Source organism: Streptomyces sp. NPDC030838 (genome assembly GCF_055572035.1).
Window position 1 is genome coordinate 1 of record NZ_JBVIED010000006.1, and the last position, 115,343, is coordinate 115,343.

Below are 115,343 nucleotides of genomic sequence, written 5' to 3' on the forward strand. Positions count from 1 at the left end.
TCCCCCCACCCGCCACCTTCCATGTCTCCACCCCCCACCCCGCTCCCCCCCCCCCCCTCCCACCCCCCCCCCCCCCTCCCCTCTCCCCCCCCCCCCCCCCCCCCCCCGGTGCCGGTGGAGAACACCCGGACCGCAGGAGGCGGAACAACACCCGGATCCTCTACGGCCTCGACAAGAGTCCGTACGTGAAACCGCTGGTGACCCGCCCCTGACCACCTAGATCGGCACCTGCCCCCCTACACTTGGCCGCGTGGACAGGGGGGACAGCGGAAGAAGCGGTGCCGGCACGTCGTTCGGCCGTCTGTTGCGGGAGTTGCGGCAGAGCCGCCGCTGGACGATCGAGGAGCTGGCCGAGGCATCCGGCGTGTCCGGGCGTGCCATCGGCGACATGGAGCGGGGCCGCAGCCTGCGTCCGCACCGAGGGACGGTCACCGCGCTCGCCCAGGGCCTGGAGCTGGACGAGGCGGCGCACGCCGAGCTGATGGCCGCCGCCCGGGCCGGCCGTCCCGCCGCGCAGCCGTCCGCCTTCGCGGCGGTGTCGCCGTACACCCTGCCCAGAGGTGTCCTGGACTTCGTGGGCCGGCACGCGGAGCTGACCACGCTCCGCGCCCTGGTGCGGCAGGCCACCGAGGACCCCCCGACGGGGCATCAGGGAACGCGTTCCCCGGTGCCCCCGGCGGTGCTGTTCGGCCCGCCCGGCAGCGGCAAGTCCACGCTGGCGGTCCGGCTCGCCGAGGAGTCCGCGCGGTCCTTCCCGGACGGAACGTTCCTGCTGGACATGCGGGGCCTGGACGCGCAGCCGCTGTCGGCGGAGCAGGCCGTGCTGCGCCTGCTGAGTGGGTGGGGCGTCGGCGACGCCGAACTGGCCCGGCAGAGTGCCGAGGAGCGGCTCGCGCGGTACCGCGCGCTGACCGCCACGCTCCGCGCGGTCGTCGTACTCGACAACGTCGGTAGCGAAGCCCAGGTCAGGCCGCTGCTGCCGCACGAGGGACGGCTGCTCATGCTGGTGACCAGCCGTCACACCCTGGCGGGCCTGGAAGGCGTCCGGCGGGTGGAACTCGGCGCGCTGACTCCACAGGAGTCCGTCGCCCTGCTGCGGGCCGTGGTCGGCGCCGCCCGCGTGGACGCGGAACCGGAAGCCGCGCGCTCGGTGACCGAGCTGTGCGGGCACCTCCCGCTGGCCCTGCGGGTCGCCGCCAACTGGGCCGCCACCCGCACCAACTGGAGCCTGCGACGGCTCGCCGACCGGCTCGCCGACGAGGAGCGCAGGCTCGACGCGCTCAGCGCCGGTGACCTGCGCGTCAACTCCGCCTTCGCGCTGTCCTACTCGCGTCTCGCCCCGGGAGCGGCCCGGATGTTCCGGCTGCTGTCGCTGGTGCCCGGCGGGGACTTCGGCGTGCCGCCGGCGGCCGTCCTCGCGGACACCTCCCTGCCCGCCGCCGAGGACCTGCTGGAGGAACTGCTGGAGGCGGGACTCCTGATGGCCGCCCGCGGCGACCGCTACCGCTTCCACGACCTGCTCCGGCTGTACGCCCGGGCCCGCCACCGCGCCGAGGACACCGCGGAGGAGTCGGAGGCCGCGCGCACCCGCCTGCGTACCTGGCTGCTGGACACGGCCGTTCTCGCCGGCCGCTGGTACGAGCCGGACTACGGCGCGCCGCCGCCCGATCCCGGCCGCCTGGTCGCCCTCGACGACCGCGAGCAGGCGATGCACTGGCTCAAGACGGAGAGCGACCACTGGCTGGCGGCCTTCCGCGAGGCCGCCGAGGCCGGCGAGCACGCCAGGGTCGCCGAGCTCGCCGACGCCACCTTCTGGTTCTCGGACCACTGGGTGTCCTGGGGCCACTGGGTCGAGGTCTACCGGCGTGCGGCCGAGGCCGGCGCCGCGCTGGGCGACGCGTCGCTGGAGGCCGGCCACCGCAACAACCTCGCGGGCGCCTACTGGATCGCCGAACGCCGGTACGACAAGGCGGTCGTGGAGGCCACGCGCGCGAGGGAGATCGCCAGGGCCTGCGGGGACATCGTCCAGGAGGCCTGGGCGCACCATCATCTCGGAGGACTCCAGGCCCAGGCCGACGAGTTGTCGTCCGCCACCGACAACTACCGCCGGGCCATGGAACTGTTCGCCCGGGCGGACGAGATCAACGGTTATCTGGCGGCGTCCACCTTCGCCGTCAGGGTCGCGGAGAAAGCAGGCCGCCCGGAGGAGGCCCTCGCGGCCTACGAGGAGGTGATGAGCGTCCTCGCGGACCCGGGCAATCGCGACCGCGTGCCGCCCAGCATCCGGGACTACGCGCGGACGCACGCTACGTTCAGCGTGTCGTTCGTCCATCTCAACCAGGGCCGCTGGCGGGAGGCCGTCGAGGCGCTGCGCCCCCTGCGCGGCCAGCTCGACGCCCACGGCTGGCACGAGCGCGAGGGCATGCTCCGGCTCCATCTGGCCCACGCGCTCACCCACCTCGGCGAACACACCGAGGCCGAGGCGGAGTTCCGTACCGTCCTCTCGATGGTCGACAGCCTCCCAGCGGCCATGCTGGAAGAGGCGGGCGCCGCCCTCGACGCCCTGACCGCAGGACGTCCGGCCCCGCCCACCCGGTTCGGGTCATGAGGCAGTGGACTGACCGTGCACCTGCCAGTCGCGGGGCGAGACGCCGTAGGCCGCGCGGAAGACCCGGCTGAAGTGACTGGGGCTGACGAAGCCCCAGCGCCGGGCGACGGTCGCCACCCCGAGCTGCGCGGCCGCGGGCCGCTGGAGATCCCGGCGGCACCGCTCCAGGCGCTGGGTCCGGATCCACTCGCTGACGGAGACGCCTTCCAGCTCGAACAGCTTGTGCAGATAACGGACCGACAGGAAGTGGGCCGCGGCGATCCGCGACGGTGACAGATCGGGATCGGAGAGATGGCGCAGGATGTGGTCCTTCACCCGCGCGAGCATGGCCGCGGCCGCCTCCGGTGCCTGCGGCGCGAACCGGCCACGCCGTTCGTCGATCAGCAGGGCCAGCAGGTCCAGCGCGGTGACGGCGAACTCGCGGCCGACGGCCCCGCCCAGTCCGGACGCCTCGTCCGCCATCCGGGCCAGATAGGCCGCCACCAGCGCCCCGCTGCCCTCCCGGCCGGAGAAGGCCGTCGCCGTCAGCGCGCGCAGATCCTCGTCCCGTACGCGCAGCTCCTCCCGGGGGAAGTGGAAGGAGGTGAAGCAGAACGCGCCGTCCAGCTTCTTCCGGAACAGCCGGGCCGAATCGGAGAGCGAGAACTCGCCCGGCGTGACCGCGGTCTCCCGGCCGTCCTGTTGCTTCACTGAGGTGCCCCGCTGCTGCAGCGTGAGGATGAGGAACCGCCGGTCGTCGCGAGCGATCAACCGCCTGCTGCGCGTGGCCACTTGTGGCCCCGCCTGGACGCGGGACACCTGGAGCGCGCCGAGCCGGTGACTGACGATCCGTCCCGGGCTCGGCTCCGGCTCCGGCTCCAGGAGACGGACGTCGAGCGGGACGAAGGTGCGGGACACCGCTTCCCGCCAGCGTTCGGCCCGGTCGGAGGCGGACAGCGCTTCGGTGGACAGCACGACGGACACAGCGATTCCTCCACAGGCGTCGGGGACCGGCCGGCGATGCGGAACCGCCGCACGACCTGGGACGATGTCACCATTCCGGCCCGGTGCGGTCCAGGAAGAATCGGAGGAAGAAACCGCGGCTGCCTGAGGGATCAGCAGCCGGCGACGACCACGTAGTAGCCCGGCGAGGTCTGCTGCAGCGTACGGGTGGTGAACGTGTTCCACAGGCCCATGTGCTGGTCGGAACCCTTGGCGTAGGTCTGGCCGCCACTCGCGTAGGCCCGTCCGGCGACGGTGTGGTCGTAGTTGCTCGCCGTGTGGCACGTGGGGCTGAAGCCGGTGGTGGTCGCGGTCACCGCGGCGGAGGCCGTGCCCGAGGTGCCCGTGGCGTCGACGGCGGTCACCGTGTAGCGGTACGTCGTGCCGGTGGCCAGGGCGGTGTCCGTGTAGGTGGTGGACGCGGTGCTGCCCACTTTCGCACCGCCGCGGAAGACGTGGTACGACGCCGCTCCGGCGACCGCGTTCCAGCGCAGGGCGACGGTGGTGTCGGTGGTCCCGGTGACGGTCAGCCCGGTCGGGGCGGGCAGCGCTCCGGTGCCTCCGTCGCCGCCGTCCAGCCCCCAGAAGCGGGCGGTGTGATGGCTGGAGCAGATGGTGTCGAGGTAGTACGTACCGGTGGCGCCGCACTGCTCGGCGCCGCTGCCGGGGTCGACCGCGAGCCCGTGGCCCATGCCGGAGACCGAGTAGACGTGGACCGCGGGGCGCCCGGAGGCGTCGTCGTAGACGCTCAGTGTGGTGCCGCCGGTGAGGTTCTGGGTGCGGGACGGGGTCTGGCCGATGCCCCACACGTTCGTCCACTGGTCGCGCAGTTCGGTCGCGTTGGCGGGCCGGACCGTGGTGTCGGCGGTGCCCTGCCAGATCGCCACGCGCGGCCAGGAGGTGGTCCCGGCGGGAGCGGCGGCGCGCACCAGGTCTCCCCACTGGGCGGGGGTCTTGTCCGGCGGGCCGTACATGCAGGTGTAGGCCGCGGACACGGTGTCGGCGCAGCGGGCGGGCAGCCCCGAGGCGATGGCCCCGCCAGCGAAGACGTCGGGGTACGCGGCGAGCATGTTCGCCGTCATGCCGCCGCCGGCCGACAGGCCCGTGATGTGGACGCGCCGGGGGTCGCTGCCGTACTGCGCGACCGCCTTGTCGACCATCTGCCTGATCGACAGCGCCTCGCCGCGGCCGCGTGTGCTGTCGCCCGGCTCGAACCAGTTGAAGCAGGAGTTGGCGTTGTTCGCGCTGCTCGTCTGGGGGAAGACCACCGCGAAGCCGTGGCGGTCGGCCAGCTCGGGCCACCCCGAGTGGGCGTAGTAGTCGTTCGCGCTCTGCGTGCAGCCGTGCAGGGCCACCACGAGCGGGGCTCCGGAGGGCAGGCCGTCGGGTACGTAGGCGAACATGGACAGGTTGCCGGGATTGCTGCCGAAACCGGTGACCTGGGTCAGGCCCGCGGCCGAGGCGGGCGGTCCCGCGGCCACCAGTCCGGCGGTGAGGGCGAGAGCCCCCGCCGCGGCGGTGACCCAGCGGCGGATGACTCGCCCGAGGCGGCGGCTCTTCTCGGGGCGGTGCGGCTGTCTCATGGCGACTGCCTCCTGCTGCGGTGGACGGGGTGGGGGCATCATCGGGGCGGCCCCGCGTCCTAGGCATGGGTGCGGCAACCAGGTTGACCGGGAGTCATATGTGATGGGCCTCCATGGTCACAGCCGCTCCGGGCGGCCTAACCTCCCGCGCATCCATGCACCCGATCCCGGAGGCAGCTGATGCGTCTCGCCCGCGGTTCCACCCCACGCTTCTGGCAACGGGGCGTCCCGGCCGGTCTCGCCCTGGCCGCGCTCGTCCTCACCTCCTCCCCGGCGACGGCCGAGCCGGCCGACCGCGGGGCGACGGGCCACTGCGCACGCCTGGCCCAGGTGCGCGTACCGGGCGCCGAACACCAACGGACGGCCTGCCTGGAGGAGCTGACCACGGCCGGGACGGTCGCCTCCGGCCACACGGACGCCGCCGACTGGGCCGGGCTCACCCCGAAGAACCTGGCGGTGCCGAGCGGGGTCCCGGGCATCCAGATCGACGGTTACTTCCCGGACACCTCCACCACCAACACCAACCACGGCTGGAACCACGACGCCCAGTTCGTCCTCCGCCTGCCGGACCGCTGGAACGGCGGCCTGGTCGTGGCGGGCACCCCCGGCAACCGCGAGCAGTACGCCAACGACCGGGCCATCGCCGACTGGGTACTCGCCCGCGGCTACGCCTACGCCGCCACCGACAAGGGCAACACCGGGCTCGCCTTCCACCGCGACGGGAAGAGACCGGGCGACGCCATCGCCGAATGGAACCACCGGGTCACCCAGCTCACCAGAGCCGCCCGCGCGGCGGTCGCCCAGCGCTATCTGCGCCCGCCGTCCCGCACCCTGGTGACCGGCATGTCCAACGGCGGCTACCTGGTGCGCTGGCAGCTCGAGCACCATCCCGAGCTCTACGACGGGGGAGTGGACTGGGAGGGCACCCTCTGGCGCTCCGACGGACCCACCCTGCTGCACTTCCTGCCGCAGGCGCTGCGCGCGTACCCCCGGTACGCCGCGGGCGGCGCGGACGCCGAGCAGGCGCGGGCCGCGCTGCACGCCGCGGGATTCCCGGCCGGCTCGGAGTTCCTGTGGCCGTACCACCACCAGGTCTACTGGGACCTGACCCAGCGCATCTACCGCGAGGAACTCGACCCCGGCTACGACGGTCCGGCGGAGGCCGGCACGCCGTACTGCACGCCGGGCACCCCCGGCTGCGACACCGACTACGACTACGCGGCCCGCCCCGACGAGGTCAGGGACGCCGTGCGGAGGATCGCGCTCACCGGGCGGATCGGCAAGCCGCTGATCACCTTCCACGGCACCCTCGACGTCCTGCTCCCGATCGGCCAGGACTCGGACGTCTACGCCCGCATGGTCCACGACGCCGGGCGCGGCCACCTCCACCGCTACTACCGGATCGAGGGCGGCACCCACAGCGACGGCCTCGTCGACGCCTTCCCGGACCGGCTGCGCCCGCTCACGCCCTGCCACCGCTCGGCGTTCACCGCGCTCGAGAACTGGCTCGCCGGAAGCCAACGCCCGCCGGCCTCCCGCACGGTCGGCCTGCCCGCCGGGGCGGACGCCAGAGATCTGCTGACCGACTGCGCCCTCGCCGACCGGTCCCACTCCTGACCGCGAGGCCGTGCGGCCGAACGGGCGGCTTGGGCGGCGGGGCGGTTCTCGGCCGGAGGGCCGGGCTACTGAACAGGGCATGGAGATCGTGCTCGGCGGCGAACGGATCGACCTCACCCACCGGGTCCTGGTGATGGGCGTGCTGAACCGCACGCGGGACTCGTTCTACGACGGGGGCGCCTACTACGAACTGGACGCTCTGCTGCGCCGTGCCGAGCATCTCGTCGACGGCGGTGCGGACCTTCTCGACATCGGGGCCCGGCCGGGAGGAGTCGGCGTCCGCGAGGTCACCGAGCCGGAGGAGACGGACCTGGTGGCGTCCACCGTCGAGGAGCTCCGCCGCCGCTTCGACGTTCCGCTGTCCGTGGACACGCGCCGCGCGACCGTCGCCGCCGAGGCCTTCCGCGCCGGTGCCGTACTCGGCAACGACATGAGCGGCTTCGCCGACCCGGCCTATCCGGCCACCGCCGCGGCGGCGGGCGCGTCCGTCGTCGCCACGCACATCCGGCTGCCGGTCGGCGTGCCCGATCCGGATCCCCGGTACGACGACCTGGTGCGGGACGTGGCACGGCGCCTGCTGGAGCTGGCGGACCAGGCCCGGAACGCGGGCCTGGAACCGTCGGCGGTCCTGATCGACCCCGGGATCGATCTGGGCAAGAGCTGGCAGCAGTCCCTCACCCTGCTCGCCCACTTCCGCACCTTCGCGGGCCTGGGGCATCCGCTGCTCGCCGCTCCCTCGAACAAGATCTTCCTCGGCCGGCTGCTCGGCCGCGACAAGGACCAGCGTGCCCCGGCCACGGTCGCGGCCTGCGCGCTGGCCGTGAGCCGCGGCGCCCGCGTGGTCCGCGTGCACGACGCGGCCCCCGTCCGCGACGCGGTCGACCTCGCCATCGCCCTGGACACCGCGGCGGCGGACCCCGGGAAGCTGGTCCCCCGCTGATCCGCCGCCCGCACGGAACACCGTGTGGGAACCGCCCGGTCCGGGAACTCGGTGGCGCGTTGCCGACCGCGGGAGGGGATGCCCCGTGCTCGTACCCGGCGATACGGACGGCGCCGCGCCGCTCCGGCTCGGCCTGCTCGTGGACAGCGACGCCTTCGGCGGCGCCGAGGTGTACGTGCGCCAGTTACTGCGCAGGCTGCCCGAGCGGCGGTTCGCCTGCACCCTGGTGGTCGCCGAACCGGTCGCGGACCGCTTCGAGGACCTGCGGGAACGCTGCGAGGACGTCCAGGTGGTGCCGCTCGCCCGGCACCGGGACCGGGCGCCGTGGCTGGACCGCCTGCTGGACGCGCGGACGATGGACGTCTGGCACGTCAACCTCGTCGACCCGGGCAGCAACCGGGCCGCCGTCGCCGCGGCCGTGGCCCACGCGCCGACGGTCGCGACGCTCCACATGCCGGGCACCGCCGCGGACGCGACGGACGAGCTGCGCGCGCTGTTCGGGCGGCTGACCGCCGTGGTCGCCGTCTCGGCGGAGATCGCGCACACGGCGCGCGGCCGGCTCGCCGTCCCGGGCGAACGCGTCGTCCGGGTGCGCAACGGCGTCGACATCCCGCCGGCCGCCTTCCCGCCCGCGCGTGCCGCCGGGCCCTGCCGCATCGGGGCGGTGGGCCGCCTGACCCCGCAGAAGGGCTTCGACGTCCTCCTCGACGCCGTCGCCGCGCTGGTGGCCCGGGGACGGCGCGTCACCCTCGACGTGGCCGGCGAAGGCCGTGACCACGCCGCGCTGCGGGCCGCGGCCGCCGGACTGCCCGTCACCTTCCACGGATTCGTCTCCGACGTTCCCCGCTTCCTGCGGGGCATCGACGTCTTCTGCCTGCCCTCCCGCGCGGAGGCCCTCTCACTGGCCCTCCTGGAGGCGATGGCGCGTGCGCTGCCGTGTGTGACCACGCCCGTCGGCGACGTGCCCGAGGCGCTGGGCGACGCGGTCGTCACCGTGCCCGTGGAGGACGCGGACGCGCTCGCCGCGGCCCTGGACGACCTCGTCCTCCACCCCGCGCGGGCGCGCGCCCTCGGACGGCGGGCCCGTGCCACGGCGCTGGCGGGGCTGGACGCCGCGACCATGGTGACCGCCACCGGAACGGTGCTCACCGCCGCCGCCCGCGCCCACCGCGGGGAGCACCGGACACCGGGTCACTCCAGCAGGGACATCGCCGTGCCCATCACGTCCTCGGCGAGCACACCATGAGCGCACCGGAAGTCGATCGGGCACGTCAGGTGCGGGCAGGGACTGCAGTCCGCCCCGGCGCGGACCACGCGGTGCCGGAGCAGGGGATAGGCCCAGCGGACCGGGTCCCCGGAGAGGAACACCGTCACGCTGGGCGTGGCGGTGGCAGCGGCCAGGTGGGCGGCGCCCGTGTCGTTGGAGACCAGCAGGGCCGCGTCGGCGAGCAGGCAGGCGAACGCGCCGAGCGACGCCTGCCCGGTCAGATCCGCCAGCGGCGACCGGGCGTGCCGGACGACTGCCGAGGTGACCGGTTCCTCGCCCCGCACCCCCGTCACCACGCACCGCAGCCCGCGCGCCGCCAGCCCGTCGGCCACGGCCGCGAACCGCTCGGCCGGCCAGCGGCGGCTGGGCGAGGTGGCCCCCGGGTGCAGCACGGCGTAGCGGCCCGGGGCCAGCCCATGGCGGTTCATCAGGGCGCCGCACCGGGACCGGTCCCGGGCGCGCAGCGGGAAGTACGGCGTCCGCTCGGTGCCCAGCGGCCCGCCGAGGTGCGCGACGAGCCGCTGGTGCCGCCGGATCTCGTGCACTCCGCGCGGATACGGCAGGTAGAGCGCCGCATCCGTGGTCTCGAAGCCCCGCGCGGCGAAGCCGCCCCGGCGCGCGGCGGGGATCAGATCGCACGCCGCATGGGCGGCCAGACGATCGCCGTAGCCCTGGATCAGCAGGTCGAAACGGCGTGCGCGGGCCGCGTCGAGGAACGCGCCGAGCCGCTCGGGCCTCGGAGGCCGCTCGGGGATGCCCGGCCGGCCGGGGAAGGGCAGCAGCTCGTCGACGCAGTCCCGGAAACGGGCGAGGACGGGCGCGGTCTCCGGCCAGGTGATGAGAGTGACCCGCAGATCGGGACGGGCCGCCCGCAGCGCGCGCAGCGCCGGCATCGTGCACAGCAGATCGCCCAGTCCCACCCTGGCCCGCAGATAGGCGACCCGCCGCACCGCGGGATCGGCGAGGGGAGGGACCACGGCGGACCTCCCTTCACACCGCCACGCCGACCGGAGCGACCAGGGCACCGGTATCCGTACCCGCGCCCCCAAGAGCACGACCCCTCAGGTACCCAGGAGCACCAGGATGGCCGCTGACCCCCACCCCCTCCCGGCGGCCGCCCCGCACCGCGTGGTCGCGGCCGGCCTGCGCGTGCTGCGGTTCACCTCCGTCTTCGAGCCGCTCGCCGCACCCGCCGGGCTCGGCGCGCGGGCCGTGCCGTACGACCCGATCGGCGGCATGCAGAACCACACCGCGGAGCTGACCCGCTGCCTCGACCGGTGCGGCCACGAGCAGCTCGTGCTGACGTCACGGCTGGCCGGTCCCGCCGGGGCGGTGCCCCTCGGGCGGTCGGCGGTGGTGATCCGGACCGGCCTGGGCGTCCCCGTCCTGCGGCAGCTGTGGGCCCCGCCGGCGCTGGCCGCCGCCCTCGGCCGGCGGAACCCCGTCGACGTCGTCCACGCCCACGCGGGGGAGGACCTCGCGGTCCTGCCGCTCGCCCGGGTCGCCGCCGACCGCCTCCGGTGCCCCCTGGTGATCACCGTGCACTGCAGCCTCCGCCACACCCTGCGCGGCCGCGACCCGCGCACCCTGGTGCTGCGCTCGCTCGGCGCGGCGGTCGAACGCCGCCTCACGTCACGGGCCGACGCGGTGATCACGCTGACCCCCGGCACCGCGCGCCGCCTGGTCGACGGCGGCTGTCCGCCCGACCGGGTGCACGTGATCCCCTCGGGCTTCGACCCCGGCCTGTTCCAGCGGCCGTACGCGGACCCCTTCCCGGACCTCCCGCACCCGCGCGTCGTCTACGTCGGCCGCCTGGTCCGGCAGAAGGGCGTGGACACCCTGCTGGACACCTTCCCGCTGCTGCCGGCGCTCCGCGCCACCCCGCTGCTGGTCGTCGGCGACGGCCCGCTGCGGGCCGGTCTGGAGGAACGGGCGGCCCGGCTCGGCGTCCGGGCCCGCTTCACCGGCTTCCTGCCGCACCGGAGCGTCCCGGCGGTCCTCGCGCACGCCGACGTACTGGTCCTGCCGAGCGTCTACGAGGAGCTGGGCTCGGTCCTGGTGGAGGCCATGGCCGCAGGGGTGCCCGTCGTGGCCAGCCGCGTGGGCGGCATCCCCGACCTGGTGCGCGACGGCCGCGACGGTCTGCTCGCGCGCCCCGGCGACCCGGCGTCCTTCGCGCGGGCCCTCACCCGGGTGCTGGCCGACCCCGCCACCGCGACCCGCCTGGGCACGGCAGCCCGGCGGCACGCCGCCCCGTACGGCTGGCCGTCCCTCGCCGCGCGCGTCGCCGAGGTCTACCGGGCGGCGCTCGCCCGCACGGGGGACACACGATGAGCCGCGCCGCGCCCGCCCGTGCGGGAGGCACGCCATGAGCTGCGCCGCGCCCGCTCGTGCGGGAGGCACGCCATGAGCCGCGCCGCGCCCGCCCGTGCGGGAGGCACGCCATGAGCCGGGCCACCGCCTTCGGCCGGGGACCGGACGCCCGCGTCGCCGTGCTCATGCCCACGTTCCAGCAGGCGGACTTCCTCGGCCGCGCCCTGAGAAGCCTGAGGGCCCAGACGGTGCCGGACTGGGAACTCGCCGTCGTCGACGACGGCTCGACGGACCGTACGCCCGAGGTCGTCGCCGGCCACCTGTCCGACCCGCGCGTCTCCCACCACCGGTTCCGCCGCAACCGGGGCCTGGGCGCGGCCCTCAACACCGCCCTGGCCATGACCCGTGCCCCGGTCGTCGCCTACCTGCCCAGCGACGACCTGTGGGACCCCGGCCACCTGGCCGCCCTGCTGGACGTGCTCGCCGACCCGGCCGTGGCCCTCGCCCACAGCGGCGTCCGCCACCACGAACGCCGGGTCGCCCAGGGAGCCCCCGAGGGACACTGTCTGCAACTGGTGCAGGTCGCCCACCGCCGGGTGCCCGAGCGATGGCCGGAACGCGAGAGCCTCGAGAGCGACGACCTCGACCGCCTGTACTGGTCGGCCGTACGCCGCCACGGGACCGCCCGCGGCACCGGCCGCACCACCTGCACCTGGACCGACCACCCCGCACAGCGGCACAAGACGATCCGGGAGAGCCACGACGGCGGACTCAACGTCTTCCGCCGCACCTACGGCGTGCGGCGGCCGCTGCGCTTCCACTCCACCGACAGCGGCGAGACCGACGAACCCGCCCTCTACGCACGCTTCCGCCGCCGCGGCTACCCGCCCGCACCGGACGGCCTGCGCATCCTGCTCGTCGGCGAACTCGCCTACAACCCCGAACGGATCCTCGCCCTCGCCGAGCGCGGCCACCGGCTCCTCGGCCTGTGGACCCCCGACGGCCTCGGCATGAACACCGTCGGCCCGCTGCCCTTCGGCCATGTCACCGACCTGCCCCACCACGACTGGCCGCACGCCGTGCGCGCCGCCCGCCCGGACGTCGTCTACGCGCTGCTGAACTGGCGGGCCGTGCCGTTCGCCCACGCGGTCCTGCACGCCGTAGGGGACGTGCCGTTCGTCTGGCACTTCAAGGAGTCGCCCCAGGCGGCCGTCCGCCGCGGCGAGTGGCCCCTGCTCGCCGACCTCGTCGGGCTCTCCGACGCCCAGATCCACTCCTCGCCCGAGGAACGCGACTGGTTCGCGCTGGCCCTGCCCGACCGCACGGACCCGCGCACGGCATACGTCCTGGACGGGGACCTGCCCAAGGCCGAATGGTTCGACGGGCCCCGCACGGACCGGCTGTCCCGGCGGGACGGCGAACTCCACACCGTCGTCCTCGGCCGCCCCCTCGGATTCGGCCCCGGCTGCCTGCGGACCCTCGCCGCGCACCGGATCCACACCCACTTCCACGGTCTCGTCCAGGGCCGCGGCCCCACCGGCGACTGGGCGGCCTGGATGGCGGACGCGCTCCGCGACGCACCCCACCACGTGCACCTCCACCCGCACGTCGACCAGCGGGACTGGACCCGGGTGCTGTCCCGGTACGACGCCGGATGGCTGCACCGCGTCCGCAGCGCCAACGGCGGCGATCTCTCCCTCGCCACCTGGGACGACCTCAACCTCCCGGCCCGCATCCCGCCCCTGATGGCCGCCGGAGTGCCGCTGCTCCAACAGCGCAGCCCGGGCTGCGCGGTGGCCGCCGACCGGCTCGTGCGACGCCTCGGCACCGGCGTCCTCCACGACGACCTCGACGACCTCGCCGCACAGCTGAACACCACCCACACCCTGCGCCGCGCACGCGACGCCGTCGAGGAACACCGGCGCGCCTTCGCCTTCGACACGCACGCCGACGATCTGTGCGCCGTGCTGCGGCGCTGCGCCGCCGAAGGACCGCGCCACGCGAAGGAACGGAGGAGAGGGCGATGAGCGAACCACGCCTGGTCGTCATCGGCGCGGGCCCCACCGGACTCGGGGCGGCCCACCGCCTGAGCGAACTCGGGCACCGCGACCACGTCGTGCTGGAGGCCACCGGCAGGCCCGGCGGACTCGCCCGCTCCGAGACCGACGGCCGCGGTTTCACCTACGACATCGGCGGCCATGTGCTGTTCAGCCACTACCCGTACTACACGGCGCTCGTGGAACGGCTCCTCGGCGACGACTTCACCACCCTCCACCGCGCGGCGTCGATCCGCATGGAGCAGCGTGACATCCCCTACCCCTTCCAGAACAACCTCCGCGGCCTGGAACCCACCACCGTCTACGAGTGCCTGTCCGGACTCATCGCCGCGCAGCGCGACCGGGCGGACCGGCCCCCCACCGACTTCCGCGCGTGGGTCGACGCCACCTTCGGCAGCGGCATCGCCCGGCACTTCATGCTCCCGTACAACCAGAAGGTGTGGGCGACACCGCCCGAGGAGATGGCGTACCAGTGGATCGGCGAGCGGGTCGCGACGGTCGACGTGGACGCCGTGCTGCGCAACGTCCTGCTCGGCGAGGAGAACCGCGACTGGGGCCCCAACAGCACCTTCCGCTACCCCCTGTACGGCGGGACCGGCCGCCTCTTCGACAGGCTGGCCGAGCCCCTCGCCGACCGGATCCTCTGGCACCGTCGCGTCGTCGCCGTCGACCCGGCCGCCCGCGAGGTGCGCACCGCCGACGGAGACCGCCGGCCCTACGACGCGCTGCTGTCCACCATGCCCGTCGACGACCTGGTCGCCCGATGCGCCGGCGTCCCTCGTGAAGTGGCCGACGCGGCCCGGAAGTTGCGCGCCACCGGCACCCACGTGGTCGGCGTGGCGGTCGACCGCACCATCGAGGTCCCGCACACCTGGGTCTACTTCCCCGAACCCGACGTCCCCTTCCACCGGCTGACCTACCTGTCCCGCTACTCGCCCCACCTGGTCCGCCGACCGGGTCAGACCCTCCTGCTCACCGAGACCTCCACCTCGTCCCAGCGGCCCGTCGACCCCGCCTCCGTCGTCCCCGACACCGTCGAGGGCCTGATCCGCGCCGGTGTGCTCCGCCCGGACGACCGCGACCTGATCGTCTCCGTCTGGCACTGCGCCCCCGCCAAGACGTACCCCGTGCCCACCCTCGGCCGGGACGCCGCGCTCGCCGTCATCCAGCCCTGGCTGGCCCGCCACGGCATCTTCTCCCGGGGGCGCTTCGGCACCTGGCGCTACGAGATCGGCAACATGGACCACTCGTGCATGCAGGGCGTGGAGTGGGCCGACCACGTGGTGAAGGGCGAGCCGGAACGCGTCTGGCTGTCCTGAACACCACGGCGAGCCGGGGGTCTTCCGGGGGTGTGCCTGAGGCACGGCATGATTCCTGAGATGGACACGACGAACGACACGCCGGACCGGTCACGGACGCGCTGGGGAGTCCTCGCCCACCGGGACTTCCGGCTGCTGTGGTGGGGCGAGACCGTCAGCGGGCTCGGCAACAGCGTCACCGCGGTGGCCCTGCCGCTGATCGCCGTGGAGGTGCTGGACGCCGGCTCGACCGCCGTTGGTCTGCTCGCCGCGGCGGTGTGGCTGCCCTGGCTGGTGGTGGGCCTGCCGGTGGGCGCGTGGGTGGACCGGACGCGCAAGCGGCCGCTGATGATCGCGTGCGATCTGGTGTCCGTCGCGGCACTGCTGAGCGTTCCCCTGGCGGCGTGGCTCGACGCGCTCACCCTGCATCACCTGATCGCCGTCGCGTTGGTCTGCGGCACCGCGGCGGTGTGGTTCAACACCGCGTACCACGCGTACATCCGCGCCGTGCTCGACGGCCGTGACCTGCTCGAGGGCAACGCGAAACTCCAGGGCAGCGAGGCCGCCACCCAGGTCGCCGGGCCGGGCACTGCGGGCCTGCTCGCCCAGGCGTTCGGCGCGGTCGCCGGGCTCGTGGCCGACGCCGTGACGTTCCTGGTCTCGGCGGTCTGCCTGCGGCGGATCGAGGTGGCCGAGCCGGAGCGGGCTCCCGACGAGGAACGCGTGCCGCTGCGACGGCAGATCGCCGAGGGACTGCGCTTCGTGGGCCGGGACCGGTATCTGCGGCCGATGGTGATGTGGGGCGCCGTCGTCAACATGGCGCTGATGGGGTATCAGGCCGTCCAGGTCGTGTTCCTGGTGCGTACCGTGGGGCTCGACCCCGGCGTGGTCGGGCTGCTGCTGTCCGGCGGCAGCGTCGGCGGTGTGGTGGGGGCGCTGCTGGCCACCCGGGTCGGCCGGCGGCTCGGCACCGGGCGGGGCCTGCTCGTCCTGCAGGCGGTCACCGCGCCGTTCGCGCTGCTGCTCCCGATGACCACGGCCGGCCCGGGACTGCTGCTGTTCGTGCTGGGCGCCTTCCTCGTCGGGGCCGGTATCTCCGTGGCCAACGTCGTGGTCGGCAGCTTCCGTCAGGCCTACTGCCCGCCCCACCTGCTGGGCCGGGTCGTGGCCACGGCCATGATGATCAACCACAGCACCATTCCGCTCGGGGCGCTGCTCGGCGGCGTGCTCGGAGACGCGGTCGGGTACCGGACGGCCATGTGGATCACGACGGGGCTCGTCGCGCCCTGCTGGCTGCTCCTCGCCCTGAGCCCGATGCGCCGCGAGCGCGACCTGCCACACGACCGCGCGCCGGAACCGGCGCACGCCGAGGGCTGAGCACGGGGCTGCCGTACGGCCGTCGGGAGTCAGCGGATCGCGACGACCACATGGCTGTCGCCGTACTGCCAGACCGCGCCGGCCTGCCGGAACCCCGCCTGCCGCAGCAGGCGGACATGGGCGGTGAGGGAGAGAGGAACGGGGGCGGGCCCCGCGGGGGAGGGCTCGCGGCTGCGGCGTTCGGCGAGCAGGTCGGCCAGTTCGGGATCCTCGGCGACGGCCGTCCACCAGGAGGTCCAGTCCTCCGGCGTGCGGGCCTGCTGCCGCTCGGCGTGGCGACTGCCCACCCGGCCGGCGATCTCGGCGAGCCCGGGGTCGTCGTGCGGGAGATGGTCGCCGTTGACGAGGACCCCGCCGGGCCGCAGGAGGTCCGCGAGCCGCCGGTAGGTGCGCCGGAGGGCGTCCGGGTGCAGGTAGTGCAGCGCGGTGGTGGACACGGCCGCGTCGAGCGGGCGGTCCAGCTCCAGGGCCTCCGTCCAGCCCGGCGCGTCGATGTCCGCGTCGACGTACCGGGCCGCGTCCGCGTGATGGGTGCGGGCCAGCTCCAGCAGCAGCGGGTCGCGGTCCACGGCCACGATCTCCGCGTACGGCAGCCGGCGGGCGAGCCGGGAGGCCAGCGAGCCGGGCCCGCAGCCGAGGTCGACGACGAGCGGCCGCCCCGGCCGGCCCGCGGCGACGTGCTCGACGACGTCGGCGATGACCGTGAAACGCTCCTCGCGGTCGATGGCGTACCACTCTTGCTGGCGTTCCCAGCGCTCCACCCATCGCTCCGCCGTCGCCAGGCTCAGTCCCATGGGGTCGTGCCACCTTGCCGTCTCGCACCTGCTGTTTCTTGCGCACCTCGAGTCTACAGGTGAAAACGGTTCCCATTCCGCCTTTTGGTCGCTCCCGTCCGGCCCCTCACGCCAGTGAGGCCAGGACGGACAGCAACCGGTCGATCTCCGCCACGTCGTTGTAGACATGCAGACTCACCCGTACAGAACCGGTCCGCTCGCCCGCGCTGCCCTGGCAGTGCTGGTCGGAGCGGACCATGAAGCCGTGGCTGAAAAGGATGAAGCCGAGGTCGCCGGAGTCGATGGCACGGTGCCGGAACGTGACGATGCCCCGGCGCTGCTGGACGGGGGAGTCGGCGGCGAGACTCGTCTGGCAGCCCAGGATCTCGTAGGTGTCCAGGTGGCGCAGTCCGTCGGTGAGCCGTGCCGCCAGGGCGACCGTCCACCGTTCGATCCGGTCGACGCCCGCGCCGTCCAGCCAGTCCAGGGCCGTCGAGAGGGAGGCGATGCCGACGGTGTTGGGGGTGCCGGACCATCCGCCCGGCGTGAACGCCGGTCCGCGCGCCTGGCGGGCCCAGACGGCACCCGTCCCGGGCAGGGCCATGGCCTTGTGCCCGGAGAAGACGACGAAGTCGACGTCCAGGTCGGTCACGGACACCGGCACATGACCGACACTCTGGGCGGCGTCCAGGCAGATGACCGCGTCCGGGCCGACCGCCCGGCGGATCCGGTGGACGTTCATGTCGCCGCCGTACACGTGGTGGACGTGGGTGACGGCGACGAACCGGGTGCGGGAACCGGCCCGTTCGGCGAGCGCGGTGTGGTCGTAGTCCCCGGAGCCGGGCTGGTAGGGCATCGGCCGGATCCGGACGTGCACGCCCTGCCGGGCCAGCAGCCGCTGGGCCTCCAGCCACGGCTCGATGTTGGCCTGGTGGTCGGCGACGGGGACGACGATCTCGTCCCCGTCGGAGAGGAACGAGGGCAGCCAGTCCCGGGCGACCGTGCGCAGCCCCTCCGTGGTGCCACTGGTGAAGTGCACGGCCGAGCCCTCCGGGGCCGGGTCGCCCACGAACCGCTTGACCCGTTCGCGGGCCTCTTCGATCAGGGCGGTGCTCCGGTTGGCCCAGGGGTAGGTGCCCCGTCCGGCGTTGGCGTTGGTCGTGGTGAGGTAGGCCTGGACGGCGTCGAGGACGGCCTGCGGCTTCTGGGCGGTGGCCGCGCTGTCCAGGTAGGCGAGGTCCGGATGCCCGGTGACGATGGGGAACTGGCCGCGCAGCGCGCGCTGCCACTCCCGCAACTCCGTGAGCGCGGCGGTGCCCTGGGCACGGGTGCCGGGTGCGGTCATGCCGGTCAGTCCCGCACCAGCGGCGCGCCCGCGTCGCGCCAGGCGATGATGCCGCCGGCCAGACTGCGGACCTCGGGGTGCCCCATCCGGGTCAGCAGCGCGGCGTACCGGGCGGACTTCTCGCCGACCGGACAGGCCAGCAGCACCGGGCGGCTGCGGCTGAAGGGGAGCCCGCCTCGCAGCAGTTCCCCGAAGACCTCGTCGACGATGTTGACCGAGCCGTCGATGTGCAGCGCGGCGTAGGCGAACGGGCTGCGCAGGTCGACGACGAGCGGCCGGCCGGTGTCGATCCAGGCCTGGGCGTCCGCGACGCCGAGGGAGGGGGCCGTGCGGATCTCGTCCTCGGTCAGATCGGCCGGGGAGTCGGCGCGGCGGGGGCGGCCGAACAGATCGGGGCGCCGCTCGCGGACGTAGCTCAGATAGCTCTCCACCCGGTCGCAGACGATGAACACCGCCGACTGCCGCTCGGTCGGCCCTGTCTGGCGCTCCGTCAGTTCCTCGTTGACCTGGCGCAGCCGGCGCACCGCGCCGAAGTAGGCGGCGCCGCCGGTGGGACCTGCCATGATGCCGCAGCGGCGGTTGAGGGTGAGCATCCCCTCGATCGCCTCGTCGGAGCCGACCGCCTCGATCGTGTCGTAGGTGGCGGGGTCGAACAGTCCCACCTCATGGGCCTCGTCGAGGGTGCGGATGCCGGGTATGAAGTCGGACTTGCCCGCCACCAGCCCCACGACCCGTACCGACGGATCGTTCTCCCGCAGCACGCGCGCGACGCCGGTGGACGAACCGGCGGTGCCCACGCACGCGACGAACCAGTCCGGGGCACGGCCGTCCAGGTCCTTGACGATCTCCGGCCCCGTGCCGGTGAGATGGGCTTCGGTGTTGCGCGGGTTGAAGTACTGGTCGGTGTGCAGATAGGCGCCGCCCTGCTCGGAGATCGTCCGGTGGAAGAGGGTCAGCGGATCGTCGGTGGCGGTCGGGTCCAGGCATTCGCTCTGACCCGGCAGCTCCTCGATCTCCGCGCCCAGCAACAGCAGCAGCTCCTTGATCTCCGGAATGCGCATCCGGTTGGTGACGCTCTTGAAGGTCAGGCCGTGCATGCCCGCCAGGACGGCCAGCGCCTTGGCCGTGTTGCCGCTGGACAGTTCGACGACCTGACTGCCCCGCGCGGCAGCGGCGGCCAGGTGGGGACCTGCCATGTTCCAGGCGGCCCGGTCCTTCACCGAACCGAACGGGTTGAGCAGCTCCAGCTTGGCGTACAGGTCGATGTGGCGCAGACCGTGCACGGCCGGGTCGATGCGCACCAGCGGGGTGTTTCCGATGGCCTCGGTGATGCTGTCGTACCTCACTGCGCTCCCCCCACGGAGGTGGTCGGCCAGTACTGATCGTCCAGGCACCAGTGCCACGCGCCGCCCTGTTGCCAGGCGGCGACCTTGCGGGCGACGGGCTGTTGCTGGGCCCGGGTGGCGTGAAAGTCCATGCAGTAGCCGGCGGTGTTCACGAAGGCCATCAGGTCACCCGGTTCGGGCCGGCGCGGCAGGAAGACCGTGCGGCGGGTGATCAGGTCGGCCTCCAGGCACAGATTGCCGAAGAGGTGGACGGCCACCGGACCGGTGCCGGAGGGCGCCGGGTCCCGCCCGGCACGGGGGACGACGACGGGGTCCATCAGGACGCCGTGCTCCTCCAGGCCCACGTCGCCGGCGTTCGCCGCCAGCCGTACGAGGAGCGGACCGCCGGACTCCGGCTCGCGCACCTCCAGCACCGTCGCCAGGGTCATCCCGCACTGGTCCAGCAGGGCCCGTCCGGGCTCGGTGTACAGGTCGTACAGATGCTCCACCAGCAGCGCGCCCAGCGGCCGGCTGCCCAGCGACGGGGCGGGGCGCGCGAGCAGTTCGTCGAGGTAACGTGCTCCGGCGACCGGCCGGTGGGCGGGGTAGACCCCGAGGGCACCGCGCAGCGTCCCGCCCTCGTTGCGCAGTCCGTAGCCGTGCCCGCCCCAGGTCAGCGGCGGCCGGATGCCGAGGACGGCGTCGGTGAGCGCGCTGGTGTAGCGGTCCCACTGCTCGCCGTCGGCGAGATAGTCGACGCCGAACCCGCCGCCGATGTCGACGACCTGGGGCCGCAGCCCCCGGCCGCGCCCCTCCTCCAGCGCCCGCAGGCAACCTTCGAGCGCGGTCGCCTTCTCGTCGAGGCTCGTCGTGTCCAGGTGGTAGGCCACGCCGGCCAGGTCGAGCCGGTCACGGTGCCGCTCGACCGCCGCCAGCAGCGGATCCGCGGCGTGCACGGGCGTACCGAAGCGGCTGCGCCGGCTCAGCACCCGGACGCCGGACGCCTCGAACCCCGATAATCGCAGCAGGACCCGCACCCGGGGCAGCCCGAACTCGCCGACGAGCGACGCCAGTTGCTCCAGCTCGTCCCGGCTGTCGACGCTGACCGTGACCGAGGCGCGGGCGGCCAGCCACAGGAACTCGCGGGTCTTCGGCCCGGTGGCCGTGATCCGGCCGGGGCCGAAGCCGGCGCCGAGCGCGTGCTGCAGCTCGCCCAGCGAGGCGACGTCCACACCGGCGTCCGTGGCGGCCAGCCGGCGCAGCAGGGCGCTGGAACGGTTGGCCTTGTGGGCGAAGAAGATCTGCCCGGACAGATGGTGTCCGCCGTAGACCGCACGGAACTGGTCGACATTGTCCGCGATCTGATCGGGGATCACCACGTTCAACGGTGAACCGAGCGCGCCGGTGAGCGTGTGCAGCACGTCCGGGGACTCCAGCAAGGAGCCCAGGCGCGACCCCAGCCGCGGTTCCAGATACAAGGGATGCCCGCCCATGCCGCCCCTCCACCCGCACGCCAGACCCGGCATCCCGGGCACGCCCGACCACTCCCGCCCTTAGGGCCTGTCTTCCGGATCATGCCGGCGTCGCGGGGTCTGGTGCGCACATCTGCCGCGTTGTCGTCACTCGCCGACTCCCCCAAGCTCTCGACTTCGCTCGAGCAGGGGGGACCCCCATCGCGTCGACTCCCTCCTCCGCCTTGCAGCTGCACGCACCAGACCCCGCTCGGGTCGGCCAAGACGCACCGTTCCTCGCAGCCGACCTGATCCGGAAGACAGGCCCTAGCCGTATACCCCCCTTTCCATTCTCCGGTCGCTTTACGCCCGGTGCGCGGGTGGCCTGTCGTCTTGACTCCTTCGGTGCCAGTCGCGATCCTCGTCGGACTTGCGAGGACATGACAACCAGGAGGGTGGCCATGGCTCGACGCCCCGCGCGCCGTAGGCGGAAAGACGTCACGCTCGTGACGCTGCTGCTCCTGGTCCTGGCCATGGCGCTCGGGCCCGCCCCCAGCTCCGCCGCCGGCGACGACTGGTGGAACCCGACGGCACGGCCCGCGCCGGACTCGCGGATCAACGTCACCGGCGAGCCGTTCACCGGCACCGACGCCCAGGGCGAGGTGCGCGGATTCGTCGACGCCCACAACCACCTGTTCTCCAACGAGGCGTTCGGCGGACGGCTCATCTGCGGCAAGCCCTTCTCCGAGGCGGGCATCGCCGACGCCCTGAAGGACTGCCCCGAGCACTACCCCGACGGGTCGCTCGCGATCTTCGACTTCATCACCAACGGCGGTGACGGCAGACACGATCCGGTCGGCTGGCCCACCTTCAAGGACTGGCCCGCCCACGACTCGCTGACCCACCAGCAGAACTACTACGCCTGGGTCGAGCGGGCCTGGCGCGGCGGTCAGCGGGTGCTCGTCAACGACCTCGTCACCAACGGCGTGATCTGCTCGGTCTACTTCTTCAAGGACCGCGGCTGCGACGAGATGACGTCGATCCGGCTCCAGGCGAAGCTGACCTACGACCTCCAGGCGTACATCGACCGGATGTACGGCGGCCCCGGGAAGGGCTGGTTCCGGATCGTCACCGACAGCGCCCAGGCCCGCCGGGTGATCGAGCAGGGCAAGCTGGCCGTGATCCTGGGCGCGGAGACCTCCGAGCCGTTCGGCTGCAAGCAGATCCTGGACGTGCCGCAGTGCGACAAGGAGGACATCGACAAGGGCCTGGACGAGCTGTACGCGCTGGGCGTGCGCAGCATGTTCCTGTGCCACAAGTTCGACAACGCGCTGTGCGGGGTCCGCTTCGACTCGGGCGCGCTCGGCACCGCGATCAACGTCGGGCAGTTCCTGTCCACCGGCACCTTCTGGAAGACCGAGAAGTGCACCGGCCCGCAGGCCGACAACCCCATTGGCCTGGCCGCGGCCCCCGAGGCCGAGAAGCGGCTGCCGGCAGGCGTGACGGTCCCCTCGTACGACGAGAACGCCCGGTGCAACGTGCGCGGGCTCACCGCCCTCGGCGAGTACGCCGTGCGCGGCATGATGCAGCGCAAGATGATGCTCGAGATCGACCACATGAGCGTCAAGGCCACCGGCCGGGTGCTCGACATCTTCGAGGCCGAGTCCTACCCCGGGGTGCTCTCCTCGCACAGCTGGATGGACCTGAACTGGACCGAGCGGGTCTACGGCCTCGGCGGCTTCATCGCCCAGTACATGCACGGCTCCGAGGGCTTCAGCGCGGAGGCGGAGCGCACCGACGCGCTGCGCGACAAGTACGGCGTCGGCTACGGCTACGGCACCGACATGAACGGCGTCGGCGGCTGGCCCGCCCCGCGTGGTGCGGACGCCGACAACCCCGTCCGCTACCCGTTCCGCAGCGTCGACGGCGGCTCCCTCATCGACCGCCAGACCACCGGCGAGCGCACCTGGGACCTCAACACCGACGGCGCCGCCCACTACGGGCTCGTCCCCGACTGGATCGAGGACATCCGGCTGGTCGGCGGCCAGGACGTGGTGGACGATCTGTTCCGCGGCGCCGAGTCCTACCTCGACACCTGGGGCGGGACCGAAAAGCACCGGGCGGAGACGAACCTCGCCGCGGGCGCACCGGCCACCGCCTCCTCGGCGGAGTGGAACCCTTTCACCAGCTACGCGCCCGGCCGGGCCGTTGACGGCTCCCGGGACACCCGCTGGGCCAGCGACTGGAACGACGACCAGTGGCTGAGCGTCGACCTGGGCGCCACCCACCTCGTCGGCCGCGTCACCCTCGACTGGGAACGCGCGTACGGCAAGGCCTACCGCATCGATCTCTCCACCGACGGCGTCACCTGGCGGACCGCCTGGTCCACCACCGCCGGGGACGGCGGACTGGACACCGCGCGGTTCACCCGCACCCCCGCCCGGTACGTCCGTGTCCAGGGCCTGGAGCGCGGCACCGGCTGGGGCTACTCCCTCCACGAGGTCGGCGTCCACAGCGGCTGACGCCCGGGGCCGCCCGGACCGCCCCAACCACCTCGTCACCCCCGCGTCGCACCCGTCACCTCGCACGGCCATCCAACTTGAACGGTTTGTTTTCTTTAATTGTTCGTGTTTACGGGGTAGGTTTGCCCGCATGACCGCATCCGGGACCCCGACCACCGCCGACGAGCTGCGTGGTGCCGGCCTGCGGGTGACGGCCGCCCGTGTCGCGATGCTCGAAACCGTGCGGAGCGGCGACCACCTCGGCGTCGAGGCGATCGCCGCCGGCGTACGCGAGCGCGTGGGCCACATCTCCCTCCAAGCCGTGTACGAGGCGCTGCACGCGCTCGCCGCGGCGGGACTCATACGTCGTATCGAACCCCCGGGCAGCCCGACCCTCTACGAGGGCCGGGTCGGGGACAACCACCACCACCTCGTGTGCCGCTCGTGCGGCGTCGTCGCCGACGTCGACTGCGCGGTCGGCCACGCCCCTTGCCTCACCGCATCCGATGACCGGGGCTTCGCCATCGACGAGGCCGAGGTCATCTACTGGGGTCTGTGCCCCGACTGTTCCACCACCAGCAGTTCCTGAGCACCGTGATCCACTAGTCCGGAAGGTTTCCCATGGCTGAGAACCCCGATGCGATCGTCACCGACCCCAAGACGGAGGGGACCGGTGGCTGTCCGGTCGCACACGGGCGCGCGCTGCACCCGACCCAGGGCGGCGGCAACCGCCAGTGGTGGCCGGAGCGGCTCAACCTGAAGATCCTCGCCAAGAACCCCGCCGTGGCGAACCCGCTCGGCGAGGAGTTCGACTACGCCGAGGCCTTCAAGAGCCTCGACCTCCCGGCCGTGAAACGGGACATCGCCGAGGTGCTGACCACCTCCCAGGACTGGTGGCCCGCCGACTTCGGCCACTACGGCCCGCTGATCATCCGGATGGCCTGGCACAGCGCCGGCACCTACCGGATCAGCGACGGCCGCGGCGGCGCCGGCGCCGGCCAGCAGCGCTTCGCGCCGCTGAACAGCTGGCCGGACAACGCCAACCTCGACAAGGCCCGCCGCCTGCTGTGGCCGGTCAAGAAGAAGTACGGCCAGAGCCTGTCCTGGGCCGACCTGATGATCCTCGCCGGCAACGTCGCCCTGGAGAACATGGGCTTCGAGACCTTCGGCTTCGCCGGCGGCCGTGAGGACGTCTGGGAGCCGGAGGAGGACGTCTACTGGGGTCCCGAGACCACCTGGCTCGACGACCAGCGCTACACCGGCGACCGCGAGCTGGAGAACCCGCTCGGCGCCGTCCAGATGGGCCTCATCTACGTCAACCCCGAGGGCCCCAACGGCAACCCGGACCCGCTGGCCGCGGCCCGCGACATCCGTGAGACCTTCCGCCGCATGGCGATGAACGACGAGGAGACCGTCGCCCTCATCGCCGGTGGTCACACCTTCGGCAAGACGCACGGCGCCGGTCCGGCCGACCACGTCGGCAACGACCCCGAGGCCGCCTCGATGGAGGAGCAGGGCCTCGGCTGGAAGAGCACCTACGGCACCGGCAAGGGCGGCGACACCATCACCAGTGGCCTCGAGGTCACCTGGACCGCCACGCCCACCCAGTGGAGCAACGGCTTCTTCAAGAACCTGTTCGAGTACGAGTACGAGCTGACCGAGTCCCCGGCCGGCGCCAAGCAGTGGGTCGCCAAGGACGCCGAGGCGATCATCCCCGACGCGCACGACCCGTCGAAGAAGCACCGCCCGACGATGCTCACCACCGACCTGTCGCTCCGCTTCGACCCGGTCTACGAGCAGATCTCGCGCCGCTTCTACGAGAACCCGGTCGAGTTCGCTGACGCCTTCGCGCGGGCCTGGTACAAGCTGACCCACCGCGACATGGGCCCGAAGTCCCTCTACCTCGGCCCCGAGGTCCCGGAGGAGACCCTGCTGTGGCAGGACCCGCTGCCGGAGCGGGAGGGCGAGGTCATCGACGCCGCCGACATCGCGGCGCTGAAGGCCAAGCTGCTCGACTCGGGCCTGACCGTCTCCCAGCTGGTATCCACCGCGTGGGCGTCGGCCTCGACCTTCCGCGGCAGCGACAAGCGCGGCGGCGCCAACGGCGCCCGCATCCGGCTGGAGCCGCAGCGCAACTGGGAGGTCAACGACCCCGACCAGCTCGCGGTCGTCCTGCGCACCCTGGAGAACATCCAGCAGGAGTGGAACACCGGCGCCAAGAAGGTCTCCCTCGCCGACCTGATCGTCCTCGGCGGCTGCGCCGCGGTCGAGAAGGCCGCCAAGGACGCCGGGTTCGACATCGAGGTGCCCTTCACCCCGGGCCGGGTCGACGCCACCGAGGAGCACACCGACGCGGAGTCCTTCGCCGCGCTGGAGCCCACGGCCGACGGCTTCCGCAACTACCTGGGCAAGGGCAACCGCCTCCCGGCCGAGTACCTGCTGCTCGACAAGGCGAACCTGCTCACCCTGAGCGCCCCCGAGATGACCGTCCTCGTCGGTGGCCTGCGCGTGCTTGGCGCCAACCACCAGCAGTCGCAGCTCGGCGTCCTCACCAAGACCCCGGGCGCCCTGACCAACGACTTCTTCGTCAACCTGCTCGAGCTGGGCACGACCTGGAAGTCGACCTCCGAGGACCAGACCACCTTCGAGGGCCGCGACGCCGCCACCGGTGAGCTGAAGTGGGCCGGCAGCCGTGCCGACCTGGTCTTCGGCTCGAACTCCGAGCTGCGCGCGCTCGCCGAGGTCTACGCGAGCGACGACGCGAAGGAGAAGTTCGTGAACGACTTCGTCGCCGCGTGGGTCAAGGTCATGGAGCTCGACCGCTTCGACCTGGTCTGATCCCAGCGCCCCTACGGTCCGGGCCGGCCCTTCACGGGTCGGCCCGGACCTGTGTCACGGGCGCTGGGCGCCCTCTTTCCGTCACTGGTCCAGTTCCTCCTGCACCGGTGTCTTCGGTACGTCCCGCAGATGCTGGGACTGTCCGGGCTTGCCGCCCATCCGGGCCTGCTGCGCCCGCTGGGCACGCCCGGCGCGCCGCGTCGATCGGTTCGTCTTGCCCGCGGGGAAGATCAGTCCTTGCGCCCCGTCACGGCCACCGTCACACCGAGGCCCATCATCGTGAGCCCGCCGATGCCGCCCACCAGCGACAGCCGCCGGGGCGAGCCGATGAACCAGTCGCGGGCGGTGGCCGCCGCCAGGCCCCAGACGCTGTCGCAGGTGATCGCGATGGCGTTGAAGATCAGGCCGAGGAGCAGCATCTGGGCCACGGTGTGCCCGGCGGCGCGGTCAACGAACTGGGGCAGGACGGCGGCGAAGAAGACCATCGTCTTGGGATTGGCGACACCGACCGCGAACCCCTCCCACAGGGTGCGCAGCCCGCCGGCCCGCCCGCCCCCGTCGCCGGTGAACGCGGCGTGCGGCGCTCCGCGCTGCCGCCATGCCCGCAGGCCGAGGTAGAAGAGGTACGCGGCGCCCGCCAGCTTCAGCACCGTGAAGACCAGCACCGACCGCTCGACGATCGTCCCGATGCCCAGAGCCACCGCGACGACCAGCACATACGCACCCAGTGTGTTCCCCACGACGGTGGTCAGCGCGGCGCGCCGCCCGTGCGCGAGGGCCCGGCCGACGACGAACAGCACGCTCGGCCCGGGGATGACGATCAGCAGCAGCGACATGGCCGAGAAGGCCACCAGGCGGTCCATGGACGGCATGCGGGCCATGGAAGCACGGGCGGTGCGGGCGGCTCATCCGGTTTTCCGACGGCACCGGCCGAGCGCGCGCATGGTCCGGCGGGCTTCGGGTACGCGAGGAACACCGCGCCCCGACCGATCTTGGGCCGGGCGCGCCGTACGACCGCAGCTACCTGGGGACCTGCCATGGACACACCTGCCGAGAACGGCACCAATCCCGCCCAGCGGGCACTCGACGCCCTGGCCCGGGACACCGAGGACACCGACGCGCTGGACACCCTCGCCCACAGCGATGTGCTCATCCCCGTGCCCGACGACGTCTCGGAGGAGGACGCGATCGACCCCAACGCCGTGGCACTGCCCGTTCTGGAACAGCCGGACGGCGTGCCGGTGGTGCCCGTGTTCACCTCCGAGCTGGAGATGGCCGGGCTGCTGCCGTTCGTCTCCCGCTACCGTCTCGTCCCGCTGGGCGTGCTGGCCGCCCAGTGGCCGTCCGACGACCTGTCCCTCACCATCGACGCCAGCTCCGCGCACGGCCTCACCCTGACCTCGGACGGCGTGCGCACCCTGCTGGCGCGCCCCTGAGAAGGGTCAGGGCAGCGTCATCCCGTCCGGTACGGCGATGTCGAAGGCCTCGTCCAGCACCTGCCGGACCTCGGCCTCGCCGACCAGCTCCCGCTTCCTGACCGTGCCGTCGGCACGAGTCTCGGTGAGGAGGCGGTCCTCCAGGAGGAGATGCCCGTCGGACGTGACCCGCTGGACGTACAGGCGCCGGGTGAACGGCGACCGCGGGTTCGTCCCCACATGCCAGTTGAACACCTCGTAATCGGACCGTTCGAACGGCTCCAGGGTGAACGCGTACTGCGCCGCCCACTCGTCCTGGTCCCAGGCCTCCAGCACCCACAGATCCAGCGGTCCGCCGTGCGGTGCGTGCACCAGCCGGTGCCGGCGCCCCGCGTCGTGGAACTCCGTCCCGGCGGTCAGCGGCACCGGCTCCAGCAACGCCCCGATCGCCCCGAAGCCGACGTCGGCGAGATACGGCAGCGGATCGCCCGGAGCGGTGACCAGCAGGGCCATGTGGGTGCGCGGGCGGCTCTCGATACGGTCGGCGCCCACGGCGACGCGGGCGGCGAGCATGGTCACCCGGAAGCCGAGCGCCGTCAGCGCGTCCGAGAACAGCAGGTTGTGCTCGTAGCAGTAGCCGCCGCGCCGACCGTGCACCAGCTTCGCCACGAGCTGGCCCGGGTCCAGGGAGGGCGCGGTCTGGTGCAGCGGCTCCAGATTCTCGAACGGGATGGACCGGGCGTGGGCCAGATGCACCCCGCGCAGCGTCGCCACATCGGCGCGCCGCGCTCCTTCCCAGCCGATCCTGCGGAGGTAGGCGTCGAGATCGAACGGCGTCGTGTCGGACATGCCCATCACCCTAGGCGGGCACCGGCACCCCGTCGGCGGCCCCTGGTCGGGACCGCCCTCGGGCCTTGGTCCTAGGCCGACGGGTCCTGGAGCAGCCCCACGAGGTTGCCGTCCGGGTCCTTCACCGAGGCGATCAGCCGGCCGTTGCCGACGTCCCGCACGTCCTGCAGCGGCTCCGCGCCCGCGGCCAGCAGGGCGGCGAGGGTGGCCCGGATGTCGGTGACGTGCCAGTAGGGGACCGGTCCGGTCATGCCCTTGGCATGGCCGTTCGGGTCGAGGCCCACGTCCTGGCCCGCGTCCTTGAAGCCGACGTAGTACGGCTCGTCCGCGTAGGGCTCGACTCCCAGCAGGGCGCCGAACAGCGCCTTCGCCCGGTCGAGGTCCTTGACGGGGTAGATGATCGTCTGCAGGCCGGCGGTCATGGCGTACTCCTTCGCACAGGGTGGAGGGGTGGATCCGACGTCCCGATCGCGTCGGTGATCCCACGCTAGGCCGGGGCCGCGGCCGGCGGCTTCTCCGATCCTGACCGGTTCCTCGGGTGCCGTGAACACCGAACGCGCCGCCGGGCGGTTCGCCGAGCAGCGCGTTCGTGCCGGTCAGGACCGGCTGTCCGTGGCCGTGCCGATGGTCGTCGCGGCGGGCTGGGCCCTCTCGTTTGGATCACGCCGCCGTCGGACGGTCAGGTCGACTCCCGCTTCACCAGTTCCGTCGGCAGGATCACCGCGGCCGGGTCCTCGCCCCCTATCTGGGCGAGCAGCACCCGCACCATCTCGGCGCTGATCCGGTCCCACGGCTGCCGTATGGTCGTCAGCTCGGGGCTCGCGGCCACGGCGGCGGGGGAGTCGTCGAAGCCGCCGACCGCGACGTCCTCCGGCACCCGGCGCCCGGCCCGCTGCAGCGCGGTGAGCACGCCCTGGGCCATCAGGTCGGAGGCGACGAACACCGCGTCCATGTCGGGGGCCTGGGCGAGCAGCCGCTCGGCGCCCGCCTCACCGCTGGCCCGGCTGTAGTCGCCGGAGACGATCAGGTCGTCGTCGACGGGCAGGCCCGCCTCGGCCAGCACCTCCTTGTAACCGGCCAGCCGCTCGACACCGCCGGGCGTGTCGAGTGGACCGGTCACCACGCCGATCCGGCGCCGCCCGAGCGACAGCAGATGCCGGACCATGTCCCGGGCGCCGTCCCGGTCGTCGGCGGCGACATAACTGACCTTGGAACCCAGCCCGATCGGCTTGCCGCAGGCCACCAGCGGCACCCCCGCCTCGCGCAGCTCCTGGGCCACCGGGTCGCCGGAGTGGCTGGAGACCAGGAGCACCCCGTCGACGTGCCCGGCGGTGATGTAGCGCGTGATGCGCCGCCGTTCGTCCTCGGTGCCCGCCAGCATCAGCAGCAGCGGGATGTCGTGCGCGGCCAGCGCCTGGGTGCAGCCGCGCAGCAGGACGTTGAAGTTGGGGTCCTCGAAGAACCGCTCCTGGGGCTCCGTCAGCAGGAAGCCGACGGAGTCCGAACGACCGGTGATCAGGGAGCGGGCGTGCCGGTTCACGACGTACCCCGTCTTGCGGATCGCGGCGTTGACGGCTTCCTGCGCCGCCGGGCTGACGTAGTGCCCGCCGTTGAGCACGCGCGAGACGGTGCCGCGCGAGACGCCCGCCTCGCGCGCCACATCGTGAATCGTCGGCGGCTTGCGCCGTCCCCCCGTATGGCTCATGGTCATGACTTTACGGCCCCGGACAGCAGATCCAGGCTCCAGAACCGCTGGATGACCAGGAACAGCGCGACCAGCGGGATCACCGCGAGGAACGCGCCCGTGATCACCAGGGTGTAGAGCGCGGGCGTGTTCGCGCCCTGCTCCAGGAGCGTGTACAGGCCGAGCGTGATCGGGAACTTCTCGTCGTCGCTGAGCATGATGTACGGCAGCAGGAAGTTGTTCCAGATCGCCACGAACTGGAACAGGAAGACCGTCACCAGACCGGGCACCATCATCGGCAGGGCGATCCGGGTGAAGATCCGCCACTCGCTCGCGCCGTCCATCCGCCCGGCCTCCACCACGTCGGCCGGCACGGCGGCGGCCGCGTAGATCCGGGAGAGGTAGACGCCGTACGGCGAGAGGATCTGCGGCAGCAGCACGGACCAGTAGGAGTCCGTGAGGTCGGCCTTCGCCAGCAGCAGGTACTGAGGGATCGCCAGGATCACCGGCGGCATCAGCACACCGGCCAGCAGCACGTTGAACATCGCCTCGCGGCCGGGGAAGCGGTACGTCGCCAGCGCGTAGCCCGCGAAGGACGACACCGCCGTGGAGAGCAGCGCGCCGAGGATCGCGTAGAGGGCGGAGTTGCCCATCCACTGCCAGTACACGCCGTCGCGGTAACCGCTCAGGTCCGAGAGGTTCTCGGTGAAGCCCGTGCCCGGCAGGAAGGTGAACGTGGAGAACAGCTCGCTGCCGGACTTGGTGGAGGCGATCACCACCCAGGCCACGGGCAGCAGGCAGTACAGCGCGCCGAGCAGCAGTGTCACGGTCGGGATCAGCGCGATCCGGCGGCGCAGCGGCGGGCGCCGGTCGGTGCCGGGCGTGATGTCCGCGGCCGTGTCGGCCTTGCCGATGGCAAGAGAACTCATCGTGCCGCCTCCTGCTTCTGACGACGGTTCGCGGCTCGCAGGAAGCCGAAGGACAGCAGCAGCGTGGCCAGGGCGATGATCGTGGCCTGGGCGGCCGCCGCGTAGATGTCACCCTTGCCGAAGGCGTCCTGGTACACCTTCATCAGCGGACTCCAGGTCGTGGACACGGAGTTGGTGAGCGGCTTGAGGGTGGTCGGCTCGTTGAACACCTGGAGCGTCGCGATGATCGAGAAGAAGAAGGTCAGCACCAGCGAGGGCGCCACCATCGGGATCTTGATCTTCAACGCGATCTGCAGCGGGGTGGCGCCGTCCAGCTTCGCCGCCTCGTACACCTCGGCCGGGATGGACTGGAGCGAGGTGTAGATGACGATCATGTTGAAGCCGGTGCCGCCCCAGACCGCGATGTTCGACAGGGCGAGGTACAGCGGACCGCCGTCCAGCAGGTCCGGCTGCGGCAGGCCCAGCTTGTCGAGCACGAAGTAGAAGGGGCTCACGTCCGGCAGGTACAGGAAGCCCCACAGCAGGGCCGCGACCACGCCGGGGATGGCATACGGCAGGAAGATCGCGAGCCGGGTGAAGGGGGCGAGCCGCACCTTGTCGGAGTCGAGCATCAGCGCGAACAGCAGGGCCAGACCCAGCATCACCGGGACGACGATGCAGCCGTAGCCGAGGACGCGCAGCGCGCCGTTGAGCAGCTCGCTGTCGGAGAGTGCGTCCGTGTAGTTCTCCAGGCCGGCCCAGACCTCCTTGCGGGCGCCGGAGCCCAGGCCCAGGCCCGAGACCTTCACCTTGCGGAAGCTGAGCCAGACCGCGTACCCGATGGGCAGCGCGAAGAACAGGGCGAACAGGATCGTTGCGGGGAGGAGGAAAATATAGGGCGCGCTTCGCGCTCGTTTGAGGGTGGTGGTGGGAGACGGGTGGGCGTACGGGGCCCCCTTGACCCCGTACGACTTCCGGCGTGCCGTGGTGCTGGTCACTGAGCGACCTCGAAGCCCTGCTTCTTCATGTCGGCGACGGTGGCGTTCTGCATCGTCTTCAGGGCGTCGACGAAGTCCGACTTGTTCTTGGCGGCGGCGCCGAAGGCGTCCTTGAAGGTGGTGTAGGCGACGTTCACGTTCGGGCCCCACGCGGCCGGCGCGGTGGTCTGCGCGATCTCGGCGGCCTTCGTGTAGAAGTCGGCCTGGTTGGAGAAGTACTCCGGCGACTGGGTGAACGCGCCGCTGAGCTGGGCGGCGCTGGAGGCCGGGTAGATGCCGCTCTCCTTGGCCAGCGCGTTCAGCGCCTCGCCGTCGGTGTTCAGCCACGCGGCGAACTTGGCGGCGGCCTCCTTGTGCTTGGAGTCCGTGGTGACGGCGGTGGAGGAGCCGCCCCAGCTGCCGGTGACGTTCTCGCTCTCGGACCACTGGGGGAGCGGGGCCATGGCCCACTTGCCCTTGGTGTCGGGCGCGGCGGTGGTCAGCGTGCCCGGCGCCCACACGGCGCTGACCCAGGCGATCTGCTTGCCGGTGTTGAGCGCCTTGTTCCAGGCCGGGGTGTACATCGGCTGGTTGTCGATGGCGCCCTCCTTGACGAGGCCGCCCCAGAACTCGGCGACCTTCTGGGTGGCGGCGTCGTCGATGCCGACCTTCCACTTGTCGCCCTCGGTGGTCCACCACTTGGCGCCGGCCTGCTGGGCGAGGCCCGCGAAGAGGCCGGAGTCGTTGGCGGAGAAGGTGGTGAGGTCGACGTCCGGGTCCTTCTTCTTCAGCTCCCGGGCGGTCTCGGCGAACTGCTCCCAGGTGGTGGGGACCGTCAGGTCGTACTTCTTGAACAGGTCCTCGCGGTAGTAGAACATCATCGGGCCGATGTCCTGCGGCACCGCGTAGACCGCGTCCGTGCCCAGCGTGGTCTGCTGCCAGACGCCCTCGGCGAACTTCTCCTTCGCGTCGCCGACGTCGCCCGATATATCGGCGAGCGCGTCATTGCTGACCAGGGTGGGCAGCGCCTGGTACTCCGCCTGCACCAGGTCGGGCGCCTTGCCGGCCTTGTGCGCGGTGAGGATCTTGGTGACCAGCGTGTCGCCGGACGCCTGCTTCTTCACCGTGACGGTGATCTGCTCCTCCTTGCCCGGGCCCTTGTTCCACAGGTCGACGACCTTGTCCATGCCGGGCGTCCAGGTCCAGTAGGTGAGCGAGACGGGCCCGGACTGGGCCTCGCTGTCGCTGTCCTCGGAGCCGCACGCGGCGAGAACGGTGGTGCCGAGCGTGACGGCAACGGCGGTGGCTGTGACCTTGAAGAGCCAACGGCGCTTCGTGTTCGGCATGGATCTCTCCCCTGACCTGGGCCCCCGCCTGCTGCGGAGACCTGCCATGCAGATGTGCGCTGACCTGGGTCCCCGCCCGTCGCGAGGCCCTGTCATGCTTCTGTGAGCGTTCACAGTAGAGAAACATCCCGGACACTTGTCAATGGTTGTTGCTGTGCGGTTATGTTGGCCTCGCACCGCTACCACTGTGTGTGCACGTTCCCAAATGATCGATCGACCGGGAGACATCCATGCCGGAGACCACCCCCAAGGGCCTGACCAGGCTCGCCTTCGGTGGGGACTACAACCCCGAGCAGTGGCCGGAAAGCGTCTGGCAGGAGGACGTCCGGCTGATGCGGGAGGCCGGCGTCTCGATGGTGAGTGTGGGTATTTTCTCCTGGGCCCTGCTGGAGCCCGCACCCGGGGAGTACGACTTCGGCTGGCTCGACCGGCTGCTGGACCTGCTGCACGAGAACGGCGTCCGCGTGGACCTCGGCACCCCCACCGTGGTGCCCCCGGTCTGGTTCTACCGCGCACACCCCGAGGCGCTGCCGGTGACCGCCGACGGCACCCGCTACGAGTTCGGCTCCCGGGGCGCCATCTGTCACAGCAACGCCGAATACCGGGCCGCCGCCGCGACCATCACCACCAAGCTGGCCGAGCGCTACGGCGATCACCCGGCGCTCGCGATGTGGCATGTGCACAACGAGTACGGCGTGCCGGTCTCCGCCTGCTACTGCGACAGCTGCGCCGCCCACTTCCGCCGCTGGCTGGCGGACACCTACGGCACGGTCGACGCGGTCAACGAGGCCTGGGGCACCGCCTTCTGGGGCCAGCGGTACACCGACTTCGAGCAGATCAACCCGCCGCGCCACACCCCCACCGTCGGAAACCCCGGCCAGGCGCTGGACTACAAGCGGTTCGCCGACGCCACCATCCGCGAGAACTTCGTGTCGGAGCGGGACATCCTGCACCGCCTCTCGCCCGGCGTCCCGGTGACCACCAACTTCATGACCGCGCTCAGCCAGTGCGACTCCATCGACTACTGGGCCTGGGGCCGCGAGGTCGACCTCGTCACCAACGACCACTACCTGATCACCGACGGCCGCCGCACCCACGTCAACCTCGCCATGGCCGCCGACCTCACCCGCTCGGTCGCCGGCGGCGCCCCCTGGCTGCTCCTGGAGCACTCCACCTCCGGGGTCAACTGGCAGGCCCGCAACCCCGCCAAGGCCCCCGGCCAGATGGCCCGCAACTCCCTCGCCCACGTGGCGCGCGGCTCCGAGGGCGCCATGTTCTTCCAGTGGCGGCAGTCCCGGCGCGGCGCCGAGAAGTTCCACTCGGCGATGGTCCCGCACGGCGGCACCGACACCCGCGTCTGGCGCGAGGTCGTCGAACTGGGCGCCTCGCTCGGGTCGTTGAACGAGATCCGGGGCACGCGCACCCGCGCCGACGTCGCCGTCCTGTGGGACTGGCACTCCTGGTGGGCCCAGGACCTCGACTGGCGGCCCAGCGAGGACCACGACGCCCGCGAGCGCACCGACGCCTTCTACGAGGTGCTCTACGACCGCCACCTCACGGTCGACTTCGCCCACCCGGAAGCCGACTTGTCGGCCTATCCCCTTGTCGTCGTACCCGCGCTGTACCTGATGACCGAGACGGCCGGACGCAACCTGAAGGCGTACGTCGAGAACGGCGGCACCCTGCTGGTGTCGTACTTCTCCGGCATCGTCGACGAACACGACGCCGTCCACGAGGGCGCCTACCCGGGCGCGCTGCGCGACGTCCTGGGCCTCACCGTCGAGGAGTTCTCGCCGCTGCTCAAGGGCGAGACGGTCCGGATCGCCGGCCCCGACGGCGGCGAGCTGGGCGCCGACGTGTGGACGGAGTTCGTGGTGCCGCGCGGCGCCGAGACCGTGTGGACCTACGCCGACGGCCTCACCGCCGGCCGCCCCGCCGTCACCCGGCACCGCCTCGGCGAGGGCACCGCCTGGTACGTCTCCACCCGCCTCGGCACCGAGGGTCTGGACGCGGTGCTCGCCCGGGCCGCCGAGGACGCCCGCCTCGCCCCGCGCACCGACCTGCCCCGCGACGTGGAAGTCGTCGTCCGCACCGGCGAGTCGGGCACCTACCTCTTCGCCCTCAACCACACCGGCACCGACGCCAAGGTGCCGCTGGATTCGCCCGGCACCGAGCTGCTGACGGGCGAGCGCGCCGCGGGCGGCGTCGAGGTCCCCGCAGGGGCCGTACGGGTCGTCCGGCTCGACGCCTGACACCGGCCGGACGGCCGAACCGACTCCCCTCCGCCCGCGCGAGCCGGAAGAGCCGCGGGCGGAGGGGCTGCCCCCGCGCGGAGTTTCCGTGCGGAGGTCCCCATCCCCCTTACGTCGAAGGGACGACGGACGACGATGTTCCATCCCAGACGCACCCTCAAGGCCCTGCTGCTGCCGCTCACGGCAGGGCTCGCCCTGACCGCCCTCCCCGCGCAGACCGCCACGGCGGCGAGCACGCTCACCAACGGCGGTTTCGAGACCGACGGCACCGGCACGGGTACGCCCTCCGGCTGGTCCGAGTACGGCTCGACCGGCGCCTCCTTCACCGAGGCCGGCGGCCGCGCCGGGAGCTACCGGCTGAGCCACTGGGCGTCCACCGCCTACAAGGTGGAGACGTACCAGTACCTCTCCGGCCTGACCAACGGCAACTACAAGCTGACCGCCTGGGTCCGCTCCGGCGGCGGTCAGAACGCGGCGTACATAGCCCTGAAGAACTGCGGCGGCGCAGAACAGCGCACCGACCTCCCGGTCTCCGCCAGCGGGTGGATCCGGATCGTCGTGCCGGCCAGCGTCACCAACAACCAGTGCACGATCAGCATCAACAGCGACGCCAACGCGGGCAACTGGATCAACGTCGACGACCTGACCTTCGCGTCCGGCACGTCCGGTACGTCGATCCACGGTGCCGACATCTCGTCCCTCGCCAAGAGCGAGGCCAAGGGCGGCGTCTACAAGTACAGCTCCGGCACCACCGGCGATCCGGTCGCCATCCTGAAGTCCGCCGGCATGAACTACGCGCGCCTGAAGGTCTGGGTCAACCCCGCCGACGGCTACAACACCAAGACGCAGGTCCTGGCGATCGCCAAGCGCGTCAAGGCGCAGGGCATGAAGCTGCTGGTCGACTTCCACTACTCGGACTTCTGGTGCGACCCGGGCCAGCAGGCCAAGCCCGCCGCCTGGGCCGGGCACTCCTACACCCAGCTCAAGACCGACGTCTACAACCACACGTACGACGTGCTGAACGCGTTGAAGGCCCAGGGCACCACCGCCGACATGGTCCAGGTCGGCAACGAGATCAACGGTGGCATGCTGTGGAACGAGGGCTCCACCGCCAACTGGTCGCAGCTGGCCGGTCTGCTCAACTCCGGCTACGACGCGGTCAAGGCGGTCAACTCGTCGACTCAGGTGGCCCTGCACCTCGCCAAGGGCGGCGACCTGGCGGGCACCCGCGCGTGGTTCGACAGCGCGGTCGCCAACGGCGTGAAGTTCGACGCGATCGGCCTGTCCTACTACGGCTACTGGCACGGCTCGCTCTACGACTTCCAGACCACCCTGGACGACGCGGCCTCCCGCTACGCCAAGCCGGTCTTCGTCGCCGAGACGGCCTACCCGTTCCGGCTGGGCAGCGAGGACTCCCACGAGGACGTCATCGACCTCAGCAGCGAGCTCGTGTCCGGCTACCCGGCGACCGTGGCCGGCCAGACCAAGTGGATGAACGACGTCGCCAGCATCGTGGAGGCCGTCCCGAACGGCCGCGGCCTCGGCGTCTTCTACTGGGAGGCCACCTGGACCGCGGTCACCGGCAACGGCTGGGACCCGACGGCCCCGTCCTCCGGCAACGCCTGGGAGAACCAGGCCCTGTTCGGCTACGACGACAGGGCGCTGTCATCGATGTCCTGGTTCAGCCACCGCTGACCCCGCGGACCGGCCGTCGCTGAACCGCTTCGGCCACCTCCGCCCCACCGGACCCGAGGGCCCGGCCGCGTGAGTACGCACCTCCGCGGCCGGGCCCTCGGCCTTTCACACCCTGTCTGATCGAAGGCCCGTTCGATACCGGACAAGGGCCGGGGAGTCCTGGATGCGATGTCTCGCACCGCCCCACACTGGGAAAACGGGCAGTGAGGGGCCCGACCGAGGGGGACGAGATGCTGAGGACTCCCGTCAACGACACACGGCTGCGCATCCTGGAATGGCTCAAGGATCCGGCCGCCCACTTCCCGCCGACCGACCTCACCACCGCCGGCGTTCCCGCCGAGGCCGTCGCCGCCAAACTCGGCGTGCCCTGCCCGGTCGCCGAAACCCACCTCACCCTCCTCGCCTCCCTGGGCCTCCTCCGCACCCACCGCATCGCGGACCGCGTCCACTACCGGCGCGACGAGGTACGGGTCGCGGAGGTGGCGCGGCTGTTCGAGAAAGGGTGGTAGCGGCTCCGCTGACGCGGCGTCACCTGACAGGATGGGCCCATGGACCGATCCGCCACGCTCGTACCGCTGCGCTACGTCGACGTCGGCGGCCGGGGCCCCGAGGATGTCGTCGCCGACGCTCACGGCCGGGTGCTCACCGGCGTCGAGGACGGCAGGATCCTGCGCCTCGATGGCCTGGCCGACGACAGCCCCCGTGTCACCACGCTCGCCGACACCGGAGGCCGCCCGCTCGGTCTCGAACTCCTCGCCGAGGACGCCCTGTTGGTGTGCGACGCGGAACGCGGGTTGCTGCGCGTAGGGCTCGACGACGGCACCGTCGACGTCCTCGCGGACACGGTGGCGGGGGAGCGGCTGCGGTTCGCCAGCAACGCCGTCGCGCTGTCCGACGGCACCGTGTACCTCACCGTCTCCAGTCGCCGCTACCCCCTCACCCAGTGGATCGGCGACATCGTCGAACACACCGGCACCGGCCGGCTGCTGCGCCTCACCCCCGACGGCCGGCCGGCCGTGGTCGCGGACGGGCTGCGGTTCGCCAACGGACTGGCGGCGAGCGCCGACGAGTCCTTCCTGGTCGTCGCGGAGACCGGTGCCTGCCGGCTCAGCCGCCACTGGCTGACCGGCCCCCGAGCCGGCCACACCGAGCCCTTCGTGGAGAACCTGCCGGGCATGCCCGACAACCTCTGGCGCGGAGCCCCCGGCGAACCGATCTGGGTGGCCCTGGCCGGCCCCCGCGTCCCGCCCCTCGACCTGCTGCACCGCACCGCCCCGGCCGTCCGCCGCACCGCCGCGCGGATCGCCGTCCGCGCCCCCTTCCGGCCCCCGGCCACGGCGGGCGTGCTCGCGGTGGACGACCACGGCCGGACCGTCCACCACCTCACCCGCCGCCGCTCCGGCTTCCGGATGGTCACCGGCGTCTGCCGCACCGGCGACCGGCTGGTGCTGGGCAGCGTCTGGGAGCGCGGCGTCGCCGTCTGCGCGGCACCGGCCCCGAGATGACCGCCGTACGGGCCCGGCGTTAATCTGTTGACCGGCCGCGATCACCTCGCGGCGCGGCGGTGGGGCCCGCCGTACCCCAACCGCGGCAGCCAGGCCGCCAACGGTCCCTACTTGCGAGGGCGGCGCCCGCATGCCCGGGCCCAGGCGAGTAGGAGACGTACGACCATGACAGCCCCGGACACCGACAGCGGCACCGTGCTCCCCGCCACCCCGGTACGCCGGCGGTCCGCCCGGCGCGGCCAGGCCCCGGTGGTCGCCGTGGTCGCGGTCGGCGGAGGCATCGGCGCCACCGCCCGCTACGCGGCGTCCCTGTGGTGGCCCGCCGCACCGGACGGATTCCCCTGGGCGACCTTCTGGGTCAACATCGTCGGCTGCGCGGTGATCGGCGTCTTCCTGGTGACCGTCACCGAGATCCGCCCCGCCCACCCCCTGGTCCGCCCCTTCTTCGGTACCGGCGTGCTCGGCGGCTTCACCACCTTCTCGACGTACGCCGTCGACATCCAGCGACTGATCGACGCCGGCCGTCTCCTCACGGCGTTCGCCTACCTCGCCGCGACCCTGCTCGCGGCCCTCGCCGCCGTGTGGCTCGCGGCCACCGGGGCCCGGCGGCTCCTCACCGGGAGGCAGCGATGACCCGACCGACCGGCCGCGCCCTGCGCCTGACCGTCCTCGTCGGCGAGAACGACACCTGGCACCACCGGCCCCTGTACTCGGAGATCGTGCACAGGGCGCACGCGGCGGGCCTCGCCGGCGCGAGTGTCTTCCGCGGGATCGAGGGCTTCGGCGCCTCCTCCCTGGTGCACACCTCCCGGCTGCTGTCGCTGAGCGAGGACCTACCGGTGGCCGTCGTGATCGTGGACACCGAGGACCGGGTGCGGGCCTTCCTGCCGCACCTGGACGAGCTGGTCACCGAGGGCCTGGTGACCCTCGACACATGCGAGATCGTCCGGCACTCCGCCCGCGAGGAGGACCCGTGAACTGGCTGCTGGTCGTCGTCGGCGGCATGATCGGCGCCCCGCTGCGCTATCTCACCGACCGCGCGGTGCAGTCCCGCCACGACTCGGTCTTCCCCTGGGGCACCTTCGCGGTCAACGTCACCGGCTGCCTGGTCCTCGGCCTGCTGACCGGCGCGACCGCCGCCGGAGCCGCCGACTCCCCCCTGCGGCTCTTCCTCGGCACGGGCCTGTGCGGCGCCCTGACGACGTACTCGACCTTCTCCTACGAGACCCTGCGCCTCGTCGAGACCGGGGCACGGCTGCACGCCGCGGTCAACGTCGTGGCGAGCGTGGTGGCCGGTCTGGGGGCGGCGTTCGCGGGCGTGGCGCTGGCGCAGACCATGCCCGGATAGCCTCCCGCACCTGAAAGCCGACACCTCACCGCCCCACCCCCCTGAAACTTTCCTTTCACTTCCCTTGACAGGCCCCTCGCGTTACCCGCAGGATCGACCACCGTGAACCTGTCAGACAGCCAGACAGGTGGTCCGGGCCCGCGGCGCGTCAGCGCCATGGAAGCGGTGCTCGGCCACCTTCGCGGCGCCATCGAGCGCGGCGAGTACGCGATCGGCGACAAGCTGCCCTCCGAGGCGGAGCTGTGCCGCACCCTCGAGGTCTCCCGCCCCGTGCTGCGCGAGGCACTGCGCGCCCTCCAGGCGCTCGGCCTGACGGTGGCCAAGACCGGCAAGGGCACCTTCGTGGTGGCGAACAGCGTCGAGGACCCCACCTTCGGCGACTACGCGGCCAGCGACCTGCTGGAAGTGCGCCGCCACGTCGAGATCCCGGTCGCCGGCTACGCGGCGCTGCGCCGCACCCCGGAGAACCTCGATCACCTCGCCCACCTCCTGGACCGTATGGAACGGGAGACCGACACCACCGCGTGGGTCGCGATGGACACCCTCTTCCATCTGGCCGTGGCCGAGGCCGCCCAGAACCCGGTGTTCCGCCGGGTGATCGAGGAGATCCGCGACGCCCTCGCCCGCCAGTCCGCGTTCCTGAACGAACTCGGCGGCCGGCGCGAGCAGTCCAACCGCGAGCACCGGGCCATCGTCGAGGCGCTGATCGACGGTTCCGAGCACGACGCCGTCGAGGCGATGTCGCACCACCTCGACCGCGTCGAGACCACCCTCACCCACATCGTGCGCCCCGCGCGCACGGACACCCCCATGGAAGGCGGACCCGAGGCGTGAGCGAGCAGTCCCTGCACGATGAGGTGCAGACGGCGCACACCGGTGTGCAGAAACGTTCCACCCATGTCGACGCCGGAGACGAGGGCTACAGCAAGTCCCTCAAGTCCCGCCACGTCAACATGATCGCCATCGGCGGCGCCATCGGCACCGGCCTCTTCCTCGGCGCGGGCGGCCGCCTCGCCGACGCGGGCCCGTCCCTCTTCATCGCCTACGCGGTCTGCGGCATCTTCGCCTTCCTCGTCGTCCGAGCCCTGGGCGAACTGGTCCTCTACCGCCCCTCCTCCGGCGCCTTCGTGTCGTACGCCCGCGAGTTCATGGGCGAGAAGGGCGCGTACACCGCGGGCTGGATGTACTTCCTCAACTGGGCGACCACCGGCATCGCCGACATCACCGCGGTGGCCACGTACACCCACTACTGGGGCATGTTCTCCGACATCCCCCAGTGGGTCCTGGCCCTCATCGCACTCGCCGTCGTCCTCACCGTGAACCTGATCTCGGTGAAGATCTTCGGCGAACTGGAGTTCTGGTTCGCGATCGTCAAGGTCGGCGCGCTCGTCGTCTTCATGTGCATCGGCATCTTCCTGCTGGTCACCCAGCACCCCGTCGACGGCCACACCCCCGGCCCGTCCCTGATCACCGACAACGGCGGCATCTTCCCCAACGGCCTGCTGCCCATGCTTCTGATCGTCCAGGGAGTCGTCTTCGCCTACGCCTCCGTCGAACTGGTCGGCGTGGCCGCCGGTGAGACCGAGAACCCCGAGAAGATCATGCCGAAGGCGATCAACTCGATCATGTGGCGCGTGGGCCTCTTCTACGTCGGCTCGGTCGTCCTCCTCTCCATGCTGCTGCCCTGGTCGTCGTACAAGGCGGGGGAGAGCCCCTTCGTCACCGTGCTCTCCAACATCGGCGTCCCGGCCGCCGGCGGCATCATGAACCTGGTCGTCCTCACAGCCGCGATGTCCTCCCTCAACTCGGGCCTGTACTCCACCGGCCGCATCCTGCGCTCCATGGCGATGGCCGGTTCCGCCCCCAAGTTCACGAGCGTCATGAGCCGCAGCAAGGTCCCCTACGGCGGCATCCTGCTCACCAGCGGCTTCTGCGTCCTGGGCGTCGGCCTCAACTTCGTCGTCCCGGCCGAGGCGTTCGAGATCGTGCTGAACTTCGCCGCGATCGGCATCCTCGCCACCTGGGGCATGATCATGATCTGCCACCTCCTCTTCTGGAAGAAGACCCAGCAGGGCGAGCTGGACCGCCCCGGCTACCGCCTGCCGGGCTCCCCCTGGACCGAGATCGTGACGCTGGCGTTCCTCGCCTCCGTCCTGGTCCTCATGTACGCCGACGGCGGCGCCGGACGCACCACCGTGCTGTGTCTGCCGCTGATCGTCGCAGCCCTGGTCGCGGGCTGGTACGCCATCCGCGGCCGGATCGGAACCAAGGCCGACGCGTGAACCACGCCCCGGCCGACACCCACCCACCACAGAACCAGGCAGTGATGTACAGCAGTTCCGTCGCGGACGCACCCCTCGTCCGCGAGCCCCTCCACGCCCCCGTCGCCCACCTCATCCGCGGCGGGGTCGTCGAGGGCATCCACTACGGCTCCGTCGTCGTCCTCGACACCGACGGCCAGGTCACCTTCCAGCTCGGCGACATCGAGGCGGCCTTCTACCCGCGCTCGGCACTCAAGCCGGTCCAGGCCGTCGCCATGGCACGTGCCGGCCTCCCGCTCGACGGCGAACTGCTCTCCCTCACCGCCGCCAGCCACTCCGGCGAGGAACGCCACCTCGCCGGCACCCGGCGGATCCTGGAACTGGCCGGGCTCACCGAGGACCACCTGCGCAACACGCCGGACATGCCGTTCGACCCCGTCGTACGGGACGCCTGGATCCAGCAGAACCGCCTGCCCTCCCGGCTCGCCCAGAACTGCTCCGGCAAGCACGCGGCCATGCTCTACACCTGCAAGCTCAACGGCTGGTCCCTGGACGACTACCTCGACCCGGCCCACCCCCTCCAGCAGGCGATCGCCGAGATCGTGGAGGACCTGACCGGCCAGCGGATCGCAGCCGTCACCGTCGACGGCTGCGGCGCCCCGCTGTTCTCCGTCTCCCTGCACGGCCTCGCCCGCGCCGCCGCCCGGATCACCACCGCCGCGCCCGGCACCCCCGAGGCCCGCGTGGCCGACGCCATGCGCGACCACGCGGAGATGGCCTCCGGCTCCGGCCGGGACGTCGCCGCGCTGATGCGGGCCGTCCCCGGCCTCCTCGCCAAGGACGGCTTCGAGGGGGTCCAGGTCGCCGCGCTGCCCGACGGCCGCGCGATCGCCGTCAAGATCGCTGACGGCGCGAACCGCGCTCGCATCCCCGTCGCCGCCGCGGCCCTCGCCCGCGCCGGCGTCGACCCCGCCCTGCTCACCGAGTTCGCCGGCGAGCCCCTGCTAGGCGGCGGCACCCCGGTAGGCGAGGTCCGCCCGGCCCGGGCGCTGGACCCCGTGACGGCCGCGGCCTGAAGCAGCTGCCTGCGCGGCCAGACGCAACGCAGCAAGGCGAGACGTCCCGCACCCGCGTACGGCGAGCAGGGGACGTGGCGGGGGGGGGGGGGCCCCCCCCCCCCCCCCCCCCCCCCCCCCCCCCCCCCCCCCCCCCCCCCCCCCCCCCCCGCGGCCCCGACCCACCCCCCGCACCGGGCGCGACGCACACCACGACGCACCGGCGGAGGCCGCCGCAGGCACGCCCCGCCACCCACCACCCGACACTCACCACACCCCACCACCCTCTGAAAGAGGACCCAGGCACCATGACCGCCGCCACCCGCAGCGAACACGACCTCCTCGGCGACCGCGACGTCCCCGCCGACGCCTACTGGGGCGTCCACACCCTCCGCGCCACCGAGAACTTCGCGATCACCGGCACCCCGATCTCCGCGTACCCCCACCTGATCACCGCCCTCGCCGCCGTCAAGGAGGCCGCCGCCCTCGCCAACGAGGAGCTGGGCCTGCTGGACCCGAAGAAGGCCGCCGCGATCGTCGCCGCCTGCCGCGAGATCCGCGCCGGCGAGCTGCACGACCAGTTCGTGGTGGACGTCATACAGGGCGGCGCCGGCACCTCCACCAACATGAACGCCAACGAGGTCGTCGCGAACCGCGCACTGGAGCTCCTGGGCCACGAAAAGGGCCAGTACGAGCACCTGCACCCCAACGAGGACGTCAACCTCGGCCAGTCGACCAACGACGTCTACCCCACCGCCGTCAAGATTGCCACGGTCTTCGCGGTCCGCGGCCTGCTCAAGGCGATGTCCGTCCTCCAGGACGCCTTCGCCCGCAAGGCCGTGGAGTTCCGCGACGTCCTGAAGATGGGCCGCACCCAGCTCCAGGATGCCGTACCGATGACGCTGGGCCAGGAGTTCTCCGCGTACGCCGTCATGCTCGACGAGGACCGCAGCCGCCTCGCCGAGGCCGTCGAGCTGATCCACGAGATCAACCTCGGCGCGACCGCCATCGGCACCGGCCTCAACGCACCCCTCGGCTACGCCGAGTCGGCCCGCCGCCACCTCTCCGACATCACCGGCCTCCCCCTGGTCACCGCCGCGAACCTCGTCGAAGCCACCCAGGACTGCGGCGCGTTCGTCCAGATGTCCGGCGTCCTCAAGCGCATCGCCGTCAAGCTCTCCAAGAGCTGCAACGACCTCCGCCTGCTCTCCTCCGGCCCGCGCGCCGGCCTCGGCGAGATCAACCTCCCGCCCGTACAGGCAGGCTCGTCCATCATGCCCGGCAAGGTCAACCCGGTGATCCCCGAGGTCGTCAACCAGGTCGCCTTCGAGGTGATCGGCAACGACGTCACCATCACCATGGCCGCCGAGGCGGGCCAGCTCCAGCTCAACGCCTTCGAGCCGATCATCCTGCACTCCCTCTCGGAGAGCATCACCCACCTGCGCAACGCCTGCGTCACCCTCGCCGAACGCTGCGTCTCCGGAATCACCGCCAACACCGAGGTCCTGCGCGCCAGCGTGGAGAACTCCATCGGCCTGGTCACCGCCCTGAACCCGCACATCGGGTACACGGCCGCCACCGACATCGCCAAGGAAGCGCTCGCCACGGGCCGGGGCGTGGCCGAACTCGTCCTGGAGAAGGGCCTGTTGCCGGAGGAGAAGCTGGCCGCCCTGCTGCGGCCCGAGGTCGTCGCGGGCAACGGCTCGCCCATCGTCTGACCTGCGAGATCCGGACGGACACACCGAATGCGCACCAGGATCGGCCGGGAGGCACAATGGTGATCATGACGTCGTCGATGACCTTCCAGCCGGTCCTGGAGCGCATCGCCGAGGAGATCGAGCGCACACCCGGCCGCGGCCGGTCCGCCGACTACATCCCGGCACTCGCCGCAGCCGACCCACGCCGCTTCGGCATGGCCGTCGCGGAACTGGACGGCACGGTGTACGGCGTGGGGGACTGGCGCGAGCCGTTCTCCACGCAGTCCGTCACCAAGGTCTTCACCCTCGCCCTCGACCTGGCCCGCGAGGGCGACGAACTCTGGGAGCACGTGGGTCGCGAGCCCTCCGGCAACCCGTTCAACTCGCTGGTCCAGTTGGAGTACGAGAACGGCATCCCCCGCAACCCGTTCATCAACGCGGGCGCGCTCGTCGTCACCGACCGCCTGCACACCCGTACCGGGGACGCGGCGGGCACCCTCCTGGACTTCCTGCGCGCCGAGTCCGGCAACCCGGAGCTGTCGTACGACGAGGAGGTCGCCGCCTCCGAGGCCGCGCACGGCGACCGCAACGCGGCCCTCGCCCACTTCATGGCGTCGTACGGCAACATCGACAACCCGGTCCCGGAACTGCTCGACCAGTACTTCCGCCAGTGCTCGCTGCGGGCGTCCTGCGCCGACCTGGCCCGCGCCACCGCCTTCCTGGCCCGGCACGGTGTCCGCGCCGACGGCTCCCGGCTGCTGACCCGCAGCCAGGCCAAGCAGGTCAACGCGGTCATGCTGACGTGCGGCACGTACGACGCGGCGGGCGACTTCGCGTACCGCGTCGGCCTGCCCGGCAAGAGCGGGGTCGGCGGCGGCATCATCGCGGTCGTCCCGGGCCGCTGCACCCTGTGCGTCTGGAGCCCCGGGCTCGACGAGCGCGGCAACTCGGTGGCGGGAGTGGCGGCCCTGGACCGGTTCACCACACTGACGGGCTTGTCGGTGTTCTGACGGGGCGCTCGGCCGAGCCCCACGACCCGCACCCGGCAACGAATGGGCACCCACCGGTAACTTTCCGGCCACCCCACCTCGACACACTGCCCCAGTGTTGGCCAAGGCTTCCTCCGTCGATCTCCGCCGCTGCCAGATCCTGGGACTGGCCGGCACCGCCATCCTCGCCCTGGGCGGTGAGACGGCCGGAGCCCTGCCGGTCCGCGAGGTACTGTCACCCGCGTCGCCCGGCGCCGCGCTCGGCGTGGTCGGCGTCTACTTCGGCGTCGTCCTGCTGATCGCCGCCTGGGCGCTGCTCGGCCGACTGCTCCGCGGCCCCGAACCGCCCACCCCACGGGCCCTCCTTCTCGTCCTCGCCGTCTGGGCGGCGCCCCTCCTGCTGGCCCCGCCACTGTTCAGCCGGGACGTCTACAGCTATCTCGCGCAGGGCGCCATGGTCGACGCGCGGATCGACGTGTACGCCCACGGCCCGTCCGCCCTCGGCGGTCCACTGGCCGACGAGGTGGCCCCGCTGTGGCGGCACACCGCGGCCCCGTACGGGCCGGTGTTCCTGGCCGTCGCGTCCGCGCTCTCCGGCCTGACCGGCGGCGAACTCCCCGCCGGTCTGCTGGGGATGCGCCTGGTCGCCCTGCTCGGCGTCGCACTGATGGCGGCGGCGCTGCCCCGGCTCGCCCGGCACAGCGGTGCCGACCCGGCGGCCGCGCTGTGGCTCGGCGCGCTCAACCCGCTGGTGCTGCTGCACCTGGTGGCCGGGGCCCACAACGACGCGATGATGCTGGGGCTGCTCGGCGTGGGCCTGGTCGCGGCGCTCGGCCGCAGGCCGGTCCTGGGCACCGTCCTCATCACCCTTGCCGCGCTGGTCAAGGCGCCCGCGATACTCGGCCTGGCAGCCGTCGTCGTCCTCCAGGCACGCATCGGACACCACCCCGCCCGCGCCGTACTGACGACCGGCCTGACCACGGCCACCACCACCATCGCCGCCACGGCCGCCGCAGGCACCGGTTACGGCTGGATAGCCGCCCTCAACACCCCTGTCTCCCCGCACAACTGGGCGCTCACCAGCCTGCTCGGCCGGGCCACCGCCGCCCTGCTGGAACGCCTCGGCAGCGATCTGGCCCCGCTCGCCGTCCCCGCCTGGCACGCGCTCGGCCTCGCCCTGACGGCGGCCGTCCTGCTCTTCGTCTGGCTGCGGCTGCGTCCGCGCCCGGTGTACGCGCTCGGGCTGAGCCTCGCCGCGGTGGCCGCGTTCGGACCGGCGATCCGCCCCTGGTACGCGTTGTGGGGCCTGTTCCTCATCGCCGCGGCGGCCCCCAGCACCTCGGTACGGCACCGGGTGGCCGCCGTGACCTGCGTACTCGCCCTTGCCGTGCTGCCCAGCGGCGGCCCGGCGGACCTCGGCCAGCTGCTGCTGGCCGTCTCCGGCGGTGTCCTCGCCGTGGTCGTCCTGTGGCAGGCCCACCAGGCGGCGCAGGCCCCGGTCCTGGGGCGCACCGCATGAGCCTGCCCCGCACCGACCGCGGACGACTGCTGCTCGTCCTCGCCCTCGCCACCGCCGTGACCGTCTTCACCGCGACCGTGCCGCTGCTGCGCGACTGGTTCGACCTGCGCGTCTACCACGGGGCGGTGCACCACTGGATCCACGACGGCGGCAGCCTCTACGACTACCGGGTGCCGGGCACACCGTACGGCTTCACCTATCCGCCCTTCGCCGCCGTCGCCATGCTGCCGATGGCCCTGGTGGGGATGGGCACCGCCGTCGTGATCGCCCTGCTGCTGAACCTGGCCGCCCTCGCCGTGAGCCTGCGCCTGCTGACCGGCACGGCGTGGCGCCGCTACGGCTGGTACGGCTGCGCCCTGGCCGCCTGTGCGCTCGCGCTGTACGAGCCGGTCCGCGACACCGTCAGTTTCGGCCAGGTCAATCTGGTCCTGCTGGCGCTGGTGCTGGGCGACGCCTGGCTGCTGGCCACGGGGCGGGAACGCCTCGCCGGTATCGGCATCGGGCTCGCCGCGGCGATCAAGCTGACGCCCGCGCTCTTCATCGGCCTGCTGCTGCTCGCCCGCCGTGGCCGGGCCGCAGCGCTGGCGACGGGAGTGGCCGCGGGCGCTACCGCGTTCGCCGCGTGGCCGGCACCGGACGCGTCCCGCTTCTACTGGACGCGGGGACTGTGGGACACCGGCCGGGTGGGCCGGCTCGACTACGTCTCCAACCAGTCGGTGCAGGGCGTCCTGGCCCGCCTCGGCCTCACCGGCCACGGCGTGTGGGCGGTGGCCGTGCTGCTGGTGCTCGGCGTGTGGGCGTGGCGCTCCCGCCGGGCGGTCGCGGCGGGGGACTGGCCCGCCGCCTTCGCGCTGACCGGGCTGACGGCCTGTCTGGTCAGCCCGGTCACCTGGGTGCACCATCTCGTGTGGCTGCTGCCGGCGTTCGCCGTGCTGGTCCGCGCCGGACGGGCGCGCCTGGCGGGCGCCCTGTACGCGGTGCTGTGCACGAGCGTGGTGTGGCTGTGGTTCCACGACGCGTCCGGCGTCGACGGCTTCCTCGGCAGCAACGCCTACACCTGGATCACCCTCGGTCTGCTGCTGTGGCTGCCGGCCGGTCACTCCCGTGCCGTACGGCCGAACAGAAGCCGCAGCGCCAGCGCGACCGCCCCGGCGCCCAGCCCCGCGGCGGCCGCGATCGCCGCCCCCTCGGCCCAGCCCGGCCCGGGGTCGGGGGCGGCGGCCGCGGCGGCCGGTACGACGTCGGGCCCCGGCCTCGGCCGGGCCCGCAGGGCGTCCAGCGAGCCCACCGGGTCCACCCGGCCGGCCGCGTCGAACCCCCAGTCGAGCAGCGAGCGAGCCTCCTCGTAGACGGCGAACCCGTCGCCCTCCCGCGGGTTCAGCACCGTCACCACGAGAGTCCGCTTGCCCTTGCGCGCCGCGGCGACCAGGGTGTGGCCCGCGTTGCTGGTGTAGCCGTTCTTGACGCCGATCAGCCCCGGATACCGCTCGACGCCGTCGGCGCCGGTGAGCAGCCGGTTGGTGTTCTGGATCGGGTACGCCCATCCGCCGCCGTCCGGGAACCGGGCCTCGGCCGTGCCGCAGTACCGCGTGAAGTCCGCGTTGCGCAGCCCGGCGCGCCCGAACACCGCCAGGTCGTACGCCGAGGACACCTGGCCCGGCGCGTCGTACCCGTCGGGCGACAGCACGCGGGTGTCGAGCGCCCCCAGCGCACGCGCCTTGGCCTGCATCCGCTGCGCGGTCGTCCGCCAGCCCCCGTTGAGTGTGGCGAGCACGCGCACCGCGTCGTTGCCGGAGCTGAGGAAGACCCCGCGCCACAGATCGGCGACCCGGTAGGTGCGGCCCTCGGCGACCCCGACCAGGCTGCTGCCCTCGCCGACGTCCGCGAGCTCGTCCGGCTCGACCCGGTGCCGGATGCCGCCGGGCAGCACCGGCAGCACGGTGAGCGCGAAGAGGGTCTTGAGCGTGCTCGCGGGCGGCAGCTTGCGGTGCGCGTCGTGCGCGGCGAGCACCTCGCCGGTGCCGGCGTCGGCCACCAGCCAGGCCCGCGCGGAGACGTCCGGGACCTCAGGCGCCCCGGCGCGCGGCCGGACGTGGGTGCCCGGCCGGTACAGCAGCGAGGGCTGCGGGGCCGCCGCCCGCGGGCCGCCCGGCGCGCCGGGGTCGGTGCCGGCCGGGGCGGCCGCCGCGACGGGCGCGAGGGCCAGGGCGCCCGCCAGACAGACACCGCACACCGACACGGTCATCCGGGATGAGAATCCGATCGTCATACGATCAACGTAGAAACGCTTCCGGTGCGCCTCGCGCTGACTGGGCCATTCGCCGTAGGTGTGCACCCGGATGCCACACGCTTCCCCTAGCCGGACGGGAGCGTCGGCTGGACGCGCCGCAGGAACGTCGCGTTGTCCGGGGTCTCGCGCATCCGCTGCAGCAGGGTCTCCAGGTCGGTCGCCGCGTCCCGGGACCGCAGGGCCCGGCGCAGGCCGCGGGCGGCCGTCAACTCGGCGGGGGAGAGGAGCAGTTCCTCGCGGCGGGTGCCGGAGGCGGTGAGGGAGACGGCCGGGAAGACGCGGCGGGCGGCGAGCTCGCGGTCGAGCCGGAGCTCCATGTTGCCGGTGCTCTTGAGCTCCTCGAAGAAGTACTCGTCGGCCCGGGAGCCGGTCTCCACCAGCGCCGTCGCGAGGATGGTGAGCGAACCGCCCTCCTCCGCCTGGCGGGCCGCCCCGAAGAACCGCTTGGGGCCGGTCAGCGCGGCCGCGTCGACACCCCCGCTGAGGGTGCGCCCGCCGGAGGAGGCCGCGTTGTTGTACGCCCGGCACAGCCGGGTCAGCGAGTCGAGCAGGATCACCACGTCCTCGCCCTGCTCGACGAGCCGCCTGGCCCGCTCGACGACGAGTTCGGCGAGGGCGATGTGCTGCCGGGGCGGCCGGTCGAAGGTCGAGGCGTACACCTCGCCGCGCACCGAGCGCCGCATGTCGGTGACCTCCTCGGGGCGTTCGTCGAGCAGGACGACCATGAGCCGGCACTCGGGGTGGTTCCCGGCGATCGCCGCCGCGGTCTGCTGGAGCAGGACGGTCTTGCCGGTCTTCGGCGGGGCCACGATCAGCCCGCGCTGCCCCTTGCCGACCGGTGTGATCAGGTCGGCGAGCCGTCCGGTGAGCCCGGCCGCCGGGTGCTCGAGGCGCAGCCGCCGGTGCGGGTGCAGCGGAGTGAGGTCGTGGAAGTGGGGCCGGCCGCGCAGTTCGCCGGGCGTTCGGCCGTTGACGTGTGCGACGCCGGTCAGCGCGCCCCGTGCGCCGCCGACGCCGTCGACGAGGTCGCCCTTGCGCAGCCCGTACCGGCGCATCAGCGCGGCCGGGACCTGCGGGTCCTCGGGCGACGGCAGACAGTGCTCGGCGCGCAGCCGGCCCTTCCCGCTCGCGTCGACGTCGAGGACGCCGGTGACGGCCTGGGCGGCCGGGGACTGCTGCTGGACGGGAGGTTCGAGAGTGGTGGTCACGTGGTGGGTCCTTTCGAGGACACGGACGGAAAGCATGCGGAGGGAAGGAAGAAGCCGCGCGGAGGAGACGGGCGCACAGCGCGCCCTGGGGCGGCGGGGACACACCTCAGGCGAACAGAGGTGGGAGAAAAGGAAAGAAAACAGAGAACCGGTACCGGCGCCCACGACGGGGCGTACACAAGTACCATCGGTACTGTACCACGTACGGCGATGAGGCAACTGCACGCAGCCCGTCCCGGACGCACGCCCGGCAGGGCGCTCGCGCCCCGGACGCGGTACACATCGGACCATGGACACCGCGCTGACCACCGACCGGCTGATCATCCGTGACTGGACCGTCGACGACGCCGACGCCGCCCTGGAGATCTACGGCTCCCCGGACGTCGCCCACTGGCTCACCCCGGCGATGGAGCGCGTCCGCGACGTGGCCGCCATGCGCTGCCTGCTCCAGGCCTGGCAGGAGAGCGGGCCGAACCTGGTGCCGCCCCGGGGCCGCTGGGCGGTGCAGCGCCGGGACGACGGCACGGTCGTCGGCGGCCTCGGCATCCGGCTGCTGCCGCCGTACGAGGACGACCTGGAGGTGAGCTGGCAGCTGGCCCCCGAAGCCTGGGGCCAGGGCTATGCGAGCGAGGCCGCCCGGGCGCTGATCGGCTGGGCGTTCACCCAGGACACCGACGAGCTGTTCGCCGTGGCCCGGCCCGCCAACCAGCGCGCGGTCGCCACCGCGAAACGCCTCGGCATGCAGTGGGTCGGCGAGACGACCAAGTACTACGACCTGCGCCTCCAGGTCTACCGCGTCCGCCCCGGCGACCTGACCCCGTGATCCCGACCCCGTAAGCTGGCGCGGATGTTCAGCCCCGAAGGTCCCAGCCTCCGCGAACTCGCCGTCCAGGCGCTGTCGTCGGTCGAGCGCGGCTACGACCTGCTCGCGCCGAAGTTCGACCACACCCCGTTCCGCACCCCGGACTCCGTCCTGGAGGCGGTGACCGCGGCGCTGGGCCGGATCGGGCCCTTCGAGGACGGGCTCGACCTGTGCTGCGGCACCGGGGCGGGTGTCGGAGTGCTGTCCCGGGTGTGCGCGCGGAGCGCCACCGGGGTCGACTTCAGCGCGGGCATGCTGGAGATGGCCCGGCGGCAGGTCCGGTCCCCGGAGGGCGGACCGCGGGTCTCCTGGGTCCGCGCGGACGCCCGCGCGCTGCCCTTCGGGCCGGTCTTCGACCTCGTGGTCAGCTTCGGGGCGTTCGGGCACTTCCTGCCGGCCGAACTGCCGGGGCTGTTCGCCCAGGTCCGCGGTGTGCTGCGGCCGGGTGGCCGCTTCGTCTTCCCGGTCGTCGCCCCGCCCCGGCCCGGCTCGCTCGCCTCCTGGATGCTGCTGGGCTTCGACGCGGTGATGCGGGTGCGCAACGCCCTCTGGCGGCCGCCGTTCGTCATGTACTACCGGACCTTCGGGCTCGGCCGGGTCCACGGCGAGCTGGAGCGCGCCGGGTTCGCCGTGGAGCTGTACGCCCTGCCGGAGTTCGGGCACCGGCGGGACGGGAGCCCACGGGTCCGGCTGGTGGCGGCCCGACGGCTCCCGTAGCGGCGCGGCGGGGCCGGGTCAGACCGCCGCGGGCAGGGTGAACTCGTAGACCAGCGCGTCCTGGTGGGCGTCCACGACGAGGTCGGTGATCTCCAGCGGCCGGGCGTACTGGTCCTGCACCAGCCGGGTCACCCGGACCGAGGACGCGTCCGGGATCCGGGTGATGGTGTCCCGGTGGTGCAGGGTCAGACCGGCCCGGCGCATCCAGTCGTACGCGCGCCGCAGCTGGGCCGAGGAGGTGCCGTCGGCGCGGTCGCGGTAGCGGCCCAGCTCCTCGACCTCGGCGAGCGCCACGGCGGAGAAGGACGTCACGGCGGTGCGCCGGCCCCGGCCGTCGGCGCCGGCCGACTCGTAGCGGTGCACCAGGGTCGGCCGGTGCGGGGCGAGCCCCAGGGCCTCGGCGTGCCCGGGCGGCGGGGCCTCCCAGGTCACGGTGGCCCGGTCGACGGCGCGCGGGTCCGCCGGGCGGCGGGCGCCGACCGGGAAGGCGAGCGACGTCGGATGCTCGACCGGCGGACCGGGCAGGGTGGCGTGGCTGCCCCGCCGGTCGGTGGCGACCAGGCCGTCGCGGCGCAGGACGTCGAGCGCCTGCCGTACGGTCTCCCGGCTGACCCGGAAGTGCTCGGCCAGCTGCCGTTCGCCGGGCAGCCGTTCGCCGGGCGGGATGATGCCGGCGCGCAGCTCGCCCAGCAACTCGGCGGCGATCCGCCAGTACAGGGGCCGGTCGTCGGTCCGGTGGGCAGGCCGCTCGGCGGTCTGCGGGTGGTCGTGCGGGGTGGTGCGGGCCATGCCGCGCCCTCCTGTTGGTGACGTGCCGTAGCCATGCGGGCTCATTGCGCCACCATCTCTAGCATTGGTCTAAACCAGCAGGGAAGGGCGGCCCGGCGGTTCGGCCGAAACCGCACCGCCCGGACCGCCCTTCCCCGTGCGTCACAGAGCGCTGAACAGGGCCTCCACCAGGGCCATCTTCCGCGGGTCGTCGGCGATGTGCGGGCCCATGCGGTTCATCACGTAACCCAGCGAGATCCCCGCCTCCGGGTCCGCGAGCCCGCAGGAGCCGCCGAAGCCGTCATGGCCGAAGGCGCGCGGGTTCGGCCCGTACGAGCCGTTCGTGCCGCTCAGCCACAGGCCGAGCCCGATCTCCGTCTCCCGGTCGAGCCCGGCGTCGAGCACCAGGTCCCGGCAGGCGCCCTGACCCTCGCGCACCCGCTCGGCCGCGTCGGCGGACAGCACGCGGTGCCCGCCGAGGGCGCCCCGGCCCGCGAGGATGCCGTACAGGTCCGCGACCGCGCGGGCGGTGCCGTGGCCGTTGGCGGCGGGTATCTCGGCGGCCCGCCACTCGGGTGTATTGGCCTCCTTCGCCCCCACCGCCGGGTTGGTCAGCGCGGCCAGCGCGGCGGGTGCCAACTGGCCGAACACCGCCGCCTGTTCGCTGCGCGGGGCGGCCGGCGCGTGCACCAGGCCGGCGGCGCGCCCGGCCTCCTTCTCCGGCAGGCCGATGGTGAAGTCGATGCCGAGCGGCCCGGTCACCTCCCGCTCCAGGAAGGCGCCCGGCAGCAGCCCGGAGACCCGGCGCACCACCTCGCCGACCAGATGCCCGAAGGTCAGGGCGTGATAGCCGGACCGGGTGCCCGGCTCCCACCAGGGCGCCATGGCCGCGAGCCGCCGGGTCGTCAGCTCCCAGTCGCACAGCTGCGCGAAGGAGTGCGGCTCGCGCGGGCCGGACAGTCCGGCCCGGTGGGAGAGCAGATGCCGGACGAGCACCCGCTCCTTGCCCGCCGCGGCGAATTCCGGCCAGTAGGCGGCCACCGGGGCGTCGAGGTCGAGCAGTCCCCGGTCGGCGAGGAGGTGGGCGCACAGCGCCACCGGCCCCTTGGTGGTGGACCAGACGTTGACCAGGGTGTCGCGCTCCCAGGGGCGGGTGCGGCCGGGGTCCGCCCAGCCGCCCCACAGATCGACCACCGGTACCCCGTCGACCCTGACGGCGACCGCGGCGCCCAGTTCGCCGCGGTCGCGGAAGTTCTCCTCGAACGCCGTGCGCACCGCCGTGAAGCGGCTGTCGCAGTGGCCGTGGATCGCCGGCTCTCGCTCGGACATGCACCCTCCGTCGTCCGTCGACACGCCCGGCGCGCGCTGCTGCGGCCGGGCGCGCCGAACATACCGACTGGTCGGACCGGAGGGAAGTGGACGCCCCTGACATCGGCCACCGGCGAGACCGGCCGCCGCGGGATCAGGCGTACGACCGCAGCCAGCGCATCCTGGCCCGGTCCTGGTACGGCCCGCCGCCCTCGTGGTCGTTGAAGTCGTACACCTCGATGGCCTTGTCGTCGTGCGCCCAGGCGTTGAACGCCGCGAAGACGGTCGAGGGCGGGCAGGTCTGATCCTCCAGTGCCGCCGAGAACAGCGCCGGCGCCCGGCCGCGGGCGGCGAAGTGCACACCGTCGAAGTAGGACAGGGTGCGCAGGGCGTCCTCGGCGCGGCCGCGGTGCGTCTTGAGGTAGAGGCCGACCTCCCGGTACGGGTGGCGGTCCGTCAGGGTGGTCGCGCGCGGGTAGTCGCACAGGAACGGCACGTCCGGCGCGATCGCCACCAGGTCGGGCACCAGCCCGCCCACCGCGATGGTGATGCCGCCGCCCTGGCTGGCGCCGAGCGCGACGGTACGGGAGGCGTCGGTCAGCGGATGCGAGCGGGCCGCCTCGACGGCGCGTACGGCGTCCGTGAACACCCGGCGGTAGTAGTAGTTCTCCGGCGCGTCGATGCCCCGGGTCATGAAACCGGGGTAGGCGGGGGCGCCGCCCACCGGGTCGGCGGTGCCGCCCCCGCCGCCCCAGGCGCTGCCCTGGCCGCGGGTGTCCATCACGAAGTGCGCCCGGCCGGTCGAGGCCCACAGCAGGTGCTCGTGCGGCAGTCCGCGCCCGCCGCCGTAGCCGACGAACTCCACCACCAGCGGCAGCGGTTCGTCCGCGTCGGCGGGCAGTACCAGCCACCCCTTCACCGGGTGGCCGCCGAACCCGGCGAACGCCACGTCGTACACCCGCACGGTGGACAGCCCCGTGTCGACGGGCTCGAACCGGACGTCCAGGTCGTGCTCGCGCGCCTCTTGGAGGGTCTTGGACCAGAAGGCGTCGAAGTCCTCGGGCTCGGTGGAGGCACTGCGGTACTCGCGCAGTTCGTCGAGCGGGAGGTCGAACAAGGCCATGGAGGACCGCCTTTTGTGAAAGGGCCATTGATGATCAGCCACGGTACGGTCGCGTGACGATCGATCGCCAGACCTTGGTCCGAATTTCGGACTCGGTCCGGTACCCCGAACAAAGCCTGCCCTTGGCGGTCGCTCACGCCCGCCGCCGGGTCCACTCCGGCTCGGTGCGCGCCCACTCCCGTTCCCACTCGGCCAGCCGGTGGCGGGTCGCCGTCCGGCGGACCACCGCGTGGCCGAGCAGCACCACCCCGGCCGCGGCGCCCGTCGCGCACACGCCCATGGCGACGGTGTGCTGCCAGATCGCGCTGCCGTCCAGCGGCGGAGGCACACTGTGGCCTCGCTCGTCGAACCACACGTCGACCTTCGCGCCCGCCTCGGTGCCCGCCGGAACCCGCGCGACCGCCGTCCGCTCGCCCCCGGCGGGGTCGGCCCAGCGCACGGTCGCCCGGTACGCGTACTCACGGCCGCCCTGCAGCGCGGGCAGCGAGTCGGGGCTGCGGCCGACCACCTCGACGCGCACCCGCTCCCGCTCCGCGCGCTGCTCGGCCGCCGTCGACCGCGCGTCCTGGTACCCCCACCAGGCCGCGCCCACCCCGGCCAGCGGGGCGCCCAGCACCAGCAGGACGGCGACGACCAGCACCGTCCACGCCTCCACGACGTCCGACCGGCGCCGCAGCGGATTGCTCCGCCAGCGCCAGCCGCGCATCCGGGTTCGCATCTCGCCTCCTCGCCGCGTTCGCGTGCGAGTACCCCTATGCATCTCGTACCCCGTCCGGTGGGGTTCGTTCACGCAGAGTGCGAGCGGGCCGTGCCCGGCAGGCTCAGCCGAAGCGTTCGATGCGGATCCGGTCCACCGGCTGTCCGGCCGCCACGAGCAGCCGGGAGGCGTGCTCGGCGAAGGCGTTGGAACCGCAGATGTAGGCCTCCCAGCCGCCCGGCGGCTGCTCGGCCAGGACCGGCTCCAGGTGCGCGGCCGTCATCCGGCCCAGGGGCACGCCCGGCGGGGCGCTCCGGGTGAACACGGGGGTGGTCTCGGCGCCGTACTCCCGCGCGTAGATCAGCTCCTCGGGGCTGCGCGCGGACACCAGCAGCCGCAGCGGGACGTCGAGCCCCCGCGCCCGGTGGTGCCGGACCATCGACATCAGCGGTACGACGCCGGAGCCGGCGCCGATCAGCAGGGCGGGCCGGTCGCCGGGCCAGGCGAAGAACCCGCTGACCGGGCCGCGCACCTCGACCCGGTCGCCGGGCCGGGCCTCGGTGTGGAACCAGCCGGAGACCTCGCCGCCCTCGACGTGGTCCAGGGTCAGCTCGATGTGCCCGGAGTCGTCGGGCGCGGACGCCAGCGAGTAGTGGCGCTGGGCGAAGTACCCGTCCTCGGCCGTCAGCCGCAGCTGGAGATGCTGGCCGGGGACATGGCCCACCCAGGCGGGCACCGCGAACCGGAAGGTGGCGGCGCGCGGAGTCTCCCGGCGGATCTCGGTGAGGGTGGCGGTCTGCCAGACGTTCGCGCCCTGGTGGGTCACGGCGATCCGGCCGGGGATGGCGAACCGGGTCGGGGGAGTGAAGGTCTCAGTCACCGGAGTACCGCTGCTCCTCCCACGGGTTGCCCCGCGCGTGATAGCCGTTCTGCTCCCAGAAGCCGGGCTCGTCGTGGTCGAGGATGCTCAGGCCCGCGATCCACTTGGCGCTCTTCCAGAAGTACAGGTGCGGCACCAGCAGCCGCGCCGGGCCGCCGTGCTCGGGGGCGAGCGGCTGTCCGTCGTAGGTGAAGGCGATCCACGCCTTCCCGCCGGTCAGGTCGGTCAGCGGCAGGTTGGTGGTGTACCCGGTGTGGGAGTAGGCGACCGCGTGCGTGGCGGACGGGAGCGGCCGTACGGCCTCCAGGAACGTGTCCACCGACACGCCCCCGAAGCGCACCCCGAACTTCGACCAGCTCGTCACGCAGTGGATGTCGCCCTCGTACTCCGAACCGGGCAGCGCGTGCGCCTGCTCCCAGCTCCAGGTGCGGGGTTCCTCGACCAGCCCGTCGACGCGGAAGGTCCAGTCGGCGGCGGCGAGGTCGGGGGTGACCTCGGCGGACAGGACGGGCCAGTCGTCGCCCGCGTCGTACTGTCCGGGCGGCAGGCCCGGACGGTGGACGCGCGGGCGTCCGGTGAAGCCTCGGGTGACGTTCATGGTTCAACCGTACGTGCAGGTGGTGCGGGCTCCGACGCCCGGGGGGTGATCGTGACGGACGCCCCGTCCGGCCCGGTCAGGCGTCTTCGGCGTCCGGCGGTGTCCAGGCGTTGTAGCGGATCAGATACTCCGCGAACCGGGTCAGATCCTCCTCCGGCCAGTCCGCCAGCCGCTCCCGGAACGCCGCCCGGCGGCTCTCGGTGACCTGGGCGAGGAGCCGGCGGCCGGTGTCGGTGAGATGCAGCACCTGCACCCGGTGGTCGTCCGGGTCGAGCCGCCGCTCGATCAGCCCGGCCCGTTCCAGGGCGGCCACCTGGCGGCTGACGGTGGACTTGTCCAGGGCGTAGTGCGCGGCCAGGTCGGCGGCGCGGCAGCCGCCGCGCTCCTCCAGATGGCCGAGCAGGGTGTACGAGACGAGCGACAGCTCCGGATGCATGCGCCCCGCCGAGGCGCGGGCGCGGCGGGCGAAGGCCGTCATCTCGCGCTGGATGGCCTCCACGGCCTCGGCTGCTGTCACGGGACCTCCCTCGCGGATCTAGTTGTATAGTACAACTTGAAGTGAAAGTTGTATATGCCAACCAGTCTTCGGACGGCTTGGCGGACCGAAGGAGGATCCGGGCATGCGGTCACCCGCGCTGCGCCATGTGCTCACGCACCTGATCACACCGCTGCTGATGTGCGTGGGCATGGGGCTCGCGTACATGGGGGCCTTCGTGACCCCCGAGCCGAACCACCTGCCCGTCGCCGTCGTCGGCACCGGTGCCGACGCCAAGGCGTTCGCCCAGTCGGTCGAGGACGAGGCGGGCGACGCGCTCGACGTACGGACCGTCCCCGACCGGGAACGGGCCGTCGGCCTGCTGAAGTCCCGGGACATCACCGGCGCCTACGTCCCGGACGCGAGGACGCCCGAGGTCATCGTCGCCACCGCCGCCTCCGACATGGGCGCCATGGCGGTGGAGAAGGTCTTCACGCCCGTCGCCGAACGCCAGGGCGTCCCGCTGAAGGTGACCGACGTGGCCACGCCGGTCGACGACGACCCCACCGGACAGGGCCTGTTCTTCCTGATGATCGCGGTCAGCATCGGCTCCTACGCCTCGGTGGCCGTGCTCGGCGGCGTGGGCGGCGCCCTGCCGATGCGCCTGCGGGCGCTGCTGACGCTCGGCGTCTCCGTCGTGGTCAGCGGTATCGGCGCGCTGCTCGCCGGGCCCGTCTTCCACCTCGCCCACCACGACCTCGCCGGGGTCTGGGGGCTGGCCTGGCTCTACTCGGCGGGCATCCTGCTCATCGGCGTCGGCCTGCACACCTTCCTCAAGCGCTGGACCACGCTCGCCATGATGGTGCTGTTCGTGATGCTCAACTTCACCAGCTCCGGCGGGCTGTTCCGGCCCGAGCTGCAGAACGGCTTCTTCGGCACCCTGCACGCCTTCTGGAACGGCGCCGGTTTCGTCGAGGGCACCCGCAGCCTGCTGTACTTCGACGGCGACGGACTGGGGCGCACCGTGGGGACGCTGATCGCCTGGCTGGCGGCGGGAGTCGTCGTCACGGCGGTCGCGGGCGCGTACGAGCGGGGCAGGACCGGTCAGGCGATCCCCGCGGTGCGCGAGGCCGAGGAGGCTGAGGAAGAGGCCGAGGAGGCGGTCGGCGTCTGACCGTTCGGGGCGCCGGTATAGGGTGACCGTCGGCCGTGGAAGGACCCGGCCGTGCGAAGCCGGGAGGTGAGACCCATTACCGCTGTGACGGCTCGGGTGCCCTCACCTCACCACGGCGCGGATCGCCGGCCCGGCTGAGGCGCGAGGGCGCCCTTCGGCTCCCGAAAGGCTCAGGGTTCATGCCCGCTTCTCTTCCCTCTTCCCGCACGTCCGTCATCGTCAGGCTGCGCGCCGCCGGCTGTGTGTTCGCCGAGGACGAGGCCGATCTCCTCCTCACCGCCGCCCGCACGCCGGACGAACTCGCCGCCCTGGTGGACCGCCGGGTCGCCGGCCTCCCCCTGGAACTCGTCCTCGGCTGGGCCGAGTTCCGTGGCCTGCGCGTCGCCGTCGAACCCGGCGTCTTCGTCCCCCGCCGCCGTACCGAGTTCCTCGTCGAACAGGCCCTCGCCCAGGCGCCGGACGCGCACGTCGTCGTCGACCTGTGCTGCGGCTCCGGCGCGGTCGGCGCCGCCCTGGCCGACGCCCTCGGCCCCGTCGAACTGCACGCCGCCGACATCGACCCGGCCGCGGTGCGCTGCGCCCGCCGGAACCTCGCCGACGCGGGCGGCCGGGTGCACACGGGCGACCTGTTCGAGGCGCTGCCCGCCGCGCTGCGCGGCCGGGTCGACATCCTCGCGGCCAATGTGCCCTACGTCCCCAGCGGCGAGGTCGGCCTGCTCCCCGCCGAGGCCCGCGACCACGAGCCCCTGACCGCCCTCGACGGCGGCCCCGACGGCCTCGACATCGCCCGCCGGGTCGCCGCCGGGGCCCCCGACTGGCTGGCCCCCGGCGGCTGCGTACTGATCGAAACCAGCGAACGCCAGGCTCCGGCGGCCGTCGAGGCGTTCGCCCGGTCCGGCCTGACGACCCGTCTGGAGACCTCCGAGGATCTGTACGCGCAGGTCGTGGTCGCCGTCAGGAGTACGGCGGATCAGGGCGCCGGCGAGTGACGACCACACGGCGCGTGCGCGTGCCAGTCCCCGCGACGCCGGGATGATCCAGGCGACAGGCCCTGGGACGCGTCTCCCGGACCGCGTAGGCCTCGCGGGGGCCGACACGCGCATCTGCCGCCTCGGCATGGGACGCCGAACACGTCACGCTCGACCGCGTGCCGACGCGGCGGATGCCCCAACGCTTCCTCCGCGCCGCAGATGCCCGACCCGCGCTGCCGGCTCCGTTCGCCGCGCGGGGCGCACCCGCAGAGGTGGCTCGGTACGGCGGCGCGCCCGCGCTCTCGGCTGCGTGCGCCGTGCGGGCCGTACCCATAGGACGCGGCTCGCTTCGGTGGCGGGCATGCGCTCCACCGGCCGGGCAGGTCCAGGTCGGCTTTCGGCGAGCTGGTGGCCTCGAGCCGATCCTGCCCTGATGGGCCGCAAGCTATCGGGGTCGGTTCTGTCGGCGCGTCTGGGCAGTGGTGGCAGCTGGGCGAGGATGATCAGCCGGAGCGGATCGACATCCTTGAGTAGTGCTGCGGCCAACCAGCGGCGGCGAGCTCGGCGGTGTGACTTGGTGAAGCGGTTGCTGGCCCGGCGAGTGCGGTCATGCCAAGTCCGATTCCCGCGGAGCAGCGACAATTGGCGTGGTGGCCGGATCCATGCTGTGCTGGAGGTGTCCGAAGGCCCACCAGCACTGGGCCCTGCGACGGGGGTTGAAGTCGTCATCATTCAGCTGATCACTATGCCCAACTAATCCGGGCGACGTCACGCTGCTCGAATTTCGTGGTCGCAACGACAGTCCCGACCAGAGGCTTCGTGATCACGAGCGCGGGCCACGGCAGCCTTGTCATGCCACGCGGGAGGCGTGGTGAGCACAGACTGCCCATGAATCTCGTAACCGGTGGGGCCGCTTACTTCGAAGCCAGCGAACTCACATGAGCAGGATCGAGGAGTAACGATGAGTAAAAAGGTCAACTACGACTTGCACGGGCCCGGCATCGAGATCAAGTATCACGGTGGCGATCTCCTCATCGAAGGAGACGAACATCTACTTTCGGGGCGCCATATCCTGAGTAAGGACGTGAACCTCTCAGAAGCGTCCGACGGGATCGGGTCACTGATTTCGACTGAGCTCCTCTCCTCAACTCGCAACGGCACCAGAATCACTTTGAGCCTGATCTTGCCGGACGTTCGCTTCACAGGCGAGGAGGTCAACCCTGAGGTTACCGGCGTGGCGATCATCACACAACAGTTCGAAAACATGGTTGGCGGCCCGCCAGCCGTGCTGCAGCACTACGGGGTCCGGACTCTGACCGGCTCAGCGTCTCTCGTCGCACAGACGGCCGCAGACGCCCCTGAATGAAGTTGGCCGCAGCGGCCGTGGCAGATAGAGCAGGCGAGGCGGTGGCGGTATCTCCCGCCGTGTGCGCGGGACCGGATCGGAGTATGAACATGCGCGTCACCGGGCGGTGTTCTGCCGTGCGGACTCGGTGGCCTGGAAACGGTAGGACTCGGTTCCGGTCTGAATTAGCGTGCAGCGGAAGGTGATCCGGTCGGCGATGGCGGCGCAGAGCCTCGGGTCGGCGAAGATATTGTCCCATTCGGCGAACGGGGAGTTGGTGGCCACCGCGGTGGCCTTGCACTCCTCGCGTTCGGTGAAGATCTGGAACGGCAGCCGGGCGCCCTTCTTGTCCAGATTCAGATATCCGAATTCGTCCAGGCAGAGAAGGTCGACTTTGCTGTAGCGGGCGATCACGGAGGACAGGCGCCGGGCGGCGTCCGCCTCGGCGAGCTCGTTCACCAGCGCAGAGGTGGTGGTGTAGCGGACGCTCATGCCAGCCTCGGCGATCGCCGTACCCACTCCGATCAACGGGTGCGACTTGCCCGTTCCGGAGTCACCGATCAGCACGAGTGGGCGGCCTTCCCGCACCCAGGACGTGCTCTTGAGGTCACCGATCGTTTCGGGCAGCACATTGGGGTTGCCGTCGAAGTCGAAGTCCTCCAGCCGCTTGGGCCGTGGGAACTTCGCCGATCTGACCAGTCGTTGCTGGCGGCGGACATCCCGGTCGGCCTGCTCGACCTGCAGCAGGTCGAGCAGGAACTGCTTGTACGAGGACTGTTCACGCCGAGCGGTGGCCGCCACCTCCACGAACCGCTCACGGAAGGCGGGCAGCCGCAGGTCCCGGCATGCCTCATCGATCAAAGCGTCCTCCGGGTCGCTCTCCGGCAGCGGTATCCGGGTGGGCGGAACCTGCTCGGAAGCCGGCTTGGCGGTGGCGGTGGGGCTCATGCGCTGGTGCCCTTTCTTTTCCTCGTGGTGTCGGTCACCGGCGCCAGCAGCCGGTCGCACTTGCTCATGTCCGGCAGCGCGGGACGAGGATCGGGCGGCAGACGCCGGGTGTGCAGCGAGATCACCTTCGCTCCCGCATCACCGTGCGCTTCCTCGACGGCGGTGTCCTCTGCCTCGGCGCCCAGGGCAGTGTCATCTCCGTGGCGGTCTGCGGGCTCGGCTTCTTCCATGCCGCTGCTCTCGATCGCCTTGCGGGCCTCGATCGCGACCAGATCCGTGCTCACCGAGCCGACTTTGAGGACTGTGGCCATCCCGGCGACGACCGCGTCGGCGGGCAGTTGCCGGTGCAGCAACAGCACCTCGATCAGCATCCGGGTGCCTTCTTTGTCCCCGCACCTCTTCTTGGCTGCCGCCCAGAATGCCTCGTGCACCTTGGTGAAGCCGCCCTCGGCGCGGGACTGTGCGAGCGCGGCGGCCCCGGGGAACGCGCCTGGCTTGACCAGCAGGATCTCCAGATAGTGATCCAGGATGTCGTGGTAGGTGTATCGGCGCGGCGCCTTGGGTGTCGGCGATGACTTGGCAGCCGTCGTAGACCCATACCTCGTTAGCCCGCAGCTTCACCCGTACCTTCATGCCGATGAATTTCGCGGGCACCGAGTAGTAGCCCTGGCGAACGGTGACCCGACCGTTTGCGGTGGACCAGCGGCATTAGATCGATCCCGGTGTCGTACTCGTCCACCGGCAGCGGCGCCAACAGCGGCCGCTCCTGCTCGAAGTCAAAGCCGATCGAAGTGGGACGGCCATGGACGTGCCGGGCGTCCTCCGCCGTATCGATCGCCGCCAGGCGCTCGTTGAGATCCGCGAGAGCATCCAAGGCCGGGGCCGGGACCAGGTGCTTGCGTCGAAACCGGCCGCCTTCGTGTTCGACCCCGTCTTTCTCATGCGCCCCTTCCTCACCAGGGCCGCAGTAAAAGGCCGAGAATCCGTACCAGGACCTGAAGGCCACCCATCGTGTCGTCTCCGTGCGGGAACGGCCGAACAGCACCTGCTTCACCGCGGGTTTGAGGTTGTCGTAGCGGATATGGACCTAGGGCACCCCACCCAGCGCCCGAAACGCCTCCACATGCCCCTCGAAGAACGCCTCCTGAGAAGCGGTGGCGTAGACGCGGTGAACGGCCTTGCCCGAGAACGACATCCGCAGCGTGAACAGCACACACTTGCGGCGTTGGCCGGCCAGGTCCAGCCACACGTCCGCGAAGTCGACCTCGGCCTCCTCGCCAGGCCGCTTCTCCTGCGGCACTGTCCCCTCCAGATGCCGACGACCTTCCTTCGCCTCCAAGACGATCTGCGGGCGCCGCTTGCGCACATAGTCACGGACCGTGGAGTACGACGCCTGCTCGAAATCGTGCTCGCCCGCCAGACGCTCCAAAATCCGGTCGACAGTGTGCTTCTGCTTCTTCCACGTCTCCAGGTCCTCGCGCAGCATCGCGTCGATGAAGCCCTTTACCGGCTCCAGCACGCTCTTGCGCGGCGGCGGCTTCTTCCGCCCCGACGGCACCGGACACACCAGCGCCTTCGCCACTGTGTTCCGCGACACCTTGTACCGCTGAGCCAGCACCCGCCCCGAGACCGCCGGATCCAACCGGCGGTCACGACGGATCCGCTCAAAGATCCCTCACGCGACCTGTACACCCACGGGCTCCTGACACGACCTTGATCAACGCGCACAGCGTGACCGGCCAAACAGCCCAAAGCCCCTATTACGCCATCAGCGGCATGTCACACGCCGTCAGACAGGGTGGCTCCCGATCTCGTTGCCGAAGCAGTGGCTCTCGTTCTCACTGCCCCACTGGCTCCCGTTCCCCCTGTCAAAAACATCCGGGGAACGTCACATGGAAGTGACCCCACTCTAGGGCGGGCCGGACGCGCCGGTCCAACGATTTTCGGTGCACCTTCCCGTGAACGCCGGGTGTGGCTCGTGCGTCACAGGAGCGGTACGAACCGTCCGTCCCTGGGGGAGTCCATGCGTACGAACCGTCCACACACGGCACGCGTCCTCGCGGTCCTCGTCGTGCTCGCGGCCGGAGCCGCCACGGTGAGCTGCGGGAACGAGGAGCCCGCCGACGCCCGGGTGCGCGCCGAGGGCCAGCCGCCGGGGGCCGCCGTGCGCGCCCGGCTGGTCGCCGAGGCCTGGGACGGCTCGCGCGCCGCCGAGGTCTGGCGCGCGGGCTACTACCCGCTGGACGAGGCGGTCCGGCTGCCCGAGGGCGCCTTCCGCGACGAGGCCGACAAGAGGGCGTACGCCATCCAGAACTTCGCACTGCGCGGCGAACTCCCCGACACGCCGCGGAAGGAGGGAACGGTGCGGTGGGAGAGCGGCGGCTCGCTCACCCTCCCGCTGACGGACGCCCGGGAGGCGTACGCGGCCCTGGACCGCAACGACGCGCCGGCGCCGCTCACCGTGACCGGTGTGCGGCTCGGCGAGATGACCCTCGCCACCAGCCGCGGCCCGGCCACCGTACCGGCCTGGCTGTTCACCCTGGAGGGCTACGACACCCCGCTGAAGCGGGTCGCGCTCCGCCCCTCCGAGCCGCCGAAGCCGCCGATCGGCCCGGCCCGGGACACGCCGACCGACGCGCTGGGACCGCTGCTGGGCCTCGCCGGAGTCGCCGCGGACGGACGGTCCGTCACCGTCTCCGCCGGGCACGGCGCCTGTGACGACGGGCCCGCCGTCCATGTGCTGGAGACGGACGGCAGCGTGGTGCTGTCCGCCTCGGTCACCGGCTCCGACGACGGCTCCTGCACCGACCAGATGCTCATCGAAGAGGTCACGGTGAAGCTCGGCCGGCCGCTCGGCGACCGGGTGCTGCTGGACGCCTTCACCGGCCGGCCGGTGCCCGTCGACGAGCTGCACGGACAGTCCCCGAGCGACGGCTGAGCCCCGCTCACGTCCCGGTGCGGGCCCGTGCGATGAGGACGGCCACGTCGTCGTGGTTGTCGGGGTGGTGCAGGGTGCGCAGCAGCAGGTCGCAGACCTCGTCCAGCGGGCGGGCCGGACCGTCGAGCAGGGTCAGCAGGGTGTCGAGCCGCTCGTCGAGGGAGTGCCGGCGGGTCTCGACCAGGCCGTCGGTGTAGAGGACCAGCTGGTCGCCCGGGTCCAGGTCGAACACCGTGGTCGAGAAGGCGACCCCGCCGACGCCCAGCGGCGCCCCCGTGGGCAGGTCGAGCAGTTCCGGCCCGTGCCCGGCGCGCACCCGGACGGGCGGCAGATGCCCGGCGTTGGCGATCCGGCACTGCCGCAGCCGCGGATCGTGGACGGCGTACAGACACGTGGCGATGGAGTGGTCCAGGCCCTCCGTGATCCGGTCCAGGTGCTCCAGCAGCCGGGCCGGATCGAGATCGAGGGCGGCCAGCGTGTTGGTCGCGGTGCGCAGCCGGCCCATCGTCGCGGCGGCGTTTATACCGCTGCCCATCACATCGCCGACGACCAGCGCCGTCTTGCCGTCCTCCAGCGGGATCACGTCGAACCAGTCGCCGCCGACCTCGACGGTGGCCCCGGCCGGCTGATAGCGGGAGGCCACCTCCAGGCCGCCGGTGACCGGCGGATGGCTGGGCAGCAGGCTGCGCTGGAGGGTGAGGGCGGTGTCGCGGGCGTTCTGGTACCAGCGGGCGTTGTCGATCTGCACCGCCGCCCGGGCCGCCAGCTCCCGGGCCAGCAGCAGATCGTCCTCCCCGAACGGCAGCGGATTGCCGGTCCGCTTCAGATCCAGGGCGCCCAGCACCTCACCGCGGGCGATCAGCGGCACGGCCAGATACGAGTGGACGCCCGCCCGGCCGAGCAGCTCGGCCGCCTCCGGGGAACGCGCGATCCGGGGCAGATCCTCGTCCTTGACCTGCGGCACCAGCACCGGACGCCCGGTGCGCACACACTCGGTGACGAGCCGGTCGGGCCCGTAGCGGGCCACCTGCCCCGGCGGATCGGCGGCCCTGAGCGCCTCCGGGGAGCGCTCCGCACGGACCGCCAGGGCCCGGATCACCGCCGGCTGAGCCGGGCCGAGGGTGCTGCGCCGGCCCTCCACCACCGCCGCCAGCAGATCCACGGCCGCCACGTCGGCCAGCTCCGGCACGGCGACATCGGCCAGTTCGCGGGCGGTCAGCTCCAGGTCCAGGGTGGTGCCGATCCGCGTCGAGGCGTCGGCGATCAGGGCCAGCCGGCGCCGGGCCGTCTCCGCCTCCGCGCCCGCACGATGCTGCTCGGTGACGTCCACCACCGACAGCGCCACGCCCAGGACCGTGCCGAGCGCGTCCTCCAGCCGGTACAGCGAGACCGACCAGGCGTGGTCCTCGTCCGGATCGGCCGGGGTCCGCCCGACCGAGGGCCGGTCCACGACCGACTGCCCGGTCTCCAGGACCCGGCGCGCCGCTTCCTCCAGGGCGTCGGCGTCCATCATCGGCAGCACCTCGTGCACCGTCCGGCCCAGGTGCTGCCCGGCCGCGACGCCGTCGATCCGCTCCAGCGCAGGGTTGACGGAGACGTACCGCAGTCCGGTGTCCAGCACGGCCAGCCCGAGCGGCGACTGCGCCACCATCCGGGACGACAGCGCGACGTCCCGCTCCAGCCGGCGCACGGTCGACTGGTCGGCGGCGAGCCCGAGGGCGTAGACGTCGCCGCGGTCGTCCAGCAGCCGCATGTTGCGGAACTCCACCAGCCGGGTGCTGCCGTCCTTGTGCCGGACCGGGAACGCCCCCGCCCAGCCCTGCCCCGTGGCCAGCACGTCGGCGAACAGCTTGACGACCAGTTCGAGGTGCTGCTCGTGCACCATCAGCCGGGCCGCGTACCGGCCCAGCGCCTCGTCCGCCCGATAGCCGAACAGCTCCTCCGCCTGCGGGCTCCACAGCACGATGCGCCCCTCGGCGTCGAGCACCACCGAGGCCACGCCCAGCACGTCCAGCAGCCCACTGGGCCGTCCCGCACCGCGTTGCGGCATGGCTCCGCCGTCCACGGGAGGCCCCGTCGCACCCATCGCACGCACCGCCTTCGCGTTCGGCACGCCCGTCCCCCGTGCCGACTCCCCTTGTCGTCCTGCGCTCAACCATCTCTCTTACGCCACCCCGCCCTTCTCCACCATCCCCCGAGACGGCCCGGCTGGTCGGGCGAATCACCCGAGAGCGGTGCACGACGGGTGGTACGGCCCACCCGAGGCGGGTCCCGCCGGGGGACCGCCGCCGGTGGTGCTCTGCTGGAGCTGGTGCTTTCCTGAGGGAGTGCGGGCGGTCGCGCGGGGCACCCGCGCATCCCGGCACTGCCACGAGAGGAGCGGTCACCATGAAGGGCGAACCGTCGCATCCGGAGTCCGTCTCGGTGGAGATCAGCGGGTGCAGCAAGGAGGACGCCCGGATCGTCTTCGACACCCTGTGCGCGTGCTTCGCGTCCGACCGGTGCGCCGACGACGTACCGGAGCAGTGGCACGAGACGCGTCCGATGGTCTGGCTCGGCACCTTCGACGTCGCCGAACCCCACGAGGGAGCCCGTCCCGCCCGGCTCTCGGCCCCCGTCACGGCCGACGTCCAGGGCGGCTACTGGGCGATCGACCGGTTCCGTTCGACCCTCGACTCGCTGTTCTCGGTCCACGACCTCAGCGCGGCCTCCGGCGACCAGGAGCGGGAGATGCACCTGATTCTGGAAAGCCGCTGATCCACTGCCTCGCTGATCCACTGCCTCGCTGATCCGCTGATGCGCTGATCCGCGGGAGTGAACGGGCGGGCACCGGGCCGGACCGGTGCTCGCCCGTTCACCTCTTGCGCCTGGGCCCGGGTGGGCCCGGCTGAGCCCGACTGTGCGACCGGTCACGTCATGCGGTGCAGCATTGTGCAACTAGTTGCATAAACCGTGCGCGGTCCTCTACAACTACAGGGGATGAAACCGCGCACGGAGGCGTCGATGAGCCGTTACCCGCACCTGCTGAGCCCGCTCGACCTGGGCTTCACCACCCTGCCCAACCGCGTCCTGATGGGCTCGATGCACGTCGGCCTGGAGGAGGCCGAGGGCGGCTTCGAGCGGATGGCGGCCTTCTACGCCGAGCGGGCTCGCGGCGGAGTGGGCCTGATCGTCACCGGCGGCATCGCCCCCAACGACGAGGGCCGGCCGTACGAGGGCGGCGCCAAGCTCACCACCGAGGCGGAGGCCGAGCAGCACCGGGTCATCACCGAGGCCGTGCACCGCGAGGGCGGCCGGATCGCGCTCCAGATCCTGCACTTCGGTCGCTACGCCTACCACCGCGACCTGGTCGCGCCCAGCCCGCTCCAGGCGCCGATCAGCCCCTTCCCGCCGCGCGAGCTCACCGACGACGAGGTCGAGCGGACCATCGACGACTACGCCCGCACCGCCCGCCTCGCGCGGCAGGCCGGCTACGACGGCGTCGAGATCATGGGCTCCGAGGGCTACCTCATCAACGAGTTCATCGCCGCGCCGACCAACCACCGCACCGACCGCTGGGGCGGCTCCTACGAGAACCGCATGCGCTTCCCCGTCGAGATCGTCCGGCGGGTGCGCGAGGCGGTCGGCGAGGACTTCATCGTCGTCTACCGGCTGTCCATGCTCGACCTGGTGCCCGGCGGCTCCACCCTGGACGAGGTGATCACCCTCGCGAAGGCCGTCGAGGCCGCCGGGGCGACGATCATCAACACCGGCATCGGCTGGCACGAGGCCCGCATCCCCACCATCGCCACCTCCGTGCCGCGCGGCGCCTACACCTGGGTCACCAAGCGGCTGATGGGCGAGGTGTCCGTCCCGCTCGTCACCACCAACCGCATCAACACCCCGGAGCTCGCCGAGCAGCTGCTCGCCGACGGCACGGCCGACATGGTCTCCATGGCCCGCCCGATGCTCGCGGACCCCGAGTTCGTGAACAAGGCCGCCGCCGGGACCCCCGAGGCCATCAACACCTGCATCGGCTGCAACCAGGCCTGCCTCGACCACACCTTCAGCGGCAAGCTAACCTCCTGCCTGGTCAACCCGCGGGCCTGCCACGAGACCGAACTGGTGCTCTCCCCGACCCGGCGGCGCAAGCGGATCGCCGTCGTCGGCGCCGGACCGGCCGGCCTGGCCTGCGCGGTCTCCGCCGCCGAACGCGGCCACGAGGTCACCCTGTTCGACGCCGCCGCCGAGATAGGCGGCCAGCTCAACGTGGCCCGGCAGGTCCCCGGCAAGCAGGAGTTCGACGAGACCCTGCGCTACTTCCGCCACCAGCTCGACGCCCACGGCGTGGACGTACGGCTGAACACCTGGGTGGACGCCGCGGACCTCGCCGACTACGACGACGTCGTGGTCGCCACCGGCGTCACCCCGCGCACCCCCGACATCCCCGGCGTCGACCACCCGAGCGTCCTCGGCTACCTCGACGTGCTGCGCGACGGTGCCCCCGTCGGCGACCGCGTCGCCGTCCTCGGCGCCGGCGGCATCGGCTTCGACGTCGCCGAATTCCTCACCGACAGCGGCGACAAGGCGAGCGAGGACCCCGCGACGTACTTCCGCCACTGGGGCGTGGACATGGACTACACGGCGCCCGGCGGCCTCGCCGCCCCCGAGCGGCCCGCCCCGCCGCGCACCGTCCACCTGCTCCAGCGCAAGACCAGCAAGGTCGGCGCGGGCCTCGGCAAGACCACCGGCTGGATCCACCGCACCGAGCTGAAGCACCGGGGCGTCACCATGGTCCCGGGCGTGCGCTACGACCGGATCGACGACGCCGGGCTGCACATCACCGTCGGCGAGGAGAGCACCGTCCTGGAGGTCGACACCATCGTGCTGTGCACGGGCCAGGAGCCGCGCCGCGACCTCTACGACGAGCTGGTCGCCGCCGGCCGCCCGGCCCACCTCATCGGCGGCGCCGACGTGGCCGCCGAACTGGACGCCAAGCGCGCCATCAAGCAGGGCACCGAGCTGGCGGCGGCGCTCTGAGCCGGACCGGGGGCCGTCCCTAGGATGGCCCCCATGTCACTCCCGCACGCGATCCTCACCGCTCTGCTCGAAAAGCCCTCCTCGGGCCTGGAGCTGACCCGCCGGTTCGACAAGTCGATCGGCTACTTCTGGTCGGCCACGCACCAGCAGATCTATCGCGAGCTGGGAAAACTGGAGGCCGACGGCCTGATCCGGGCGCTGCCGAGCGAGCAGCCGGCCCGGGGGCAGAAGAAGAGCTACGAGGTGCTCCCCGCCGGCCGCGCCGAGCTGGCCCGCTGGACCGCCGCGTCCCAGGACCCCAAGCCGCACCGCGACACCCTGCTGCTGCGGCTGCGCGCCGGGGCGGTGGTCGGCACGGAGGGCCTGGAGGAGGATCTGCGCCGCCATCTGGAGCTGCACCGGCGGCAGCTGGCCGAGTACCGGGAGATCGAGAAGCGGGACTTCCCGCCCGGCCGGGACAGCGCCCAGGACCGGCTGCGGCATCTGGTGCTGCGGGCGGGCATCGACCTGGAGACGTTCTGGACGCAGTGGCTCACCCACGCGCTGGCGGAGTTCACCGAACTGCCCCCCGACCGGACCCGGTAGGGCGCGGAGCCGGCCGAGCCGCCCCGGATCAGAGCCGGTACGGCTTGGAGCGGCGGCGCAGGACCCAGCCCGTCGCGATGGCACCGGTGCCGACCAGCACCCCGCCCGCCACCATGGTGAGCGTGCCGTAGTCCTTGGTGCCGCCGCCCACGCCGCCCATCACACCGCGTGACGGGGAGGCCGTCGGGGTGGCGGCGGACGAGGAGACGATCACGGACTGGGTGCCCGCGGTGCTGCCGTTGGAGCACACGACGATGACCGTGTACGTCCCCGGGCTCACACTGGACCAGGCGGCGGACTGGAGGCTGGCGGTGCCGGTCAGCGCCGCCTGACGGCCCTGGGCGAAGTTCGCCTGACTGCTGTTGAGCAGCGAGGCGTTGCCCCAGCTGCCGCCGACCTGGGTGCAGGCGCTGGTCGTGACGGAGACCGTGGAGCCGCTGGTGCTCACCGAGATGCCGGAGACCGCGCCGGCCGGTTGGGCGGCGAGGCCGAGCGGCAGCGCGGCGGCGGCTGCCACGGCCAGCCCGCAGCGGAGAAGTGGCTGAGATCTGCTCATGGAAGTGTCCTCCGGCGGCACGGTTGGCGGTACATCCCTTGCGCCGCCGGGGGTCGGGGAACGCCCGTGCTGCCTCGGGGCCAGCCAACGTCCGTCGGGCGTGTCGCGCATGCGGGCCGCCCCCGGGCAGGTGACGCGTTACCCCGTCCGGGGGGTACGGGGACCGGAACCTCAGTCGCCCGTCGTGACCGTCCGCTCCGCCGAGAAGCCGCCCCAGGTGCCGTCCGGCAGCTTGGCGCGGATCCGCACCCGGTGCCGTACGCCGTCCTCGCGGCCCAGGTAGAAGCTGTACGTGGCCTTCTCGCGCGGCGCGGTGCCGCCCCAGACCAGCGAGGTGGCGGCCCGGCCGTCGAGGTGGATCTGATACTCCGTGATCACCCCGTCGGCGCGGGGCGGTGTCCAGGACAGGTCGAGATAGTGGGCGCCGCCCTCGGCGCGGGCCGTGGCCCGGAACGCGGTCGGCGCGGTGCCGCGGCCGTAGTCGTCGCCCGGCGCGGTGGTGAGCCGGACGGCGGCGCTCGCCGGGGAGACGTTGTCCGCCGCGTCCCGGGCCCGGACGGTGAAGGAGTAGCGGGTGCCCGGTCGCAGCCCCGTGACGACCGTCCCGGTCTGGGTTCCGCCCACACTGTGGATCTTCGTACCGCCCTGGTGGATGTCGTAGGACACCACACCCCGGTCGTCCGTCGCGGCCTTCCAGGTGAGCTGGACGGCCCGGCTGCCGGTGGTCCGCCCGCGCATCCCGCCCGGCCGCGAGGGCGCCGAGCGGTCGGCCGTGACGGCGGCGGGGGTGGTGGCCCGGACCTCCCGGCTGGGCGGGCCGAGCCGTCCGTCGGCGTCCCGGGCGCGCACGGTGAAGACGTAGGTGGTCGACGGCCGCAGCCGGGTGACGTCCACCATGTGCCGGGATCCGGGCACTTCGTGGACCTTGGCGGCGCCGCGGTACACCTCGTAGGCGTGGACGCCCGCTTCGGTGGTCACGGCGTTCCACATCACATGCACGCTGGTCGCGCTGCCGGCCGCCGCGGTGACGCCGGTCGGCGCCCCGGGGGCCCGGCCGGTCTCGCCCTCCCCGCTCCAGCCGCAGGACACCACGAGCGTCAGCGCGCCGCAGACCATCAGCGCGGGCAGGTGAAGGCGTCGCACGACTCGGCCTCCCGGGGACGGGACGACGGAATGGTCCGGACCAATATGGCGTGGCTGACGCGATCACATCAAGAGGGCGGCTGTTGGTGACGAGCCTCCAGAGTTGCGTATGCTGAGGCTTCCGCGGCCGAACTCGCCACGATGGAAGGCGAGTTCAGGCTCGCGACGCGGGTCGCTGTCGTCGCTCGTCCCGCGCCGGTGCGGGCGGCCGGGCGGCCGGAGCCGACAGGGACTCAGGCGCCCGGCCCCCACCGGTCATCGGGGTCTGCCGCTGTCGCCGGTCATCGGCCTGGCGCCACCGTCCGGCCCGCTCGGGGTGGCAGCATGATGCGCCACGGCCGCAGATCGGGCTGAGTGCCCGTCAGTCACCCGTCCGGAGAGGGGCCCTTATCGTGCGTGTCCCGTCACTCACGCTGGCCGCGGCAGGCGCCGCCCTGCTCGCCCCGACGATGCTCGCCGACTCCACCGCCACCGTCGCCACCACGACCGCCACCGGCCCCGCCGTCGCCGACCCGGCCCGCCCGCGCCTCGTGCCGGCCGCCTGGCGCGAGGACACCGTGCACGCCGCCGACCTACTGGCCAAGGCGCGGGACTGTGTCCCCGTCTCCCGCGGGCACTACCGCAGCGACGACGGAAGACCCGCGGACATCCCGGTCTGCGGCACCCGCGACGCCGTCTTCTGGAAGGCCGACCTGGACATCGACTGCGACGGCCGCCCTGGCCGCCACTGCAACCGCGGGACCGACCCGTACTTCACCGCGAGCACGGCGTACACCCAGTCCGACGGTCGCTATCTGAGCGCCGAGCGGCTGCCCTTCATCGTCGTCCCGGGCGCGAGCCGCATCTGGAACCACCGCGCCGACGGGGTGCGCGGCGGCTCGGTCGCGGCCGTGGTCTACCGCGACCGGGTGCGGTACGCGGTCGTGGGCGACGCCGGACCGGGCCACATCATCGGCGAGGCGTCGTACGCCATGGCCGAGCGGCTCGGCATCGACCCCGATCCGCGCGGCGGCGGAACGGACTCCGGCGTCACCTACATCGTCTTCAAGGACTCCCAGGCGTCCCCCATCGAGAGCCATGCCGCCGCCGTGGCGGTGGGGGAGCGGCTGGCGCGCCAGTGGGTGAACGGCGGCTGAGCACCCCCCTTTCGCCATACGGTCCTGCAGCAGGCGTCAGACGGCCGACCAGCCGTCGTCGACCGGCAGCACCACGCCGTTGATGTTGCTCGCCGCGTCGGAGGCGAGGAACACGATGGCGGCCGTCTGCTCCTCGGGCTCCGCCAGCCGCCCGGTGTTGACGAAGTGCGGCCCGAGCGCCGCCGGACCGTGCGCGCCCTGCTCGACGTCCACGGCGATGCCGGTCCGCGTGCCGCCCGGGGCTATGGCGTTGGCGCGGATGCCCTGCTTGCGGTACATCACCGCGAGGTTCTTCGTCAGGCCGACGACGCCGTGCTTGGAGGCGGTGTACGCGGCGCCCGCCGCGCTGCCGCGCAGTCCCGCCTCCGAGGCGGCGTTGACGATCGCGCCCCGGCCGGCGGCCAGCATGTGCGGCGGACCGCCCGGGTGAGCAGGAAGGGCGCGGTCAGGTTGACCCGTATGACCCGCTCCCACTCCGCGTCGGTGACGTCCGCGAGCGCCGACATGCGGTCCATGACCCCCGCGTTGTTCACCAGCACGTCCACCCCGCCGAACCGCTCCACGGCGGTGGCGGCGACCCGGTCCACGACCTCCTGCTCGCTCAGATCTCCGGTCACTGCGACGGCCGTACCGCCCGTCCGTTCGATCTCCTGCACGACCGCCGCCGCCCCCTCGGCGTTGAGGTCGGCCACCACGACCCGGGCGCCCTCGGCGGCGAAGGCGAGCGCGGCGGCCCGCCCGATGCCGGATCCCGCTCCGGTGACGATGACGCTGCGGCCGTCGAGTCCTGTGGGCATGGAGTGCTCCTGATCGTTCGAGAGGCGGGCGAGTGGGCCCGGGTGCGGTGCGACTGTATGACTTAATGTCTGTGAGTGACATAAAGTCCCAGGCCCGTCCGGGAACCGGTCGGGGAGAATTCCGGGAGACCGATGATCACCGGCGCCGGAGGACGAGATGACCGCAGGCCGCGGACGCACGGGCCGACCGCCCCTGACCGAGGAACGCAAGGCCGAGATCCGACTGGAGATCGCCCGCGCCGCGGTGGACCTGTTCGTCCGTCAGGGCGTCGCCGCGACCACGGGCGAGCAGATCGGCCAGGCCGTCGGCGTCTCGGCCCGCACGGTGTGGCGGTACTTCCCGAGCAAGGAGAGCTGCGTGCGGCCGCTGTTCACGGCTGGAATCGAGGTGATCGCCGGGTGCCTGCGGGAGTGGCGACCCGGGCAGGACCTCGTCGCCGCCTTCGACCGGGCGTTCACGCCTCCCGGCGCGCGATGGACCGCCGGACCCGAGCGCACCACCCTGGGCGCGCTGGTACGGCTCACCCGCACGGAGCCGGGGCTGCGCGCCATCTGGCTCCAGACCTACGACGAGGCCGAACCGGCGTTCGCCCGCGCCCTCGCCGAACGCGACGGCCTGCCGCCCGACGACCTGCGGCCCGCCATCCAGGCCGCGATGCTCAACGCGGCCCTGCGGTCGGCGGTCGAGCACTACGCCTGGCGGACGGCGGACGCGCACGCCGACGCCGCGACGGCCGAGGCGGAACTCGCGGCGACGATGCGTGCGGCGCTGGGGGTGGTGGGGGAGGGGCTGAGGTGAGGGAGGGGAGGGGGGACGGCGGACCCGCGGGCCCCGCGGGTCCGCCGCCGTACCGTATGCCTCACTCCTTGTGCCTCACACCTTGCGGTAGTCGTACGCCTCCGCCGCCGCGGCGGCCACCGCGTCCAGGTCGGCACCGGTGGCGGCGGTGACGACCGCGGCGACGGCGCCCTCCAGGAACGGGGCGTCGACCAGGCGGGTCTGGTCGGGCAGTTCGTCGCCCTCGGCGAGCAGCGCCTTCACCGTCAGGACGGCGCTGCCCAGGTCGGTGAGTACGGCGACACCGGCACCGCGGTCCACGGAGGCGGCGGCCGCCGCGATCAGCTCCGCGCTGGTGCCCAGCTCACCGGCCTCGGTGCCGCCCGCCGGCGCCACGGGCACCGCCGCCCCGCCGCCGGCCAGCCCGCGCGCGAGGTCGGCGACGGAGGCGGCGACCTGCGCGCTGTGTGACACCAGCACGATCCCTACGAGCTTGTCACTCACCTGCGGCCTCCGCGAGTCCCGCGACGAGCAGCGCCGCCGAGGTGGCGCCCGGGTCCTGGTGGCCGATGCTCCGCTCGCCGAGGTAGCTCGCCCGCCCCTTGCGGGCCTGCATCGGCGTGGTCGCGAGCGCGCCCTGCTCGGCGGCGGCCCGCGCCGCGCCGAAGCCGTCGCCCAGCGCGTCCACCGCCGGCACCAGGGCGTCGATCATGGTCTTGTCGCCCGGCGCGGCACCGCCCAGCGCCATGACCGCGTCGACGCCCGCCCGCAGCGCTCCGGCCAGCTCCTCCTCGCTCACCTCGGCGGCGTCCCCGAGCGCCTTGCCGGTACGCCGCAGCAGGGTGCCGTACAGCGGCCCGGAGGCACCGCCGACCGTGGAGATGAGCTGCCGTCCGGCCAGCATCAGCACGGCCCCCGGCGTCCCGGGGACCTCCTTCTCCACGGCGGCTGTCACCGCGGTGAACCCGCGCTGCAGATTGCTGCCGTGGTCGGCGTCCCCGATGGGCGAGTCGAGGGCCGTGAGCCGTTCCGCCTCGCGGTCCACGGACGCGGCGGTCGCCGTCATCCAACGGCGGAAGAAATCGGCGTCGAGCACGGAATCTCCTTGCGTGGTAGGTGAGTCGATCCGTCGGCCGCCGGGTCACATACCCCAGCGCAGGCCCGGCGTGCGCACCGGCGCGTCCCACAGCCGCAGCAGCTCCTCGTCGATCTGGCAGAGGGTGACGGAGGCGCCCGCCATGTCGAGCGAGGTCACATAGTTGCCGACGAGCGTGCGGGCCACGGCGACACCGCGCTCGGCCAGCACCCGCTGGACCTCCGCGTTGAACCCGTACAGCTCCAGCAGTGGCGTCGCACCCATGCCGTTGACCAGGACGAGGACGGGATTGCGCGGCTGCAGATCCTCCACGACCGCGTGCACGGCGACGTCGGCGATCTCGCCGGAGGTCATCATCGCCCGCCGCTCCCGGCCCGGCTCGCCGTGGATGCCGATCCCCAACTCCAGCTCGCCCGGAGGCAGGTCGAAGGTGGGGGTGCCCTTGGCGGGCGTGGTGCAGGCGCTGAGCGCCACACCGAAGCTGCGGGAGTTCTCGTTGACCTGCCGGGCGATCGCCTCCACCCGCTCCAGCGACTGGCCCTCCTCCGCGGCGGCACCCGCGATCTTCTCCACGAACAGCGTGGCGCCCGTGCCGCGCCGGCCGGCGGTGTAGAGGCTGTCGGTCACCGCCACGTCATCGTTGACCAGCACCTTGGCGACCTGGATGCCCTCGTCCTCGGCGAGTTCCGCGGCCATGTCGAAGTTCAGCACGTCACCGGTGTAGTTCTTCACGATGAACAGCACCCCCGCGCCGCTGTCCACGGCCGCCGCGGCCCGCGCCATCTGGTCGGGCACCGGCGAGGTGAACACCTCCCCGGGGCAGGCCGCCGACAGCATCCCGGGCCCCACGAACCCCCCGTGCAGCGGTTCATGCCCCGAGCCCCCGCCCGAGACCAGCGCCACCTTCCCGGCGACCGGCGCGTCCCGCCGTACGATCACCCGGTTCTCCACATCGACGGTCAGCTCGGGATAGGCGGCGGCCATGCCCCGCAGGGCGTCGGCCACGACGGTTTCCGGGACGTTGATGAGCATCCTCATGGGTACCTCCTGATGAGATTGGCAGGCAGGCCCTGGACCTGCGTTTTCCGAGGTCAGAGCACATAAGATCGGTTTTTGATCTTGGCGGTTGGTGACGGTCCGGCGCGGGTCTTGACGGTACTGATGCTGACTTCGGTGACGGAGCCCGTCAGGTCCTGTCGGTGATCGGTTGTGGGACGACTGCAGCTCCTGTTGACGGCAGTATCGGCCTTGCGGCAGCGAAGGTCACGCTGCCCGCGGGCTGGTCGCGACGGTAGGGGCGGTTGAGGTCAGGGGAGGGGACGCTCGGCGGGCCCGGGGTGAGGGTGCCGAGGATGCGCCAGTTCTTCAGGTGGGCGAAGCCGTGCTCGACCGGTGCCCGGACCGCGGCCAGTGCCTTGTTGGAGAGTTTCTGGCCGCGGGTCGGGGGGCTGTTGCGGGCGGCCTTGTAGCCGGTGATCACCGCCGGTCGGCGTCCGGGCCGCTGTCATCGAGGCCGACGAAGCCCAGGTCGGCGATCGCGCCGAGCCCGGCCGGCCGTAGCTTCTGCGTGAGCTTGTCGTGACGGCAGGCGGTGATCTCCGAGGTGCGTCCGGGCCGGGCCGCCGAGACCCACAGCAGGCGGCCCCGGTCGTCGGTGAGCGCGATCACGAGCAGGCCATGGCATGTGTGCTTCCCGGAGTGGTTCTTCCGGTTCTCGCCCCCGGTGCGCCGCCGGGTGCGGATCACCGAGCCGTCAGCAGTACGACTGCGCCACCGGATCGGGTGATCTTCTTCAGCGCGCGGTCCAGGCGCGGGGCGCGGGCGGCCAGCAGGCCCACGACCTCCCTGACCCATCGGGTCACGGTGGTGCGGTGGATGCCGTTTCCGCCGGCCAGATCGCTGGGCCGCTGGTCACAGCGCAGCACCGCCAGCACGACCCCCGCGATCTTGCCCGGCGGCAGAGCCCGCCACGGTGAGCCGATCCTCTGCAGACGGCCGCGCATCAGGGCGGCGAGGTAGTTCAAGGCGGCGCTCGACAGCGGCAGGCGAGCGGTGTAGACAAGGCTGTCAGGGCCCTCAGCGGACCCGTTGTTTTTCTTCACACCAAATTCAACTGCCTTCGAGGGCCCGCTGGTTACGGTCTGCCAGACTCCTCCGTCGGTACGGTCACCGGCGTGCGGTGAACTTCCCGTCGGGGCGTTTGTGCAGCCAGCCACGGTCGGCAAGCTTGGTCATCTTCGCCGCAGCGGCTCCAGCTTCCCGCGCACCGCAAACTCAAGGCCCAACTCCTCGCCCACCGCCCTGGCTGGACCGGGCCATCGGCGGCCCGCAGCCTCGACCGGATCATGCGGTAGTCGTCCGGCAGGGCGGCCTCGTCGGATTCTCGCCGCAGTGCGGGGTCAGCAGGACCGCCCGCCCTGCTACCTGGGCGGGAGTCGGGGCGACGGCTGTGGCGGCATCGGCCCCGGCTCGGTCCTGCTCGGCCAGCCGGTTCAGTCCAGATCACCGCCGACGTCCCCGACGCCACCGTCCTCGTCGCCTCCCTGGTCGTGTCCACCAGCAGCTCGGAGGAGCGGTTCCGGGGCACGTACAACCAGGCCACCCGGCAAATCGTCAGCGACGCGCAGGCCGCGGGCAAACGCGTCGCGTTCGTCGACATGAGCAGTCTGACCCCGGCCGACCTGGCCGACGCCCTGCATCCCAACGACGCGGGGTACCAGAAGATGGCCGACGCCTTCCACCGTGGTGTCCGGTCCGCGGACGGGGCCGGGTGGCTGAAGAACCCCGCTCCCGCGCCCGCCCGCGTGCAGTCCGGCATCGCCGGCAAGTGCATGGACGTCAGCGGCGCCGGCACCGCCGACGGGACCGCCGTCCAGACGTGGAGCTGCGGCGACGGTGCCAACCAGTACTGGTCCGCCTACACCGACGGCACCCTGCGCTCCCTGGGCAAGTGCCTCGACGCCGCCGGCTGGGGTACGGCCAACGGCACCAAGGTGCAGCTCTGGGCCTGCCACAGTGGTGCCAACCAGGTCCGGCAGCCTTACAACGGCGGTTACCGCAACCCCGCCTCCGGCCGCTGCCTCGATGTTCCGGGCTCCTCCACGGCCGACGGCACACAAGTCAAGGCGGCGTTGAGCGGAACGTCTCAGGCCGTTCGCGACTCGAGGCCCATCCGAGTTGCTCCCCGACGGCTTGCCATGAGTGTCGTTCCGCTTCGGGCCCACCGTCCTCGCGGCCCAGGGCGGCCTACAACAACCTGGTCGAACTCTGCCTGGTCGGCGTCCACCAACTCGCCAGGCGCCGGGCTCCTCCTCGGCGGACCAGGCGCATATCGGCACTGGCCGTCACGGTCGTGGGAGCAGGTGGAGGCGCTACTGGGAGAACGAGAAGTACAGGGTTCGAACGTAGTCGCCCGTCGCCGTGGTGGGGCCGCCGCTGGGGCCGAGCGCGGACGGTGCGTCGAACTTGGTGCCGATGGCCGGGATGGCGTCGAGGAACGACAGGTCTCCCTTCGGGAAGGGCGGCGCGGTATGGCGGGGGTCGGGGCCGAACCGGGGGGTGAAGAGGCGAAGGTAGAGGTTCTCGTCCTCGGAGACCATGGTGATGCGTCCGGCGGTGGTGTGCAGGGACGCCCAGCGGACGCCCGCGTGGTAGCCCTTGAACTCCGGGTACACCCAGCCGTCGGCACCGGTCGCGGTGTCGTTGTACTGCTTCGTCCAGACGTCCGTCGCGACGCCGCGCAGCCGGTTCTTCCACACCCTGTGCGGTCCGTGGCCGAGCCATGTCACGCCGGTCACCTGCGATTCGGGATGGTCGAAGCCGACGCCGTAGAGGTCGTGCTCGCCGGTGAGGTGGTAGCGGTAGTCCAACTGCAGCCAGCCGCTGGGGTGCAGATGCCACCGGACGTGCCGCAGCACGCCGGAGTACTCGGCCTCCACCGTGTAGCCGTTGCCGTCGGGTCCGTGCGTCAGGCGGGTGAGATCGGCCGTTCCGGTGGTGGGCAGCGGGCCGCGGGACAGCGCGAAGTCCGTCCCTCGGTGGGTGACACCGGCCAGCATGCCCGTCGTGGCGTCGAGCGTGACCGTGGTGTGGCGGGACGCGAGGGTGAGCCTGTCGTCCGCGAGCCGGCCGCGTACGGCCGGCCCCGGGCCCGTCCGTACCAGCCGTCGGGCCTGGTCGGCGGCCGACGCGATGGTCCATGTCCAACTGCGGATCTCGCGGCCGTCGGCATCGGTGACGGTGAGCGCCAGGGCGTCGGCGCGTCGCCAGCCGTACGGCAGGGGCAGGCGCAGCACTCCTTGCGCGCCGGGCTCGATGTCCGGCGCGGAGGCGGTGCCCTGGGCGCGCACCGTGTGGCCGTCCCGCCGCTGCGACGGGGTGGGGAAGTCCAGCAGCCGCCAAGCGAACCGGCAGGTACGGGTGTTGGTGAAGGCGTAGTGGTTGGTGAGGCCGATCCGCCCGTCGAAGTCGTCCGGCAGGCCGGAGGTGAACCGCTCGGGCTCGGCGAGTTGTACGGGAGACCAGATGTCCTTGATCGTGTAGAAGCTGGCCTCCTTCTCGCGGAAGGGGCCGAGGATGCCGTCGGGTGCGGCGTTGCCCGCCACATCGATGGCGCCGCCGAGGTCGTCCCGCACGATGCCCTCGTCGACCAGTGCCCACAGGAAGCCTCCCGCGGACAGCCGTTCACGGCCCATCAGCTTCCAGTAGTCGTCGAGCCCCGCGCCGGCACCGCCGTCGTAGAGGCCGTGGAGGAACTCGGTGGGCATGAAGACGTCGCCCCGTTCCTGGAGGATGCGGCGCGTGCTGTCGTAGTTCTCGTAGTGGTCGGTGTTGATGCCGCCGAAGTTCGCCCAGGGGTGGAGAACGGTGCGCTGCTGGGGGTCGTGGCGGGCGTAGTCCGCGTCGAGGGCGGTGTTCCAGCCGCCTTCGTTGCCGTTGCACCAGAACAGGATCGACGGGTGGTTGACGTCACGGGTGACCATCGAGGCGACGAGGGGTCTGCCCGCCGCTTCGTCGTAGGACTTCTGCCAGCCGGCCAGTTCGTCGAGCACGTACATCCCGAGTTCGTCGGCGAGGTCGAGGAAGTGCGTGTCCGGCGGGTAGTGGGACATCCGGACCGCGTTCATGTTCATCTCCTGCATCAGGAGGATGTCCTTGCGGCTGATGCGCGCGCTGGTCGCGCGGCCGGACGTGGGCCAGATGGTGTGCCGGTTGGCTCCCTTGAGGATGACCTTGACGCCGTTGACGTACACGCCGTCGCCGGGGCGCACCTCGACGGTGCGGAAGCCGAATCTCTCGTCGACGCGGTGGACGGTGCGGCCCTCGCCGGCGCGGAGCGCGACCTCGACGCGGTAGAGGTGCGGGGTCTCCGCCGTCCACTGCCGGGGTGAGTCGACAGCGGTCCTGAGGGTCACCGCCGTGTCGCCGGGAGCGACGGCCGCGGTGAACGGGGCGCCGACCGGGCGCCCGGAGAGGTCGGTGACCCGGGCGACGAGACGGTCGGCGGAACCGGTACCCGACAGATGGGCGTCGATCCGCAGCGTGCCGTCGGCGCGGGCGTCGACGGCGATGCGTTCGATGTGCTGGAGCGGGAACGCCTCGAGGTGGACGGGGCGGTAGATGCCGCCGAAATTCCAGTAGTCGCCCAGGCGTTCGGCCCGGTTGACGGAGTCGTCGGTGGACTCCTTGCTGACCGTCACCTCCAGGAGGTTGTCCTGGCCCGGACGCAGCTTTCCGGTGACCTCGTGCCGGAACCGGTAGAAGCCGCCGCGGTGGACGGGCCCGGCCGACTCGCCGTTGATCCACGCCTCGGTCTCGGTCATCGACCCCTCGAAGACGAGGAAGACGCGTCTGTCACGCCAGTGGGCGGGCGGCGTGAAGGTGTGCCGGTAGCGGCCCTTCTCCTCCGGGCGCAGATTCCACCCGTAGTTGTACGTGCCGTATCCGTGGAACTCCCAGTTGGACGGAACCGGGATGGTGCCCCAACTGCCGCTGCGCCGCCCGCTGGTGCACAGGAAGTCCCAGTCGACCGGGTTGTCGGCGTCCTCGCCGGACAGATACAGGCGCTCGGTGCGCGTGGAAGCGTCCGTTCCGTCGGCCGTCTCGGCCTCGGCGGCCCGGGCCGAGCCCGTGGGAAGGCCTCCGGCGAGGGCCGCGCCGGCTGCGCCCAGGATCAGAACGCCACGGCGTGACAATTGCATGACATCTCCAGCCTTCAGAAACCATCGGGAGGGAACGGCGGGGAGGTGCGTGTAGCTGCCGGCGGGCGACAGCGGTGAGAGGGAGGCGGCGCCCGCCACACCGGCGGCTGTTCGAGTCGACGCGCTTCGACGTTTCGGTGAGACTAAGGCCGTATTTCCGTGGGTGACAACGGGCCCCCAAGGTCACTTTTCGATAACAGGCACGGTCGGGCGTGAGAGCACGCACCGCCCTCCATGCGGCTTTGCCCCATGTGAGCTGGCCTTCTAGGTGAACTCTCAAAGAGGAACGCCGACCCCGGAAGAGCGACTCGTGACGGCTGGGCGACCTGTGATTGACACACGACTCAGCGTCATGTCAACGTCGAAGCGCTTCGACTCTCCGCGACAGTGCGATCGACAAAAGCCGTACGCCGCCCGGCTCCGCAGTCGCCCACGCTTCCCATGCCTTCTCCGTCGACCTCCTGCAAGGGACTTCTCAGGTGAGTACCGCCGCCGCATTCCCCGAGCCGCCGACCACCGACCTGCCGTTCCGTGACCCCGCACTACCCCTCGCCCGGCGAGTCGACGACCTGATCTCCCGGCTGACCCTCGACGAGCGCATCGAGCTGCTCTACCAGCACTCACCAGGAGTCCCGCGTCTCGGACTGGCCCCCTTCAAGACCGGTACCGAAGCCCTGCACGGCGTGTCCTGGCTGGGGCCGGCCACCGTGTTCCCGCAGGCGGTAGGCCTGGGAGCCACCTGGGACGAGGAACTGCTGCACGAGGTCGCCACGGCCGTCGGCACCGAGGCCCGCGCCCTCCACCAGCGCCCCGCCGCCGACGGTCGCCGGCCCAGCCTCCAGGTCTGGGCCCCCGTGGTGAACCTGCTGCGCGACCCCCGCTGGGGCCGCAACGAGGAGGGATACGCGGAGGATCCGCTGCTCACCGGCAGGCTCTCCGTCAGCTTCTGCCGCGGTCTTGCCGGGGACCACCCGGTCTATCTGCGCACCGCACCGCTCCTGAAGCACTTCCTCGCCTACAACAACGAGGACGAGCGCGACACCACCTCCTCCGTGGTGCCGCCCAGGGTGCTGCACGAATACGACCTCGCCGCCTTCCGCCCGGCGATCGCGTCCGGCGCCGCCACCGGCGTCATGCCGGCCTACAACCTCATCAACGGCCGCCCCTGCCATGTCAGTCCACTGCTCGAGACCGAGGTACGGCGCTGGGCCGAGCCCACCGGCCACGAGCTGTTCGTCTGCAGCGACGCCGGAGCAGTGACCAACCTCGCCGAATCGGAGCACTACTTCGACGACCACCCCACCTCCCACGCGGCGGCCATACGCGCCGGCGTCGACAGCATCACCGAACTGGACGAGGACGGCAGCATCACCCTCGGCAGGCTCCGCACGGCGGTCGACCGCGGGCTGCTCACCGAGGACGACATCGACCGCGCCGCACGACGCCACCTGTCGATACGCTTCCGCCTCGGCGAGTTCGATCCGGACCTCGACCCCTACGCCGGCATCCGCGACGACGTCGTGGACAGCCCCGCCCACCGGGCGCTCGCCCTGCGCGCCGCCACGGAGTCGGTGGTGCTGCTGAAGAACGACGGCGCACTGCCGCTGTCACCGGCCCCTGGCGGGCGCGTCGCGCTCGTCGGTCCGTTGGCGGACACCCTCTTCGAGGACTGGTACAGCGGCACCATGCCGTACCGGATCACCATTGCCACCGGCCTGGAGACGGCCCTCAAGGAGCGCGGCGCCGAAGCGGTCCGTGCGGAGGGAGTCGACCGGATCACGCTGCGCGCCGCCTCCACCGGAGGCCTCCTGCGCGTGCCGGCGCTCGACCCCGGCGGGCCCATGGTGGCCGGTGCTCACTCGGACGAGCAGGAAGCGGGCGACAGCGCCTGCCACGACCTGTTCGACTGGGGTGAAGGTGTGCTGACCCTCCGCAACGCCTGCACGGAACGCTACGTCACCCTCAAGGACGGCGACCTCACCCTCGCCGCCGACCAGACGCAGCCGAACGGCTGGTTCGTCCACGAGACCTTCCGGCTGGAACCCCAGCCGGACGGCACGGAACTGCTGCGCAACATCAGCAACGGCCGCTACGCCGCCGTGGACCCCGCCACCGGCCGCGTCACCCTCTCTGCCGAAGCCCCCGAGCAGGCGGAACGCTGGACCCGAACGGTCGTCAGGGACGGAATCGCCGAAGCCGTCGCGGCCGCCGCCTCGGCGGACGTCGCCGTGGTCGTCCTCGGAAACGACCCGCACATCAACGGCCGCGAGACCGAGGACCGTGCGGGCATCTCACTGCCGCCCGCGCAGGAGGCCCTGCTGCGCGCCGTCGCCACCGAGCGTCCCGAGTCGGTACTGGTCGTGATGAGCAGCTACCCGTACGCCGTCGACTGGGCGGACGAGCACCTGCCCGCCGTGGTGTGGACCTCCCACGGCGGGCAGGAGACGGGCCGGGCACTCGCCGCGATCCTGCTCGGCGAGGCCGAACCCTCCGGACGGCTCCCGCAGACCTGGTACCGCGGCGACGACCCGCTGCCCGGCCGCCTCGACTACGACATCATCAGCGCCGGCTGGACGTACCAGTACCACGACGCCGCACCGCTGTACCCCTTCGGGCACGGCCTGTCCTACACCAGCTTCGCCTACTCCGGCCTGCGGCTGTCCGCCCGGGAAGCGGCGCAGGACGACACCCTGGTCGTGAGCGTCGAGCTCACCAACACCGGGCCGCGCACGGGCACCGAGACCGTGCAGCTCTACACCCGCGCGCTCGCCGCCCGCCACCGCGCGCCCAGGCGCAGACTGACGGACTTCCGCAAGGTCTCCCTCACCCCCGGTGAACGGCGGCGGCTGGAGTTCGACCTGCCCGTCGCGGCCCTGGCCCACTGGTCCGTCTCGGCCGGCGCCCTCGCCGTGGACCCGGGGCCGTACGAGATCCTGATCGGGCACTCGGCCGAAGCCATCGCCCTGACAGCGCCCCTCACCGTGACGGGGCCGGCGCTCCCTGCCCGCACCCTCCTCGGCGGACGACTGGCCGCCGTCGACTTCGACGAGTGCGAGGGCGGCACGCTCGTCGACGCCACCCGGGAGAAGGGGGAGGCGGTCACCCCGGCGACCGGTGACATCCACTGCGCACTGCGCTACGGCTCAGTCGACCTGGGCAGCCCGGCAGACGGGCCGCGGGTCATCACGGCCGAGGTGTCGTGCGCGACGGAAGAGGACGCGACCGTCGAGATCTACGCCGACGGCGCTCCCGGTGCCGGAACCTTGCTCGCCGCCCTCTGTGTCACCACCGGCACCGACGGCCGGTACGACTGGCGCACGGTCAGCGCGCGGATACCGGAGGAGGTGACCGGGGTGCACGATCTGCATCTCGTTCTGCGGGGCGGTGTCCACCTGGCCGCGATCGCCGGCGGGACGTCGTGAGGAGCGACGGGACGCGGTAAGGAGCGGTGGGACGCGGCAAGAAGACAGTCCGCCGCCGCGTTCCACACGCTCCGACCATTGACGCACGCGGCCCGCGCGGATCTATCCTCTGCCTGAACAGGGGGCGCCCGGGCTCCGGCCGCGTCGTCGTGCTGCCGGACGGTGTGGAGGATCGGGGTCCGTACCGGAGGAGGGCCGGGGCGGGTATGCGACAGACCGCACGCCATGACGTCGTCTTCGTCGCCGGCACCGCCGGAGAGCATGAACTGACCTGGTCGCAGAAGGCCCATGAACGCGAAGGATGCCACCCCCATCTCCACGGACCCCGCAACAGGAACGTACGGATGGGGCGGGCACTGCACGGCCGGCCCGACATGTCCGCGGTGCTGCATGCCTTCGCTGCGGTCATGGCTCACTTCGAGGCGCTGCGCACGCTCTATCCACGTGACGCGGACGGGCACCCGCGCGCGGTCGTCGTGGCTTCCGGCGTGCTCCAGGTCGACGAGTACGCCTCCGACGCCCCGCCGACCTACGACGAGCTGAGCGCCTTCACGCTCCGACTGGCCGAGCCCGGATTCGCCCCGGACGACCTGCCGTTGCGGGCCGCCGTCATCACCGTGGACGGCAGACCCATCCACATCGCGCTGTCCTTGCACCACTTCTCGGTGGACACGACGGGCGCTCGGATCGCGGCCGAACACATAGCCCGACTGGCCGCCGATCCGGGCGCCGACCTCTGCTCGGGGTGGCAGCCGCGGCAGATCGCGAGCTTCGAAGCCAGTCCCTCGGGGCGGCGGCACGCCCATCGTGTCGACACCCATGACCGGGCCATGCTCCGTCGGTCCGCCATGCCCGAACTCCAGGCGCCCCCGGGCCACAGGGCCGCCGTCTACAACTTCGTATGCCTCGACTCAGCGGCGGTCGCCCTCGCGGCAGCCGGTCTGGCGAAGCAGTACCGGACATCCGCGGCCGCCGTCCTGCAAGCCGCATACGCGCGCACGCTCGCCGAGCACCTCGGCATCGGCACCTGCGTGTTCAACACCGTGATGCCCAACCGGCACACCACCTTCGCCCGCGAGGCGGTGGCCCATATCGCCGGCAGGGCCCTCGTCCCGGTCGACACGTCCCTGGGCAGCGACCGGTTCCCGGCGCTGTGCCGAGCCGTCGACGCGGCACTCGTCAGATCCTCCTCCGTCAGCCTGCGAGAGCCCGACCGCTACGCCAGATCCCTGGACGAGGTCTCCGCCGAACTGGGCCGCTCCGCACACAACCCGTACGTGGTCAACGTCCGCCCCATAGCGCCCCGCACGCTGATCCGGGCTCGCGCGGACAGGGCACCGCAGGACCTCGACCGAGCCATGGCATCCAGCCGTTACCGACGATTCCCCAAACCCGTCGACGCGTACTCCGGAAACCTCTCCTTCGATGTGTGGGGCATGTCCGAGACGGCCGGAATCAGTCTCGGGACGGATGCGACGTCGTTCGACGCGACGGTTCTCGAACAGATACTGCGGTCCTTCGAGAGCCGGCTGGTCGGAGCCGCGATCAGCGGTCACGCCGCAAGGAGCGGCTCCTTCGCCGGCGCATAGAGCGCGGCGGAGCGCGGATGGTCGGCGTCGAGATCACTCACGACACCAGGTGTGCTGCCTGATGCGAGCGGCCTGCCTGTCTGACTGAGCATTTGGTGCAGTTTTCCGGGCAACGGTGCCGCCGTCGGTGCAACGCGTCCCGCTTCGGATGGTCGGAGTCCGGCCTGTCGGCGGGGGTGGTCCCGCTGGTCGGGGGAGTGAGCGGCTTCGGGCGCCGCGATGGGATGGAGGTGCGGGTCAAGGCCGAGAGGAGCGGGTGAATGAATACAGTCGGGCCCAAGACGACGCCTGCGTCGGCGAGAGCCCTGGCAATAGTCTCCGGCACGGTGCCGGCCGCCGTGGCCGCCGACACCCGGGGCGTACGGGCGGACATTCGCGCCGATGTGAACCGGGACGGGGCGGTCGACGTCACCGGGGATTCCGATGTCGCGGGCAAGGCGGCGTGGAACAGCGGGCGAGGTGCGATCTTCCTGCCCAACCTCGGTGACACGGACCGGCGTTGCAAGACCAGGACGCCGGACGGCCGCCGGCTGTCCCATGCCCGGCTCCAGGCCTGCAACGACGCCCAGGACAACGTCGTACGGACGCCGGAATACCTGGCACCCCTGCGCACGGTCCCGGGCCTGGACGGGCGGGACGTCATACGGGAGGGCTGGGGCGGCCGGATCACCGTACGGTTCACCGTCACCGTCACCGACGGCGGCCGCACCTCCATGGACGAGGTGATGCTGTGTGCCGCCACGGTCCTGACGCAGCACCATCTTCAGCGCGTCGAGCAGGCGCTGGTCGTGGACCGCGGCCGGCAGGATCCCGACCAGCGCAGATTTGCCGAGCAGTCCTACCCGGCGGGCCGGATCATCACCGGCTGGCACGGCTCGCGGCTGTCCGCGCACACCATCCTCAAGGCCCAGCAGGCACAGGACCCGCGGGTGCTCGACACCGGATTGCTCGCCATCGGCCACGTGAACGAGTTCGTGCAGTTCCTGCCCGCCGGCACCCCGCGCGGCTGGAAGATCGGCATCGCCGACCCGGAGGGCACGCTCGCCCGGGGTGCGCTGGTTCCACATCGGCGGCATCTGCGCCGGCCTGTCCGACACCACGGTGGACGTCGCGGACGAGGCCATGGCCGCGGCCCGCCGCCGTGGCGTCACCGTCTCCTACGACCCCAACCACCGCCCCAGCCTGTGGGCCGGCCGGGGCGGCCCGAGAGGTCGACCTACGGCTCGCCCGGCACGCTGACATCGTGGTGGGCGCCCTCGGCCTGGCCGGGACGCACCCGGGGCAGACACGCATCGGGGACGACGAGGTGGAGGACGCGCTCGCCGAGGTGGCCGGCCTGCTGCCCGAGGCGAACGTACTGGCGACGACCCTGCGCGATATGCCGTCGGCCGGCGTCAACGACTGGTCCTCGGCCGCCTGGTCCACCGAGACCGGCTTCGTCACTGGCCCGCGGATGCCCGGCCTGCAGGTGCTGGACCGCATCGGCTCCGGCGACGGATTCGCCGTCGGCCTGATCCACGGACTGCTGGCCGGCGCCGGCCTGGAGCAGGCTCTGGCCTACGGCACCGCCCACGACGCGCTCACCATGACCACGCCCGGAGACGTCTCGATGGCCTCGCTCGCCGAGGTCGAGGCGCTCATCGCGGGCGGAACGGCCCACGTCAGACGCTGACCGGCGCCCCCACCCCCGTATCCCGGGAGCACGCCGTGCAAGGACGGGGAGCGGCGGCGCTGCTGGCGCCTGGGAAGCCGGCCTGCGGTACTTCGACACCGCACCGCACTACGGCCTCGGTTATGCAAAGGAAGTCCAGATGTCTCAGTCGTGATCCCCGAGTGACATGGGGCCTCAGGTGCGGCTGTTAGGTTCCACTCCGCCTGGATGTCTCATGATCGCGGTGGTGTGGGATGGACTTCTTCTTTGTGTCATGCAGCAAGGTTCGTCGCTTCTACGAGGCGCCGCCAGGGGTGGATCTCGACGCCTTCGCGTATGTGTCGCGAAAGGGGGCACTGAAGGAAGGAACTCCACTTCTTCGACTCGCAGATGCGCCTGGCTTCTCCTGTTGTCCGAGCACATCGAGCACATGCGGGCCAACCTCACCCCGCGCCACTGGCAGGCCCTCTGGGGCCGGCAGGCCGCTGCCTTGGCGGAGGTCTTCGAGGAGTGCGCCGAACTCATCCCCGTGGCACGCCGCGAGATCGCCGAGCTCGGCCTGCGCCTGGACCTCCCCCTGGGCATGAGGACGGAGTTCGACCGATGATGGCCCGCCCCGCACCCAAGGCGCTCGCCTCCTCGGCGTTCCGCGACGAGGAGAAGGTCTTCAGCTACGGCGGCTACCAGCTTCTCGACAACATCGTGGTGCCACTGTTCGGAGACATCCACCGGTGGCCCGCCGACTGCATCGGCCGGCCCGCCAGCCGAAAGCCCTGCGAGTGGCGCTTCGTCTTCCCTTTGAACGACCCACTGATGAACCTGCAGCTACGGGAGTACTGCTTCGCCCTCCTCAACCCCTCCCACCCCGTCCTGCGGCAATCCCTGATCTTCCTGCCCGCCATCCCGCTGTCCGTGGCCACTATCCGCCCCTCGATGATGGAGATCAGAAAGATCATGGACTGGGGCCGCGAACAAGGCCTGCCCACCGACCTGGGGCTATGGGACCCGGAGGACTGGAATGACGAGATCGCCCACAAGGCCTCCCAGGTCGAGAGGGTGAAGACCGTCGCCTTCCACGTGACGACCATCCGCCGCCTGCGCCAACTCGCCCCGGTCCTCACCGGAATCAGCGCCTTCGACGACCCCTGGGGCGACGATTCCGCCGCGAGCGTCGCCGCCAAGGTGTACGACGAGGACGCCCCCAGCTGCGACACGCTCGCCACTCCGGCCATCCCGCCCGACACCTGGTGGCCGCTGCTGCGCGGCGCCTGGACCTACATCCACATCTTCGCCTCGGATAACTTCCGCTGGCGCGACCACTTCGCCCAGCAGGAGGCTCCCGCCGACCAGCCGCGCTCCACCAAAGCCCGGCCGGTGCGCCCGGAGGAAACGGACGCCCTGCTGAAGAAGTGGCTCAGAACGCCAGGCAACGCGGTGCCCGTCCACGAGGTGTCCTACAGCAACGTCGCAGCTGGCACCCCGATGTGGACCGCGCTCAGCAAGATGGTCACCGGCGGCAGAACCGTGAACATCTTCGCCGACAACCAGAGCGGCCGGCCCCGCAAGCGGCGAGCCACCGTTCAGGCCGCGATCGGCAAAGGCCGCGTCGCGACCGTCAAGGCGACCGTGGGTCGCGGGAAGGGCCCCGCCGGGCCGCGCTACATCGCACCGGGCACCAGTGCGGGCGTCACCCAGGAGCAGCTGGACGACAACGTACGACGGTGGCTCGCCGACCCGAACACCGTAGTGCCGGTGTACGCGACCGACGAGTACGGGACGGCCGGGGAGCCGATCTGGGCGGTGGCCGCCCGCATGATCTGGGGACCCACCCCACCTGACGTCCACCGGCAGCGGAACGCCAAGCGGTTTGACCGGCGCAACCGGACCGGGGCGGCACGCGCCCGCCTCGTCTTGCAGGCTGTGGCCGACGGACGCGGGATACCCGTCGACTCGGACGTGTGGTCCGGTTGGCGCGCGTACCCACTCCAGTGCCCGGACGCCGCGCACGTCCAAGGCAAGGGCGGAACGTCAGCGCCGTGGCGTACGCAGATCAGTGCCATCGAGCTCGCCTTCGAACTGCACATGCTCCGAGCCGCGATCTACGTCTTCGTTGCGGCCTTGACTCTGATGCGCGACTCGGAGGTTCAAGAGATCCAGCGCGACGCCGTACGGACCTACTTCGGCTCCCCAGCCGTCCGGTCCCGAAAGACCAAGCTGGACCCCACCCGCCCGGAACTGTACTGGTGGATCATCGAGCCGGTCGCCGAGGCGCTCGCAGTCCTCGAGCAGCTGGCCTGGCACCCCACCCACCTGTTCGCAGCCCTGCGCCCGCCTGTCGGCAAACAGACCCACACCGAGCCCGGGATCCACTCCGAAACTGAAATCGACTTCTTCATCAACGGCGTCAACACCATCGCCCACCGCCACGGCCTGGCCAAGATCCCATCCACCCACGTGCGCTCGCACATGTTCCGCAAGACCATGTCGCAGCTCGCCGGACGCGAACCGGACTCCGAAATCGCCCTCGGCCTGCAGCTCAAGCACGCCGCCCGCCGGGCACTGGCCAACCGCACGACCCAGGCGTACGCACAGATGGACGCGAGCTGGGCCAAGGAGTTCGACACCGAACTGCAGCAGGCCGCCGCCCGCAAACTCGTGGACCTGCTCCGCGGCCGCCAACGCGGCGAACGCGTCGCCGTCGGTCCCGGCGCCGCCCGCCTCCACGCCGGTCTCGACAAGGTCATCGACACCATCAACAACAACCCGCAACTAAGGGCGCAGATCGCCGACGAACGGGTGCTGGGTCGCCGAAGAAGACGACCTGACCGCCCAGTCCACGAACCCGCGGCTGTCACCACCACGACGGGAGGCGGTCTTCGTCCGCCTTGCCGATGTCCAGCGCATCACCCGCGCACTCGAAGAGGAAGGCCGGGCCTGATGCCGGTATCCGCAGCGTCCGCCGACAAATTGAGGGCGGCCATGGCCCGGCTGCTGGCCGGCGAGCCCGTGCACACCGACGGTGCCCTCACCAAGGAGAACCTCGCCCGCGAAGCTCAGGTCAGCCACGCGACCGTGCACCGCGCCGAAGACGTCCTCGCCGAGTGGGACGCGAAGGTCGCCCGCCCCCGTCCTGCGTACGCCCGGAGAGGTCCAGCGCGACGAGACAATCGCCAAGCTCCGCAAGCAACTTCGTGAGGCGAGGGAGCAGGCGGACCAGACCCAGAACAAACTTGAGGCCCTCGCCACAGTGACGGCGAACCTGTACGCCGAGAACCTCACTCTGAAAAAGCGCCTCGGACGCCGACGGGTGACGGCTCTGCCGCCCAAGACCGCGACTAGCCGAGCTCGGTCTTCCCGTAGTCGCTGGCCACGGCGTTGACCACGGGGAGGCCTACCGCTCGATCGAGCGATGGCGGGGGCTTCAAGATCATCCTGTGGCCGCTTTTGGGCTTACCTCGGCGATCCCCCGGAGGGCGGCGTCGGTGTCCGCGATGGTCAGCATCCTGTTGATGTCGGCGCCGGCCAGTACGCCGGCCGCTGCGGAGGCCCCGACCTGGGCGACCAGATCGGTGGCGTTGCCGGCCACCCACACACCCGGCACCTCGGTGGCGCCGGCCGTGCCGGAGGCGAAACCGCGGCCCTTCGGCAGGTCCTGCACCGGCAGGCTCAGACCTTCCAGGCCCTGGGTGCGGGCCTGCAGCTGCGCGGCGACCGCGACTACGCGGCGGGCCACGACCTGGCCGTCGGCCAGGCGCACCCCGGCGAGGGCACCGTCGGCGTCGTTGACGACCTCGGTGACCGGGGTGTCGATGACGCGGATGCCGCGGGCGGCGAAGCGGGCGCGGCTGTCCTCGTCCAGGTCGGTGCCGTGGGTGAAGTAGGTCAGGTCCTCGGTCAGCTGACGGAACAGATACGCGTGCTCGATGGAGACCGGTCCGGTGGCGAGGACGCCGATGGGCTCGTCGCGCACCTCCCAGCCGTGGCAGTACGGGCAGTGCACCACACTGTCCCCCCAGTGCTCGGCGAGCCCGGGCACCTCCGGCAGCACATCCGTGAGGCCGGTGGCCACCAGGATGCGGCGAGCGGTGATGCGGCGGCCGTCGGCCAGGGTGACGGTGAAGCGCAGGTCCCCGTCCGCCGACGGGGCGGCGGACTCGGCCGAGACCACCTCGCCGACCACGACGCGTCCGCCGTACTGGCGCACCTGCTCCCGGCCCCGTCGAAGGATCTCGGACGGCGGGGTGCCGTCCAGGGCGAGGAGGCCGTGCACGGCCTCCGCGGGCGCGTTGCGCGGGGAGCCGCTGTCGATCACGACGACCGAGCGGCGGGAGCGGGCGAGGATCAGTGCACCGTTCAGCCCCGCGGCGCCCCCGCCGATCACCACCGCGTCGACGGTTTCCTCGGCCAGTGCGTCGCTCGTGTACGGAGGAGTCGTCACAGCCATGGCTTCCTGCCTTTCCTTGTCAGTCATGGTTCGGTCAGCCCTTCGAGTTCTGGGTGGTTGGTGGAGGGGGTCAGCCGTTCAGGAAGCCCACGATGTGGTCGGCGACCGTCTTGGGCTGTTCGAGGTGCAGGAAGTGCCCTGCGCCGGGTATGACGATGCGTTCGAGGCCGTTCGTGAACAGGTCGTCCATGCCGTCGCTCAACTCCACGGACATGCAGTTGTCGTCGGCCCCGTGGAGGTAGAGCGACGGGACGGTGAGGGCACCGCTCGCCCGGGCTTGCAGGGACTGGGGCGCCTCGTCCGCGGGGGGCGTGAACAACTGGCGGTAGTAGCCCCGGATCTCGGTCAGGACTCCTGGAGCACCCAGGGTTTCCCTGAGCGCGGCACGCTCCGCGTCCGGCAGCTCGTAGCCGGGTGACCATTCCCGCCAGAGCCGGTCGATCCGGCGGACGCGTCGCCCGGCGACCTGGCGGACGCGTCCCCGGCGATCCAGTGGACGCTCCGCCGGCGATCTAGCGGGTGGACCCGGCGTGCTCCCGCACAGTCGCCGCCTCGCTCGCCGCCGTCCCGGCCCCCGGCTCGGCGCTCTTCCTCGCGAACCCGCGCCGGCCCGGCAGGACCGCGAGGACGATCAGTGTTCCGGCGGCCATGATGATCCCGCCGATGAGGCTGGTCTGGGCGACGCCGTGGGCGAAGGCCTGGTGGACGGCGTCCACGGCGGCCTGGGCCTGCTGGGGCCCGGCGGAGGGATCCTGCGCGACCCGCTCCGCGACGGCCAGGCCGGCGCCGACCGAGTCCTTGGCGGTCTCCATCGCCTCCGCCGGGAGCCGGTTGCCCACCAGGTCGGTCAGCTCGTCCCGGTAGGCCGTGCCCAGCAGCGAGCCCAGCACCGCGATGCCCAGCGCCCCGCCCAGCTCCAGCGCGGTGTCGTTGACACCGCCGCCGACGCCCAGCTCGGACTCGGGGAAGGAGCCCATGATCGTGTCGGTCGCCGGGGAGATGCTCAGTCCGAGCGCGAGGCCCAGCATCATCATCGGCGCCAGGAAGTCTCCGTACGTCGACCCCTTGTCGATCTGGGTGAGCAGGAACATGCCCGCCGTGCCGACGGCCATGCCGGTCACGACCATCGCCTTCACCCCCAGCTTCGGGGCGAGCTGCCCGGTCACTACGGACCCGAGGAACACCGCACCGGCCAGCGGCAGCAGCCGTACACCCGTGTCCAGGGCGTCGTAGCCGAGGACGAACTGCAGGAACTGCGTCGAGTAGTAGATCACGGCGAACATACCGAAGAAGAAGAACAGCACCGCGAGCATCGAGCCGCTGAAGGGTCGCAGCGCGAACTTTCGGATGTCCAGCATCGGGTGCGGGTGCCGCAGCTCCCAGGCGGCGAAGGCGACCAGACCGAGACCGGCGACCACGGCGGCGGTGACGGGGCCGGTGCCCCAGCCGGAGTGCGGGCCCTCGATGGCGGCGTAGATCAGGGAGCCGACGGTGACGATCGACAGCAGCCCACCGACGTAGTCGATCCGGCCCATGCCCTCCGCCTTGGACGGCGGTACCAGGGCGAGCGCGCCGAACACGGCGAGGACGGCGATCGGCACGTTGATCAGGAAGGTCGAGCCCCAGGAGTGGTCCTCAAGCAGCCAGCCGGAGACCAGTGGGCCGACGGCGATCGCCAGCCCGGAGGTCGCGGCCCAGGCGGTGATGGCCTTGGCCCGCTCGCTCCGGGGGAAGGTCGCGACCACCAGGGACAGCGTGGCCGGCATCACGACCGCGGCACCGACACCCATGATCGCGCGGGCCGCGATGACCAGCGAGGTCTCGTCGACCATGCTCCCCATCACCGAACCGCCGGCGAAGATCAGCAGACCCAGCACCAGCGCGCCGCGCCGGCTGTACTTGTCGCCGATCGAGCCCAGCACCAGCATCAGCGCCGCGTACGGAACGGTGTAGCCGTCGACGACCCACTGCAGATCACTGCTGCTCAAGCCCAGGTCGGTGGTCATGTCGGGGGCGGCGACGATCAGCGACGTGTTCGCCATCACCGTGATCAGCAGGCTCAGACACAGCACGAGCAGCGCCCACCAGCGCCGCGCGTACGGCCCGGGCATCTTCTCCACGGGGGTGTTCGCAAGGAAGGGCATCAGTAGCTCCTGAGAGGGACGGGGCGGGGCAAGCGGAAGCGCTTAATTGCCCGTCGATGTGCAGACTAGTTTATTGCCCATCGCTGTGCAAATATCGCGATGACTCCCTCCTCCCACCCGCCCTCGAGGTACCGACGTGACCAGCCGACCAGCACGAACACCGACGACGAGGCCGAGACGGTCTCCGGCCCGGCCCCACGAGACGCCGCCCCCTCCTGCTCCGACTTCGTCCCCCTCGCCGACTTCGACCTCGACTTCGGCGCAGCGTCGGGACGCGCGGGCCACCCGTGCCCGGATCCTCGACGCGGCTCGGCGGGAACTGACCCGCGATCCCGACAGCCGCCTGGAGGACATCGCCGCCGCCGCCGGTGTGGCCCGGCGCACCGTGTACGTCCACTTCGCCTGCCGGGCCGCGCTCGTCGAGGGCCTGTCCGTCGAGGCCGCGGAGGCGATCCGGCGCGCCGTCGCGGGTGCCCCGGCCCCGACCCCCGACGCCGTCGCGGACCTGGCGCGATTCATCCTCACGGTGTGGCCCGTCGGCGACCGCTACCGCGCCCTCATCCGGCTGGCCCGCGGCCATGACCTCGCACGCGCACGCGTCGACGAACTGCTGACCCCCGCCCGCGACATGGCCACGAGGGTCTTCGCCCACGGCCTCCGACAGGGCGTCTTCCAGACCACCATCCCGACCGACCCGCTCACCCGAGCCATCGAGGCCCAACTGCTGGCCCTGCTCGACTGCGCCGACTGCGGCCTGTGGTCCGACGACGGCACCGGCGCCGCCACCGCCGCCCTCATCGCCGCCGGAGTCGCCCCGGACACCGCCGCCGCGAAGGTCGATCACGTACGGAAGTCCGGGTCGCCCCCGAGTCCCGTCTGAAACCCGTGCCCGTACCCCACTCGCACTCACACATATGTCCGCCCCCGCCCCGAGCACGACCGTGACCAGGAGTGCGAGTTTTCGTACTCGCACGAACCCGCCGACGGCTCCGACCGCCCGCTGCCGGTGACCGAACTCGCCCTGCGGATGGACGGGTTGACGAAGTCGGACGACGACAGCGAGGCCCGGGCCCGCTCGGCGGAGGCGACCGTCTTCCTGCCGTACGCGGACCTGTCCGACGCCCTAGGCCTGGAACTGACCCGGGGCTACGGTTCCGACCGGATCCGCGCCCGCGTCCTGACCACCCTCGGCTTCGAGGTCACCGCGACGACGACCGTCTCGGCGGCCTCCGGCAGCCGCGTCACCTTCAAGGACTTCAAGGTCGCGGGCCGCGTCGCCCTGCCCGAGGCCGGTGAGAAGTTGCTCGGCCAGGTCTTCGCCGAGCCGATCGCGTCGCGGAACATCCCCGACGGCCTCCGACTGTGCTCGGTCACCACCACGGAGCAGGGCCTCACCGCCCACTTCTCCGGTAAGTCGATCACCTTCCGCCGCGACGACGCCCGGGACACCTCGTCGAACGGGTCGGCCGGAGAGAAATCAGGTGCCGTGGGCCGGAAGAGCCGTAGCCATCGCCGACGCAACCTCCTCGACCACCGCGCTCGCCCGATCCTCCGGCACGCCGGCCGCGATGAGGGTGGCCGTGGCGATCCGGTGCCCGTCGTCCTCCAGCGCGCCGGTGTTGACGGACTCCACCAGAGCGACGATCAACGCCATCAGGCCTGCGCTCTGCACGGCCGGCGGCAGATGGGAGTGGAAGACGCCGTCCCGCTGCCCGCGCTCCAGGATCCCGATGGCGGCCTCCCGGGCCGGCGCGAGCACCTCGGTGACGCGCTCGGAGCCGAGGTCCCGCCGGGTGAGCGCCAGCAGCATGCGGTAGCGGTCGCCCACGGGCCACATCCGGAGTACGAACCACGCCAACGCCCGCTCGGCCGACTCCCCCGGCTCCGGCCCGGCCTCCACTGCGTTCCGCAACGTCTCGGCGGCTTCCTCGGCGAGCGCCTCCAGCAGCGCCGCCCGCCCCGGGAAGTGCCCGAAGAGGGTGCGCCGGACGACCCCGGCGGCCCGCGCCAGCTCCTCCAGCGTGACATCGGGGTTCCGCCCCAGCTCCTCACGGGCCGTGGCCAGGATGCGCGCCCGGTTGGACCGCGAATTACGGCGCAGCGGCTCGCGGGCCACGTGCTTGCTCACGGAGAACCTCGCAGCATCGAAGGACGGACGAATGGCCCCCCATTTTGTCACGCTGAGCCGAAGCCCCCGTATCACGCCCCAGCGGCCGCTGCCTCACGCGGGACCCGCCCCACCTCGTGGCCCCGAAGCTCGGCCGACGCGGAACCGAGCGCGCCCGGTGCGGCCCTCGCGCTTGTTCCTCGACGAGAGCCCCGGCGCGCCGGGCGCCGCCGCCGACCTCGTCCGTCGCGGCCATCCCACCGGCCACCCCCCGTCGGATCAGACCGCGAACTCCCGGATCACCATGTTCCGGAACACCGCCTGCCCGTCGATGGTGAACAGGGCCAGCCCGGTGTCGGACACGTCGGGGTAGACCACGGTCGAGTACGCGTACCGGCCGTCGTCGACGAACATCTCGACGGACGTGCGGTCGACGAGGACGCGCAGGCGGATGCGGGCGGACAGGTCGAAGGGCGTCCGGCTCTCCTGCCAGCGGTCCGAGGCATCGAGGCCGGCGGTGTAACCGCGGTTGACGAAGGCGTAGTCGCCGTAGACCCCCACGTCGACGTGCCGCCCGCCGTCCGCCGAGCGCCGCAACTGCCAGCCCGGCACTCGTCAGTTGGTCCCAGGTGATGTCGCAGGTCAGTCCTTCTGGTCCCTGTCGGGGAACGCCTTGTAGGCGTGAAAACATGATCGCGGCGCCCGTCCGCCGACTCCGGTAGCTCGTTGGGACTCCAAGCCCGCAGGTCAATCTGGTGCAGGGGCCGCTGCGGGGCCTTGCCTTGTTGCCGTAGGTCACGAACGGGCTACGGTTCTTGGAGTGCTCTGAGACAGCAACCTGCGAGGTCCGATGTACATCATCGTTGTTCCTCACCTGGACGTTCGTGAGACAGGAGAGGGCCTGAGACATACGAGCTGTTCATAACCTCGATCTCTCCGAGCGCCGTCTGGGTGCCGCCCTGCGAGGCCGCCAGCGTGACGAGTACGTCATCTCCTCGTGGGACTTCAGCCGGACGGCGTGCTCCGCTCCATCGAGGACACGCTTGAGCGCACCGGCCTGGACCGCCTCGACATCGTCTACCTGCACGATCCGGACGACCACTGGCGGCAGGCCGCCAGGGTGTGATCGGTACGACGCCGCCGACGTGGTGATGCCGGCCGGGCGCTACACACTCCTGGACCAGTCGGCGTTGGACGACGTCCTGCCCGCCGCACGAGAACTGGGCAAGAGCGTGGTGGCGGTGGGGGCCTTCAACTCGGGACTGCTCTCCCGGGACCGGCCCGCCGAGGGCATGAAGTACGACTGCCGCGACGCACCGCCGGCCCTGGTCGACCGCGCTCGGGCGATCGCCGAGGTCTGCGAGGCGCACGGGACCACCCTGCCCGCCGCGACGAAACGTGCAACTCCATAATCAGCCCGTCCCTCACGGCCTCTGGGACGATCTTCGCACTCAGGGGTTGATCCGGTCGGACGTGCTCGCGGGGCACCGTGGGGGAGGATGCGCGGTGTCTCTGACGGACAAGGCCATCGAGCAGATCCGTGAGCTGATCCGGACCGGTGCGCTGCCGCCCGGCTCGAGGCTCCCACCGGAGCCGGACCTGGCCGCCCAGCTGGGACTGTCCCGCAACCTCGCCCGGGAAGCGGTCAAGGCACTGGCCGTCGCGCGGGTCCTGGAGGTCCGGCGGGGCGACGGCACCTATGTGACCAGCCTGCAGCCGAGCCTGCTCCTGGAGGGACTCGGGGGTGCGGTGGAGCTGCTCCAAGGTGGCCCGGTCGCCCTTCAGGACCTCATGGAAGTACGGCGGCTCCTCGAACCGATGGCTGCGGCCCTTGCCGCCACCCGGATCTCCGACGCCCAGCTGGCCGAAGTGAAACGGCACCTGGACGCCATGCGTGAGGCCTGCGACGACGTGGAGCAGCTCAACGCCCATGACGCCGCATTCCACCGCGCCGTCGTCTCGGCCACGGGCAACGAGGCCCTCCTCACTCTCCTGGAAGGGATCTCCGGCCGCACCCTGGCCGAGCACGAGGCGATCTTCAACGCGCTGTCCACCCGGGATGCCGCCCTCAGCCAGGCCGCCGCACTGCTGCACGTGAGCAACACCGAGCAGTGGCTGAGGGAGCACCTGCGCTCGGTCGAGCCTCTCCCCGTCCGGACGACAGAGCGGAAGTGACGGGCGGGCGCGCCTGCTCACTGGGTGTAGAAGGTGGCGTCGGCCCGGTCGGTCGTCGTACTGAGAGCCTGGACGTACAGCAGGTAGTTGTAGTGGCGGATGTAGCGGCCCGGGAGGTTGTACGACTCGTACGAGACTCCGGCGGAGTCCGCGAGGCCGGCCCGGGCGGTGTAGGAGGCGTCGGACGCGAACTGCGCCGTCCCGTCGTTCTTGTCCACCCACGCCTCGGAGTTCTTGTGACGCAGGAAGTAGCCGGGGAAGTTCGCCGACTCCAGGGAGACGGTGCCGCTGCCGGCGAGACCGGTGACCACACGGAACTGCGAGTCGGCCAGCGGGGAGACGTTCGGCTCGATCTTGGCGCGGTACTCCCAGTGCCGGATGAACCGGTCGGGGAAGTTGTACGAGGAGAGCCGGACCGGGGTGAGGCCGTCGGCGACCGGGATGCCGAAGTCGGGCGTGCCGTCGGCCTTCCAGTAGATCTTCTGCACGCGGGTGCGGCGGTTGGGGTCGTTGAGCGGGGAACCGCTGATGTCCCTGTAACTGCGGTCGTGGTAGACGAGGATGTCCGACTTGCCGTCCTCGGAGACCGTGAACTGGTTGTGCCCGGGACCGTACTGGCTGGTGGCGGCGAAGCTGGTGAAGACCGGGCCGGCGCTCTTGGCCCACGACGAGGCGCTGAGCAGGTCGGCCGAGGCGGACGCGGTCAGCATGCCCATGCAGTAGTTGGCGTCGGTGGCACTGGCCGAGAAGGTCATGAAGACCTTGCCGCCCCGTTGGATCACGGCCGGGCCCTCGTTGACCGTCTCCCCTCCGGCGGTCTCCCACGAGGCGGTCGGCCGGCTGATCATGACCGGTGTGCCGGTGATGGTCCACGGGCTGGACATCCGCGCCACATAGATGTTGGTGCCGCGGCCGACGGCCGGGTCGTTCTGCGCCCAGGCGAGGTAGCGGGTGCCGTTGACGACGAAGGTCGTCGCGTCCAGGGAGAAAGTGTCCAGCGGCAGGGCGATACGGCCCTTCTCCGTCCAGGTGCCGGTGATCGGGTTCGCGGCCGTGCACTCCAGGACGTAGGGCCGGATCCGCCAGATGTCGTTGGCGGCGCCGGCGGCGAAGTAGATGTACCACTTGCCGTCGATGAAGTGGATCTCCGGAGCCCAGATGTGGGCGCCCATCTCACCGGTGGAGTGCTTCGTCCAGATGGTCGTCTCGGCGGCCGACGTGAGCCCCTGGATCGTGGTGGCGCGGCGGAGCACGATGCGGTCGTACGCCGGGACGGTGGCGGTGAAGTAGTAGAGACCGTCCGTGTGCTTGAAGATGTGCGGGTCGGCCCGCTGCTCGGCGATGGTGTTCGTGTACGTCACACCGGGGGAGGTGGGCACGGCGGCGTGGGCGGTACCGGTCGAGACGCCGGTGACGGTGGCGGCGGCCGAGCCGGCGATCATGCCGAGGACCGTTCGACGGCTGAGCGTAGGTCTCACGGAGTACTCCCTCTGGTGCTGGTCTGGTGCGGCGGACGCCTCTTCACACTGTGTCGATATATCGAACACCGTTCGTAAGCTCGGCCAGAAGATAAGTTCTGCACCTCTCTCCGTCAACACTTGTCACACGAGTATCCGGAGCGTCTTCCCGCCGTCGAGAAGTGAGGCTCGCGCTGCTCCGTGTCGGATGTATTGACGCGCCCTGTTTGGCCCCTTGGTGTCTGCCCACTCTTGCGAACGCTGTTCGATATCACGTGCAGAACCGTCTTTCGCCCGGTGGTGGAATCCGCAGAACGAAAAGGGGATGCCGGCGCTCTCGCGGAGGCGCCGGCGTCCCTGTCGGTGCGGGTCAGTTCGTCACGCGGAAGGTGGCGTCGCTGCGTCCTGTCGCGGTGGTGATCGGGTCGAGGCGGAGTTGGTAGGCGTAGTGGCGGATATAGCGGTCGGGGTGGTTGTACGACTGGAACGACGACCAGGTCGAGTCGGCGAGTCCGGCGACCTGCCGGAAGGTGGCGTCCGCGGCGAACTGGGCGGTGCCGTCGTTGCGGACCAGCTGGAAGTCGTATCCGGCATGGCGCAGGAAGTAGCCGGGATAGTTCACCGATTCGAAGGAGACGGTGCCGGTGCCTGCCAGGCCGGGCCGCAGCCGGAACTGGGCGTCCGGGCCGGTGATGTTCTGGTCGATGCGTACGTCGAAGTTGGTGTGGCGCACGTACCGGTCCTGGAAGTTGTACGACTGGAGCCGGTTGGCCGGGATGTCGCTCCAGCGTGCGAGCACGCGGGACTCCTCGGCGGCCGTGAGGTTCAGGATCGAGCCGTGGCGCTTCTTCGTGACGCCCATGGAGTAGGTTCCCGACGCCGGAATCCGGTAGGTGCCGGGGGCGGAGGGGTTGGTCGTCGTGACCGGCACGTACCCGCGTCCGGAGGAGTACTGGTCGAGGTAGAGCGCCCACTCGTTGCGGTCGCGGAACTTCATCCACATCGGGCCCTCGACCTGGGAGCCGGTGAGGCCGATGCCGGAGAGGTCACCGAGATTGGTCCAGGTGCCGAGGATCGAGTTGCTGCCTTCGAGGGTGATCTGCCCGTCGCCGGAGGCCCGCAGGTAGCGGTAGTTGCCGACGCCGGCCGGCATCTCGACGATCTGGGTGTCGATGATTTCCTGCATGCCGGGGCGCTCGATGTAGATCTGCGGGGTGGTGATGGAATGGAAGTCGCTGGTGTGGGCGTAGTAGATGCGGTGCTTCTTTACGCCGTCGACCGGCTTGTTCGTCGCCCAGTACAGGACGTAGTCGTTGGAGGCCGGGTCCCAGATCGCTTCCGGCGCCCATGCGTTGCGTCCGTCGGGGATCGCGCCGGCGACGTTGAGCAGCCACGGCTGCGACCAGGTGATCAGGTCTGTCGACTCCCACACCACCAGGTTGCGGCTGCCGTTGTACACGGCGGCCTCCCAGTTCTGCCCGCAGCTGATGCACAGGTCGGTCGCGATGATCCAGTACTTGTCACCGTTCGGGGATCTCACCAGTGCGGGGTCGCGCACCCCCTTCGTGCCGACCGTGGAGCGAAGGGCAATTCCGCCGCCGTTGAGCTCAGTCCAGTTCAGGCCGTCCGTGCTGTACGAGAAGTAGATCTGCTGACCGTTCGACCCCTCCCCGATGAAGTGCGTCATCAGGTAGCCCGGGTCGGCGGCGGCCGCCCGGTCCGGTGTGATCAAGGCTTGGCCTGTGAAGAGCAGGCACGCGGCGAGCAGTATCGCCGACAGCCGGGCGCGAAGCGCGGACATGTATGTCTCCTGTCGTTCTGCAAAGGCCACCACTGGGCGCGCGGAAGGGGCCGACTGATTCCGGGCGAACCATGGGAGGTCCTTCCTGGGAGGCAAAGCGGAAGCTGCTTTGCCTCCCTCAAGGGGCAAGGTCACGAGCTTGTGACCATGTGGGCGCAGGTCAGCGCTGCAGGGTGAGCAGGCCCGGCCGGTACGGCAGCTTCAGGTAGTCGGTGCCGTTCGAGTTGGGGTCCCTGCCCTGGTAGAGGAACTGCAGGTTGCAGGGGTCGATGGTCATGGTCTGGTCGGGGTTGGTGCGGACCAGGTCGCCGTGGCTGATGTCGTCGGTCCAGGTGGCACCGCTGTTGGCCTTGCCCGCGAAGGGGTTGCTCTCGGTGGCGGCCTGCGGGGTCCACGGACCGTTCAGGCTGGAGGCCGTGAACGAGCGGAAGAAGCGCTGCTCAGTCGCACCCCGAGCCTCAACGATCATGAGGTACTGGTTCTGGCCCTGAACCTTGTAGACCTCCGGCGCCTCGAACAGGTTCTTCTCCGTGTCGCTCATGACCGTCTCGTACGACGAGCCGAAGCTGCTCGGGAAGTTCCCGATCGGCATGGTCGACTTGAAGATGCTGCCCTTGTCATTGGCGAAGAACAGGTACATGTTCTGGTCGTCGGCGATCACGGTCGGGTCGATCGGGCCGCCGGTGGGGAGGCTGCCGGTGAACAGCTCCTGCGGCGCGGACCAGCCGTTGGGGTTGGTGGGGTCGCTGGACGTGCGGTAGGTGAAGGGCCAGGCGGTGCCCCACCCATTCGAGACCAGCACCCATATCTTCTTGGGCGCGAAGTAGAACAGTTTGGGCGCCACCGCGGACCCGCTGATCCCGGTCTGGCCGGCCGAGGCCATGTCCGACCAGTTCGTGAAGGGCCGGAACGTCATCGCGCCCCACGACGATCCGTCAGAGGTGGTCGCGTAGACCAGGTGCCGGCCGTTGTACGTCACGGTGGTGAAGTCCTTGAGCGCCACCCAGCCGTTCGCCGGCTGCGCCAGCGGACCGGTCGACGTCCACCGGTATGTCGACGGAAGAGAACACGAGTTGGGCGGCCCGGACAGGCCGGTCCACTTCTGGTTGCTGCCGCCGCTGCAGTGCCAGAGCTGCACCGCCGTGCCGTTGCCTGTGGCGGCGCCGCTGACGTCCAGGCACAGCCCGGACTGAACGCCGACGATCGTGCCGTCGGCGTTCACCCGCCACTGCTGGTTCGCGCCGCCGTTACAGGTGTAGATCTGCACCCGGGTACCGGCCGTGGTCGCGTGGCCGGGGACATCCAGGCACTTGTTGCCGTACACGGTGAGCTGGTTGTTGTCCGTCAGCGTCCACTGCTGGTTGGTCCCGCCGTGGCAGTCCCAGATCTGCAGGTTCGTGCCGTCGGTCTGGCTGGCGCCCGGTACATCGAGACACCGGCCGGAACCGACACCCTTCAAGGTGCCGGTGGTGGCCGCCTGAGCCGGGTTGGCGACGAGCGTCGCGGCCGACGCGACCAGGGCCGCGAGCATCACGGACAGTTGCCTGCGGCTGGAACGTAGTCTGCGCATGGGGACCTCGTATCTCCTCGTGTTTCCTTGGGCGAACGGGTGTTCGTGATATCGAACGTGGGTCGAAGTGTCGAGCGCACGGAGGGTTGGCGAGCGACCCGGACCCACGTCCGCGGCGGACCTCAGTTCCGCACGATGCGCCACCGGTTGTCGGCAGTGCCGTCGTCCGAGTCCTGGACTGCGAACGCACCCACAGCGGTGGAGTTGTTCGCGATGGCGAGCAACTTGCCGCTGTTCTCGTTGCGGATCTTGTAGGTTCCGTCTCCCTGGTCGAGCAGCGTCCATCGGTGGTCGGCGGTGCCGTTGTCCGACCACTGCAGGATGGTCGCGTCGTCCGTCGTGGACATGCCCTGGACGCCGAGCACCTTGCCGCTGTGGGCATTGCGGAAGCGGAACGCGGTGCCATCGGCGATCATGTGCCAGTCGTGGTCGGCGGTGCCGTTGTCCACCCACTGCAGAGCGCGGCCGCCGTCGGCCGTGGACATGTTCTGGATGCCCAGCAGGAGACCGCTGGCCACGTTGACGAGACGGAATGTGCCGCTGGCGTTCCAGTAGACGGTGTAGTTGTGGCCATGCGCGTCGTGGAACGGGCCCAGGTTGACGGTGGAGCCGTTGGCGGTGGCGGTGAAGGCGAGCGAACTGCTGCTGGTCCGTGTGATCGAGGACGTGTTCAGCGTCGGGAGGGAGCTGAGCGAGGAGTCACCGTAGTTGCCGGACAGGACCACCGGGCCGTAGGTGATCGCGGAGACGTTCCTGTTGTCGTTGGCCGCTCGCATGACGATCCGCATGGGCAGGCGGACGGTGACCGTGTCGCCGGAGGCCCACGAGCGGCTCAGGGTGGCGTAGCTGCCGGGGTCGGTGGCGATGTTCTGCCTGACGCCGTTGACGCTGATGGTCGCCCCGCTGGTCCAGCTCGGGATGCGGATGCGCATGGCCCAGGTTCCGCTGACGTTGCCGGTGACCTGCAAGGTCGTGGTGTCGCTGACGGGGTACGACGTGGTCTGGGTGACCGTGATCCCGCGCTCCGACCAGTTGAGCACCGAGGGCACGAACAGGTTCACGATCAGCGTGTTGTCACTGCGGAAGTAGATGGAGTCCATCAGCCTGGTATGCATCTCCAGGCCTGTGCCCTGGCAGCACCAGAAGGTGCCGTAGTCGGTGCTCCAGGTGCCGCCGCCCCAGGCCGGGCCGACACCGCGTCGGCCTCCCGGGTTGAGCGGGGTGAAGTAGGTGACGTGACCGTGGCCGTCGGCCGGGTTCTGCTGGCCGATCATCTGGTTCAGCCACGCCCGCTCGTAGTAGTCGAACAGCGCGGCCCGGTTCGGATCGAGCGCGAACAGTTCCCGGGTGAGGAGGAGCATGTTGAAGGTGTTGCAGCTTTCGCATGTGTCCTTGTTCAGGTAGCCGGCGATGGCGTTCGGGGCGCGGAAGTGCTCCGCCTGGCTGTTGCCTCCGATCGCGTAGGTGTGTGCGTTGACGGTGAAGTTCCAGGCGTTGGTGGCGATGTCCCGGTAGCGGGTCGTGCCGGTGGCCTTGTACTCCCGGGCGGCCCCGATCCACTTGGGCACCTGGGTGTTGGCGTGCAGTCCGCTGAGCTGGTCCTGGCCCGACGCCAGGGGGTCGAACACCGCGGCGTGGTCGAACCGCCGGGCGACGGTGAGCCACCGCGCGTCGCCTGTCTGCTGGTAGAGGTCGGTCAGCACGGTGTTCATGCCGCCGAACTCGGTCTGCAACATGGCCTGCATCTGCTGGCTGCTCAGCCTGCCGGTGCGCCAGTCGACCCATCCGGCCAGGGCGAGCAGTACGTCACGGGCCTGTGCGCTGCCGATGTGGCGCCATACGTCCAGCAGGCCGGCGAGGGTCTTGTGGATGGTGTAGTACGGCACGTTGCCGTTGCTCAGGGTCCGCTGTTCGAGAGCGGTGAAGTCGGACTCGGGGTAGCCGGAGAGGTACCCGGCGTTGAAACCGGCGGCGCCGTTGTTGGCCTGGCATTTGGCCAGCTCCGCGACCATGTAGGTGGCCTTGTCCCGGCAGGTGGTGTCCCCCGTCACGGCGTACAGCTGTGCCCAGGCCGTGAGGAAGTGCCCTTGGACGTGGGTGCGGAAGGGGAAGTTCGGTGCGTCCCAGCCGCCGGTGGCGGCGGCGCCGTTGGTGGAGAGCCGGTGGTTGGCGCGGAAGTTGTACAGCAGCCGGTCGACATCGACGAACCGCAGATAGTTCTGCGTTCGGTTCTGGTTGTCCAGCCACCGGCTCGCGGTGAGCCGGACCTGGCCCAGTTCGAAGGGATGCGCCAAGACTCCTATGTCGGCCCTTGCGGGAGGAACGGCCGCCTGCGCGGGAGATGCGCCCATGAAGGATCCCGTGGCAGATGCGGCGACCGTGGCCCCGGCTACTTGCAGCAGGCGCCGTCTGCTGACGAAGGAAGACATCCTGCACCTTTCGATGACGAGAGAGCGATTGCTTGCTGGTTGGAACTGCCGACGTCGCGGTACTGGATCAGCGCGACACCGTCGGCCGTACTGCCTCCCTTGACGTCGAGCACCTTGCCGCTGTTGCGGTTGACCAGGACGAACTCGCCCCCGGTCTGCGGGCGCAGCTGCCACTGCCGGCTCGTCCGGCCGTCGGCGGTCACGATCAGCCAGGAGCGGCCGTCGTGGTGGCGCAGTGTCCGGGCGTAGGTCGCGCCGGAGGACGGCATGTCTGCCGGCAGACGCAACTGGCGCGGCCGGTCCAGGACGTTGCCGATCTGCGTCCAGTGCACCAGGTCACGGCTGTGGAAGAGGAGAACCCCGGGGAAGTACTCGAAGCTGGAGCAGGCCAGGTAGTAGTCGTCGCCGACCCGGCAGACGCTGGGGTCGGGATGGAAGCCGGGGATCACGGGGTTGGCGACGCATCCGTCCGGTTGGGGCAGAGGGGGCACCCGACAGGTCCTCTCGTGAATCGGTAATGCGGGGGTGGGGTGGTTCAGGGAGCGCCGGAGTCCGTGGGGGTGATGCGGAGCAGGACGGCGGACGGCGCGGTGGGCAGGGTCAGGCTCAACTCGGCCCGGTCGGGCGCCCAGGCGGGAACGGCCCGGGTGGCCGAGGGGTAGAGCAGGTCGACACGGGCGGCGGTGTCCCGCAGGTGGGGCAGGTGAAGCGTCGCCGTGGCGTCGTTTCCGGGGCGGCGCCAGGCGGTGAGGTACGTGGTGGCGGGAGTGCGCAGGGCCAGGGCGATCCAGGGGGCGTCCCAGCCGGGAAGACCCAGCGGCCAGGACGGTACGGCTCGCGGCAGGTCGGCGCGGATGGCCTTGTACGCCGCCACCGCCTCGTGGACCAGGGCGCGGGCCTCCGGCTCCAGTTCGGTGATGCGGCCGGAGAGATGGATCCGGCCGAGGAGCGCGTTGGCCATGGTGAAGGCCACCTCGTCGAGGGAGTCCTCCGGCTGGGGATACGCCCAGACGGCACCCTGCTCGGGGGTGGCGGCGGTGGGCGCGGAGGCCGCGATGGGCGCGTAGCGCTGGAGGTTCTCCTGGTCGCTCGTGGACTGAAGCTGAACCCGGGACAGCAGCGCGTGGTCCCAGCGCATACCGCCCGAGGAGCAGTTCTCCACCACCAGGTGCGGATAGCGGTTCAGGACGCCGTCGAGCCAGTCGAGGTGCGCCCGGTTGTGGCCGAGCAGGCCGGCGCCCGGAGTCTCGCCGGGGTGGGCGCTGGTGCCGGAGCCGGGGTCGATGTTGTGGTCGAGCTTGAGGTAGCCGACGCCCCACTCGCCGACCAGACGGTCCACGACCTCGTCCAGGTGAGCACGGGCGGCCGGGTGGCGCAGGTCCAGGTGGTGCCGGCCGGTCTCCGTGACGCGGACGCCGTCGCGGCGGAAGAACGCCTCGTCGGGCAGGGACTTGGCCATGGGGCTGCGTACGCCGATCACTTCCGGCTCCAGCCACAGGCCGGGCACCATGTCGCGCTCCCGGATGCGGTCCAGCACCTCGTGGATCCCCTTCTCCCCGGGGAACCGTGAGGCGGCGGGCTCCCAGGCGCCGACGCTGTCCCACCAGCCGCCGTTGTCGCCGTCGTACCAGCCCGCGTCGATCACGAAGTATTCCGCGCCCGCGTCGGCCGCCGCGTCGACGAGCGGCAGCAGCTTCTCGGTCGTCGGGTCGCCCATCAGGCAGTTCATGTAGTCGTTGAAGATGACGGGCAGGCGCTGGTGGTCGGTGTGCGGGCGGCGTTGGGCGCGGCGGTAGCGGGTCAGCGCGGCGAACGCCTCATCGGGGCCGCCGTCGGTGCTGAAGGACAGGGCAGCCGGTACGGCGGTGAAGGCGGCGCCGGGTGCGAGGGGGTGCCGCCAGCCATGGTGTGTGTCGGTGGGGCCGAACAGTGCCGCGTAGGCCGCCCTGTCGTGCTCGCCGCACTCCCAGCGCCAGCCCCCGCCGTTGTGCTCGATCTGCCACACCCAGGTGCGGCCGGTGCTCCGGTCCGTCAGGCCGCCCATGGGGAGGCGTCCGCAACCGGACCACGTGCCCTGGCCGTTCAGGACGAAGCCGGATTTGGCGTGCGCGTTGCTCACGCGTCCGCCGTGGGCCGGTGTGGTCAGGCGCATCGGCTGTCGCTGCCAGCGGCATTCGGTGAGCCAGTCGTTCTCCGCCCACAGCAGGTCCGCGGCGTCGATGGCCGCCGGGTCCTGCGGGGTGAGACAGCCCACCGCGAGCGAGCTGACCGACTCCAGGTGCAGCGTGGCCCGCCCCTCGTTGCGCAGGGTCACCTCGCTGCGGAGCACGGGGATGCCGTCCGGGGAGCGGTAGGTCACCTCCGCGACCAGCCCGGTTTCCGGGTCGTGGAGGTGCACGGTCAGTGTGTGCCAGTCGCCGTCGCGGCTCGCGCGGTGGGTCCGGTGGCGCAGACGCCCGCCGAGAGCGGTGCCCACGAGGCGGCTGCCCGACCAATCACGGCCGTGACCCGCGGCGGTCACCTCCACCAGGGGCAGGGACGCGCCGGGGCTTCTCTGTGCCTCGCCGGGCAGTCCGAGGTGCGTGAGGCGCGGGCTGCCGTCGCCATCGAGCAGGATTTCGAGCTGGAGGGTCTCGTGTCCCCAGTGGAAGGTCTCTTGCTCCTTGGTCATGGCGGCGGCCTTCCTGCTGCGGAATTGTCGAAGCGCTTCACCTTGCAGTCGCAAGCTAACGGAGGAGTTTCGTGGGAACAAGGGCTCCTCCAGCAAGAGGCTTTCTCTTGCCGGGCCATGGAGCCATGGACATCGTCGAAGCGCTTCGACACTCACGAGACCTGCGCCCATAGGGGCTCAGGCCCCGTGAGCAGGGGTCATCCGGCGGTCACAGTGGTCCACTTCTGGTTGGCGCCGCCGTGACAGTCCCACAGGTGGAGCTGAGTGCTGTCCGTCGTGGAGGAGCCCGGAACGTCGAGGCAGCGGCCGGAGGCGGGGTTGCGGTAGCCGCCGTTGTAGGGCTGCCAGACCTGGTTGGCGCCGCCGTGGCAGGACCAGAGCTGCACCTTGGTGCCGTTGGCCGTACCCCAGCCGGCGGCGTCGAGGCACTTGCCCATGGAGCGCAGGGTGCCGTCGGTGTAGGCGGACCAGAGCTGGTTGGCACCGTCGCCGCAGCTCCACGTCTGGACGGCGGTCCCGTCGGCGGTGCCGGCGCCGCTGACGTCCATGCACTTGCCGGCGATGCCGGACTGCACGCGTGCGGGGGCGGGGGCGGGGTTCTTCAGCCACCCGGCGCTGTCCGCGGACCGGATGCCGCGGTGGAAGGCGTCGGCCATCTTCTGGTACCCCGCGTCGTTGGGATGCAGGGCGTCGGCCAGGTCGGCCGGGGTCAGACTGCTCATGTCCACGTAGGCGACCTTCCTGCCCGCCGCCTGCGCGTCGCTCACGATCCGGGGGATGGCCTGGTTGTACGCGGCACGGTACTGCTCCTCCGAGCCGCTGGTGGACACGACCAGGGAGGCCACGAGGACAGTCGCGTCGGGGGCTGCGGCGGTGATTTGGTCGACCAGCGATCTCAGCCGGGCGGTGGCGGTGGAGACCTCGTAGCTCCTGTCGAGGTCGTTGGTGCCGATGTGCAGCGTCACGACGTTGGGCCGGTAACGGGTCAGCGAGGCGTCGGTGAGTGCGGCCACCTCGTGGATCCTGTACCCGGAGTGGCCTTCGTTGTCGGGGTCGGACATCGAGCCGCTCCGCCCCGTGCCCACGAAGTCCAGCGGATGGCCATCCGCGGCGAGCCTGTTCCACAACGGACCCCGGTAGCCGTTGCCCGTGCTGCTCCCCACACCCCACGTGATGGAGTCACCCAACGGCATGACCCGCAAAGGCGTGTCGGAGGCGGCGGAGGCGGGGGTCGCCCCTGCCGACGTCACCCCGAACGCGGCAGCGACAAGCGTGACCAGGGGGAGAATCCAGGACTTTCTCATGCAGGCGTCCTCTTCGGTGAGTGAGTGCTGAAGCCTCTTGCGCTCGGAGCGTTGCCTGGCGGGTGCGGCCCTGACCGGGCCCCTCGACGAGCGCTTGCGTACCGATCGCTTCGTCGAATCGGTTCGAAGGAACGTAGCAGCGAGGAAAGCTCTCAGCAACGCCCTCTGAAACAGACCGAGTTCGCAGATCATCCGGGTTACCGGTGCTGTTTCGAGAAGTTCTGCCGCAGGCGTTGACAGCCCCCTGAAGCGTTCCTATCTTCGCTGCATCGAACCGGTTCGACCAAGGAGTCGCCGTGAACATCGGTGAGATCGCCCGGCGAGCCGGTGTCTCGCGCTCCACCGTCTCGTACGCGCTGAGCGGCAAGCGCCCGGTGTCGGACGACACGCGCCGGAAGATCCAGGAGGTCATCGACGAGCTGGGCTACCGTCCGAACGCCAGTGCGCGGGCCCTGGCCAACGGCCGGACCAGCACGATCGGCCTGGTGTTCCCGCCGGCCGGGAACCACTACACGGGCATGCAGCTGGACTTCATCGGCAGTGTGGTGGAGGCCGCCGCGGTCTACGACTACGACGTACTGCTGTCCCCGAGCGGCATGGACAGCGACCGCTCTTTCCAGCGGCTGCTGGGGGAGCGGCGGGTCGACGGCGCGATCCTGATGGAGATCAGGCTGGAGGACGACCGGGTCGACCACATGGCCGCCCTGGACTTCCCCTCCGTCGCCATCGGCCGCACCGCCCATCCGGAAGGCGGCTGGTGGGTCGGCCTGGACCACACCGCACTCGCGGCGGCGTGCGTTCACCACCTCGCGGACCTCGGCCACAGCCGGATCGCCCTCGTCAACCGGCCCGAGCATTTGCTGCGGGCCGGGTACGAGTCCGCCCACCGCGGGCTGGAGGGCTTCACCAAGGCCGCGGCCGAGCGCGGGCTGACGGTGCGGACGTACTGCTGCGGGGACGATGCCGCGTCCGGTCAGGCATGTCTGGAACAGATCCTGCTCGACGATCCGGCCACCACAGCCCTGGTCACGCTGAACGAGGCCGCGCTCGGTGGCCTCTACCGGGGGCTCGTCGAGGCCGGCCGCCATGTGCCGCGCGACTTCTCCGTGACGGGAGTCGTGGCGAGCCGGTGGGCGCAGACGGTGACCCCACAGCTCACCGCGGCCGACGTACCGGCGGAGGAGATGGGCCGACGCGCCGTCGACCTGCTGGTGGAGCGGCTCGGCCATCCCGGCGCGCCGCCCCGGCACCATCTCCTGGCGCCGCCGATCTCTCTGCGGGCGAGTACAGGGCCCGCGCATGCCACGCACAACACGGGCGACGGGCCCGCCACCACCCTCTGACCCCCGTCCACGCACAAAGCCCCACACCCCGCGCCGCCCGAACTCCTCAGCGGTGCCGTTCTCCGCGCCCGCCTCGCTCCTCACCCCGTGCCCTCGGCACCCGCATGCCCAGAACAAGGGAACCCTCGATGAACCGCTTCTCCAGACACCGCCGCCTCACCGCCGCAGCCCTGACCGTCCTGACCGTGGCCGCCGGTGCCACCGCCTGCTCCTCCGGGTCCGGCAGCGCCGAGTCCAAGGGCGCCGGCAGCGGCACGTACACCATCTGGGACCCGTACCCGCAGTTCGACAAGACCTCGGCCTGGGCGAAGCTGCTGGACGACTGCGGCATGGAGGCCGGCGTGAAGATCAAGCGGACCGCCTTCGACACCAGCGACCTGGCGAACAAGGCACTGCTGGCGGCACAGCAGGACAACTCCGCCGATGTCCTCATCGTCGACAACCCGGTGGTGTCTACCCTGGCCGAGGCGGGCGTGCTCACCACGACCGACGACAACAAGCTGGACACCTCGAGGGTCGACCCCAACCTGCTCGCGGCCGGCCAGTCGGGCGGCAAGACGTACGGCATCCCGATCGGCGCCAACACCCTCGCGCTCTACTACAACAAGAAGGTCCTGAAGGACGCCGGGGTCGACGTCGCCTCGATCACGGACTGGAAGTCGCTGACGACGGCCCTGGACAAGGTCAAGAAGGCCGGCAAGAAGGGCATCACCTTCTCCGCCATCGGAACGGAGGAGGGCAGCTTCCAGTTCCTGCCCTGGTTCTGGGGTTCAGGCGCGAAGCTGACCGAACTCGACTCCCCCGAGGGCGCCTCGGCGCTCAGGCTCTGGACCGACTGGCTGAAGAAGGGGTACGCCCCCAACTCGGTCATCAACAACACCCAGACCACCAGCTGGCAGGAGTTCGCCGGCGGCGACTACGCCTTCGCCGAGAACGGCACCTGGCAGCTCGCAGGCGCCAAGAAGCTCGGCTTCGACTACGGCGTCCTGCCCATCCCCGGCGCGTCGGGCGGGAACGCCGCGGCACCGACGGGCGGTGAGTTCGTCACCGTCCCGGTCCAGGGCGACACGGCCCGCTACGCCACCTCCCAGAAGCTGGTGTCCTGCCTGACCAGCAGCGAGAACCTGTACGACACCGACACCACCCTGTCGTACGTGGCGCCGACCAGCGAGGTCCAGGACAAGCAGGTGGCGGCCAACGCCGAGCTGAAGCCCTGGGTCGACGCGGTCAAGTCCGCCAAGGGGCGCACCAGTGACGACCTCGGCACCACGTACCCGAAGATCTCCGAGCAGTTGTGGAAGGCCGTCCAGTCCGCCCTCAGCGGCGCCGCCTCGCCCAAGGACGCGCTGGCCAAGGCGCAGTCCGCCGCCCAGTAGCCAGGATCCCCGGGTCCGCAGATGAGTCACACGAAACAGCGACCGGACCGCAGGTCCGCGCCCGCCCGGACCGGGGCGGCCACCGCAGCCCCGCTCCCGGCCCACGCCCGGGCACGGCGCCGTCCGGTATCCCCGCAGTGGGCCGCCTGGGCCTTCCTCGCCCCAGTCACCCTCTACTTGGTCCTCTTCTACGCCTATCCCCTCTACCGCAACCTCGACCTGAGCCTGCGCCACTACACCGTCCGCTCCTTCGTCGAGGGCAACGCCCCCTTCACCGGCCTCGCGAACTACCGGACGGTCTTCGACGACCCGACGTTCGGCCCGGCCCTGACCCACACGGTGGTGTTCACCGCCGTGTGCCTGTTCTTCCAGTACGCCATCGGCCTGGCCCTCGCGGTCTTCTTCAACCAGCACTTCAAGCTCTCCGCGACCCTGCGGGCGCTGTTCCTGGTGCCGTGGCTGCTGCCTCTGATC

Annotated in this window: 87 protein-coding genes and 12 pseudogenes (1 of these 99 running past the window's edge); 51 read left to right on the forward strand and 48 right to left on the reverse strand. The window is 71.6% G+C overall.

Annotated features, from left to right (window positions below; translation table 11 throughout):
- Positions 1 to 250 precede the first annotated feature (250 nt).
- A complete protein-coding gene (locus tag ACZ42A_RS17605; RefSeq protein ID WP_468528108.1) occupies positions 251 to 2,608 on the forward strand; it encodes a helix-turn-helix domain-containing protein in 2,358 nt (785 codons plus the stop codon).
- Here the strand turns inward: ACZ42A_RS17605 and ACZ42A_RS17610 are convergent.
- Together ACZ42A_RS17610 and ACZ42A_RS17615 are read right to left on the reverse strand one after the other, a co-directional pair.
- Positions 2,603 to 3,571: an AraC-like ligand-binding domain-containing protein gene (locus ACZ42A_RS17610; protein WP_468528109.1), complete on the reverse strand. Its 969-nt coding sequence runs from the start codon at positions 3,569 to 3,571 to the stop codon at positions 2,603 to 2,605. The genes ACZ42A_RS17605 and ACZ42A_RS17610 overlap by 6 nt on opposite strands.
- 131 nt (positions 3,572 to 3,702) lie before the next feature.
- Positions 3,703 to 5,172: an extracellular catalytic domain type 1 short-chain-length polyhydroxyalkanoate depolymerase gene (locus tag ACZ42A_RS17615; RefSeq protein WP_468528110.1), complete on the reverse strand. Its 1,470-nt coding sequence runs from the start codon at positions 5,170 to 5,172 to the stop codon at positions 3,703 to 3,705.
- A gap of 180 nt (positions 5,173 to 5,352) precedes the next feature.
- On the opposite strand from ACZ42A_RS17615, the gene ACZ42A_RS17620 reads away from it, so the two are divergent.
- The 3 genes from ACZ42A_RS17620 (at position 5,353) to ACZ42A_RS17630 (ending at position 8,975) form a co-directional block, all read left to right on the forward strand.
- Positions 5,353 to 6,789 (forward strand): tannase/feruloyl esterase family alpha/beta hydrolase, encoded by a 1,437-nt coding sequence (locus ACZ42A_RS17620; RefSeq protein WP_468528111.1) that lies wholly within the window; start codon positions 5,353 to 5,355, stop codon positions 6,787 to 6,789.
- Between the two features lie 79 nt (positions 6,790 to 6,868).
- The gene (folP, locus tag ACZ42A_RS17625) at positions 6,869 to 7,729 is read left to right on the forward strand and encodes a dihydropteroate synthase (protein ID WP_468528112.1); all 861 of its coding nucleotides are present in this window, start codon (positions 6,869 to 6,871) and stop codon (positions 7,727 to 7,729) included.
- An 85-nt stretch (positions 7,730 to 7,814) separates the two neighbouring features.
- A complete protein-coding gene (locus tag ACZ42A_RS17630; RefSeq protein ID WP_468528113.1) occupies positions 7,815 to 8,975 on the forward strand; it encodes a glycosyltransferase family 4 protein in 1,161 nt (386 codons plus the stop codon).
- Here ACZ42A_RS17630 and ACZ42A_RS17635 read toward each other — a convergent pair.
- Positions 8,921 to 9,973: a glycosyltransferase family 9 protein gene (locus tag ACZ42A_RS17635; protein ID WP_468528114.1), complete on the reverse strand. Its 1,053-nt coding sequence runs from the start codon at positions 9,971 to 9,973 to the stop codon at positions 8,921 to 8,923. The two genes, ACZ42A_RS17630 and ACZ42A_RS17635, sit on opposite strands and share 55 nt — an antisense overlap.
- 106 nt (positions 9,974 to 10,079) lie before the next feature.
- Between ACZ42A_RS17635 and ACZ42A_RS17640 the strand changes: the two genes are divergently transcribed.
- The 4 genes from ACZ42A_RS17640 (at position 10,080) to ACZ42A_RS17655 (ending at position 16,041) form a co-directional block, all read left to right on the forward strand.
- Positions 10,080 to 11,330 carry a glycosyltransferase family 4 protein gene (locus tag ACZ42A_RS17640; RefSeq protein WP_468528115.1) on the forward strand — a complete coding sequence of 417 codons (1,251 nt, stop codon included), beginning with the start codon at positions 10,080 to 10,082 and terminating at the stop codon, positions 11,328 to 11,330.
- A gap of 110 nt (positions 11,331 to 11,440) precedes the next feature.
- Positions 11,441 to 13,336 (forward strand): glycosyltransferase family 2 protein, encoded by a 1,896-nt coding sequence (locus ACZ42A_RS17645; protein WP_468528116.1) that lies wholly within the window; start codon positions 11,441 to 11,443, stop codon positions 13,334 to 13,336.
- Positions 13,333 to 14,685 (forward strand): protoporphyrinogen/coproporphyrinogen oxidase, encoded by a 1,353-nt coding sequence (locus tag ACZ42A_RS17650; protein WP_468528117.1) that lies wholly within the window; start codon positions 13,333 to 13,335, stop codon positions 14,683 to 14,685. Before ACZ42A_RS17645 ends, ACZ42A_RS17650 begins: the two co-directional genes overlap by 4 nt.
- Before the next feature lie 60 nt (positions 14,686 to 14,745).
- Entirely contained in the window at positions 14,746 to 16,041 is a 1,296-nt protein-coding gene (locus tag ACZ42A_RS17655) for an MFS transporter (RefSeq protein WP_468528118.1), read from the forward strand.
- A 29-nt stretch (positions 16,042 to 16,070) separates the two neighbouring features.
- Here the strand turns inward: ACZ42A_RS17655 and ACZ42A_RS17660 are convergent, their stop codons facing one another.
- From ACZ42A_RS17660 to ACZ42A_RS17675, 4 genes are all read right to left on the reverse strand, one after another.
- Positions 16,071 to 16,835, reverse strand: coding sequence for a class I SAM-dependent methyltransferase (locus ACZ42A_RS17660; RefSeq protein WP_468528119.1), 765 nt, complete (start codon positions 16,833 to 16,835; stop codon positions 16,071 to 16,073).
- A gap of 106 nt (positions 16,836 to 16,941) precedes the next feature.
- Complete coding sequence (locus ACZ42A_RS17665) at positions 16,942 to 18,159, reverse strand: aminotransferase class V-fold PLP-dependent enzyme (RefSeq protein ID WP_468528120.1); 1,218 nt, start codon at positions 18,157 to 18,159, stop codon at positions 16,942 to 16,944.
- Between the two features lie 5 nt (positions 18,160 to 18,164).
- Positions 18,165 to 19,505: a pyridoxal-phosphate dependent enzyme gene (locus ACZ42A_RS17670; RefSeq protein WP_468528121.1), complete on the reverse strand. Its 1,341-nt coding sequence runs from the start codon at positions 19,503 to 19,505 to the stop codon at positions 18,165 to 18,167.
- Positions 19,502 to 20,977, reverse strand: a complete 1,476-nt coding sequence (locus ACZ42A_RS17675) for an alanine racemase (RefSeq protein ID WP_468528122.1) — start codon at positions 20,975 to 20,977, stop codon at positions 19,502 to 19,504. The genes ACZ42A_RS17670 and ACZ42A_RS17675 overlap by 4 nt, the downstream gene beginning before the upstream one ends.
- Positions 20,978 to 21,396: 419 nt before the next feature.
- On the opposite strand from ACZ42A_RS17675, the gene ACZ42A_RS17680 reads away from it, so the two are divergent.
- The 3 genes from ACZ42A_RS17680 to katG all read left to right on the forward strand — a co-directional run bounded on the left by ACZ42A_RS17680 (position 21,397) and on the right by katG (position 26,274).
- Positions 21,397 to 23,457, forward strand: coding sequence for a galactose-binding domain-containing protein (locus tag ACZ42A_RS17680; RefSeq protein ID WP_468528123.1), 2,061 nt, complete (start codon positions 21,397 to 21,399; stop codon positions 23,455 to 23,457).
- Between the two features lie 130 nt (positions 23,458 to 23,587).
- Positions 23,588 to 24,025, forward strand: a complete 438-nt coding sequence (locus ACZ42A_RS17685) for a Fur family transcriptional regulator (RefSeq protein WP_468528124.1) — start codon at positions 23,588 to 23,590, stop codon at positions 24,023 to 24,025.
- Between the two features lie 32 nt (positions 24,026 to 24,057).
- The gene (katG, locus tag ACZ42A_RS17690) at positions 24,058 to 26,274 is read left to right on the forward strand and encodes a catalase/peroxidase HPI (protein WP_468528125.1); all 2,217 of its coding nucleotides are present in this window, start codon (positions 24,058 to 24,060) and stop codon (positions 26,272 to 26,274) included.
- An 81-nt stretch (positions 26,275 to 26,355) separates the two neighbouring features.
- On the opposite strand, the pseudogene ACZ42A_RS17695 reads toward katG, so the two are convergent.
- Both ACZ42A_RS17695 and ACZ42A_RS17700 read right to left on the reverse strand, forming a co-directional pair.
- A pseudogene (locus ACZ42A_RS17695) lies at positions 26,356 to 26,457 on the reverse strand (DUF2795 domain-containing protein); the annotation flags it as partial.
- Between the two features lie 47 nt (positions 26,458 to 26,504).
- Positions 26,505 to 27,155, reverse strand: coding sequence for a LysE family translocator (locus ACZ42A_RS17700; RefSeq protein WP_468528126.1), 651 nt, complete (start codon positions 27,153 to 27,155; stop codon positions 26,505 to 26,507).
- A gap of 156 nt (positions 27,156 to 27,311) precedes the next feature.
- On the opposite strand from ACZ42A_RS17700, the gene ACZ42A_RS17705 reads away from it, so the two are divergent.
- Entirely contained in the window at positions 27,312 to 27,710 is a 399-nt protein-coding gene (locus ACZ42A_RS17705) for an SseB family protein (protein WP_468528127.1), read from the forward strand.
- Positions 27,711 to 27,716: 6 nt separating this feature from the next.
- On the opposite strand, the gene ACZ42A_RS17710 is transcribed toward ACZ42A_RS17705, so the two are convergent.
- The 6 genes from ACZ42A_RS17710 to ACZ42A_RS17735 all read right to left on the reverse strand — a co-directional run bounded on the left by ACZ42A_RS17710 (position 27,717) and on the right by ACZ42A_RS17735 (position 33,453).
- On the reverse strand, positions 27,717 to 28,538 hold the full coding sequence (locus ACZ42A_RS17710; RefSeq protein WP_468528128.1) for an arylamine N-acetyltransferase family protein: 822 nt from the start codon (positions 28,536 to 28,538) through the stop codon (positions 27,717 to 27,719).
- A 71-nt stretch (positions 28,539 to 28,609) separates the two neighbouring features.
- Positions 28,610 to 28,960: a VOC family protein gene (locus tag ACZ42A_RS17715; RefSeq protein WP_468528129.1), complete on the reverse strand. Its 351-nt coding sequence runs from the start codon at positions 28,958 to 28,960 to the stop codon at positions 28,610 to 28,612.
- Positions 28,961 to 29,217: 257 nt separating this feature from the next.
- Entirely contained in the window at positions 29,218 to 30,249 is a 1,032-nt protein-coding gene (locus ACZ42A_RS17720; RefSeq protein ID WP_468528130.1) for a LacI family DNA-binding transcriptional regulator, read from the reverse strand.
- The gene (locus tag ACZ42A_RS17725; protein ID WP_468528131.1) at positions 30,246 to 31,151 is read right to left on the reverse strand and encodes a carbohydrate ABC transporter permease; all 906 of its coding nucleotides are present in this window, start codon (positions 31,149 to 31,151) and stop codon (positions 30,246 to 30,248) included. The genes ACZ42A_RS17720 and ACZ42A_RS17725 overlap by 4 nt, the downstream gene beginning before the upstream one ends.
- Positions 31,148 to 32,128 carry a carbohydrate ABC transporter permease gene (locus ACZ42A_RS17730; protein WP_468528132.1) on the reverse strand — a complete coding sequence of 327 codons (981 nt, stop codon included), beginning with the start codon at positions 32,126 to 32,128 and terminating at the stop codon, positions 31,148 to 31,150. The genes ACZ42A_RS17725 and ACZ42A_RS17730 overlap by 4 nt, the downstream gene beginning before the upstream one ends.
- Positions 32,125 to 33,453: an ABC transporter substrate-binding protein gene (locus tag ACZ42A_RS17735; RefSeq protein WP_468528133.1), complete on the reverse strand. Its 1,329-nt coding sequence runs from the start codon at positions 33,451 to 33,453 to the stop codon at positions 32,125 to 32,127. The genes ACZ42A_RS17730 and ACZ42A_RS17735 overlap by 4 nt, the downstream gene beginning before the upstream one ends.
- A gap of 230 nt (positions 33,454 to 33,683) precedes the next feature.
- On the opposite strand from ACZ42A_RS17735, the gene ACZ42A_RS17740 reads away from it, so the two are divergent.
- The 14 genes from ACZ42A_RS17740 (at position 33,684) to ACZ42A_RS17805 (ending at position 49,123) form a co-directional block, all read left to right on the forward strand.
- A complete protein-coding gene (locus ACZ42A_RS17740) occupies positions 33,684 to 35,705 on the forward strand; it encodes a beta-galactosidase (RefSeq protein WP_468528134.1) in 2,022 nt (673 codons plus the stop codon).
- Between the two features lie 135 nt (positions 35,706 to 35,840).
- Entirely contained in the window at positions 35,841 to 37,400 is a 1,560-nt protein-coding gene (locus ACZ42A_RS17745; protein ID WP_468528135.1) for a glycoside hydrolase family 53 protein, read from the forward strand.
- A 230-nt stretch (positions 37,401 to 37,630) separates the two neighbouring features.
- The gene (locus ACZ42A_RS17750) at positions 37,631 to 37,909 is read left to right on the forward strand and encodes an ArsR family transcriptional regulator (protein WP_468528136.1); all 279 of its coding nucleotides are present in this window, start codon (positions 37,631 to 37,633) and stop codon (positions 37,907 to 37,909) included.
- Between the two features lie 39 nt (positions 37,910 to 37,948).
- A complete protein-coding gene (locus ACZ42A_RS17755) occupies positions 37,949 to 38,905 on the forward strand; it encodes an SMP-30/gluconolactonase/LRE family protein (protein ID WP_468528137.1) in 957 nt (318 codons plus the stop codon).
- A gap of 165 nt (positions 38,906 to 39,070) precedes the next feature.
- Complete coding sequence (crcB, locus tag ACZ42A_RS17760; RefSeq protein ID WP_468528138.1) at positions 39,071 to 39,538, forward strand: fluoride efflux transporter CrcB; 468 nt, start codon at positions 39,071 to 39,073, stop codon at positions 39,536 to 39,538.
- A complete protein-coding gene (locus ACZ42A_RS17765) occupies positions 39,535 to 39,882 on the forward strand; it encodes a DUF190 domain-containing protein (protein ID WP_468528139.1) in 348 nt (115 codons plus the stop codon). The genes crcB (ACZ42A_RS17760) and ACZ42A_RS17765 overlap by 4 nt, the downstream gene beginning before the upstream one ends.
- A complete protein-coding gene (gene crcB / locus ACZ42A_RS17770) occupies positions 39,879 to 40,253 on the forward strand; it encodes a fluoride efflux transporter CrcB (RefSeq protein WP_468528140.1) in 375 nt (124 codons plus the stop codon). Before ACZ42A_RS17765 ends, crcB (ACZ42A_RS17770) begins: the two co-directional genes overlap by 4 nt.
- 156 nt (positions 40,254 to 40,409) lie before the next feature.
- Positions 40,410 to 41,087 carry a FadR/GntR family transcriptional regulator gene (locus ACZ42A_RS17775; RefSeq protein ID WP_468528443.1) on the forward strand — a complete coding sequence of 226 codons (678 nt, stop codon included), beginning with the start codon at positions 40,410 to 40,412 and terminating at the stop codon, positions 41,085 to 41,087.
- The gene (locus tag ACZ42A_RS17780; protein WP_468528141.1) at positions 41,084 to 42,535 is read left to right on the forward strand and encodes an amino acid permease; all 1,452 of its coding nucleotides are present in this window, start codon (positions 41,084 to 41,086) and stop codon (positions 42,533 to 42,535) included. The genes ACZ42A_RS17775 and ACZ42A_RS17780 overlap by 4 nt, the downstream gene beginning before the upstream one ends.
- 44 nt (positions 42,536 to 42,579) lie before the next feature.
- Positions 42,580 to 43,590, forward strand: coding sequence for an asparaginase (locus ACZ42A_RS17785; RefSeq protein WP_468528142.1), 1,011 nt, complete (start codon positions 42,580 to 42,582; stop codon positions 43,588 to 43,590).
- 287 nt (positions 43,591 to 43,877) lie between these two features.
- Positions 43,878 to 45,287, forward strand: coding sequence for an aspartate ammonia-lyase (gene aspA / locus ACZ42A_RS17790; RefSeq protein ID WP_468528143.1), 1,410 nt, complete (start codon positions 43,878 to 43,880; stop codon positions 45,285 to 45,287).
- A gap of 56 nt (positions 45,288 to 45,343) precedes the next feature.
- Entirely contained in the window at positions 45,344 to 46,276 is a 933-nt protein-coding gene (locus ACZ42A_RS17795; protein WP_468528144.1) for a glutaminase, read from the forward strand.
- Positions 46,277 to 46,370: 94 nt separating this feature from the next.
- Complete coding sequence (gene mptB / locus ACZ42A_RS17800; RefSeq protein WP_468528145.1) at positions 46,371 to 47,774, forward strand: polyprenol phosphomannose-dependent alpha 1,6 mannosyltransferase MptB; 1,404 nt, start codon at positions 46,371 to 46,373, stop codon at positions 47,772 to 47,774.
- The gene (locus ACZ42A_RS17805; RefSeq protein WP_468528146.1) at positions 47,771 to 49,123 is read left to right on the forward strand and encodes a glycosyltransferase 87 family protein; all 1,353 of its coding nucleotides are present in this window, start codon (positions 47,771 to 47,773) and stop codon (positions 49,121 to 49,123) included. The genes mptB and ACZ42A_RS17805 overlap by 4 nt, the downstream gene beginning before the upstream one ends.
- A gap of 38 nt (positions 49,124 to 49,161) precedes the next feature.
- Here ACZ42A_RS17805 and ACZ42A_RS17810 read toward each other — a convergent pair.
- Positions 49,162 to 50,043: pseudogene (locus tag ACZ42A_RS17810) on the reverse strand (D-alanyl-D-alanine carboxypeptidase family protein); the annotation flags it as partial.
- Between the two features lie 86 nt (positions 50,044 to 50,129).
- On the reverse strand, positions 50,130 to 51,308 hold the full coding sequence (rho, locus tag ACZ42A_RS17815; RefSeq protein WP_468528147.1) for a transcription termination factor Rho: 1,179 nt from the start codon (positions 51,306 to 51,308) through the stop codon (positions 50,130 to 50,132).
- 253 nt (positions 51,309 to 51,561) lie between these two features.
- Between rho and ACZ42A_RS17820 the strand changes: the two genes are divergently transcribed.
- On the forward strand, positions 51,562 to 52,095 hold the full coding sequence (locus tag ACZ42A_RS17820) for a GNAT family N-acetyltransferase (RefSeq protein WP_468528148.1): 534 nt from the start codon (positions 51,562 to 51,564) through the stop codon (positions 52,093 to 52,095).
- A gap of 24 nt (positions 52,096 to 52,119) precedes the next feature.
- Positions 52,120 to 52,851, forward strand: coding sequence for a class I SAM-dependent methyltransferase (locus ACZ42A_RS17825; RefSeq protein ID WP_468528149.1), 732 nt, complete (start codon positions 52,120 to 52,122; stop codon positions 52,849 to 52,851).
- Positions 52,852 to 52,869: 18 nt separating this feature from the next.
- Here ACZ42A_RS17825 and ACZ42A_RS17830 read toward each other — a convergent pair whose 3' ends face one another.
- From ACZ42A_RS17830 to ACZ42A_RS17860, 7 genes are all read right to left on the reverse strand, one after another.
- On the reverse strand, positions 52,870 to 53,640 hold the full coding sequence (locus ACZ42A_RS17830) for a winged helix-turn-helix domain-containing protein (RefSeq protein WP_468528150.1): 771 nt from the start codon (positions 53,638 to 53,640) through the stop codon (positions 52,870 to 52,872).
- A gap of 141 nt (positions 53,641 to 53,781) precedes the next feature.
- Positions 53,782 to 54,948 carry a serine hydrolase domain-containing protein gene (locus ACZ42A_RS17835; RefSeq protein ID WP_468528151.1) on the reverse strand — a complete coding sequence of 389 codons (1,167 nt, stop codon included), beginning with the start codon at positions 54,946 to 54,948 and terminating at the stop codon, positions 53,782 to 53,784.
- Positions 54,949 to 55,081: 133 nt separating this feature from the next.
- Positions 55,082 to 56,050 (reverse strand): acetylxylan esterase, encoded by a 969-nt coding sequence (locus tag ACZ42A_RS17840; RefSeq protein ID WP_468528152.1) that lies wholly within the window; start codon positions 56,048 to 56,050, stop codon positions 55,082 to 55,084.
- Between the two features lie 133 nt (positions 56,051 to 56,183).
- Positions 56,184 to 56,768 (reverse strand): Rv1733c family protein, encoded by a 585-nt coding sequence (locus ACZ42A_RS17845; RefSeq protein ID WP_468528153.1) that lies wholly within the window; start codon positions 56,766 to 56,768, stop codon positions 56,184 to 56,186.
- 103 nt (positions 56,769 to 56,871) lie between these two features.
- On the reverse strand, positions 56,872 to 57,627 hold the full coding sequence (locus ACZ42A_RS17850) for a ferredoxin reductase (RefSeq protein ID WP_468528154.1): 756 nt from the start codon (positions 57,625 to 57,627) through the stop codon (positions 56,872 to 56,874).
- On the reverse strand, positions 57,620 to 58,225 hold the full coding sequence (locus ACZ42A_RS17855) for a sulfite oxidase-like oxidoreductase (protein WP_468528155.1): 606 nt from the start codon (positions 58,223 to 58,225) through the stop codon (positions 57,620 to 57,622). Before ACZ42A_RS17855 ends, ACZ42A_RS17850 begins: the two co-directional genes overlap by 8 nt.
- A 76-nt stretch (positions 58,226 to 58,301) precedes the next feature.
- Positions 58,302 to 58,742 carry a MarR family winged helix-turn-helix transcriptional regulator gene (locus ACZ42A_RS17860; RefSeq protein WP_468528156.1) on the reverse strand — a complete coding sequence of 147 codons (441 nt, stop codon included), beginning with the start codon at positions 58,740 to 58,742 and terminating at the stop codon, positions 58,302 to 58,304.
- 103 nt (positions 58,743 to 58,845) lie between these two features.
- Here ACZ42A_RS17860 and ACZ42A_RS17865 point away from each other — a divergent pair, with 103 nt between their 5' ends.
- The 3 genes from ACZ42A_RS17865 (at position 58,846) to ACZ42A_RS17875 (ending at position 62,211) form a co-directional block, all read left to right on the forward strand.
- Complete coding sequence (locus ACZ42A_RS17865; protein WP_468528157.1) at positions 58,846 to 59,874, forward strand: hypothetical protein; 1,029 nt, start codon at positions 58,846 to 58,848, stop codon at positions 59,872 to 59,874.
- Between the two features lie 179 nt (positions 59,875 to 60,053).
- Entirely contained in the window at positions 60,054 to 60,863 is an 810-nt protein-coding gene (locus ACZ42A_RS17870) for a putative protein N(5)-glutamine methyltransferase (RefSeq protein WP_468528158.1), read from the forward strand.
- A gap of 943 nt (positions 60,864 to 61,806) precedes the next feature.
- Positions 61,807 to 62,211, forward strand: a complete 405-nt coding sequence (locus tag ACZ42A_RS17875; protein WP_468528159.1) for a hypothetical protein — start codon at positions 61,807 to 61,809, stop codon at positions 62,209 to 62,211.
- Positions 62,212 to 62,307: 96 nt separating this feature from the next.
- Here the strand turns inward: ACZ42A_RS17875 and istB are convergent, their stop codons facing one another.
- Together istB and istA are read right to left on the reverse strand one after the other, a co-directional pair.
- Positions 62,308 to 63,138 carry an IS21-like element helper ATPase IstB gene (gene istB / locus ACZ42A_RS17880; protein WP_468528160.1) on the reverse strand — a complete coding sequence of 277 codons (831 nt, stop codon included), beginning with the start codon at positions 63,136 to 63,138 and terminating at the stop codon, positions 62,308 to 62,310.
- Positions 63,135 to 64,810, reverse strand: a pseudogene (gene istA / locus ACZ42A_RS17885) (IS21 family transposase). The gene istB and the pseudogene istA overlap by 4 nt, the downstream one beginning before the upstream one ends.
- A gap of 351 nt (positions 64,811 to 65,161) precedes the next feature.
- On the opposite strand from istA, the gene ACZ42A_RS17890 reads away from it, so the two are divergent.
- Complete coding sequence (locus ACZ42A_RS17890) at positions 65,162 to 66,076, forward strand: hypothetical protein (protein ID WP_468528161.1); 915 nt, start codon at positions 65,162 to 65,164, stop codon at positions 66,074 to 66,076.
- A 7-nt stretch (positions 66,077 to 66,083) separates the two neighbouring features.
- Here the strand turns inward: ACZ42A_RS17890 and ACZ42A_RS17895 are convergent, their stop codons facing one another.
- Positions 66,084 to 68,126: a SpoIIE family protein phosphatase gene (locus ACZ42A_RS17895; RefSeq protein ID WP_468528162.1), complete on the reverse strand. Its 2,043-nt coding sequence runs from the start codon at positions 68,124 to 68,126 to the stop codon at positions 66,084 to 66,086.
- Positions 68,127 to 68,464: 338 nt separating this feature from the next.
- On the opposite strand from ACZ42A_RS17895, the gene ACZ42A_RS17900 reads away from it, so the two are divergent.
- The 3 genes from ACZ42A_RS17900 (at position 68,465) to ACZ42A_RS17910 (ending at position 71,680) form a co-directional block, all read left to right on the forward strand.
- Entirely contained in the window at positions 68,465 to 68,833 is a 369-nt protein-coding gene (locus ACZ42A_RS17900; RefSeq protein ID WP_468528163.1) for a hypothetical protein, read from the forward strand.
- A gap of 246 nt (positions 68,834 to 69,079) precedes the next feature.
- On the forward strand, positions 69,080 to 71,095 hold the full coding sequence (locus tag ACZ42A_RS17905; protein ID WP_468528164.1) for an oxidoreductase: 2,016 nt from the start codon (positions 69,080 to 69,082) through the stop codon (positions 71,093 to 71,095).
- A gap of 33 nt (positions 71,096 to 71,128) precedes the next feature.
- Positions 71,129 to 71,680 (forward strand): PadR family transcriptional regulator, encoded by a 552-nt coding sequence (locus ACZ42A_RS17910; RefSeq protein ID WP_468528165.1) that lies wholly within the window; start codon positions 71,129 to 71,131, stop codon positions 71,678 to 71,680.
- 28 nt (positions 71,681 to 71,708) lie between these two features.
- Here the strand turns inward: ACZ42A_RS17910 and ACZ42A_RS17915 are convergent, their stop codons facing one another.
- Together ACZ42A_RS17915 and ACZ42A_RS17920 are read right to left on the reverse strand one after the other, a co-directional pair.
- The gene (locus ACZ42A_RS17915; RefSeq protein ID WP_468528166.1) at positions 71,709 to 72,236 is read right to left on the reverse strand and encodes a hypothetical protein; all 528 of its coding nucleotides are present in this window, start codon (positions 72,234 to 72,236) and stop codon (positions 71,709 to 71,711) included.
- A gap of 171 nt (positions 72,237 to 72,407) precedes the next feature.
- A complete protein-coding gene (locus tag ACZ42A_RS17920; protein WP_468528444.1) occupies positions 72,408 to 73,352 on the reverse strand; it encodes a fibronectin type III domain-containing protein in 945 nt (314 codons plus the stop codon).
- A gap of 419 nt (positions 73,353 to 73,771) precedes the next feature.
- Here ACZ42A_RS17920 and ACZ42A_RS17925 point away from each other — a divergent pair, with 419 nt between their 5' ends.
- Entirely contained in the window at positions 73,772 to 74,515 is a 744-nt protein-coding gene (locus tag ACZ42A_RS17925; RefSeq protein WP_468528167.1) for a glycoside hydrolase family 75 protein, read from the forward strand.
- A gap of 36 nt (positions 74,516 to 74,551) precedes the next feature.
- On the opposite strand, the pseudogene ACZ42A_RS17930 reads toward ACZ42A_RS17925, so the two are convergent.
- Positions 74,552 to 75,312, reverse strand: a pseudogene (locus ACZ42A_RS17930) (SDR family NAD(P)-dependent oxidoreductase).
- 157 nt (positions 75,313 to 75,469) lie between these two features.
- On the opposite strand from ACZ42A_RS17930, the gene ACZ42A_RS17935 reads away from it, so the two are divergent.
- Positions 75,470 to 76,111 (forward strand): TetR/AcrR family transcriptional regulator, encoded by a 642-nt coding sequence (locus tag ACZ42A_RS17935; protein WP_468528168.1) that lies wholly within the window; start codon positions 75,470 to 75,472, stop codon positions 76,109 to 76,111.
- 75 nt (positions 76,112 to 76,186) lie between these two features.
- Here ACZ42A_RS17935 and ACZ42A_RS17940 read toward each other — a convergent pair whose 3' ends face one another.
- From ACZ42A_RS17940 to ACZ42A_RS17955, 4 genes and pseudogenes are all read right to left on the reverse strand, one after another.
- Positions 76,187 to 76,594 carry a PTS-dependent dihydroxyacetone kinase phosphotransferase subunit DhaM gene (locus ACZ42A_RS17940; protein WP_468528169.1) on the reverse strand — a complete coding sequence of 136 codons (408 nt, stop codon included), beginning with the start codon at positions 76,592 to 76,594 and terminating at the stop codon, positions 76,187 to 76,189.
- Entirely contained in the window at positions 76,587 to 77,186 is a 600-nt protein-coding gene (dhaL, locus tag ACZ42A_RS17945; protein ID WP_468528170.1) for a dihydroxyacetone kinase subunit DhaL, read from the reverse strand. Before dhaL ends, ACZ42A_RS17940 begins: the two co-directional genes overlap by 8 nt.
- 45 nt (positions 77,187 to 77,231) lie before the next feature.
- Entirely contained in the window at positions 77,232 to 78,224 is a 993-nt protein-coding gene (gene dhaK / locus ACZ42A_RS17950) for a dihydroxyacetone kinase subunit DhaK (RefSeq protein WP_468528171.1), read from the reverse strand.
- 289 nt (positions 78,225 to 78,513) lie between these two features.
- Positions 78,514 to 79,288: pseudogene (locus ACZ42A_RS17955) on the reverse strand (transposase family protein); the annotation flags it as partial.
- 396 nt (positions 79,289 to 79,684) lie between these two features.
- On the opposite strand from ACZ42A_RS17955, the pseudogene ACZ42A_RS17960 reads away from it, so the two are divergent.
- Positions 79,685 to 80,308, forward strand: a pseudogene (locus tag ACZ42A_RS17960) (ricin-type beta-trefoil lectin domain protein); the annotation flags it as partial.
- 249 nt (positions 80,309 to 80,557) lie between these two features.
- Here ACZ42A_RS17960 and ACZ42A_RS17965 read toward each other — a convergent pair.
- Positions 80,558 to 83,386 (reverse strand): glycoside hydrolase family 2 TIM barrel-domain containing protein, encoded by a 2,829-nt coding sequence (locus tag ACZ42A_RS17965; protein WP_468528172.1) that lies wholly within the window; start codon positions 83,384 to 83,386, stop codon positions 80,558 to 80,560.
- Between the two features lie 479 nt (positions 83,387 to 83,865).
- Between ACZ42A_RS17965 and ACZ42A_RS17970 the strand changes: the two genes are divergently transcribed.
- The 6 genes and pseudogenes from ACZ42A_RS17970 (at position 83,866) to ACZ42A_RS17995 (ending at position 93,243) form a co-directional block, all read left to right on the forward strand.
- Complete coding sequence (locus tag ACZ42A_RS17970; protein ID WP_468528173.1) at positions 83,866 to 86,808, forward strand: glycoside hydrolase family 3 C-terminal domain-containing protein; 2,943 nt, start codon at positions 83,866 to 83,868, stop codon at positions 86,806 to 86,808.
- Between the two features lie 206 nt (positions 86,809 to 87,014).
- Positions 87,015 to 88,397: a condensation domain-containing protein gene (locus ACZ42A_RS17975; RefSeq protein WP_468528174.1), complete on the forward strand. Its 1,383-nt coding sequence runs from the start codon at positions 87,015 to 87,017 to the stop codon at positions 88,395 to 88,397.
- A 725-nt stretch (positions 88,398 to 89,122) separates the two neighbouring features.
- A pseudogene (locus tag ACZ42A_RS17980) lies at positions 89,123 to 89,377 on the forward strand (protein-arginine deiminase family protein); the annotation flags it as partial.
- 61 nt (positions 89,378 to 89,438) lie between these two features.
- Positions 89,439 to 90,069 (forward strand): annotated as a pseudogene (locus ACZ42A_RS17985) (PfkB family carbohydrate kinase); the annotation flags it as partial.
- Between the two features lie 388 nt (positions 90,070 to 90,457).
- On the forward strand, positions 90,458 to 90,655 hold the full coding sequence (locus ACZ42A_RS17990) for a hypothetical protein (RefSeq protein ID WP_468528175.1): 198 nt from the start codon (positions 90,458 to 90,460) through the stop codon (positions 90,653 to 90,655).
- Complete coding sequence (locus ACZ42A_RS17995) at positions 90,652 to 93,243, forward strand: hypothetical protein (RefSeq protein ID WP_468528176.1); 2,592 nt, start codon at positions 90,652 to 90,654, stop codon at positions 93,241 to 93,243. Before ACZ42A_RS17990 ends, ACZ42A_RS17995 begins: the two co-directional genes overlap by 4 nt.
- A gap of 232 nt (positions 93,244 to 93,475) precedes the next feature.
- On the opposite strand, the gene ACZ42A_RS18000 is transcribed toward ACZ42A_RS17995, so the two are convergent.
- From ACZ42A_RS18000 to ACZ42A_RS18010, 3 genes are all read right to left on the reverse strand, one after another.
- Positions 93,476 to 94,492 carry an NAD(P)/FAD-dependent oxidoreductase gene (locus ACZ42A_RS18000; RefSeq protein ID WP_468528177.1) on the reverse strand — a complete coding sequence of 339 codons (1,017 nt, stop codon included), beginning with the start codon at positions 94,490 to 94,492 and terminating at the stop codon, positions 93,476 to 93,478.
- Between the two features lie 70 nt (positions 94,493 to 94,562).
- Positions 94,563 to 95,036 (reverse strand): alpha/beta fold hydrolase, encoded by a 474-nt coding sequence (locus ACZ42A_RS18005; RefSeq protein ID WP_468528445.1) that lies wholly within the window; start codon positions 95,034 to 95,036, stop codon positions 94,563 to 94,565.
- Positions 95,005 to 96,636: an MFS transporter gene (locus tag ACZ42A_RS18010; protein ID WP_468528178.1), complete on the reverse strand. Its 1,632-nt coding sequence runs from the start codon at positions 96,634 to 96,636 to the stop codon at positions 95,005 to 95,007. Before ACZ42A_RS18010 ends, ACZ42A_RS18005 begins: the two co-directional genes overlap by 32 nt.
- Before the next feature lie 295 nt (positions 96,637 to 96,931).
- On the opposite strand from ACZ42A_RS18010, the gene ACZ42A_RS18015 reads away from it, so the two are divergent.
- Entirely contained in the window at positions 96,932 to 97,516 is a 585-nt protein-coding gene (locus ACZ42A_RS18015; RefSeq protein ID WP_468528446.1) for a TetR/AcrR family transcriptional regulator, read from the forward strand.
- 147 nt (positions 97,517 to 97,663) lie between these two features.
- Positions 97,664 to 97,978, forward strand: a pseudogene (locus ACZ42A_RS18020) (LmeA family phospholipid-binding protein); the annotation flags it as partial.
- 135 nt (positions 97,979 to 98,113) lie between these two features.
- On the opposite strand, the gene ACZ42A_RS18025 reads toward ACZ42A_RS18020, so the two are convergent.
- Both ACZ42A_RS18025 and ACZ42A_RS18030 read right to left on the reverse strand, forming a co-directional pair.
- Positions 98,114 to 98,764, reverse strand: a complete 651-nt coding sequence (locus tag ACZ42A_RS18025) for a TetR/AcrR family transcriptional regulator (RefSeq protein ID WP_354747006.1) — start codon at positions 98,762 to 98,764, stop codon at positions 98,114 to 98,116.
- Between the two features lie 258 nt (positions 98,765 to 99,022).
- Positions 99,023 to 99,389, reverse strand: a pseudogene (locus ACZ42A_RS18030) (GH32 C-terminal domain-containing protein); the annotation flags it as partial.
- Positions 99,390 to 99,663: 274 nt separating this feature from the next.
- On the opposite strand from ACZ42A_RS18030, the pseudogene ACZ42A_RS18035 reads away from it, so the two are divergent.
- Together ACZ42A_RS18035 and ACZ42A_RS18040 are read left to right on the forward strand one after the other, a co-directional pair.
- Positions 99,664 to 100,219: pseudogene (locus ACZ42A_RS18035) on the forward strand (aldo-keto reductase family protein); the annotation flags it as partial.
- A 30-nt stretch (positions 100,220 to 100,249) separates the two neighbouring features.
- Positions 100,250 to 100,918: a FadR/GntR family transcriptional regulator gene (locus ACZ42A_RS18040; RefSeq protein ID WP_468528447.1), complete on the forward strand. Its 669-nt coding sequence runs from the start codon at positions 100,250 to 100,252 to the stop codon at positions 100,916 to 100,918.
- A 17-nt stretch (positions 100,919 to 100,935) separates the two neighbouring features.
- Here ACZ42A_RS18040 and ACZ42A_RS18045 read toward each other — a convergent pair whose 3' ends face one another.
- From ACZ42A_RS18045 to ACZ42A_RS18080, 8 genes and pseudogenes are all read right to left on the reverse strand, one after another.
- Entirely contained in the window at positions 100,936 to 102,360 is a 1,425-nt protein-coding gene (locus tag ACZ42A_RS18045; RefSeq protein ID WP_468528448.1) for a family 43 glycosylhydrolase, read from the reverse strand.
- Between the two features lie 385 nt (positions 102,361 to 102,745).
- Positions 102,746 to 104,176 carry a glycoside hydrolase family 43 protein gene (locus tag ACZ42A_RS18050; RefSeq protein WP_468528179.1) on the reverse strand — a complete coding sequence of 477 codons (1,431 nt, stop codon included), beginning with the start codon at positions 104,174 to 104,176 and terminating at the stop codon, positions 102,746 to 102,748.
- A gap of 160 nt (positions 104,177 to 104,336) precedes the next feature.
- Positions 104,337 to 105,746, reverse strand: a complete 1,410-nt coding sequence (locus ACZ42A_RS18055) for a non-reducing end alpha-L-arabinofuranosidase family hydrolase (RefSeq protein ID WP_468528180.1) — start codon at positions 105,744 to 105,746, stop codon at positions 104,337 to 104,339.
- A gap of 122 nt (positions 105,747 to 105,868) precedes the next feature.
- The gene (locus ACZ42A_RS18060) at positions 105,869 to 108,175 is read right to left on the reverse strand and encodes a beta-L-arabinofuranosidase domain-containing protein (RefSeq protein WP_468528181.1); all 2,307 of its coding nucleotides are present in this window, start codon (positions 108,173 to 108,175) and stop codon (positions 105,869 to 105,871) included.
- The gene (locus tag ACZ42A_RS18065) at positions 108,136 to 108,312 is read right to left on the reverse strand and encodes an RICIN domain-containing protein (RefSeq protein WP_468528449.1); all 177 of its coding nucleotides are present in this window, start codon (positions 108,310 to 108,312) and stop codon (positions 108,136 to 108,138) included. Before ACZ42A_RS18065 ends, ACZ42A_RS18060 begins: the two co-directional genes overlap by 40 nt.
- A pseudogene (locus ACZ42A_RS18070) lies at positions 108,310 to 108,666 on the reverse strand (family 43 glycosylhydrolase); the annotation flags it as partial. The gene ACZ42A_RS18065 and the pseudogene ACZ42A_RS18070, both read right to left, overlap by 3 nt.
- A gap of 44 nt (positions 108,667 to 108,710) precedes the next feature.
- Entirely contained in the window at positions 108,711 to 110,846 is a 2,136-nt protein-coding gene (locus tag ACZ42A_RS18075) for a glycoside hydrolase family 36 protein (RefSeq protein WP_468528182.1), read from the reverse strand.
- A gap of 197 nt (positions 110,847 to 111,043) precedes the next feature.
- Positions 111,044 to 112,150 carry a ricin-type beta-trefoil lectin domain protein gene (locus ACZ42A_RS18080; protein ID WP_468528183.1) on the reverse strand — a complete coding sequence of 369 codons (1,107 nt, stop codon included), beginning with the start codon at positions 112,148 to 112,150 and terminating at the stop codon, positions 111,044 to 111,046.
- 296 nt (positions 112,151 to 112,446) lie between these two features.
- Here ACZ42A_RS18080 and ACZ42A_RS18085 point away from each other — a divergent pair, with 296 nt between their 5' ends.
- The 3 genes from ACZ42A_RS18085 to ACZ42A_RS18095 all read left to right on the forward strand — a co-directional run.
- Positions 112,447 to 113,493 carry a LacI family DNA-binding transcriptional regulator gene (locus ACZ42A_RS18085; protein WP_468528184.1) on the forward strand — a complete coding sequence of 349 codons (1,047 nt, stop codon included), beginning with the start codon at positions 112,447 to 112,449 and terminating at the stop codon, positions 113,491 to 113,493.
- Positions 113,494 to 113,621: 128 nt separating this feature from the next.
- On the forward strand, positions 113,622 to 114,869 hold the full coding sequence (locus ACZ42A_RS18090; RefSeq protein WP_468528185.1) for a sugar ABC transporter substrate-binding protein: 1,248 nt from the start codon (positions 113,622 to 113,624) through the stop codon (positions 114,867 to 114,869).
- A 21-nt stretch (positions 114,870 to 114,890) separates the two neighbouring features.
- Positions 114,891 to 115,343 carry the 5' end (the start) of a carbohydrate ABC transporter permease gene (locus tag ACZ42A_RS18095; RefSeq protein WP_468528186.1) on the forward strand. It continues 531 nt past the right edge of the window, so 453 of the gene's 984 nt are visible here — the first part of the coding sequence; its start codon is at positions 114,891 to 114,893; its stop codon lies off the right edge, out of view.

Coding starts and splice junctions, on each gene's coding strand:
- ACZ42A_RS17615 (WP_468528110.1), bottom strand. CDS start 5,172: ATGAGACAGCCGCACCGCCCCGAGAAGAGCCGCCGCCTCGGGCGAGTC.
- ACZ42A_RS17620 (WP_468528111.1), top strand. CDS start 5,353: ATGCGTCTCGCCCGCGGTTCCACCCCACGCTTCTGGCAACGGGGCGTC.
- folP (WP_468528112.1), top strand. CDS start 6,869: ATGGAGATCGTGCTCGGCGGCGAACGGATCGACCTCACCCACCGGGTC.
- ACZ42A_RS17640 (WP_468528115.1), top strand. CDS start 10,080: ATGGCCGCTGACCCCCACCCCCTCCCGGCGGCCGCCCCGCACCGCGTG.
- ACZ42A_RS17645 (WP_468528116.1), top strand. CDS start 11,441: ATGAGCCGGGCCACCGCCTTCGGCCGGGGACCGGACGCCCGCGTCGCC.
- ACZ42A_RS17650 (WP_468528117.1), top strand. CDS start 13,333: ATGAGCGAACCACGCCTGGTCGTCATCGGCGCGGGCCCCACCGGACTC.
- ACZ42A_RS17655 (WP_468528118.1), top strand. CDS start 14,746: ATGGACACGACGAACGACACGCCGGACCGGTCACGGACGCGCTGGGGA.
- ACZ42A_RS17660 (WP_468528119.1), bottom strand. CDS start 16,835: ATGGGACTGAGCCTGGCGACGGCGGAGCGATGGGTGGAGCGCTGGGAA.
- ACZ42A_RS17665 (WP_468528120.1), bottom strand. CDS start 18,159: ATGACCGCACCCGGCACCCGTGCCCAGGGCACCGCCGCGCTCACGGAG.
- ACZ42A_RS17675 (WP_468528122.1), bottom strand. CDS start 20,977: ATGGGCGGGCATCCCTTGTATCTGGAACCGCGGCTGGGGTCGCGCCTG.
- ACZ42A_RS17680 (WP_468528123.1), top strand. CDS start 21,397: ATGGCTCGACGCCCCGCGCGCCGTAGGCGGAAAGACGTCACGCTCGTG.
- ACZ42A_RS17685 (WP_468528124.1), top strand. CDS start 23,588: ATGACCGCATCCGGGACCCCGACCACCGCCGACGAGCTGCGTGGTGCC.
- katG (WP_468528125.1), top strand. CDS start 24,058: ATGGCTGAGAACCCCGATGCGATCGTCACCGACCCCAAGACGGAGGGG.
- ACZ42A_RS17700 (WP_468528126.1), bottom strand. CDS start 27,155: ATGGCCCGCATGCCGTCCATGGACCGCCTGGTGGCCTTCTCGGCCATG.
- ACZ42A_RS17705 (WP_468528127.1), top strand. CDS start 27,312: ATGGACACACCTGCCGAGAACGGCACCAATCCCGCCCAGCGGGCACTC.
- ACZ42A_RS17710 (WP_468528128.1), bottom strand. CDS start 28,538: ATGTCCGACACGACGCCGTTCGATCTCGACGCCTACCTCCGCAGGATC.
- ACZ42A_RS17715 (WP_468528129.1), bottom strand. CDS start 28,960: ATGACCGCCGGCCTGCAGACGATCATCTACCCCGTCAAGGACCTCGAC.
- ACZ42A_RS17720 (WP_468528130.1), bottom strand. CDS start 30,249: ATGACCATGAGCCATACGGGGGGACGGCGCAAGCCGCCGACGATTCAC.
- ACZ42A_RS17725 (WP_468528131.1), bottom strand. CDS start 31,151: ATGAGTTCTCTTGCCATCGGCAAGGCCGACACGGCCGCGGACATCACG.
- ACZ42A_RS17735 (WP_468528133.1), bottom strand. CDS start 33,453: ATGCCGAACACGAAGCGCCGTTGGCTCTTCAAGGTCACAGCCACCGCC.
- ACZ42A_RS17740 (WP_468528134.1), top strand. CDS start 33,684: ATGCCGGAGACCACCCCCAAGGGCCTGACCAGGCTCGCCTTCGGTGGG.
- ACZ42A_RS17745 (WP_468528135.1), top strand. CDS start 35,841: ATGTTCCATCCCAGACGCACCCTCAAGGCCCTGCTGCTGCCGCTCACG.
- ACZ42A_RS17750 (WP_468528136.1), top strand. CDS start 37,631: ATGCTGAGGACTCCCGTCAACGACACACGGCTGCGCATCCTGGAATGG.
- ACZ42A_RS17755 (WP_468528137.1), top strand. CDS start 37,949: ATGGACCGATCCGCCACGCTCGTACCGCTGCGCTACGTCGACGTCGGC.
- crcB (WP_468528138.1), top strand. CDS start 39,071: ATGACAGCCCCGGACACCGACAGCGGCACCGTGCTCCCCGCCACCCCG.
- ACZ42A_RS17765 (WP_468528139.1), top strand. CDS start 39,535: ATGACCCGACCGACCGGCCGCGCCCTGCGCCTGACCGTCCTCGTCGGC.
- ACZ42A_RS17775 (WP_468528443.1), top strand. CDS start 40,410: ATGGAAGCGGTGCTCGGCCACCTTCGCGGCGCCATCGAGCGCGGCGAG.
- ACZ42A_RS17785 (WP_468528142.1), top strand. CDS start 42,580: ATGTACAGCAGTTCCGTCGCGGACGCACCCCTCGTCCGCGAGCCCCTC.
- aspA (WP_468528143.1), top strand. CDS start 43,878: ATGACCGCCGCCACCCGCAGCGAACACGACCTCCTCGGCGACCGCGAC.
- ACZ42A_RS17795 (WP_468528144.1), top strand. CDS start 45,344: ATGGTGATCATGACGTCGTCGATGACCTTCCAGCCGGTCCTGGAGCGC.
- ACZ42A_RS17805 (WP_468528146.1), top strand. CDS start 47,771: ATGAGCCTGCCCCGCACCGACCGCGGACGACTGCTGCTCGTCCTCGCC.
- rho (WP_468528147.1), bottom strand. CDS start 51,308: ATGCTTTCCGTCCGTGTCCTCGAAAGGACCCACCACGTGACCACCACT.
- ACZ42A_RS17820 (WP_468528148.1), top strand. CDS start 51,562: ATGGACACCGCGCTGACCACCGACCGGCTGATCATCCGTGACTGGACC.
- ACZ42A_RS17825 (WP_468528149.1), top strand. CDS start 52,120: ATGTTCAGCCCCGAAGGTCCCAGCCTCCGCGAACTCGCCGTCCAGGCG.
- ACZ42A_RS17830 (WP_468528150.1), bottom strand. CDS start 53,640: ATGGCCCGCACCACCCCGCACGACCACCCGCAGACCGCCGAGCGGCCT.
- ACZ42A_RS17835 (WP_468528151.1), bottom strand. CDS start 54,948: ATGTCCGAGCGAGAGCCGGCGATCCACGGCCACTGCGACAGCCGCTTC.
- ACZ42A_RS17840 (WP_468528152.1), bottom strand. CDS start 56,050: ATGGCCTTGTTCGACCTCCCGCTCGACGAACTGCGCGAGTACCGCAGT.
- ACZ42A_RS17845 (WP_468528153.1), bottom strand. CDS start 56,768: ATGCGAACCCGGATGCGCGGCTGGCGCTGGCGGAGCAATCCGCTGCGG.
- ACZ42A_RS17855 (WP_468528155.1), bottom strand. CDS start 58,225: ATGAACGTCACCCGAGGCTTCACCGGACGCCCGCGCGTCCACCGTCCG.
- ACZ42A_RS17865 (WP_468528157.1), top strand. CDS start 58,846: ATGCGGTCACCCGCGCTGCGCCATGTGCTCACGCACCTGATCACACCG.
- ACZ42A_RS17870 (WP_468528158.1), top strand. CDS start 60,054: ATGCCCGCTTCTCTTCCCTCTTCCCGCACGTCCGTCATCGTCAGGCTG.
- ACZ42A_RS17875 (WP_468528159.1), top strand. CDS start 61,807: ATGAGTAAAAAGGTCAACTACGACTTGCACGGGCCCGGCATCGAGATC.
- istB (WP_468528160.1), bottom strand. CDS start 63,138: ATGAGCCCCACCGCCACCGCCAAGCCGGCTTCCGAGCAGGTTCCGCCC.
- ACZ42A_RS17890 (WP_468528161.1), top strand. CDS start 65,162: ATGCGTACGAACCGTCCACACACGGCACGCGTCCTCGCGGTCCTCGTC.
- ACZ42A_RS17895 (WP_468528162.1), bottom strand. CDS start 68,126: ATGCCGCAACGCGGTGCGGGACGGCCCAGTGGGCTGCTGGACGTGCTG.
- ACZ42A_RS17900 (WP_468528163.1), top strand. CDS start 68,465: ATGAAGGGCGAACCGTCGCATCCGGAGTCCGTCTCGGTGGAGATCAGC.
- ACZ42A_RS17905 (WP_468528164.1), top strand. CDS start 69,080: ATGAGCCGTTACCCGCACCTGCTGAGCCCGCTCGACCTGGGCTTCACC.
- ACZ42A_RS17910 (WP_468528165.1), top strand. CDS start 71,129: ATGTCACTCCCGCACGCGATCCTCACCGCTCTGCTCGAAAAGCCCTCC.
- ACZ42A_RS17915 (WP_468528166.1), bottom strand. CDS start 72,236: ATGAGCAGATCTCAGCCACTTCTCCGCTGCGGGCTGGCCGTGGCAGCC.
- ACZ42A_RS17920 (WP_468528444.1), bottom strand. CDS start 73,352: ATGGTCTGCGGCGCGCTGACGCTCGTGGTGTCCTGCGGCTGGAGCGGG.
- ACZ42A_RS17935 (WP_468528168.1), top strand. CDS start 75,470: ATGACCGCAGGCCGCGGACGCACGGGCCGACCGCCCCTGACCGAGGAA.
- dhaK (WP_468528171.1), bottom strand. CDS start 78,224: ATGAGGATGCTCATCAACGTCCCGGAAACCGTCGTGGCCGACGCCCTG.
- ACZ42A_RS17965 (WP_468528172.1), bottom strand. CDS start 83,386: ATGCAATTGTCACGCCGTGGCGTTCTGATCCTGGGCGCAGCCGGCGCG.
- ACZ42A_RS17975 (WP_468528174.1), top strand. CDS start 87,015: ATGCGACAGACCGCACGCCATGACGTCGTCTTCGTCGCCGGCACCGCC.
- ACZ42A_RS17995 (WP_468528176.1), top strand. CDS start 90,652: ATGATGGCCCGCCCCGCACCCAAGGCGCTCGCCTCCTCGGCGTTCCGC.
- ACZ42A_RS18000 (WP_468528177.1), bottom strand. CDS start 94,492: ATGGCTGTGACGACTCCTCCGTACACGAGCGACGCACTGGCCGAGGAA.
- ACZ42A_RS18010 (WP_468528178.1), bottom strand. CDS start 96,636: ATGCCCTTCCTTGCGAACACCCCCGTGGAGAAGATGCCCGGGCCGTAC.
- ACZ42A_RS18045 (WP_468528448.1), bottom strand. CDS start 102,360: ATGATCGCCGGCTCGGCCGCCGCCACCGTCACCGGCGTCTCGACCGGT.
- ACZ42A_RS18050 (WP_468528179.1), bottom strand. CDS start 104,176: ATGTCCGCGCTTCGCGCCCGGCTGTCGGCGATACTGCTCGCCGCGTGC.
- ACZ42A_RS18055 (WP_468528180.1), bottom strand. CDS start 105,746: ATGCGCAGACTACGTTCCAGCCGCAGGCAACTGTCCGTGATGCTCGCG.
- ACZ42A_RS18060 (WP_468528181.1), bottom strand. CDS start 108,175: ATGTCTTCCTTCGTCAGCAGACGGCGCCTGCTGCAAGTAGCCGGGGCC.
- ACZ42A_RS18075 (WP_468528182.1), bottom strand. CDS start 110,846: ATGACCAAGGAGCAAGAGACCTTCCACTGGGGACACGAGACCCTCCAG.
- ACZ42A_RS18080 (WP_468528183.1), bottom strand. CDS start 112,150: ATGAGAAAGTCCTGGATTCTCCCCCTGGTCACGCTTGTCGCTGCCGCG.
- ACZ42A_RS18090 (WP_468528185.1), top strand. CDS start 113,622: ATGAACCGCTTCTCCAGACACCGCCGCCTCACCGCCGCAGCCCTGACC.